At 29.9% G+C, this 115,343-nt stretch carries 80 protein-coding genes and 1 tRNA gene (2 of these 81 only partly in view); 45 read left to right on the top strand and 36 right to left on the bottom strand.

Features of this window, described 5'->3' with window-relative positions; all coding sequences use genetic code 11:
* Positions 1-1,032: the 3' portion of a KAP family P-loop NTPase fold protein gene (locus BW723_RS06965; RefSeq protein ID WP_068356983.1), read on the top strand. Its footprint begins 393 nt before the window's first position; only the last 1,032 of its 1,425 coding nucleotides appear in the window; the start codon falls outside the window, past its left edge; it ends in the stop codon at positions 1,030-1,032.
* Here the strand turns inward: BW723_RS06965 and polA are convergent.
* Positions 1,029-3,860, bottom strand: a complete 2,832-nt coding sequence (gene polA / locus BW723_RS06970) for a DNA polymerase I (RefSeq protein WP_068356981.1) — start codon at positions 3,858-3,860, stop codon at positions 1,029-1,031. The two genes, BW723_RS06965 and polA, sit on opposite strands and share 4 nt — an antisense overlap.
* A 301-nt stretch (positions 3,861-4,161) precedes the next feature.
* Between polA and BW723_RS06975 the strand changes: the two genes are divergently transcribed.
* Together BW723_RS06975 and BW723_RS06980 are read left to right on the top strand one after the other, a co-directional pair.
* Complete coding sequence (locus BW723_RS06975) at positions 4,162-5,385, top strand: metallophosphoesterase (RefSeq protein ID WP_068356979.1); 1,224 nt, start codon at positions 4,162-4,164, stop codon at positions 5,383-5,385.
* An 86-nt stretch (positions 5,386-5,471) separates the two neighbouring features.
* Positions 5,472-5,765: a thioredoxin family protein gene (locus tag BW723_RS06980; protein WP_068356976.1), complete on the top strand. Its 294-nt coding sequence runs from the start codon at positions 5,472-5,474 to the stop codon at positions 5,763-5,765.
* 64 nt (positions 5,766-5,829) lie between these two features.
* Here BW723_RS06980 and BW723_RS06985 read toward each other — a convergent pair whose 3' ends face one another.
* Complete coding sequence (locus BW723_RS06985; RefSeq protein ID WP_068356937.1) at positions 5,830-8,955, bottom strand: glycosyltransferase family 117 protein; 3,126 nt, start codon at positions 8,953-8,955, stop codon at positions 5,830-5,832.
* A gap of 173 nt (positions 8,956-9,128) precedes the next feature.
* Here BW723_RS06985 and BW723_RS06990 point away from each other — a divergent pair.
* Positions 9,129-9,200 (top strand) — tRNA-Gln (locus tag BW723_RS06990).
* A gap of 769 nt (positions 9,201-9,969) precedes the next feature.
* Here the strand turns inward: BW723_RS06990 and BW723_RS06995 are convergent.
* The 6 genes from BW723_RS06995 to BW723_RS07020 all read right to left on the bottom strand — a co-directional run bounded on the left by BW723_RS06995 (position 9,970) and on the right by BW723_RS07020 (position 18,692).
* The gene (locus tag BW723_RS06995) at positions 9,970-11,376 is read right to left on the bottom strand and encodes a purine-cytosine permease family protein (protein ID WP_068356934.1); all 1,407 of its coding nucleotides are present in this window, start codon (positions 11,374-11,376) and stop codon (positions 9,970-9,972) included.
* A 19-nt stretch (positions 11,377-11,395) separates the two neighbouring features.
* Positions 11,396-12,541 carry an alpha-hydroxy acid oxidase gene (locus BW723_RS07000; protein WP_068356931.1) on the bottom strand — a complete coding sequence of 382 codons (1,146 nt, stop codon included), beginning with the start codon at positions 12,539-12,541 and terminating at the stop codon, positions 11,396-11,398.
* 9 nt (positions 12,542-12,550) lie between these two features.
* Complete coding sequence (locus BW723_RS07005; protein WP_068356928.1) at positions 12,551-13,840, bottom strand: class II aldolase/adducin family protein; 1,290 nt, start codon at positions 13,838-13,840, stop codon at positions 12,551-12,553.
* A gap of 1 nt (position 13,841) precedes the next feature.
* Positions 13,842-15,215: an FGGY-family carbohydrate kinase gene (locus tag BW723_RS07010; RefSeq protein ID WP_068356925.1), complete on the bottom strand. Its 1,374-nt coding sequence runs from the start codon at positions 15,213-15,215 to the stop codon at positions 13,842-13,844.
* A gap of 9 nt (positions 15,216-15,224) precedes the next feature.
* The gene (locus BW723_RS07015; protein ID WP_068356922.1) at positions 15,225-16,505 is read right to left on the bottom strand and encodes a sugar isomerase; all 1,281 of its coding nucleotides are present in this window, start codon (positions 16,503-16,505) and stop codon (positions 15,225-15,227) included.
* A gap of 81 nt (positions 16,506-16,586) precedes the next feature.
* The gene (locus tag BW723_RS07020; protein ID WP_068356919.1) at positions 16,587-18,692 is read right to left on the bottom strand and encodes a bifunctional aldolase/short-chain dehydrogenase; all 2,106 of its coding nucleotides are present in this window, start codon (positions 18,690-18,692) and stop codon (positions 16,587-16,589) included.
* 183 nt (positions 18,693-18,875) lie between these two features.
* On the opposite strand from BW723_RS07020, the gene BW723_RS07025 reads away from it, so the two are divergent.
* Positions 18,876-19,916: a GntR family transcriptional regulator gene (locus BW723_RS07025; protein WP_068356916.1), complete on the top strand. Its 1,041-nt coding sequence runs from the start codon at positions 18,876-18,878 to the stop codon at positions 19,914-19,916.
* Positions 19,917-19,918: 2 nt separating this feature from the next.
* Here BW723_RS07025 and BW723_RS07030 read toward each other — a convergent pair whose 3' ends face one another.
* From BW723_RS07030 to BW723_RS07045, 4 genes are read right to left on the bottom strand one after another with little or no spacing between them, the layout of a single operon-like run.
* Positions 19,919-21,709: a prolyl oligopeptidase family serine peptidase gene (locus BW723_RS07030; protein WP_068356913.1), complete on the bottom strand. Its 1,791-nt coding sequence runs from the start codon at positions 21,707-21,709 to the stop codon at positions 19,919-19,921.
* Positions 21,710-21,715: 6 nt separating this feature from the next.
* On the bottom strand, positions 21,716-22,840 hold the full coding sequence (locus BW723_RS07035) for a glycoside hydrolase family 88/105 protein (protein WP_068356910.1): 1,125 nt from the start codon (positions 22,838-22,840) through the stop codon (positions 21,716-21,718).
* Position 22,841: 1 nt separating this feature from the next.
* The gene (locus tag BW723_RS07040; RefSeq protein WP_068356907.1) at positions 22,842-25,574 is read right to left on the bottom strand and encodes a glycosyl hydrolase; all 2,733 of its coding nucleotides are present in this window, start codon (positions 25,572-25,574) and stop codon (positions 22,842-22,844) included.
* Between the two features lie 5 nt (positions 25,575-25,579).
* On the bottom strand, positions 25,580-26,809 hold the full coding sequence (locus BW723_RS07045) for an oligogalacturonate lyase family protein (protein WP_068356904.1): 1,230 nt from the start codon (positions 26,807-26,809) through the stop codon (positions 25,580-25,582).
* 201 nt (positions 26,810-27,010) lie between these two features.
* On the opposite strand from BW723_RS07045, the gene BW723_RS07050 reads away from it, so the two are divergent.
* The 3 genes from BW723_RS07050 to rhaM are packed head-to-tail and all read left to right on the top strand — an operon-like array spanning position 27,011 to position 31,155.
* The gene (locus BW723_RS07050) at positions 27,011-29,416 is read left to right on the top strand and encodes a glycoside hydrolase family 31 protein (protein WP_068356901.1); all 2,406 of its coding nucleotides are present in this window, start codon (positions 27,011-27,013) and stop codon (positions 29,414-29,416) included.
* 5 nt (positions 29,417-29,421) lie between these two features.
* Positions 29,422-30,807 (top strand): sulfatase family protein, encoded by a 1,386-nt coding sequence (locus BW723_RS07055; protein WP_226789233.1) that lies wholly within the window; start codon positions 29,422-29,424, stop codon positions 30,805-30,807.
* Positions 30,808-30,828: 21 nt separating this feature from the next.
* Positions 30,829-31,155 carry an L-rhamnose mutarotase gene (rhaM, locus tag BW723_RS07060; RefSeq protein WP_068356898.1) on the top strand — a complete coding sequence of 109 codons (327 nt, stop codon included), beginning with the start codon at positions 30,829-30,831 and terminating at the stop codon, positions 31,153-31,155.
* Positions 31,156-31,229: 74 nt separating this feature from the next.
* On the opposite strand, the gene BW723_RS07065 is transcribed toward rhaM, so the two are convergent.
* The gene (locus BW723_RS07065; RefSeq protein ID WP_068356895.1) at positions 31,230-32,870 is read right to left on the bottom strand and encodes a right-handed parallel beta-helix repeat-containing protein; all 1,641 of its coding nucleotides are present in this window, start codon (positions 32,868-32,870) and stop codon (positions 31,230-31,232) included.
* Positions 32,871-33,035: 165 nt separating this feature from the next.
* Here BW723_RS07065 and BW723_RS07070 point away from each other — a divergent pair, with 165 nt between their 5' ends.
* The 3 genes from BW723_RS07070 (at position 33,036) to BW723_RS07080 (ending at position 38,883) form a co-directional block, all read left to right on the top strand.
* On the top strand, positions 33,036-36,125 hold the full coding sequence (locus tag BW723_RS07070; RefSeq protein ID WP_068356892.1) for a SusC/RagA family TonB-linked outer membrane protein: 3,090 nt from the start codon (positions 33,036-33,038) through the stop codon (positions 36,123-36,125).
* Between the two features lie 15 nt (positions 36,126-36,140).
* On the top strand, positions 36,141-37,622 hold the full coding sequence (locus tag BW723_RS07075) for a RagB/SusD family nutrient uptake outer membrane protein (protein WP_068356889.1): 1,482 nt from the start codon (positions 36,141-36,143) through the stop codon (positions 37,620-37,622).
* A gap of 76 nt (positions 37,623-37,698) precedes the next feature.
* A complete protein-coding gene (locus tag BW723_RS07080) occupies positions 37,699-38,883 on the top strand; it encodes a T9SS type A sorting domain-containing protein (protein ID WP_068356885.1) in 1,185 nt (394 codons plus the stop codon).
* 359 nt (positions 38,884-39,242) lie between these two features.
* Here the strand turns inward: BW723_RS07080 and BW723_RS07085 are convergent, their stop codons facing one another.
* From BW723_RS07085 to BW723_RS07095, 3 genes are read right to left on the bottom strand one after another with little or no spacing between them, the layout of a single operon-like run.
* A complete protein-coding gene (locus BW723_RS07085; protein WP_068356882.1) occupies positions 39,243-40,745 on the bottom strand; it encodes a rhamnogalacturonan acetylesterase in 1,503 nt (500 codons plus the stop codon).
* 14 nt (positions 40,746-40,759) lie between these two features.
* The gene (locus BW723_RS07090; RefSeq protein ID WP_068356879.1) at positions 40,760-43,609 is read right to left on the bottom strand and encodes a glycoside hydrolase family 2 protein; all 2,850 of its coding nucleotides are present in this window, start codon (positions 43,607-43,609) and stop codon (positions 40,760-40,762) included.
* Positions 43,599-44,906, bottom strand: a complete 1,308-nt coding sequence (locus tag BW723_RS07095; RefSeq protein ID WP_083139560.1) for a rhamnogalacturonan acetylesterase — start codon at positions 44,904-44,906, stop codon at positions 43,599-43,601. The genes BW723_RS07090 and BW723_RS07095 overlap by 11 nt, the downstream gene beginning before the upstream one ends.
* Before the next feature lie 142 nt (positions 44,907-45,048).
* Between BW723_RS07095 and BW723_RS07100 the strand changes: the two genes are divergently transcribed.
* Positions 45,049-46,521, top strand: a complete 1,473-nt coding sequence (locus BW723_RS07100) for a glycoside hydrolase family 28 protein (RefSeq protein WP_068356876.1) — start codon at positions 45,049-45,051, stop codon at positions 46,519-46,521.
* Positions 46,522-46,628: 107 nt separating this feature from the next.
* Here BW723_RS07100 and thrC read toward each other — a convergent pair whose 3' ends face one another.
* The 4 genes from thrC to BW723_RS07120 form a co-directional block, all read right to left on the bottom strand.
* The gene (gene thrC / locus BW723_RS07105; protein ID WP_068356873.1) at positions 46,629-47,912 is read right to left on the bottom strand and encodes a threonine synthase; all 1,284 of its coding nucleotides are present in this window, start codon (positions 47,910-47,912) and stop codon (positions 46,629-46,631) included.
* An 86-nt stretch (positions 47,913-47,998) separates the two neighbouring features.
* Positions 47,999-48,919, bottom strand: coding sequence for a homoserine kinase (locus BW723_RS07110; protein WP_068356870.1), 921 nt, complete (start codon positions 48,917-48,919; stop codon positions 47,999-48,001).
* A 66-nt stretch (positions 48,920-48,985) separates the two neighbouring features.
* Positions 48,986-51,424 (bottom strand): bifunctional aspartate kinase/homoserine dehydrogenase I, encoded by a 2,439-nt coding sequence (gene thrA, locus BW723_RS07115; protein WP_068356865.1) that lies wholly within the window; start codon positions 51,422-51,424, stop codon positions 48,986-48,988.
* Positions 51,425-51,749: 325 nt separating this feature from the next.
* Positions 51,750-53,303: a hypothetical protein gene (locus tag BW723_RS07120; RefSeq protein ID WP_068356862.1), complete on the bottom strand. Its 1,554-nt coding sequence runs from the start codon at positions 53,301-53,303 to the stop codon at positions 51,750-51,752.
* 131 nt (positions 53,304-53,434) lie between these two features.
* Here BW723_RS07120 and BW723_RS07125 point away from each other — a divergent pair, with 131 nt between their 5' ends.
* From BW723_RS07125 to azu, 8 genes are all read left to right on the top strand, one after another.
* Positions 53,435-54,610, top strand: coding sequence for a 2-isopropylmalate synthase (locus tag BW723_RS07125; protein WP_068356859.1), 1,176 nt, complete (start codon positions 53,435-53,437; stop codon positions 54,608-54,610).
* 13 nt (positions 54,611-54,623) lie between these two features.
* Positions 54,624-55,745 carry a 3-isopropylmalate dehydrogenase gene (gene leuB / locus BW723_RS07130; RefSeq protein ID WP_068356856.1) on the top strand — a complete coding sequence of 374 codons (1,122 nt, stop codon included), beginning with the start codon at positions 54,624-54,626 and terminating at the stop codon, positions 55,743-55,745.
* A gap of 356 nt (positions 55,746-56,101) precedes the next feature.
* Entirely contained in the window at positions 56,102-57,778 is a 1,677-nt protein-coding gene (gene ilvD, locus BW723_RS07135; RefSeq protein WP_068356853.1) for a dihydroxy-acid dehydratase, read from the top strand.
* An 89-nt stretch (positions 57,779-57,867) separates the two neighbouring features.
* Complete coding sequence (gene ilvB / locus BW723_RS07140; protein WP_068356850.1) at positions 57,868-59,601, top strand: biosynthetic-type acetolactate synthase large subunit; 1,734 nt, start codon at positions 57,868-57,870, stop codon at positions 59,599-59,601.
* Positions 59,602-60,135, top strand: coding sequence for an acetolactate synthase small subunit (gene ilvN, locus BW723_RS07145; RefSeq protein ID WP_068356847.1), 534 nt, complete (start codon positions 59,602-59,604; stop codon positions 60,133-60,135).
* Between the two features lie 108 nt (positions 60,136-60,243).
* On the top strand, positions 60,244-61,719 hold the full coding sequence (ilvC, locus tag BW723_RS07150; protein WP_068356844.1) for a ketol-acid reductoisomerase: 1,476 nt from the start codon (positions 60,244-60,246) through the stop codon (positions 61,717-61,719).
* 76 nt (positions 61,720-61,795) lie between these two features.
* Positions 61,796-63,058: a threonine ammonia-lyase IlvA gene (gene ilvA / locus BW723_RS07155; RefSeq protein ID WP_068356841.1), complete on the top strand. Its 1,263-nt coding sequence runs from the start codon at positions 61,796-61,798 to the stop codon at positions 63,056-63,058.
* A 116-nt stretch (positions 63,059-63,174) separates the two neighbouring features.
* Positions 63,175-63,681, top strand: coding sequence for an azurin (gene azu, locus BW723_RS07160; protein WP_226789234.1), 507 nt, complete (start codon positions 63,175-63,177; stop codon positions 63,679-63,681).
* Between the two features lie 71 nt (positions 63,682-63,752).
* Here the strand turns inward: azu and BW723_RS07165 are convergent, their stop codons facing one another.
* The 3 genes from BW723_RS07165 to BW723_RS07175 all read right to left on the bottom strand — a co-directional run bounded on the left by BW723_RS07165 (position 63,753) and on the right by BW723_RS07175 (position 70,530).
* Entirely contained in the window at positions 63,753-65,708 is a 1,956-nt protein-coding gene (locus BW723_RS07165; RefSeq protein WP_068356835.1) for an auracyanin family protein, read from the bottom strand.
* A 16-nt stretch (positions 65,709-65,724) separates the two neighbouring features.
* Positions 65,725-67,623 carry a 3-keto-alpha-glucoside-1,2-lyase-like domain-containing protein gene (locus BW723_RS07170; protein WP_068356833.1) on the bottom strand — a complete coding sequence of 633 codons (1,899 nt, stop codon included), beginning with the start codon at positions 67,621-67,623 and terminating at the stop codon, positions 65,725-65,727.
* 93 nt (positions 67,624-67,716) lie between these two features.
* Entirely contained in the window at positions 67,717-70,530 is a 2,814-nt protein-coding gene (locus BW723_RS07175) for a TonB-dependent receptor (protein ID WP_068356830.1), read from the bottom strand.
* A 272-nt stretch (positions 70,531-70,802) separates the two neighbouring features.
* Between BW723_RS07175 and BW723_RS07180 the strand changes: the two genes are divergently transcribed.
* The 8 genes from BW723_RS07180 (at position 70,803) to BW723_RS07215 (ending at position 81,237) form a co-directional block, all read left to right on the top strand.
* On the top strand, positions 70,803-71,822 hold the full coding sequence (locus BW723_RS07180) for a helix-turn-helix transcriptional regulator (RefSeq protein ID WP_068356827.1): 1,020 nt from the start codon (positions 70,803-70,805) through the stop codon (positions 71,820-71,822).
* 167 nt (positions 71,823-71,989) lie between these two features.
* A complete protein-coding gene (locus BW723_RS07185) occupies positions 71,990-73,162 on the top strand; it encodes an MFS transporter (RefSeq protein ID WP_068356824.1) in 1,173 nt (390 codons plus the stop codon).
* A gap of 3 nt (positions 73,163-73,165) precedes the next feature.
* Positions 73,166-74,311 (top strand): Gfo/Idh/MocA family protein, encoded by a 1,146-nt coding sequence (locus tag BW723_RS07190; protein WP_068356821.1) that lies wholly within the window; start codon positions 73,166-73,168, stop codon positions 74,309-74,311.
* 8 nt (positions 74,312-74,319) lie between these two features.
* The gene (locus BW723_RS07195; RefSeq protein ID WP_076686458.1) at positions 74,320-76,575 is read left to right on the top strand and encodes a DUF7133 domain-containing protein; all 2,256 of its coding nucleotides are present in this window, start codon (positions 74,320-74,322) and stop codon (positions 76,573-76,575) included.
* A 27-nt stretch (positions 76,576-76,602) separates the two neighbouring features.
* On the top strand, positions 76,603-77,655 hold the full coding sequence (locus tag BW723_RS07200; protein WP_068356815.1) for a sugar phosphate isomerase/epimerase family protein: 1,053 nt from the start codon (positions 76,603-76,605) through the stop codon (positions 77,653-77,655).
* Between the two features lie 2 nt (positions 77,656-77,657).
* Complete coding sequence (locus tag BW723_RS07205; RefSeq protein WP_068356812.1) at positions 77,658-78,404, top strand: 3-keto-disaccharide hydrolase; 747 nt, start codon at positions 77,658-77,660, stop codon at positions 78,402-78,404.
* Between the two features lie 23 nt (positions 78,405-78,427).
* Positions 78,428-79,399, top strand: coding sequence for a ThuA domain-containing protein (locus BW723_RS07210; protein WP_068356965.1), 972 nt, complete (start codon positions 78,428-78,430; stop codon positions 79,397-79,399).
* Between the two features lie 245 nt (positions 79,400-79,644).
* Positions 79,645-81,237, top strand: a complete 1,593-nt coding sequence (locus BW723_RS07215; RefSeq protein ID WP_068356809.1) for an NADP-dependent glyceraldehyde-3-phosphate dehydrogenase — start codon at positions 79,645-79,647, stop codon at positions 81,235-81,237.
* A gap of 78 nt (positions 81,238-81,315) precedes the next feature.
* Here BW723_RS07215 and BW723_RS07220 read toward each other — a convergent pair whose 3' ends face one another.
* Entirely contained in the window at positions 81,316-82,371 is a 1,056-nt protein-coding gene (locus tag BW723_RS07220) for an endonuclease/exonuclease/phosphatase family protein (RefSeq protein ID WP_068356806.1), read from the bottom strand.
* A 147-nt stretch (positions 82,372-82,518) separates the two neighbouring features.
* Here BW723_RS07220 and BW723_RS07225 point away from each other — a divergent pair, with 147 nt between their 5' ends.
* From BW723_RS07225 to truB, 7 genes are all read left to right on the top strand, one after another.
* Positions 82,519-85,326, top strand: a complete 2,808-nt coding sequence (locus BW723_RS07225) for a TonB-dependent receptor (RefSeq protein ID WP_068356804.1) — start codon at positions 82,519-82,521, stop codon at positions 85,324-85,326.
* 29 nt (positions 85,327-85,355) lie between these two features.
* A complete protein-coding gene (locus BW723_RS07230; RefSeq protein WP_068356801.1) occupies positions 85,356-86,780 on the top strand; it encodes a DUF5689 domain-containing protein in 1,425 nt (474 codons plus the stop codon).
* 67 nt (positions 86,781-86,847) lie between these two features.
* Positions 86,848-87,249 (top strand): methylmalonyl-CoA epimerase, encoded by a 402-nt coding sequence (mce, locus tag BW723_RS07235; RefSeq protein WP_068356798.1) that lies wholly within the window; start codon positions 86,848-86,850, stop codon positions 87,247-87,249.
* A gap of 73 nt (positions 87,250-87,322) precedes the next feature.
* On the top strand, positions 87,323-88,201 hold the full coding sequence (locus BW723_RS07240) for a cell division protein FtsX (RefSeq protein WP_068356796.1): 879 nt from the start codon (positions 87,323-87,325) through the stop codon (positions 88,199-88,201).
* Positions 88,202-88,205: 4 nt separating this feature from the next.
* On the top strand, positions 88,206-88,448 hold the full coding sequence (locus BW723_RS07245) for a DUF3098 domain-containing protein (RefSeq protein ID WP_068356793.1): 243 nt from the start codon (positions 88,206-88,208) through the stop codon (positions 88,446-88,448).
* Positions 88,449-88,451: 3 nt separating this feature from the next.
* Positions 88,452-89,246 carry an undecaprenyl-diphosphate phosphatase gene (locus BW723_RS07250; RefSeq protein ID WP_068356791.1) on the top strand — a complete coding sequence of 265 codons (795 nt, stop codon included), beginning with the start codon at positions 88,452-88,454 and terminating at the stop codon, positions 89,244-89,246.
* A gap of 64 nt (positions 89,247-89,310) precedes the next feature.
* Positions 89,311-90,006, top strand: coding sequence for a tRNA pseudouridine(55) synthase TruB (gene truB, locus BW723_RS07255; RefSeq protein ID WP_068356788.1), 696 nt, complete (start codon positions 89,311-89,313; stop codon positions 90,004-90,006).
* A 4-nt stretch (positions 90,007-90,010) separates the two neighbouring features.
* Here truB and BW723_RS07260 read toward each other — a convergent pair whose 3' ends face one another.
* On the bottom strand, positions 90,011-90,625 hold the full coding sequence (locus BW723_RS07260; RefSeq protein ID WP_068356785.1) for a MarC family protein: 615 nt from the start codon (positions 90,623-90,625) through the stop codon (positions 90,011-90,013).
* Between the two features lies 1 nt (position 90,626).
* Positions 90,627-91,136: a DUF3124 domain-containing protein gene (locus BW723_RS07265; RefSeq protein ID WP_068356782.1), complete on the bottom strand. Its 510-nt coding sequence runs from the start codon at positions 91,134-91,136 to the stop codon at positions 90,627-90,629.
* 516 nt (positions 91,137-91,652) lie between these two features.
* On the opposite strand from BW723_RS07265, the gene BW723_RS07270 reads away from it, so the two are divergent.
* Positions 91,653-92,147, top strand: a complete 495-nt coding sequence (locus tag BW723_RS07270) for a hypothetical protein (protein WP_068356778.1) — start codon at positions 91,653-91,655, stop codon at positions 92,145-92,147.
* A gap of 81 nt (positions 92,148-92,228) precedes the next feature.
* Here the strand turns inward: BW723_RS07270 and BW723_RS07275 are convergent, their stop codons facing one another.
* Positions 92,229-94,619, bottom strand: a complete 2,391-nt coding sequence (locus BW723_RS07275) for a TonB-dependent receptor (protein WP_068356775.1) — start codon at positions 94,617-94,619, stop codon at positions 92,229-92,231.
* Positions 94,620-95,123: 504 nt separating this feature from the next.
* Here BW723_RS07275 and BW723_RS07280 point away from each other — a divergent pair.
* The gene (locus tag BW723_RS07280) at positions 95,124-96,293 is read left to right on the top strand and encodes a BamA/TamA family outer membrane protein (RefSeq protein ID WP_068356771.1); all 1,170 of its coding nucleotides are present in this window, start codon (positions 95,124-95,126) and stop codon (positions 96,291-96,293) included.
* 5 nt (positions 96,294-96,298) lie between these two features.
* Here the strand turns inward: BW723_RS07280 and arfB are convergent, their stop codons facing one another.
* From arfB to BW723_RS07300, 4 genes are all read right to left on the bottom strand, one after another.
* Complete coding sequence (arfB, locus tag BW723_RS07285; RefSeq protein ID WP_068356768.1) at positions 96,299-96,712, bottom strand: alternative ribosome rescue aminoacyl-tRNA hydrolase ArfB; 414 nt, start codon at positions 96,710-96,712, stop codon at positions 96,299-96,301.
* Between the two features lie 132 nt (positions 96,713-96,844).
* Entirely contained in the window at positions 96,845-97,447 is a 603-nt protein-coding gene (locus tag BW723_RS07290; RefSeq protein WP_068356765.1) for an AAA family ATPase, read from the bottom strand.
* Entirely contained in the window at positions 97,408-98,040 is a 633-nt protein-coding gene (pnuC, locus tag BW723_RS07295) for a nicotinamide riboside transporter PnuC (protein ID WP_068356762.1), read from the bottom strand. Before pnuC ends, BW723_RS07290 begins: the two co-directional genes overlap by 40 nt.
* A 180-nt stretch (positions 98,041-98,220) precedes the next feature.
* Entirely contained in the window at positions 98,221-98,847 is a 627-nt protein-coding gene (locus BW723_RS07300) for a 4'-phosphopantetheinyl transferase family protein (protein WP_068356760.1), read from the bottom strand.
* 62 nt (positions 98,848-98,909) lie between these two features.
* Here BW723_RS07300 and ahcY point away from each other — a divergent pair, with 62 nt between their 5' ends.
* Positions 98,910-100,223 carry an adenosylhomocysteinase gene (ahcY, locus tag BW723_RS07305; protein WP_068356757.1) on the top strand — a complete coding sequence of 438 codons (1,314 nt, stop codon included), beginning with the start codon at positions 98,910-98,912 and terminating at the stop codon, positions 100,221-100,223.
* A 192-nt stretch (positions 100,224-100,415) separates the two neighbouring features.
* On the opposite strand, the gene BW723_RS07310 is transcribed toward ahcY, so the two are convergent.
* The 3 genes from BW723_RS07310 to BW723_RS07320 all read right to left on the bottom strand — a co-directional run bounded on the left by BW723_RS07310 (position 100,416) and on the right by BW723_RS07320 (position 101,687).
* On the bottom strand, positions 100,416-100,697 hold the full coding sequence (locus BW723_RS07310; RefSeq protein ID WP_068356754.1) for a type II toxin-antitoxin system RelE/ParE family toxin: 282 nt from the start codon (positions 100,695-100,697) through the stop codon (positions 100,416-100,418).
* Positions 100,697-100,948 (bottom strand): hypothetical protein, encoded by a 252-nt coding sequence (locus tag BW723_RS07315; RefSeq protein WP_068356751.1) that lies wholly within the window; start codon positions 100,946-100,948, stop codon positions 100,697-100,699. The genes BW723_RS07310 and BW723_RS07315 overlap by 1 nt, the downstream gene beginning before the upstream one ends.
* Before the next feature lie 67 nt (positions 100,949-101,015).
* Positions 101,016-101,687, bottom strand: a complete 672-nt coding sequence (locus BW723_RS07320) for an AbiU2 domain-containing protein (RefSeq protein WP_076686348.1) — start codon at positions 101,685-101,687, stop codon at positions 101,016-101,018.
* A 55-nt stretch (positions 101,688-101,742) separates the two neighbouring features.
* Between BW723_RS07320 and BW723_RS07325 the strand changes: the two genes are divergently transcribed.
* Entirely contained in the window at positions 101,743-103,173 is a 1,431-nt protein-coding gene (locus BW723_RS07325) for an SLC13 family permease (RefSeq protein ID WP_068356746.1), read from the top strand.
* A 75-nt stretch (positions 103,174-103,248) separates the two neighbouring features.
* Here BW723_RS07325 and BW723_RS07330 read toward each other — a convergent pair whose 3' ends face one another.
* Together BW723_RS07330 and BW723_RS07335 are read right to left on the bottom strand one after the other, a co-directional pair.
* On the bottom strand, positions 103,249-104,391 hold the full coding sequence (locus tag BW723_RS07330; protein ID WP_068356742.1) for an AEC family transporter: 1,143 nt from the start codon (positions 104,389-104,391) through the stop codon (positions 103,249-103,251).
* Positions 104,392-104,394: 3 nt separating this feature from the next.
* On the bottom strand, positions 104,395-105,585 hold the full coding sequence (locus tag BW723_RS07335; protein WP_068356739.1) for a pyridoxal phosphate-dependent aminotransferase: 1,191 nt from the start codon (positions 105,583-105,585) through the stop codon (positions 104,395-104,397).
* A 317-nt stretch (positions 105,586-105,902) separates the two neighbouring features.
* Between BW723_RS07335 and BW723_RS07340 the strand changes: the two genes are divergently transcribed.
* From BW723_RS07340 to BW723_RS07365, 6 genes are all read left to right on the top strand, one after another.
* Positions 105,903-108,209 carry a chondroitinase-B domain-containing protein gene (locus tag BW723_RS07340; protein ID WP_068356737.1) on the top strand — a complete coding sequence of 769 codons (2,307 nt, stop codon included), beginning with the start codon at positions 105,903-105,905 and terminating at the stop codon, positions 108,207-108,209.
* 25 nt (positions 108,210-108,234) lie between these two features.
* Positions 108,235-109,278, top strand: a complete 1,044-nt coding sequence (locus BW723_RS07345; RefSeq protein WP_068356735.1) for a polysaccharide lyase family 7 protein — start codon at positions 108,235-108,237, stop codon at positions 109,276-109,278.
* A gap of 171 nt (positions 109,279-109,449) precedes the next feature.
* The gene (locus BW723_RS07350) at positions 109,450-110,670 is read left to right on the top strand and encodes a T9SS type A sorting domain-containing protein (RefSeq protein WP_083139555.1); all 1,221 of its coding nucleotides are present in this window, start codon (positions 109,450-109,452) and stop codon (positions 110,668-110,670) included.
* Positions 110,671-110,737: 67 nt separating this feature from the next.
* Entirely contained in the window at positions 110,738-112,996 is a 2,259-nt protein-coding gene (locus BW723_RS07355) for an alginate lyase family protein (RefSeq protein ID WP_068356729.1), read from the top strand.
* A gap of 15 nt (positions 112,997-113,011) precedes the next feature.
* On the top strand, positions 113,012-113,389 hold the full coding sequence (locus BW723_RS07360) for a cupin domain-containing protein (protein ID WP_068356726.1): 378 nt from the start codon (positions 113,012-113,014) through the stop codon (positions 113,387-113,389).
* Positions 113,390-113,630: 241 nt separating this feature from the next.
* Positions 113,631-115,343, top strand: partial view of a SusC/RagA family TonB-linked outer membrane protein gene (locus BW723_RS07365; RefSeq protein ID WP_068356723.1) — the 5' portion only. It continues 1,518 nt past the right edge of the window; only the first 1,713 of its 3,231 coding nucleotides appear in the window; the start codon lies at positions 113,631-113,633; its stop codon lies off the right edge, out of view.

A 115,343-nucleotide genomic window follows, 5' to 3' on the forward strand; every position in this document is an offset into this window, starting at 1 on the left:
ATGTCTGAAGTTGATAAAAATATCAACAAAGAATCTTTTTTAGAGAGAAAAGAGCAATTTAAAACAGACTTTAGAGCTTGGGAAGATAAAATTACAACAAAACCTAAATCACCAGATTACAATATTGTGTTTATTGATGATTTAGATAGATGTGAACCAGAGAACATTTTGAATCTACTTTCTGCAATGAAGCTCTTTTTTACTTATGGTAAAAAAACAGTTTTTCTATGTGGCATTGATAAAAAAGCAATTAGAGAAGCAGTAAAAACTAAATACGGAGATGTTGTTAAAGCAAATGAATATTTAGAAAAGATTTTTGATATTTCTTTTTCTATGCCAAATACATATAGTGTTTATAAATTAATTAAGAGGTGTTTTCCTAATAAAACAGAAATCAAAAACAATACTTTAGCAGACTATATAAATAAGTTTTTCTCAGAAATTAATTTTAGAAATCCTAGGAGAGTAAAAAAGATTTTAAATAAATATTTAATAATTGAAAGACTAAAAGAAAATAGTGATTTAGACTATAAATTACCAAACATTATTTTTAATGAAAAGGGTACTTTATTTGAAACATATTTAACTTTATATCTTCTAATTCTTAAAGAGTTTGAACCTGAAAATTTCGAATTATTATTTAATCTTTCAGCAAAAAGAGTAAATTATGGTTTAGCTTTAAAAAATAGTATTTCAGATGATTCTAGATATAAAAATGCTTATTCTACTTTAGAAATATATACAAAAGATGAATTTCTAAATGCTCAGTTCAATAAATTTATGATAAAAAATAATTACAATATGTTAACAATATTTTCTACTTTTTTCACTCCAACTAAAGTTGATAACCTTCAATTAGCTGTTTTTAGTAATAGTAACGATTTTGTAAAGAGTTTTGGTCTGAGTAAAAAAAGTTACGAATATTATTTTTCCTTATTTATTTTTAATAATTGGAAAAGTATATTTGAAGACTTATCAAATGCTGAATATAGTTTATCATATTACAAAAAAATGATTTCAAACTTAATCTAATGCGCCTCTAACCAATTATAACCCAAACCAATTTCAACATCCAAAGGAACACTCATTTTAAAAGCGTTTTCCATTTCGTGTTTTATGATAGGCTCTATGGTTTTTAGTTCGTCTTTATGCGCATCAAAAACCAATTCATCATGCACTTGCAATAACATTTTAGATTTAAAACCTTCTTTTTCAAAATGATTGTAAATATTAATCATTGCTAGTTTTATAATATCAGCAGCAGAACCTTGTATTGGTGCATTTACAGCATTTCTTTCAGCTCCAGATCTAACCATTGCATTTCTAGAATTAATGTCTTTTAAATACCTACGTCTGTTTAAAACGGTTTCTACATAACCATTTTCTCTTGCAAAATCTACTTGTGCAGACATATAAGCTTTTAACTTCGGATACGTTTCATAATACGTATCAATCAATTCTTTGGCTTCTGATCTAGATAAGTTGGTTTGGTTGCTTAAACCGAAAGCAGAAACTCCATAAATAATTCCGAAGTTTACGGTTTTTGCATTACTTCTTTGTTCGCGTGTAACCTCATCCAAAGGAACATTAAAAACTTTTGCAGCAGTAGAAGCGTGAATATCTTCGCCATTTTTAAAGGCATTTATCATATTATCTTCTTCGCTTAAAGCAGCAATAATTCGTAATTCTATTTGGCTATAATCTGCAGCTAATAAAACATATTCTTGACTTCTTGGTATAAACGCTTTTCTTACTTCACGACCTCTTTCTGTTCTAATGGGTATGTTTTGTAAATTTGGGTTGTTAGAACTCAATCTACCAGTGGCAGCAACTGCTTGTGCATATACAGTATGAATTCTACCCGTTTTTGGATTAATTTCATTAGGCAAAGCATCTACATAAGTACTTTGTAATTTTTTATATTGACGATATTCTAAAACATCTTGAATAATTTTATGGTCTTTTGCTAAATACGATAAAATGTCTTCTCCTGTTTTGTATTGCCCTGTTTTGGTTTTTTTAGGTTTATCCACCAACTGCATTTTTTCGAACAAAATAATACCCAATTGTTTGGGTGATGCAATATTGAATTCTTCACCTGCTTGTTCGTAAATATTTTTTTCTAGTCTATTAATATCATCAGTTAAGGCAACAGAAAGTTCTTGTAAAAATTCTGTATTGATATTTATTCCTTCAATTTCCATAGCAGTTAGCACAGAAACCAGAGGTAATTCTACATCATTAAACAAATTAGTAACATTACCAGAAGCCAATTCTGTAGTAAAAAGTTGTTTTAATTGATAGGTAATATCTGCATCTTCTACAGCATATTCTGTTTGATCTGCAATAGGTACAACTCGCATAGAAAGTTGGTTTTTCCCTTTTTTACCAATCAATTCTGTAATAGAAACAGGTTGATAATTTAAATAGGTTTCAGCCAAAACATCCATATTATGCCTCATATCAGGATTAATTAGATAATGAGCAATCATCGTATCAAATAATTTACCTTTTACAGGCATTTTATAATTAGATAAAACTTTAATATCATATTTTAAATTATGACCAATTTTCTCAATATTTTCAGATTCAAAAAACGGTCTAAATTCTTCTAAAATAGTTTTGGTTTCTGTTTGGTCTTCAGGAAAAGAAACATAATATCCTTTACCTGCTTCGTAAGAAAAAGCAATTCCTATTAACTCAACTTCTAAGGCTTTTAAACCTGTGGTTTCAGTATCAAAACAAACCGAAGTTTGTTCCATTAATTTCTGAATTAATAATTTTCTAGAAAAAGCAGTATCTATATGTTGATAAAAATGACTCGTGTTTTCTATGGTTTTAAAACCTAAAGCAACATCTTCTTCAGAAACGCTTCCAGAACCAGGAGCTGCAAATAAATCGAATTGACCATCTGCTTTTACTGCTGTTTTTTTTGATTTTTCTACTGCGCTTGTTTCCACAGTTTTTGTAGTAGTTTCAGTATTAAAAGTTCGTAAAAAATTGGTTAATAGATTTCTAAATTCTAAATCGTTAAAAAGCTCAGTTACTTTTTCTTTATCAGGTTCGTCTAAATTAAAGTCTTTAGCATCAAAAGTTACAGGAACATCTAACATAATTGTTGCTAATTTTTTAGACAGTAATCCTAATTCTCCATTAGCTTCAACTTTTTCTTTCATTTTACCTTTTAGCTGATCTGTGTTGGCTAATAAGCCTTCCATAGAACCAAATTGTGCTAAGAATTTTTTGGCAGTTTTTTCTCCAACTCCAGGTAAACCAGGTATGTTATCTGCAGAATCTCCCATCATTCCTAAAAAATCGATGACTTGCTCTGGAGTTTCTACTCCGAATTTTTCTTGTACTTCTGGCACTCCCCAAATATCATAACCACCACCAAAACGTGGTTTGTACATAAAAATATTTTCAGAAACGAGTTGTGCAAAATCCTTATCAGGAGTAACCATAAAGGTTTTAAATCCTTCTTTTTCTGCTTGTTTAGAAAGTGTACCAATTACATCATCTGCCTCAAAACCTTCTTTTACCATAATTGGTATGTGCATTGCTTTTAAGATTTCGTAAATGTAAGGCACAGCTACTTTTATAGCTTCTGGTGTAACATCTCTATTAGCCTTGTAAGCTTCGAACATTTCTACACGATCTACGCTACCACCTTTATCAAAACAAACCGCTAATTTATCTGGTCTTTCACGTTTTATAACATCTAATAAAGAGTTCATAAAACCCATTATTGCAGAAGTATCTAACCCTTTAGAATTGATTCTTGGGTTTTTTATAAAAGCGTAATATCCTCGAAAAATTAATGCGTAAGCATCTACTAAAAAAAGTCTTTTTTGATCTGCCATTTTGTATAGAGTTGAAAAAAGATAAAACTACAAAAAACTGTATAATATTGAGCTTAATATTCTATTGATTTTAATTTGAGCTTACATTGTAAAATCTATCATAAACCATAATTTTTTTTAAATTGATGATATGAATCTTGTTCTTAAGATTTTAAATGTGTGAATTTAGATCAACTTTTAGAAACGAATAGGTAATTTTATTTTGATATTTTTTTAGTAAAAAAGCATCTTTAAACTTTAACAAGTTGTTAAAATTCATTCGTTTTTTAACAGTTACCTTTGCTTGTTTAAAATAAATTTTATGCTACGTTGGTTAATTCCACTCATAATTGTAACAATTCTTGCAGTAATTTTAGAGATTTACACATTCAATGCTTTAAAAACGATTTCTAAAAATAAGTTTTTAAGGTTTACTTTTTTAATTGCAAGTTGTATTGTTTATATCAACTTTTTTATCACCGTTTTTTCTTATGATAGAAGCAATGGGCAAACACCACAATTTCAAATGGCAATGGGTTTGTTGCTTACTTTTTTAATTCCGAAATTGGTGCTTTTCTTATTGCTTTTTGGCGAAGATGTTTATAGATGGATTGTAAAAGGAATCTCTGCATTTTCTAGTTCAGAAACACAACCTTTGGCAGGTAGAAGAAAGTTTATTTCTCAATTGGCTTTAGGGCTTGCAGCCATTCCTTTTGTGTCTTTTATCTACGGAATTATACAAGGTAAATACAATTATAAAGTGATAAAATATCAGCTTTCTTTTGATGATTTACCTGCTGCTTTTGATGGCTATACTATTACTCAGATTTCAGATATTCATTCAGGAAGTTTTACCAACAAAGAAAAAATACAATATGGTGTAGATTTGATAAATGAGCAAAAATCTGACTTAATGTTGTTTACTGGAGATATTGTAAATAATCAAGCTGATGAAATGGACGGTTGGATTGATGTTTTTGCAAAATTAGAAGCCAAAGAAGGTAAATATGCCATTCTTGGTAATCACGATTATGGTGACTATATGGATTGGAAAACCCCAGAAGATAAAACCAATAACTTTAAAAAAGTGAAAGAAATTCATCAGAAAATAGGTTTCGATTTATTGTTAGATGAACATCGATATTTAGAAAAAGACGGACAAAAAATTGCACTTTTAGGTGTAGAGAATTGGGGAAAAGGATTTAATCAGGCGGGAGATTTACAAAAAGCATCAGCAAATGTTAAGAAAGAAGATTTTAAAATATTAATGAGCCACGATCCTAGTCATTGGCAAGAAAAAGTAAAAATGGATGATTTTAATTATCATTTAACTTTAAGTGGTCATACGCATGGATTGCAAATGGGTATTGAGATTCCTGGTTTTTTTAAATGGAGTCCTTCTCAATACGTATATAAACAATGGGCTGGTTTGTATCAAGAATTTGGTAGATTTATAAACGTTAATAGAGGCTTTGGTTATCACGCTTTTCCTGGTAGAGTAGGTATTTGGCCAGAGATTACTGTTATAGAGCTTAAAAAAGCCTGATAATCAGCTTATTTAATTAGATTTATTATATTTGTGTTCATAAGATTTAAATCTTACGCAATTTTTTCCTTTAAAAACCTTAGGATATGACAAAATTTGGAGAGTTAATTAGTGTTGATAAACCTGTTTTAATCGACTTTTATGCTGATTGGAATGAGGTTGAAAATAGTGTACAAACTTTAAGAGATGTTGCTGCTGCTTTAGGTGATAAAGCCAAAGTAATTAAGATCGATATTAAAAAGAACGAAACTTTAGCAGATGCTTTACGTGTTAAAGGAAACCCTACTTTTATGATTTATAAAAATGGTGAAATGAAATGGCGCCAAACAGGTTTTCAAGATGCAAATACCTTAATTGGTTTGGTACAGCAATACGTATAAATTTTACTAAATAAAAAATATAAAAAAAACCACAAACTTTTAAGTTTGTGGTTTTTTTTATATTTTATGGTTTTACTTCTTCACTGGGCATAATGTGTTCAAATAAACTCAGTGTTTTGTTAAACTCATCTTGTATCTCGTTTATAAATTCTTGGTCAGTATCATACTGTACAACTTGATCTATAATTCCTCTATAAAGATATCTAAAAGTTAAATCGAAATCTTCGAAAACCATATCAAAATCTTCAACAGAAAAAGTACTATACCAAACTAGCTTTTCTTTAAATAAGCGAATTAAATCTTCGGCATTTTTTCTAGCTTTTTTTGTTTCACCTAATTTATAATACATCTCTGGGTATTCCATAGATAAACTATAATGATCAAAATCTTCAATAGGCATTTTTTCTAAAGATAAATCTAAAACCTCTACAGCTTTTAAAGTGTCGCCTTCTTTAGCAAAGGCAGAAGATAAACGCATTAAGCTATTTCGTAAAGAGATTGCGTTTCTTTTGGTTTGCTCATCCAAATAAATTTTACCATCGTTTATATTTCTCCAGTTCCATTTCTTAACATTATTGTACATTTTTTCTGTATCAATTCTACCAATATCAAATAAACTTAATTCACGAATTAATTGTCCGTTTTCATTATAAATTTTGGTTGGTGTTTTTATAGGCACTAGTTTAAAAGCTACACCATCTAATTGTAAATAATCTTTTAGCCAAATATATTCGCTGTCTGCATTAGAACCACCTGTAAAATAAATAGGTCTTTTCCAGTCGAAATTATTTAAAATGTCTAGCATTAAAATTGAATTTTTACCTAAAGCTCTATCAATAGTAATATCTATATAAGGTACAATTTTATCAGCATCTTTTTGTGCTACAATTCCGTATTTTAAAACATTTTCTTTGTTTACAGGAATACGAATTTTGTTGGCAAGTAATACTTTCTCAGGGTTTCCATCCTCATCTAAATCATAAAAAGTACGTTTATTATCACTTTGAATCCATTTCATAAAATAATCTAATTCTATAACAGAATCTTTTAATTGTGGAAATATTTCAGGAAAGTAATAAGCAACATCTAAAGTACCATATTTGTATTCGTCGTGTGTTAATTGTGATGGAATTGGTTCTGCATCATAACTTTTCTTTTTCATTTGATCTATATACCAATCTGTTTGAAAAAGACTTGTGTTTACCAGTTTAACATCGGTTCTAATACCTTCTACTTCTTGCATGTACCAAAGAGGAAAAGTATCATTATCACCTATAGTAAACATAATTGCATTTGGGTCGCAACTTTCTAAATAAGCTTGTGCATTTAAATGTGTAGTGTATCTGTTAGAGCGATCATGATCATCCCAATTTTGAAAAGCCATTAATGTAGGCACTGCTAATAAAGAAATTACAGTAACGATAATTGCGATGTTTTTTCGCATTGCCAAATTTTTGAAATACTCGTATAAAGCCAATACTCCAAAACCTACCCAAATTGCAAAAATATAGAAACTACCTACAACTGCGTAATCACGTTCTCTTGGTTCAAAAGGCTTAGGATTTGTATAAAAGATAATAGCAAAACCTGTAAATGCAAAGAATAAAAATAGCGTAAAGAAATTATTTTTATCCCATTTAATTTGGTAAAATAAACCTATTAAACCTAGTATTAGTGGTAAAAAATAGTATTTGTTACGTCCTTTATTTAGTAAAGATTGCCAAGGTAACATTTCTTGAGAGCCTAATCTTGCTTCGTCAATAACATCAATTCCGCTAATCCAATTTCCATTATAAATATCTAATTGTCCTTGAATATCATTTTGGCGTCCAACAAAATTCCACATAAAATAACGTCCATACATATATCCAAATTGATAGCTAACCATAAACTTAATGTTCTCTGCAAAAGTGGGTCTACGTTTGCTATTTGCAGGGATTCCTGCAATTTTCTTATACATTTCTTCGGATGCAGGATTTACCATTCTTGGTATAAAACCCTTGTGCTTATCAGAATAATTAGGTAAAACGTCTTTGTAAACATTTACAATTACATATTTACCATCTTTTTTCTCATATTTTGGTTTATCATCTCTAGTTGGGTTTGTAGCATCTTGCTCTCTACTGTATGTATTTGAATAATACGTGTCGTAAAAAACATTGGCATCTCCATATTGTTCACGCTCATAATAAGCCAATAATTCACGTGCACTAGAAGGATTATTCTCGTTAATCGTAGTATTTGCATTGGCTCTTATTGGCAACATCATCCAAGAAGAAAAACCAATCATTATAAAAAGTAACGATAAAATTAATGTGTTAGCCGTTAATTTTCGCTTTTTTCTGGTGTATTTTAATCCGAAGAAAAATAAAGCTACTAAGATTATTGCAGCAATAATACTTCCTGAATTATAAGGTAAACCAACTGAGTTGATAAAAAATAACTCTGATGCACTAAAGAATTTTAATGTAAATGGGAAGATAAATTTAAACACCAACATTAACACAAACACAGAAAAAACTGTAGCGATTGCTGTAGTTTTTAGGTTGATGTTTCTGTAAGTTTTAAAGAAATACAACATAACAATTGCTGGGATAACCAACAACGAAAGAATGTGAACACCAAATGATAAACCAACAACAAAACTGATTAAAACCAGCCATTTATTACCTCTTGGTGTATCTATTTCGCTTTCCCATCTTAAACCTAGCCAAAATAATAATGCCATTAAAAATGATGACATTGCATAAACTTCACCCTCAACCGCACTAAACCAAAAACTATCAGAAAAAGTATACGTTAAAGAACCTACTAAAGCACTACCAAGAATAGCAATTCGTTTTGCTTTTGATATGTTTCCTGTTTTAGCAGCCAGTTTTTTTGCTAAATTACTAACTGTCCAGAACATAAATAAAATGGTAAATGCACTTGCTAAAGCAGACATAAAGTTTACCATTTTTGCAATTTCTGTATTGTCTGAAGTAAACATTGCAAAAAATGCACCTAACATTTGAAAAAGTGGTGCTCCTGGTGGATGCCCAACTTCTAATTTTACAGCTGTAGAAATGTACTCACCTACATCCCAGGCACTAACTGTGGGTTCTAAGGTTAACGTGTATGTAATTAAGGCAATAGCAAATGTAATCCATCCAAGAATGATGTTCCATTTTTTAAATTGTGCTGGTGTCATAAATAGCAGGTAATTGTATGTGGGCGAATTTACTAATAATTATGAATAAAAGCTTGTTCTAATTGTTTTTCTAAGTAAAGAAATCCTCATAAATCTTTGTTAAAAATAAATTTTATAAAAAAATGTTTGCAAATTTAAAAGATTGCATTAAATTTGCATCCGCTAAGAAGCATTGGCCTATGGTGTAATTGGTAACACACCGGTTTTTGGTACCGACATTCAAGGTTCGAGTCCTTGTAGGCCAACAAAAGCAACTTTTAATCCCTTTTAGACATTAAGTTTGAAAGGGATTCTTTTTTAGCAACCCTAATTACATTTTTTAAGTAAATAATTTTACCTTGAAGGTTGTTATACAAACAAATATACTATTTATATTTAAACACAATTATGAATTTTCATGATATTAGTAATTGGTTTTAGATTTAAAACCACATAGTAGAAGTTAGTTAAATTAAAACCACATAGGCTTCTTTAGACTAATTTGATGTTGCGTTTACAACTTCTCTACTATCTACTACCAGAACTAGATTTTGGCTTAAGACTTTTTATTTTTTTGTAGAATTCAGTATTCTTTATTAAAGAATTATAAATATCATTCTTATTTATGTTTGCAATTCTAGAAGCAAGCTTTAGATGTAAACTTTTAAACCTTTTTTTTCTCTCGGAGAAATAAATCTCAAGAAAGGTCTCAGATGTTGGGAATCCTTAAGACCTAACTTTTTGGTCTTTTTTAACTTTTGAAAATCTTTTGCATTATGATCAATAAAACTTGAACATTACTTCATTGAATTTATTCATTCTCCTTTTTTTATAATTTGTAGCTAATTCATTTAAAAGACTTCGTTCTTTTTGGGTTAAACTTTTATACAAAACTTAATTTATAAAGAAAAAAAAATGTTTAGAATACTTTTTATTTTATCTCTTGTTTTTCTTTTTTTCGCCTTAGATAACTCAATTGGTAATTGTATTACTAAAAACAATAATTTAAATAGAGACTTCATGATTTTAATAACTTTACTTTTGATATTTTTTACTAAAAATTAAAAATAAAACTCCACAAAGCAACCAAGATGGCAGCGTTACAAAGGATAAAAAAACATCAAACTGAATAGATATAAAGTAAAAAACACTAAAACTAATAGCCCAAGCAAAAAACACAGATTTGTTAAAAGATATATTCGTAGTTTCTGCGTAATTTTTAAGAATTCCGGCTTTCTTATGAAAGAAATGTTCAAAGACAATAATGGCTCCAAAAGGGGCTAATATAAATCCATATAATGCTACAAAGCCTAAAAGTTTCATCGCAAATGCAGGAAATAAACCAGCAATTGTTGCAATTGCACCTGCTAAAATAGTAACTTTTGCTGTTGATAATTTTGGTAAAATTGCTTGAAAAGCTAAACCAGCTCTGTATATAGTTGGGTTTGCAGTTGTCCAACCTGCTAAAACTACAGCAATAATTCCAAAAACACCAATTGCATTGTATGCCATTGGCCCAGGAGCTACTGGAGGTGCTTGTCCGTTATTTAAAAATGCTAATGCTTCTGGAGATTTTAAGTAAACTGCATATAAAAGAGCTGCTGCAATCCAAGCCATATAATGGCCAACATACATACCTGCTGCAGTAGTCCAACCAGCTTTTGCTTCTTTTGCAAATCTAAAAACCGATAAATCTGACATTCCAATATGCATAGCACCATTAGCAAACCAAGACCAAATAACTACATGCCAAAAGGTAAATTTTGTTTGCCCAGGAAAAGGTTCTGTTCCTTCACCCCAAATATTCCAAAAATCAGAAAAACTATCTACACCCAACTGATTTAAAGCAACAATACCACAAGCAATAAATGCCAAAACAATAATTGGAGACATCCAGTTTGCTGCTTTTGTTACGGTATCATAACCACGTGCTGCAATTATTGAAATTACAGCTCCAATTACAATCACGATAATAACCCAAGTCATTCCATTTGGTAGTGTATCATCTAACTTTGGCATAGGCATATCAAAAGGAATACCAACTGCTGTTGCAGAAACTGTAATCATAGAACCTGCTAAAAAACAGAATAGAATTCCGTTTGCTAAATTATAGCCGGTTACCAATTTTTTTCCACAAATTTTTTCTAATTGAAAATATAAAGTTAATCTGTTTTTAACTGCAATTTCTGCGGTTAAAAAACGCCAACTTAAAACTGCTAAGAAATTACCTAATAATAAACCAATAATTAAATCGAAAGCACTTACACCAGCAGTAAGAAAAAGTGGCCCAATCATAAATTCGGTTCCTGCAGCATGTTCACCAGCATACATGCCAATAAAATTTTTCCAACCTTTTAATTTAGATTTTGGAACTGCTTCCCTTTCAAATTCACCTCCAGCAATTTCTTCTATTTGGTCTGACTCTATACTTACTTGACTCATATATATATCTTTTGGAAGTTTAAATTAGATGATTTGGAAAATCTGAAACTTTTTCACAGCAGACTTGTTCCATAACTTGTTGTAATTCTGTTTTTAATAAAGAAATAGTGTGGTTACCTCCTTTACTTGCTAATGCAGATACACCATACATAAAAGAACGACCCATAAATGTAAATTTGGCTCCAGAAGCTAAAGCTCTAGCTACATCTACTCCAGAACGTATTCCACTATCCATCATCACCTCTATTTGATCTCCATATTTTTTTACAATAGAAGTTAGAGGTTTAATTGTAGATTCTCCTGCATCTAATTGCCTACCACCATGATTTGAAACGATAATTCCATCTAATCCTAAACGAATAGCTTGTTCTGCATCATAATGAGAAGCTACACCTTTTAAAACAAGTTTGCCTTTCCACATATCACGAATAGGCTTTATTTTTTCTTCATTTAATCTACCAGAAAATGTTTGATCCATAAATTTTCCTAATTGATTTAGGTCTAAATTTTTAGGCATATAAGGTAATAAATTTGCGAAGTTTGGTATACCGTGCTTTAAAGTTTGTAAACTCCAATGGGGTCTTCCAAAAGCTTGTAAAATATTACTAAGATTCATTTTTGGAGGCATTGCCAAACCATTTCTGATATCCCTTGGTCTAAATCCAAAACTAGGAACATCGCATAAAATAACCAAAACAGGGCATTCTGCATTAGCTGCTCTATTGATAATATCATCTCTTAAAGAATCTTCTGTTGGATGATATAATTGAAACCAAGCTTTACCTTCTGTTAATTCTGCAGCTCTCTCTATATTTGTTGTAGTAACCGTACTTAGTATAAAAGGTATATTGTGTTCAAAAGCTGCTTTTGCTAAAATCTCTGGTGAGTTTGGCCAAATTAATCCTTGTAAACCCACTGGTGCTATTCCAAAAGGCGCATCATAATCTATCCCAAATAAAGTTGTTTTGGTAGATGAACCTTTGTGGTTTTTTAAATAATTTGGTTTTAATTGAACTTCCCTTAATTCTGATGTATTTCTAATTAAATTAACATCTTCGTTACAACCACCATCTAAATATTCGAAAGCAAATTTTGGTATTTTTTTTCTTGCTTTGTTGCGTAAATCATCAATAGATGGATAACGACTGTCTATTTTTATATCCATAATATATTCTTAAGATAAAAATTTTTTTCTTAAATCTTCTACTTGATCATCGTTTATAGGAACCATATTTCCAAGTGAATTTCCTAAAACAATAGATTTAGCACTAAACTCTGCCACTTCTAAATAATCGAAAGTTTGTAATAATTTGTCTCCTGTAATAATAACAGAATCATTTTCAATAATCAAAGCTGTTGAGCAGTTCTCAACCATTTCTGAATTGTTGTTTTTTCTAAAATGATTTCCATATTTTACGACATTTATATCTTGTAAAAAGATCCAACTTTCAGGAATTGTTCTCACATTTAGGTATTTGCCAGTTACACCAAACGCCATTAAATATGGTGACTGTGTCATGATAATAGAGTTTACATTTGGATTTCTATTATAAATTTCTTGGTGAATCCATGTGGCTCTGCTTGGTGTTTTTTTTGCTTCTCTTTTGCCATCTTTAATTTGAACGATATCATCTAAATCTAAATTCCATCGATTTACAGCTGTAGGAGTAATTAGAAAGTTATTATTTTTCCAGCGCATAGAGACTGTTCCGTAAGAACCTATCATTAAACCTTGCTGACAAGCTCGTTGGACAATCTTACAAATTTCTCGACGTTTTTCTACTTCATCCGATTGATATTCTGTAGAATCCATTTCTGGTAATACACCAGTCGCTTGCGCTTCGAACTCATTGATTTGTTTATCTGTTAAATATTTAGGAGTTCCTATTTGGGTTCCGTATAAAATAGTACTTGCACAAAATTCTAAAGCTTCAAAGCGTTCGTAAGCATCCGTTAAATCGCTTCCTCCCAGCACAACACCATGGTTTTCCATAATAACGGCTTTATAACCTTTATTAAACTCATCTGCAATTACAGTTCCTAAATCATTACTTCCTGGTAACCTGTATTTTGCATACCCAATTGGTCCACAAATGTGTTTAGCTTGCGAAATAATATTTGTGTTTGGTATTTGACGTACAATACTAAAAGATACTAAGGCAGGAGGATGCGCATGAATTACAGATTTTATATCTGGTCTTGCCTCATAAATTGCTTTATGAAAAGGAAATTCTGAAGATGGTTTATGCTTGCCTATTATTGTGCCGTTTTTTTTTACACAAATAATATCTGATGCTCTTAAAGAACCTTTATCTATAGCAGATGGTGTAACCCAAATATCTCCATTATTATCTATAATTGAAATATTACCCCCAGAAGTAGTGGTCATTCCTCTTTTATAAATACGATCTATAATTGTTGTGATTTGATTTCTAGGATGGATTAAATTTACTTTTTTTACCATTTTATTTAATTATAAAGGGAACATGCTTTTTTAATGCGTAATTCTTTCTTAAAAATTTAGAATTTAATTTAGTATCTGAAATGGCTATTGCAGCTCCTAATGCAGAACCTAAAGAGGCTTTGGTTGTTCTTAATTTCATTTCTCTTAAATTATGAGATAATAATTTGATATATAGATCGTTGTCGGTAAAACCTCCATCTACATATAAACGATTTATATCATGTGTATTTGCAATTTTCTTAATACTTTTAACCTGTAACTGCACTAATTCTATCATTAATTGATGATAAGCATACTCAAAAGTATTATAAGAATATTTCGTTTTTGTAGGCATATTCTTATCAGAAAAAGATTTCCATTTAAAACAGTACTGAAATTCTTTGATAATTTCTAAATAAGTACTGTAATTGAATTCGACTGTTTTATGATAATCTATATCTACATTAAATTTTTTTGACAATTCTTTTACTTGTAATTTGTATTCGTTACCTAAAAATAATCTTGATGATTTTACAGGTTTTCCATTGATTCTCATGTAATTGATACATCCTGCTGCTGTTTCTTCTGTGGTTAGAGGAGCATCTGAAAACGGATTTAATGCAATACTCCAAGTTCCTGTAGATACTAAAATAAAAGGCTTTTTTACACTTCTTACATAAGGTATGAGTGCTGAAGAACTATCATGTATACCAACCCCAACTTTAATCCTTTTGCCATTATAATTCATATTAATACTCGTTTCTGTAGCAATAAGAGGAGGTAAAATTTTATGAATTTCCTCATTATACACCCAACTGTGGTAGTCACTTTTTTCATAATTCCATAAGGATGTATGACAGCCAATACTTGTATAATCACTAATTGGAATTCCTGTAAAAACGTAACTTAAATATTGAGGTAAATGCAGTGAGTATTTGATTTTTTTAAAAATTTCTGGTTTTGTTTTTTTTAACCAATATAATTGCATTCCTGAGTTTAATAAACCAGATTTTGGTGAGCCTGTGATTCTTGTTAAATCTAACTCAGGACCATATTTCTTGTAAAAAGAATCTACTAAATGAGTATCAATTTCTTTAGTGTAATTATACAAAGGTGTTAACACTTTTCCTGTTTCATCTAAATGAACTAAACTAGCCCCATAGGTTGAAAAGTTAATTGCTTTTATAATGTAATCTTTGTTATTTAAAAGCCGATAAAAAACTTCTTTTAACCAGTTTTGTAATGCTTCTAAATTTTCTGTAGCATAACCATCTTCATCCACAATTTCTTTAAATGAAGTGTACTCTCTGTAAACCTCATTATAATTTTTATCAAAAAGAAAAAACTTTTTATTTGTTTTACCTATATCAAAAATTGCGGTAACTCTTTGCGCCATAACTAAATTTTATAAACCAGTTGCTACTGTATTTTTTCCTCTTTCTGTAATTAAACCTGCTCTTATTTTTAAATTTCTATAACTTTCTAATGGATTTATTGCACCACCTGTTTTTAATCTTGCAGCTGCTAATAATGGTCTTACATCTGTTCTAAATGCTCCCTGTAAAATTTCTTGACATTTTACTACATCATTTTCTAATTGTGCTGTTTTTAATGCTTTTTGATCTACCAATAAAGCTTTTGCATAGGCCTCTTGAATTGCTTCTAAAGATTGTATTAAATCTTCTAGAGGATCTTTTACATTATGACTTGCATCTATCATCCACGCTAAATCTGGATTTTGAGGATTATTTTCTATTCCGTAAACTAACTCATTAAAAATCAAGAATAATGCATAAGGTTTAATGCTACCCACTGTTAAATCGTCATCACCATATTTGCTATCATTAAAGTGAAAACCACCCAATTTACCTTTTAACATTAAAATAGATACAATTTGCTCTATGTTAGAGTTTGGTAAGTGATGTCCTAAATCTACTAAAGAAAATGCTTTTTCTCCACATTCATTTGCTAACATAAAAGATGTGCCCCAATCCTGAATTACAGTGCTATAAAAATTAGGCTCATAAGGCTTGTATTCAATTAACATTTTCCAGTCTTCTGGCAATCTTTTATAAATATCTTTTAAACTATTCTGAGTATTTTGAAAAGCTGTTTGAAAGTTATTCTGTCCTGGAAAACAAGACCCATCTGCCAACCAAACTGTTAAACTTTTAGAACCTAGTTTATTTCCGATATTAATTACGTCTAAATTATGTTGAATAGCTTGGTCTCTAACTGCTTGACTTATATTGCTTAATGAACCATATTTATAGCTTTCTTTTTCGTTTTTTTGATCTTGAAAGGTATTTGAGTTTACAGAATCAAATTTAATTTTTAACGCATCTGCTTGCTGTTTTATAGCTCTATAATCTGAAGGAATATCCCATGGAATATGTAAAGAAACAGCACCTGCAGTTTGTGTTAAGGTGTGTAAAATACCTATATCTTCTAATTTTTGTTCTAAGTTTGATGGTTCTCCGTAAAAAGAGAATCTTCCAAAACGTGTTCCTCCAGCACCTAAAGCCCAACTTGGAATTGCTACTTGAAATTCTGATAACTTAGATAAAATTGCATTTACATTATGCCCTTTTAATGCTAATGTATCAGATAAAAACTTAAAACCATTTTCTTGAGAAGAAATATTTTTCTTATTTTCATCTTCTATATGTTGTTTTGTTACTTTCATAAATTGTAATTTAATAAAACTGCCACAAAATGGAGGAATAATTCATGGCAGGCTAAAATAAAAATAATCTTAATTTTTAGATTATCTTACAAATGCATTTGCCATTCCACCATCTACATTAATTATATTTCCTGTGGATTTATCTAAAATTCCTACAAGAGAAAATACACCATTTGCAATATCTACTGGTGTTATAATTTCGTTTAATAAATTTCTTTTTGCATAAAATGCTGGTAATTCTTCTACAGTAATTCCATTGGCTTTTGCTCTGCCTTCTGCCCAAGCTCCTTCCCAAATTTTACTTCCTACAATAACACCATCTGGATTTACTGTATTTACTCTAATTTTATCTTTTGCTAATTCTGCAGCTAATAGACGAACCATATGTTGTTGTGCAGCTTTTGCTGTTCCGTAAGCAACATTGTTAGGACCAGCAACTAATCCGTTTTTACTTGCAATAGCAATATAATTACCACCAAGACCTTGCTTACGCATTATGGCTGCAGATTGTTTTGCCAAATCGAATTGACCTTTTACTAAAATATTTTGTAAGATATTCCAATCTTTATCAGTAGTATCAGTTAAAGGCTTAGAAATGGCTAATCCTGCACTGTGTACAATTATGTCTACACCACCAAACTCTAAAATTGCTTTTTTATAAGCACTTGCAATAGAATCTGTACTAGTAACATCACAAACTGCATAACCAGAAACATCTCTTTTGTAAGTTTTATTTGCTAAAATTAAGCTTTCTTCATTAATATCTGTTAATATAATATTAGCGCCTTCTGCTGCTAATTTATCTGCAATTGCTTTACCAATTCCACCACCAGCTCCAGTAACAAAGGCTACTTTTCTAGACAATGGTAGTTCTTTTGGCATACGTTGTAATTTTGCTTCTTCTAATAACCAATACTCTATATTAAAAGCTTCTTGTCTTGGTAAAGATGTATACTCAGATATAGCTTCTGCACCACGCATTACATTGATTGCGTTGATGTAAAATTCATTTGCAACTCTTGTTGTTTGTTTGTTTTTTGCAAAGCTAAACATTCCTACTCCTGGATAAATAATAATTACAGGATTTGCATCACGAATTGCAGGACTATTCTCTTTTTTACAAGTATTGTAATAATCTACATACTCTTGTCTATACTTTTCAAAAGCAGGATCTAATTTTTTACGGATTGCTTCTGAATCAGAAAGATCTTCATTTTTATCTAAAGACAATACTAAAGGTTGAATTTTAGTTCTTAAGAAATGATCTGGACATGAAGTTCCCATTGGTGCTAAACGCTCTAAATCATTACTATTAATATATTCTAAAACAACATCGGTATCAGAAAAATGACCAATCATTCTATTTTCTGAAGAACACAAACCTCTTAATAAAGGCATTAATTGTGCTGCTTTTTCTTTACGTTCTGTAGCAGGTAAACTTTCTACTTTTTGACCGCCAAAAACCTCACCATTTTCTTTTATTTTCTTTTCAATATATTCAGAAGCCATTTCAATTACTTCTAAACTGTTGATGTAAGACTCGTAAGAAGTATCACCCCAGGTAAATAATCCATGAGAACCTAAAACAATTCCTCTAATTCCGGGATTGTCTGCTAAACACTTTTCTAATTGTAAACCTAAATCAAATCCTGGTTTTTGCCAAGGAACCCACCCCATAGAATCTCCCCAAATTTCTTTTGTGATTTTTTCGCTATCTTTTGCAGCAGCAACCGCAATTAATGCATCTGGATGTAGGTGATCTATATGTTTAAAAGGTAATAAGCCATGTAAGGGCGTGTCTATTGAAGGCGCTTTACTGTCTAAATCAAAAATACAGTGATTAAACAAACCAACCATTCTATCTTCGTCATATAAACCTTGATATACTTCTTTTAAGTCTCGTAATCTACTTGTATAGAGTCCAGCAATTCCTGCTCTATTTAAAGTTCCGATATCACCTCCTGATCCTTTTACCCACATTACCTCTACATCGTCATTTGTTAATGGGTCTTTTTCAATGGTTTTACAACTTGTGTTGCCACCACCATAATTTGTGATTCTTAAATCTGCTCCTAAAATGTTAGAACGGTATAAAAATAATGCTACTTGATCATCTCCTAATGCATCTGCTTTTTCTTGATCCCACAAGTAATCTACGTATTTGAATTTCTTTGTACTTGTTTTCATAAACTTAGTTAGTGAATTTTGAAACAAACATAATTGAAGAGATATATTATCCTATCCTGTACTGTACCGCTGTAAAGTTTTTTAATTAATTATTAAAGACTCAGAGGCTAAAATCATTGTTATTTTATATAAATTACTTTACTTTACATTGTTTAATGTCATTTTTATAAAAAGTATATTTATATGTTCAGTTTTATCAATATTGATGAAAATTCAAGAATACCAAAATACCAACAAATTGTAAATGTAATTATTCAAAATATTTCGAATGGGAATTTAGTTATAGATCAAAGAATACCCTCTATAAATAAATTTAGTGAAGAATTTTATTTATCTAGAGACACCGTAGAAAAAGCCTACAATATTTTAAAAGAAAGAAATATAATTTCTTCTATAAAAGGTAAAGGATATTACATTACTAGAACAAAATTAATTTCTAAGATTAACATTTTATTCTTAGTAAATAAGTTAAGTTCGTATAAATTAAAAATTTACAATTCTTTTATTGATAATATTGGAACTAATGCTCATACTGATCTTCAAATTTATCATTGTGATGAGTCTTTATTTTTAAATTTATTAAATAAAAGTAAATCTGCATACGATTACTTTGTAATTATGCCTCATTTTAAATTTGATGGAGGTAAACATGTTAGTTACACAGAAGGAGTTATAGAATTATTAAAAAAAATACCAAAAGAGAAATTAGTAATTTTAGATAACTTTAAAGAAGGTATAGAAGGTGGTGACATTGAGGTTTTTCAAGATTTTGAAAACGACATTTACTATGCTTTAAAAGAAGCCTATCCTAAAATGAAAAAATATAATAATCTTATTTTATTTTATCCAACTAAAACCGTTTATCCTTATCCGAAAAGAATCTTATTTGGGTTTAGAAAGTTTTGTTTTGAGTACAATATAGATTTTGAGTTTTTTGAAGAGGTTTACGAAGATATGATTATAAAAAAAGGGGATTTATTTGTAACTATTGAAGAATCTGATTTGGTAACCTTAGTAAAAAGAACTAGAGAAGAAAACTTAGTACTAGGTAAAGATATTGGTATAATTTCTTATAATGATACACCTCTAAAAGAGTTATTAGGTATAACAGTAGTATCGACTGATTTTAAGAAAATGGGCGAAATTTCTGCCAGGATGATTTTAAATAAAGAAAAAGGACATTTAAAAGTTCCTTTTAATTTTATTGATAGAGCTTCTTTATAATTTTACTGCTTTAGTAGGTTTAAAAACTCTTTTTCTGAAATAGTAAAAATACTACCATGCCTTGCGCCTTTTGGAAAAGATATTTGGTCTGAAATATCTTCCCAATTTTTTAAGTCTAATGATTTTACAGCACCATATTTGTGGTCTCTATACTTATCAAAATATACAATCCAACTTCCTTTAATTTTAATTGCTGTAGGGCCTTCTGACCAATAATTACCAGTTATTGCTTTGCTAGCTTTAGTATATGGACCTGTTATTTTTTTAGCAAAAGAAACTTTTAAGTTTTTTTGAATAGGTTTTTTAGTTTCGTCTTTTAAAAACATTATAAATCTATTTCCGTCTTTTTGAATTGAAGCATCTATGGCATTAAACCCTGGATCATATAATAATTTTGTTTCTGTAAAGGTTTCGAAATCTTTGGTTTTTGTATAATATATTCTATGATTATAACCTTGGTCTTCTGTAATTTGAGTTTCTGGAAATTTACCAAAAACAGTGCTCGACCAATAAATCATATATTCTTTTTTTGATGCTTGATAAGTTATTTCTGGAGCCCAAGTATTTCTTGTTGCATTTTCCTTTTCCATTACTGGGATAAACTTTTGTTTGCTCCAATTAATTAGATCTTTAGATGATGCATAGCCAATACCTTTGTCTGTCCAACTTACTGTCCAAACCATATGAAATAAACCATCATCACCTTTTATAATGCATGGATCTCTCATTAATTTGTCTTTACCAACCTTTGGTTCTAAAAAAGATTTATCATTGTTTAAAGCAATAAAATCATATCCGTTTTTACTATACGCTAATCGTAACCCATCTTCTCCATTTCCTTTAAAATACGAAAACATATAAATCTCTTTTTTAGGTAGTAAAGACTTTTCTCTTAACCAGTTTTCCACTTCATTTGGCCAATTTGTATGCGTACCTTTTTTGCCCAAACCAAAACCATGCCCACCATCTTGATAAAGATGCATTTCTGCAGAAACATTATTCTCTTTTAATTTTAAATAATATTGTATACTATTTTCTACCAATACACTTTTATCATTAGTAGCATGAACTAAAAATGTTGGCGGAGTTTCTTTTGTAATGTGTTTTTCATTAGAATACTTTTCAATTAAAGCTTTTGATGGATTATTACCTAATAATTTGTTTTTAGACCCTTGATGTGTTATTCCTTTTTCCATAGAAATAACAGGATAAATAAGTAAAGAAAAGTCTGGTTTTGCACTAATTGCGTCATTTTTATAAACGGAGTCTTTGTAATGAGTAGAAATTGTTGAGGCTAAATGACCTCCAGCAGAAAAACCTATAACACCAATTTTATTTGGATCTAAATTCCATTTTTTAGCATTTCTTCGAACTTTTCTAATGGCTTCTTGTGCATCTTGCAGAGGACCAATAGATTTATCTTGCATTATTAAATCAGAAGGTAATCTGTAATGCAATACAAAAGCAGAAATGCCTATAGAATTAAACCATTTTGCAATTTTATAACCTTCCTTAATATGTGATAAAACAGAATATCCACCACCTGGAAAAATTATAACTCCGGTATTATTATTGTTAGTATTATCAACTAAAAAAACTTGTAAAGTTGGATCTGTAACTTTTTTAATTCCTGTAGCTTGTCCTTTATCGTTTAATCTAATTTCTTGAGAATATGATTTATTTTTAATTTCATTTGGAACATTTTTCCACAGCTTAATTGCTTTTTCTTGAGCATTAAAATGATTTACCAATAAGAAAATGAATACAACCTTAAAGATGTTTTTTTTTGACATTTATTTTTATTTTAAACGATACACTTCTGAACCAGCAAGTAAAAAGCAACCTAAACCATAATCTTCAAAATCTGGAATTTTATTATATGATAATGGCTGACCGTCTTTTGGCTCTTTTCCTGTAGACTGTAAATAACCTAAAAAGCCATTTTTATGTAATGCTTCTTTTGTTATAGCCTGCCATCCTTTAAGAATTACGGGTAAATATTTACTTCTGTCTAAAATACCGTTATTTACACCATAAGCCATTGCATACACAAAAAGTGCGGTACCAGATGTTTCTTTCCCTCCAAAATGATTGGAGTCATGCAAGCTAACGTTCCAAAAACCATCTTTTCTTTGAATAGGTACTAAAGCTTCTGCCATAGATTGTAAGTCTAAAATATATTGCTCTCTGTGTGGAGTGTTTTTTGGTATAATAGAAAGCACTTTTGCCAAAGCTCCAATTACCCATCCATTTCCTCTGCTCCAATAAGAATCTTCTCCATTAGGTTCTGTATAAGGTGGGTCAAAATCTTTATCTCTCCACCACAAACCATCTTTTGGGTTATACAAACCATTATCGCCATGATTATTTCTAGTATATATGTACATATCATACATTTTTTCAAAATAACGATTATCATTCTCTAACACACCTAATTTTGCAAAGACAGGCATACCCATTTGTATAGCATCAATCCAAGACCAATCGTCTAATTGAGGTGTATTTAATAGCATATTAATTAAAGCTTTCGTGTTTTTTAATTTTTTAGCATCTGGCTCTAGATTGTATAAATCTATATAGGTTTGGGCAGCACAATAGTCGTCAGCATTTCTATTGGCATTTCCATTTCTAAAACCCCATTTATGAAATTCTGCCCAATCGTATGCATAGTTATAATATTCTTCTTTTGGATAAATTTCATATAAAGCCATCAACCCTTCATAATACACACCACGAGTCCAAATATTACTAGGTCTTTCTTTATTGGTGATAATTGTTTTACCAACATCTTGCCACTTGTTCATAAAGTATTTATTTGCAAGTTGCATTTGTTGAAGCACTTCCTTTTTATCTGGAAGTTCTTGAGAGTTTACTATTTGTAATGATAATAGTAGAGAAATAAAACAGATTATAGGTGTTTTCATTTTAATTTTCTTTTAAAGGAGTTATTGATACTGGTCCTAAAATTCCTGAAGGCATAGGACTCCATTTTGTGGCGTCAAACTTTTGATAATCTTTATTTACCATATTTATTTCATAAAAATTCTTCCATTCTTCACCTCGCATTTCTTTAGCTCTAATTCTGTTTGCAGCAAGGTTAGTTACTTCTAAAGTTAATTTGTTTTTACCTTTTTTTAATTCTCCTATATTAATTTCAAAAGGATTAGACCAAAGTGTTCCAACAAATTTATTGTTAATCCAAACTTTTGCGCTTTCTCTAACATCTCCCAATTTTAATAGCCAATTAGATTGGTTTTCTTTAGGGTTTAGAAAAGTGATTTCATACTTAGCTGTTCCAGAAAAATTTGCTGAATTTTCATTAAAAGAAGTCCAAGATTTTAAATTGGTTATTGTTTGATTAGAAGGTAATTCTGGTCCGCCTTTTAAGAAGGTTACATTCCATTTTCCAGTTATAGGATAAGAAATTGTTTCTTCTTTAAAATACTCCCAATTTTTAAGATTAGTGCTATTCGTTGTTTTTAAAAATAACGATTCGCCAGATTTTAATTGAACTTTAACCATTGTTTTATTATTAACCTTTTTGCTTTGGGCTATACCAGAAGTGGATAAATTAGGATTAAAAATTTCAATCAATTCTGATTTTGTATTGATTGGAATAAATTTATCTATATCATGAGTTGTGTGATTAACAATATAATAAATCTTGTCTCCATTAATGTCTCTTCTAATATATTTAAGACCTGTTTTTACTAAAGTTTCAGGTTCTATATTAGCTGTACTTAATTCTGAAAAAATATCTTTAGATTTTGATATATTATTTAAGTTAAATAGCTTTTTTAATTCTTCTGTTTTTATTTTATAATCCTTAAAACCGGGTACAGTTTTAGGAATATCTTGGAATATAATTTTTGCTCCTTGATTTTTTAATTCTATTAATTTTTTGGCTGTAGCAAATGGAATATTTTTTAAAGTTGGTATAATTAAACTTTTGTAATTGCCACCAGGTAATATTATTTCACCATTTTTTACTTTTGCATTTTCTATAAAATTATCTGAAACAAAATCTACTCCATAACCTTTTTGTAGTAAGCTTTTTGTTGTTAAATAAAAGGGTTGATTATGAAGCCACTCATCTAAAGAATGTATTTTAAATTGAAAGAATAATTGGCCTTTTAAATGTGAATTTAATACATCAAAAATTGGCCAATATAATAAGGTCTCATTATCTGGGTTTCCAGATTGTAATAATTTTTGACAGTTTTCAATGTATCTAAATAATGCATTTTCATCTTCTCCTAATCCTAAATTTGGATTAAAATTTACAGAGGCATAAAATTTCCAGCCTGGCCAAACTGCTCTTTTTGGTGAATAAGTTGTTCCGTGTAAAAAAATATGATTAATACCATTTAAAAATAAATCTTCTACTTCTGGTTTTGTTTGTGATAAAGCCGTTTTAAAATGATCTCTTAACCAGGTAAAAGTCTCTGAAGATGTTAATGGTTTACCAGCAATATGAGCTGCAGAAGATGAGAATTTTAACATAACAGGGTCTGCATCTCCTTCTCTAATATCTTCTTTTTCTCTTCTAAAACCGTTAATATCGTAAGGCATAGAGCCAAATGTTTCACATTCTGGAATATCTGCAGAAGCGTAAAAATCTATTAAATTTCCTGGTGAACCATGAGCTTGTAACCTAGACATAAATCCATTATTATTTGCCCATTCTGTCCAAGGTTTATCAAACCTATATAATAACAAATCAGATAAAGTTTGCCTATAATCTCCTTTTACTCTATTACCTTCTTCTGTTTCTTCTGAGTTTAATAAGAGTGGTAAATGTGGTTTTAAATCATACCCTCTATATTTTTTAAAAGCTTCAAAAAAGTTAGGAGTAAAATCAGTACCGTAAACTTCATAACTATCATTAAAAATAGAACGAATTTTTCCATCAAAATTTTTAAAAGCTTCATCAAAAGGAGTTACATATTTCTGTAAAGCCTCTTCAGAATAATGGTCTAATGTAAAACCTTTTGCTCCTGGTGCAGCTCTTTTAACTTGTTGTCTTGTTTTTCCTGTAAATACAAAATAAAGGGTATAGTTGTCGTCTTTTGCTTCAAATTGGATGGTATTATTTTTTACAAAAGAAGTTAACTCTTTATATACTCCATTTTCTCCAAAAGCTAAAACACTATTTAAAACAGCCGTTTTTTTATCTTTTGGTTCATTAACACTAATTTCTTGATTAAAAGTTGTTCCTTTTTTTACAGTATATTTTTGAGTAATAAGTTTAGTAGCTGCAAATTCTTGAGTAACTTGAGGTCCACCATAAGGCCAACCTGTACCTAATGTTAAGTCTACAGCCATGCCTAAACTATCAGCAATTTTTGTGGTATAACTTAACATTCTCATCCAATCTGGAGAGAGATAGTCAATAAAATTGTCTTCTTCTCCTTTAACACCATAAATTGGCGCAATTTCTACACCTCCAATTCCTACATTATGTAAATCGATTAAGTTTTGTTTTAAGTTTACAGAATCTACAGCACTTCCCATCCACCACCAACGTGTCCATGGTTTTGCTTGAGATTTTGTGCTCTTAAAAGAAAAAACATTTTTGGTGTTTTCTTGTTTTTTTGAACAGGATGAAATGAAAATACACAATCCTAATAAAATAAATAAACTCTTTTTTAACATCATAAAGATTATTGTTCTTTTTGAAGGTTTACCCTATATATCTGTGTAGATCCTTCAAAATTTGCTCTAAAAATTAGCTGTTTTCCATCTGGTGTAAAATGAATATTTGGTTCTAAATCATAATTGTGGTTTTTCATATTTACCAATTTAGTGGCAGCTAAACTATCATTTTTTGGTATAAAATGGTAAATCCATTTTGCATCTTTTGCTCTAGCTACCTGACTTTCATCTCCACCATCACCAGCAAAAGTTTTCATGTCTGGAGCTATATTATAATGGATAGACCATTCGTCTCTTTTTAATCCATATCTCGTTTCTTTACCAGTTTCTATATTTTTACCAGCTAAATAAAAGGTTACACTTCTTGGAACTTGTAAATCGTACCAGATGGTATTTCCATCAGGACTAAAAAATTCGTGACCTGCAATCTCTCTTTCTACTGTTCTCTTATGAATGAGTTTGTTTTCTTTTGTTTTGATATGTATATTCCAAATTCTGTCTACTTTATGCCAAGGCCCTTCATGACAATACATTAAGACATCTGGATTTGTTGGTGAAAATTGAATATGATTTAACCATGCATTCTCTGAGTAAATTTGTTCTAGTTTTTTTGAGTTAACATCTAAAATAACTAAGCTTCTTTCTAATTTAGCTTCGTAAATTTTATCAAAATAACCTGTTTTCTTAGGATTTTTTTTAAGAATTTCATTTTCTTCTTTAGTAATTAATGCACCTCCTAAAAGTTTTTCGTCTGCATTTAAACTAGTTATTGAGCCAATAACACTATCATGAAACTTATAAATAAACTCTGTTTTTTTAGTATCTAAATGAGTATAAAACACACTATCATTAATCATATAAAATACCTTTCTAGTTTTGGATCCTAAAATTTCACCTTTTTTTCTACCTTTCTTATATGTAACTTGTTCTATTTGATTTGTTCTTAAATTTACAGAGAAAAATTGATTTCCATCAGAAACACTTCCTGAAAAAATCATTAAATCGTCTTTGCCATCTAATGATTTATAAAAAGGATTATTATGAAAATAAAAACTTCTATTGTTACCTTCTCTTTTTACAATTTTTTCAATTTTATGATTTGTAGCTGCATCTATCCAAATATTAGCTAATGAACTTTCTTTACTTGTTTCTAAAACAGGAATCTTTTTGATAGTTTTAGTAGAGCAAGAAAATAATATAATAGTAAAAAGAAAAAGTACAAAATTATATATTTTCATTTAGTTTAAATTTAATTTAAATGCCTTAAAATTTTAAGGCAAAAATATGTTTATAGAATAAAAATCCTGTCCTGTGCTGTCCTGTCAAATTTAGAATTAAATGCTGTTTTGGTAGTATAAAATTGAAAATTCTGTCAGCATAGCACAGGATACAAACACTAATAATTTAAAATATTTTAGAGTTTTCAATTCAACTATTTTATGAAATTTTTTACAACTTTTTGCCTTATTATAATTTCTTCACTTACTCTTTCTCAGACAAAGTTTAATTCATTTAAAAAAATTATTTCTCAAAAAGAAAATGAAGTAAAAATACAAACAGAAAATACTACAGTTATTTTAGAGTTTTGCTCTTCATCAATTGTTAGAATTAGAACTGCTTGGGATGGTGAATTTGAGGAAAATGAACCTTGGATGGTTACGAAATATAATTGGCCAAACGTTAATTATCAATTAGAGAACAATGAAAATTCAGTACTAATTAGCACAACTAAAATTGATTTACATATTAATAAAAATCCTTTTAAAATTGAATTCTACGATAAAAAAGGAAAACTACTTACTTCAGATAATGAAAATGGAAGCATTAAAAATAATAAAAAAATAACTTCATATAAAAACTTGCAAGAAAACGAACATTTCTTTGGATTTGGAGAGCGAATGGATTTTTTAGATAGAAGAGGTAAAAAAGTAACATTAGATGTTGGTAGAGGAATTGGATTGCCCCACATTATAGGTGCTTACAACGTACTTGAAGCAAACTATAGCCCAGTTCCTTTTTTTATAAGTACTAATGGTTATGGTATTTTTTTTCATAACTCAAACCCAACTACTTTTGATATGGGGTATACTGCTAAAGAAACGTATTCATTTAGTGCAGAGGGTGGTGAGTTAGATTACTATTTTATGTATGGTCCCGATTTTTCAACAATTTTAGACCTATATACATCTATAACAGGTAAATCTCCGCTTTTACCAAAATTTGCTCTAGGCTTACAAGTAGGAACTTACAGTGGAGGAACTTGGGGACATGAAGAAAAAACATCTACAGAATATGTTGTAAATCTTGTTAAAAAATTTAGATCATCAAAAATCCCTTTAGATGTCTTACATCTAGATTCTACTTGGCGAATTTTTGGCGAAAATGGAGGCAAAGGAGCAACCTCTTTTGAATGGAGAGAAACATTTGATGATCCTGAAAAAATGTTTAAAGACTTATACGATTTAAATCTAAATATGGTTGGTATTCACCTAAGACCAAGATTTGATAATGGTAAAAATTTAAGGTTATTAGATGAGGCAAGAAAAAAAGGATTTGTATATCCTGAGAAAGATAATCCAGGTGAATTTGTAAATTTTTTTGATGAAAAAGCCGTGGATTGGTGGTTTGAAAATGGCGTAAAACTTGTGGCTAAACAAGGTGCTATGTTTTTAAAAACCGACGAAGGAAGTGCTTTTGGGAGAAAAGCAAATGAAAGTAACAAAACTGGTCCAAAAGGTGATAAAATTAAAACCTTACATAATATTTTTCCTTTAGCTTATGCAAAAGCAGCTTACGAAAAGTTTCAAGATTATAATGGAATAAGAGGAATGAACAACACACGCGAAGGTTTTGCAGGCATACAACGCTATCCTTTTATTTTTGCTGGAGACTGGCCAAGTGAGTGGCAGTATTTTGAACCTGTAATTAAAGCAGGTTTAAACATAGGACTTTCTGGTGTTAGCAATTGGGCACATTGCATGGGTGGTTTTGAGCATGTAGCAGATCCAGAATTGTATATCAGATGGACACAATTTGGTCTTTTAAGTCCAATAGCACATTTGTTTGGTATGGAACATCCTAATTATAAAGAACCTTGGAATTATGGAGAAGATGCCCTTAAAATATTTAAAAAATACGATGATTTAAGGTACAGTTTAATACCTTATTTGTATAGCCATTCTTATGAAAATCATATTTCAGGAGCTCCTTTAATGCGTGCATTGGTTTTAAATTATCAAAATGATGAAAACGTATACAATATTACAGACCAATACATGTTAGGAGAAAGTTTTTTAATTTGTCCGGTTACTAAAAAAGGAGCAAAAACAAGAGTTGTTTATTTACCAGAAGGAACTTGGACAGATTATTGGACAGGTAAAATTTATCAAGGCAAACAACACTACAGTGTTTTATGTCCATTAGATAAATTGCCTATTTTCATCAAAGAAGGTGCTATAATACCAACTCAAGAAACGCTTCAATATATTGGTGAAAAAGAAATTTCTAAGTTAACATTAGACATTTACCCAAACGCTTCAAATACGTTTACAATTTATAATGATGATGGTAAAACCCTACAATATAAAGAAGGGAATTACAATACTACTCTTCTCGAATCTGAAGTTCTAAAATCAGAAATAAAATTTAATATCCATAAAACTAAAGGTATTTATAAAGGAAAAAAAATAAATTATACTGCTAAATTTCATCTTGCTAAAAAGCCAAAAAAAGTTACCATTAATGGTAAAAATATTACACTTACTGATGTGTATAAAAATGGAGTGTTAGTAATTTCACCAAAAGAGTATAATGATACAGATATTTTAATTCAAATTAAAAAATAATAAGATTGAAATCAATAATAAAATCTAATTTTAAAAGAAACGGAATCATTTTTAAATTTTTAATTATTTTTTTATTTTTTTCTTCATGCAAAAAAGAAGGTTTAAAAAATAGCAATCCGAATATCTTAATCATTATTGCAGATGATGCAGGCTGGAATGATGTTGGTTATAATGGTTCAGAAATTAACACTCCAAATATTGATTTTTTAGCTAAAAACGGTGTTCAATTAAATCGTTTTTATGTGAATCCAACTTGTTCTCCTTCTCGTGTTTCTCTTTTAACAGGAATGCCAGCAAGCAGAATAGGAATTGTGGCTCCTATTAGTGGAAAAAGCAAAAAAACATTGCCAGATTCTATAGCAACATTAACCCAAGTTTTGCATAAAAAAAATTATCAAAACGCATTATTTGGTAAGTGGCATTTAGGTTTAGATATTTCAAATGGACCTAATGCTTTCGGGTTTGATTATTCCTACGGATTTTTACACGGGCAAATTGATCAATATACACACAAATATAAAAATGGAGATGAGAGTTGGTATAGAAATGATCTAATGCTTAAAGAAGAAGGTCATACTACAGATCTTGTTACTGAAGAAGCTATTGACTGGATTTCTAATAAAAGAGAGTCTTCAAAAAATTTCTATATGCAATTGGCATATAGCGCTCCTCATTTTCCTTTACAAGAAGAAGATAAGTGGAAAACCCCTTACTTAAATAATATTAAAAACGATTCTAGAAGAGATTTTGCTGCAGCAATGACTCATATGGATAACAGTATTGGTAAAGTATTAAAAATTTTAAAAGAACAAAATTTAGAAAAAAATACTATAATTATTTTTATGAGTGATAATGGAGCTATGAAAGATTGGTTTCCTAAAAATCAATATAATGGAGATCATGGCCCTAATGATGTTTTAGGAAGTAATTACCCATTAAAAGAATGGAAAGCCTCTAATTACGAAGGTGCTATTAGAGTTCCTGCAATTGTGTATTGGAAAAACCATTTAAACCCAGAAATAAACAATAACTATATTTCTATTTCTGACATAATGCCTACAATTTTAAATTTAATTAATGCTAAAATACCAAAAGATGTAGAAGGTGTTGATGTTTGGAAAACCATTAAAAATGCAAATTTTAAAACAACACATGATATTTATGTAAGAGGTCATAAACAGGAAAGTTTAATTCATAATTCTTATAAAATTATTAGAAAAAGACAAAAAGATGGTTCAAAAGCCAATTATGAACTTTACAATTTAGATAAAGATCCTGAAGAAAAAAATAATATTATTAATAAGGATAGTATTAAAACAAAAGAGATGATGCTTTTATTAGAAAATCAATTTTCTAAAGATGATAAAACTGTAAATAAGGAATTAGGGTAATATGTTTAAACCAATTTAAAGATGGAAAATGATTTTGTTAGAAATGCTTTTAAAATGAAACTTAAACCAGGTTTTGAAAATGAATATAAATTACGACATGATAAAATCTGGCCAGAATTAAAAAACTTATTATCAGAAAGTGGTATTAAAGATTACAGTATTTTTTTAGATAAAGAAACTCTAACGCTTTTTGCTGTTCAAAAAATAAGTAAAGATTTTAACTTTTCTTACTTACCCAGTCATCCTTTAGTAAAAAAATGGTGGGCTTATATGGCTGATATTATGGAAACAAACACAGGTAATTCTCCTATTGAAATGCCTTTAACAGAAGTTTTTTATCTTTCTTAAATATGTCTTAGTTGTGTAAAAAAGCTAAAAAAAGACACTTTTTATAGTGTCTTTTTTTGTTGCTTTAAAGAAATTTATTCAATTGAAACTATTTTAGTTTTTCTTTTATTATTAGAATTTTTTAAAACTAAAATATAATTTCCATTTTTTAAATTACCTCTTTGTAAAATTATTGAATTTTCTCCTTTTAGGTATTTTTTCGATGGTAATTCTAAAACTTTAACTCCTAAAATAGTATATAAAGTTAAAGTAACTGATTCGTTTTCTATAGTTGTAAAAACAATTTTTGTTTCGTTTTTAAAAGGATTTGGGTAATTCATAAATTTTGAATTAGTCGAAAAGCTTTCTGTACTTAATGCCTGACCTGATTCAAAAGCACCTAAATCTGGTGCAGACCCATTGTATGTAAATCCGTTATCATAACCAGCATCAATTAAATCGCTAGAAGGAGATAATTTTAAAAAATTAATATCTGGTAAGCTTCCATCAGGTTTTCTTGCTGTTATTAATTCGTTAACATCTGTACTTAAAAAGTCGGAAGAATTTACAGTAACAGGTAGATCAAAATAGTTATTGTTTAAAGTACATCTTGGTTTATCAATATTTGTTAATTCTGCTGTAGTAGCGCCAAACCCAAGGTTGTTTACCAAAACATGATTCCAACCATCTACATCTGTTGCAAAATCTGTAGAATTTAGTGCTTTACAATTAAGCATATTATAATTTCTCTTATTTAAATAAGCTGTGTTGTTATACCAATTATTACCTTCTAAATGATGATTTGCATAAAAACCACTTTGTTTGTTGCCAACAGCTACAGAAAACTGAACTGTATTTCTAGGAATTGGCGCATAACGATCCAATAACGTATAAAAAGGAGTCCCTCCTTTTCCATAACCCCCAATTTTAAAACCATTTCCATCTCCACGACTAACTAAATTATTTAGAGTTCCAGTATTTGAGGAATAACCATTATAAAAAGCCCAACAATTATCTATTAAAACAGGTTCTCCTGAGTTTATAGTATCAAAACCGTCATCACTATTTAACCATGCTCTACAACCTCTAAATATATTTCCTTTATCTCCATTTCTAACGTGTGCTCCAAAACCATCAACATTTCCTCCTGTTCCGTTTTGCGAAATAGGGTCATAATTTCTGTAAGCATCACAATTTAATATAAGATTGTTGCTACCTCTTATTATATAAACACCAATAGCCATATTATCATACATATTTACATTTTCAATGGTATTATTGCTGCCACCATTTATTTCAAAGCATTCAGACTGTGTATTTCCTTCTGTAATAGTAACTTGTACTCCTGTAATATCTATACCTTTAATATGAATATTATCTCCAGTTATATAAAAAGCAAATACACGCTTATTTGCAGGTTTTATATTCTTGTAATTAAAAACGGGTCTTTCATTTTGGTAGGCAAAATAATTAATACCATCTTTATTTAATTCAGTAACATAAGCCCAAATGCTATTATATCTAGCTATTTGATCTTCTCTCATATTATATGAGCCTCCTCTTATATAAACAGTATCTCCTGAAGTTGCTAGTTCCTGAGCCTGCTGAATTGTTTCAAGTGGACTAGAAATACTTCCGTTATTCGAGTTATTACCATTAGGAGAAACATAAAAATCTGTACACCAACAAAAAGTATTTTGTAAAACAAACAACAAAAAAAATAATTTAATTTTCATAAAATTCAAAATTTAAATTAAAAATACTCTTATGTAAATAGTTTTCTATCCTGTTCTTTCCTGTAGTAATCATTTGCAATTTTTATAGCAGTATAGCACAGGATAGTAGAAGTGTTTTATAGAATTATATTTGTGTAATCGATTACTTAAACTACTTAACATTAAATGAAAAATAGAAAATTATTACTTATAGTCCTTTTTAACTTCTATGCTTTTATTACTTTTTCTCAAATAACGATAAAAGGAAAAGTGGTTTCTGCAGAAGATAACCAGCCTTTGCCAGGTGCCACAATTATGGTAAAAGGAACTAAACTGGGAACATATACAGGGTTTGATGGCGCTTTTACTCTAAACATAACCAAAGAAGCTAAAACTATTATTGTTTCTTATTTAGGTTTTATTACTCAAGAGATAAATATAAATGGCTCTGATTATATTAATTGTTCGTTAGCTGTTGATTCAAGTCAATTAGAAGAAGTTGTTATAATAGGTTACGGTTCTGCTAAGAAAAATACAGTTACAGGTGCTGTTTCTTCAATAAATAGTGAGGCAATTGAAAACAGACCTGTAACAAGGGTAGAACAAGCGCTTTCTGGGCAATTGGCAGGAGTTTCTGTTAGAGCAACTTCTGGAGATTTAGGTGCTCCAATACAAGTTTCTGTTAGAGGTGGAACCTCTATAAGTGCAGGTACAGAACCATTATACGTTATAGATGGTTTCCCTGCAGATGATATAGTTGACCTTGCGCCTAGCGATATAGAAACCATTAGTGTTTTGAAAGATGCTTCTCAGGCAGCTATCTATGGATCTAGAGGTGCTAATGGTGTTGTAATTATTACAACGAAGCGAGGTCAATTGGGTAAAACTAAATTTAAAGTAGATGTTTATTCTGGTATACAAACACTTGAAAGAAGAATCGATCTCTTAGATGCTGAGGAGTGGATAGATATTAATAGGGAAGTAAAAAATAAAGCTTGGGTTAATCTTGGGGTTAGTAGAGGTTTAGATTATAGAGAAACAGATAGCTATGACTTTCGTTTAAGTGAACTTGGAGGATCTCTAAACACAAATTATATGTCTGATCCAAGATGGGAAACAGGAATTGGTTTAGAATATATTGATTGGCAGGATGCTCTTTTCAGGGCAGCAGAAATACATGAACAAAAAATATCTGCTACTGGCGGTTCAGATAAAGTTAAATTTTACGTGTCAGGTACATTACTAAATCAAGAAGGAATTGTAAAATATACTGATTTAAACAGATTTAATTTAAGAGCTAATTTTAATATAAAATTAAATGATAAGCTATCCTTAGTTTTAAACTTATCACCAACAGTACAGAAAAATAATGGAGGTAGGGTAACAGGTAAAGATGCACAAGTTCATTATGCACTTCAAATGTCGCCTATTACAGAATCTGGTGTAGGTATAAATACAGGTTTTTACCCAAATCAAACATATCAATGGGCTGGTTCAACAACAAGTCCTGTTGCATATATGAGAGAATTATTTCAACAAGAAAAGCTTTTAACGATAAGGTCTAATGTTTCTTTAAAATATAAATTTAATGAGAATTTTGATACTAGTATAGATGGCTCATATTATGGTGCTTCAAAAAGTTTTCATCGATACATACCAACAAGTATAACAAATAGAAATACTAATGATCCAGAAGGATCTAGAAGTGATGCTCGCTTTGATTCAAGAAGAGATAGCAAATATGTTGTACAAGGTATTATTAATTATAACCAGAGTTTTGGAAAGCATGATATAGGTACTACAATAGGTGGTGCATTAGAATCTAGATGGTTAGATAGATCATACCAAAGTCACAATCAAATAGTCAATGATGTTTTGGTTACATTTAATGAAACAACTTCAAATGTTAGAAATAGTTTTTATCAATTTTCTGAAGATAGATTACTATCCTATTTTGGTAGAGTTAATTATAGCTATGATAATAAGTATTTATTCTCTGGAAGTATAAGAGCAGATGGATCTTCTAGATTTGGTAAAAATAATTTTTGGGGTACTTTTCCTTCATTTTCTTTAGGTTGGAGAATAGATAAAGAAAACTTTATGTCTAATCTAGATGCTATTAGCATGTTTAAATTAAGGTATGGTTTTGGAGAAACAGGTAATAATAGTATTCCTTGGTATAGAGCTTTCGGGAATATAGCAACATCTAATTATTCTTTTAATAATAATTTGGCTTTTGGTAATGCTGTAGGTAGTATAGAGAATACAGATTTAGGTTGGGAAAAAACTATATCTCATAATTTTGGTTTAAATATGGGGTTTTTAAGAAATAGATTTTCTGTTTCTTTTGATTATTACGATAAGAAAACGTCTGGAATGTTATTAAATGTTCCTGTAGCTTTAACAACAGGTTTTTCAAGTGGTTTTGCTAATATCGGAGATATGAGAAATACTGGTTTTGAGGTAGAACTTAATACCAAAAACATTAGCAATGATAATTTTAAATGGAGTACTAATTTAAATTTTTCTCATAACAAAAATGAAATTGAATCTCTTGGACCAGATAATACACCTATTCCAACAGGTTTTCAAAATAGAACACAAATACATAAAGTAGGCTCTCCAGCATTTTCTTATTATATGTACGATGCAATTGGAGTTTATCAAAATCAAGCAGATGTAGATAATTCACCATCAAGAACAAATACTATACCTGGAGATGTAAAATACAGAGATGTAAATAATGATGGAGTTATTAATGAAGATGATATCACTATTGTAGGTAATCCAAATCCAGATTTTTACTGGGGTATAACCAATACTTTTAGTTATAAAATTTTTGATTTATCAATTTTATTACAAGGGCAACAAGGAGGAGAAGTTTACGGTCTTTTAGGAAGAGCAATCGATAATCCTTCAGGAGCTGTTTTACATAACAGACCTTCTCATTGGCAAAACAGATGGAGATCAGAAACAGACACAGGAGATGGTGTAACACCAAGAATAGATGGAACCACTTCTGGTTTATATGATTCTAGATGGTTGTATGATGCCACCTATTGGAAAGTTAAAAACATTACACTTTCTGCTACTTTACCTAAAACATTATTTAAAGGAATAGATGGTTTAAAAATATACTTCTCAGCTGACAACCTATTTATGCAAGATAATTATGCTATTGGGTTTTCTCCAGAAGCTTTAAATACTAATGGAGGAGATTATGGAGGCTATCCTTTAGCTTCTACTTACACACTTGGTTTAAACTTACAGTTTTAATAAAAATCGAATACAATGAAGAATATAAAGTATATAATAATCATAATTGCAAGTGTTTTTGCTTCTTGTAGTGAAGATTATTTAGAATTAAAAAATCCAAATGCTATTGATAGTACTCAATTTTTTCAAGATGAGGATGACTTAGAATCTGCAGTTATTGGAATCTATTCAGAATTAAGAGCATTTCCAGAAATTTTTAATATCAACTTAAGTGAAGTTAGATCTAATAATATATCATTTGGTATTTCTAATGCTCAAAGAGATCCAGTAGATATTTCTAGATTTAACGTAACCCAAGTAATGAATACTATAGAAGACGCTTGGCAATCTGGTTATTCTGTAGTTGCAAGAGCCAATAAAGTTTTAGAGGTAATAGAAGAGCTACAATTAGATAATGAAGAGTTAAATACTAAAAGTGAAGGTGAAGCTAGGTTTTTAAGAGCTTATGCTCATTTTAATTTAGCAAAAGTTTTTCGTAGAATTCCTATAGTAAAAGAAACACTTTCTCCAGATGAAGGCGCTCAATTAGGTCAATCAGAATTAGAAGAAGTCTATAAATTTATAGAAGAAGACTTATTAATTGCCGTAGAAAAATTAGCTGAAAACTACCCAGATGAAGCTGGAAGAGCAACAAAAGGTGCTGCACAAGCTTTACTAGGAGAATTATATTTAACTTGGGGTAGCTTTCCAACAAAAGATACCAGTAAGTTAGATTTAGCAATATCGCTTTTTGAAAACTTAATTTTAAAAAAGGGTACTCCTGCCTTTAATTGGTCAAATAATTACTCTGAATTATTTAAATCTGAAAATGATAATACATACTCCATTTTTGAAGTTCAATATATTTCTGGTGCTGCTGGTATTGGTGCAGTTTTTCCATCGCTATTCTTATCAAGTAATTTTTTAGAATTTCCTTTTAGTGGAGGTGTGCCACAAATTAGACCAAGTGAAAACTTAATAGACTCCTTTAACAAGCAAGACGATTTACGATATGAAGCAAGTGTTGATACTATTTATACAAATAATTTCTTTTTGCAACAACAAGATAATTATATAAAAAAATGGTTTCAAAAAGATAAAATATCTAGTATGTTGAGTAGATTAGATTGGCCACATAACTATCCAATTATTAGACCTGCTAGTATATATCTAATGCAAGCAGAAGCTTTAAACTTAAAAAACAACGGACCTAATGCGCAAGCAGTTAATAGTTTAAATGAATTGCGAAAGAGAGCAGGTTTAAATGATATTAATATAGGAGCAACCAAAGAAGAGTTTTTAGAAGCACTTAAACAAGAATATAGAAGTGAATTTGTTGGAGAGGGTTTGTATTGGCATTTTTTAGTTAGATCTGAGATGGCAGTGAGCGAAATGAACACTTGGTTTGCAAGTATTAATGAAAATATTACAGTTACTGAGGATAAATTGATATATCCAATTCCTTTTTCTCAAATGAATATTAAACAAGGTCTATACCAACAAAACCCTGGATACTAAGAAAAAGCAAGATGGTATTTTCTAAAAATCATCTTGCTTTAAAATCATTTTTTTAACTAAATTAATAATTAACATCATGAAAAAACATTACATTATCTTTTTTTTAGCAATGCTACCTTTAATAGCATTATCACAGACAATTAATACAGTTCAAGACAACTTAGGAGTTGTTTTTAATGCAGAGTACACAACTAGAGCAACACCAACTGGGGTTACCTTAACTGTTAGTATAACCGAAAATGCAGGGGCATTATCTGATATAGCTGAAGTTTACATTTATAGATCATATGGAGACAATAGAGTTAATGGTAGAACAAGAATAGCCAAAGTAATTACCACTGGATTTACAGGAACTGTTGTTTTTCAAGACGATTCTCAAGTTTGGACAGAAGATACTAATTCATCTACAGGTTATACTGGAGATGGAGCTTTTGAAGTGGGTGTACCAACATCATATTCTATAAAAGTTATTATGAATGATGGTACTGATTTTAATTCTTCTAGAGCTATACCTACAGTTTATATAGAAAATGAAACTTCTCCTACAAGGGTTGTGCAAGACGTTATTAATGATGATATGAGTTTGTTAACACGAGTATATGAAAATGAAGCAAACGAAACTGCACTTTTAGTAATTGGTTTAGCTCCAAGTACAAACTACCCAACAGATCCTTATCAATTATTTGTTGATGCAATTAAAGCAAAAACTGGAGATGATACTATAAATTGGGCAAGTTATCCTTGTTTTATAAGTGAAGTACTATATAACGAAGTTTCAGCTTTAGCAGGAAGAGCAAAAGATACTCCTGGCTCTAGAGTATTTTGGAGTAACAAAGGTGTAGTTTATCATTTGGTAAAGAAAGGTGATATAAAACCAGATGATATTGATGCTACTGGTATGACTCATGTTTCTTTTAAAATAGGTCGTCCAAACAGTTCACAACCAGCTAATGGATTTGATTATAATAGCTTAGTTTCTGTACCTATTCAAATAACAAGTGCAACAGCTGGTGTTAATGATGAATTTTTATCTGATTTATCTGTATATCCAAATCCATCAAATGGAACAGTATATATAAAAGGAGATAAATTAATTGAAGAAATAAAAGTGTTTAACATTATTGGTAAATCTATTTTTGCTCAAAAAAACATTAATAATACGAGTACAGTTGTAGATTTTAAAAATAAAACTTCAGGAATTTACTTTGCTAAAATAAAAACTGAAGTTGGTACAACAACCAGAAAGATTATCATAAAATAAATTTTAATTAATTAAAATTGAAATCGCCTAAAACTAATTTTTAGGCGATTTTTTTTGAGTCAATTTTTTGTTTTTATAAAAACAATTAAGAGGTTAAATTAAATTTCTTAACACTAATTTTGAGTATAGTCATCAAATAAGCACAGCTAATACAAAGATTATTTAAAGTATGAAGAATAATAAAATCTATATTCTAGCTGCTCTAAATAACTGTAATGCAGAAAAAAAACTCTTGTAGTCTAGATGTATTTTAAATAAATAGAAAATAAATAATATTATTTTAGCAAAAGCAGTTTAAATTATTTTTCAAAGCTAAAAACCTTAAATAGCCTTTAAAAAGGTAATCCATTTAAGTACACTTAATCTAAATATATAACACCCCTTAAACCAATCTCTTTAGATTTTTTTAAAATTTCTGCAATTGTTTTAGCTGTAAATGTAGCTCCATTTAAACCAGTATGTGTGTGGTCTTTTGGAAAAAAATCTTTTACTTTTTCTTTTCCTAGTTCTTGATATTTTTTAGCAACAGAATCGCTTACATCAATATAAATCGTTTTTTCTTTCTCTGCTACTTCTTTTGCCCATTTTACATAAGTCTCTTTGCGTTGTTCAACAGTTCCATTAGGCCATTCATTTCTTGGAGTTAAGCTTAAAACTACGGGCAAAGCACCAGATTTTTTTGTATCCTGTATCATTTTTGTTAAATACCAGCCAAAAGTATGTACAGTTTCAACAATAGAATCTCTTTGTACTTGTAGTGTTTCATTTCCAATACCTTGTAAAGAGCCTCTAAATTTGGTTTTATCAATATTGCCAGCATCATTATGTCCAAATTGTATAAAAACAATATCTCCTTCTTTAAAATCTTTTTTGGCATTATTCCACAAACCTTCATAGATAAATGTTCTAGTGCTCCTGCCACCTCTAGCTTTATTTATAACATTTACCTGCATAGTATCACAAAATTCAGGAAATGGAACACCCCAACCTACGGCATTTTCGTTTCCATTATTTGCCATTGTTGAATCTCCGATCAAGAAAATATTTTGCTTTTTAGGTAACGATATATCAACATCATCTAAAAAATATTTATTTATAGAATTGTTTAATTTTTTTAATTCATTTACAATTATTTGTGATGCCATAGCAGCACCTTTTGCAGAGGTGTGCGTATGATCTCGTTTATAGAAGTACGTGCCTGTAACTTTACTTTCTCCAAAACTTTCTAATTCTGTAGACATTTTATCATTTAAATTGATAAAAGTAACATCATTTCTATCTGCAATTTGCTTTGCCCATAGTCCGTAAGAAGTATTGTTTCTAGGAATTTTTCCGTTTTTCCAAACATTTCTAGGAATTGGAGACATTATAACAGGAATAGCACCTTTTGATTTAGCATCTTTTACAATTTTTTCTATATACCAACCATAGGTGTGCACAATTTCATGAACACCTGTAATCAAGTTATCTATTTCTTCTGTTTCGTTTCCAATACCTTTAATGGTTCCTCTAGCTCTAATTGTATCGTTTACAGCACTATTATCATTATGTCCAAATTGTATTAAAACGTAATCTCCTTTTTTTAATTTATTATACACATTATCCCACAACCCCAAGGCTTGATATGTTCTGCTACTTGTGCCACCTAAAGCATGATTTTCTATAGAAACTTTTGTAGTGTCTAAAAACTGCTCTAAAAAATCTCCCCAACCCCAAAGACCTCCATAACCATCTCCTTTACCATTTTTTACAGTAGAATCTCCAACAGTGTAAAAAATTGGTTTTTGATTATTATTACTATTATCACAACTTATAATTGATATTATAATATTAAAAAATAATAAAATTTGTAGTTTTTTCATTCTATAATATTGAGTTAGTTATTTCTAAAATCGAACCATAAAGTCATTGGTATTCCATCATCTCCCTTTTTTATTCTAATATTTGTAGGCTGACTTTCTGGTCCTTGATGTTCTATAGGTTTAAAAGCTCTCATTGCTGGTATTTCATACATAAATGAAATATTACCTGTAGGAAATTTTGGTTGCGGGAATGTTTTAGAAATTGAGTTTTTAGGTAAATCAGGCGTAAATAACCTAAAAAATAAATGATCGTTTTCACTAAAAAATTTATAATTTCCTGTTTCTGTTTTAAGATTACCTGCAATAAAATTAGCATGATATCCTTTAAACTCTGGGTATACTAAATTCTCAAAACTTTCTCCAGTTATTGTCTTATTATAACTCTTTTCCCAAAGTCCAAATTCTGTTCCTGGAATTCTATTTTTCCATACACGATAAGGGCCATTTCCTAACCATTTAAATGATGTTACACCTTCTTCTGGAAAATCGAATGTTACACCAAATTTATTTATTTGTCCTTCAAAAAAAGCTCCGTCAAAACCATTTGTTCTACCTGCATTTTTTAATAAGATTAGCTTTAATTTTAAACGTCCATCATTAAATAATGTCCATTTTGCATGATCAATTCCTCCAGAATAGTTAAAAGTACAAACTACAGAATCTTTAAATTCTTCGGTTTTAAAATTTAGTACTTTAGCTTTCATTCCAATAGGCTTAGGTCCATTTTTAAAAGGAATATTACCTTTTTTATTTTTAATGTTTGTTATAAGGCCTGTTAAAACATCTAGCGAAACAGAAACACTGTTACTGTTTAAAATAACCTTTGAGCCCGGTTTTAAAATACTAACTTTATTGTTAGTCTTGTTAAAAGAAAAAAGTTTTTTGGTAAAATATTTAGCCTCATGAATGGGCCAAGTCCAGGTATAAATTTCTCTATTAAATTTATCATAGGCCTTGATTTCTAACCAATCTCCTTCAAAAAAGTTAGTAGGTAAATCAAATTTAATTTTTCTTGTTTCGCCAGGTTCAATATTTATACTTTTTATACTTTTTGATGCAATACTTTTTGATTTATTGTGGGTATATAAAACCGAATTATCAGTCTTTAAAACTCTATATTCAAATTTACATTCGCTTAAATTGGTAAAAAGATATTCGTTGCTAATTAAAAAAGAACCATCAAAAGTTGAGGTAACTTTTTTAGGTTTAAACTGAATTGGAGACCAAATTTCTTTTACAGCAAAAAAGCTTCCTTCTTTTTCTCTATGTGGCCCTAAAACGCCATCTGGAGCTAAGTTGCCTTTAGAATCATACTTTTTTTCTCCTTTCCAATCTGTTCTTAAAACAGCTTCGTCTAACATCGTCCAAATAAATGCTCCAGCAAAAAGCGGACTTTTTTTGTATCGATTCCAAAAGTCTTCTAAACCAGCACCAATTCCATTATCGTAAGTTCCATGCATAAATTCTGTAGGAAAAAAAACATTTTCTCCATTATTAAAACGATGCATACCAGTTAAATAAGTAGGGTAATGATGTGTGTCCCAACCATTAAAATCTGCCCAAGGATGTATTACAATTCTTTTTTGAGGGTCATATTGATGAAAAACTGCATCATTTTCTTCATTCCATCCCCCTTCATTTCCATGATCCCAGATAATAACAGAAGGATGATTTACATCTCTTTGAACAGTTTCTTTTATTAACTTTTTTCCTGTTTTTGTATCATATCCATTTTGCCAACCTGCAAGTTCATTTAAAACTAACAAACCTAAAGAATCACAAACTTCTAAAAAATGTTTATCTACTGGGTAATGAAAACGAACAGCATTAATATTCATGTCTTTTAATAAATTAACATCTAGAATACTAATAGATTTATCTGTACTTCTTCCTGATTCTGGCCAAATACTATGTCTACTTATTCCTTTCATAATAATCTTTTTATCATTCAGATAAATGCCATCTTTTTTAAGAAACTTTAGGGTTCTAAAACCTATTTTAGTTGAGTACGTATGAATAGTTTTACCATTATTTTTTAATGATAAGTTTAAGGTATACATATTGGGGTTTTCAGGATCCCAAGTGTTTACATCTTTCCACTTCGTTGATATCTTTTGGAAATTTTTATCTACTTTTAATTTTATCGTTTTTGTTTCATGTTTTTTATCATCATTAACAGGAACAATCGTTGCTTCAATAGTTGGGTTTTTAGGTATGTTTTCAAAATTGATATCTGCGCTTAAAGAACCATCCATTTTAGCATTTACAGCTATATGCTTTATAAAAGATTTAGGAGAAATTTCTAACCAAACAGGTCTGTAAATACCTCCAAATAACCACCAATCTGTTTTACGTTCTGCTGCATTTACAGATTTATTACTAGAATGTTTTGCAACATGAACTTCTAAAAGATTTATTTTATCAAAATTTACTAAAGAAGTAATATCATATTTAAATTCATAAAAACCACCCTGATGAATTTCGCCTGCAGATTTACCATTAATTTTTACTTGTGTATCTGTCATAGCACCACCAAAAACAATAGTAATATTTTTGTCTTTATAGTCTTTGGGTACTTTAAATTGATATTTGTAAAAACCTTCTTCTTTACTTGGTTCTTTTTGATTTAATTCTTTGTACCACCTACCATAAGTATATTCTCCAAAACCTTGCAATTCCCAGTTAGAAGGTATGTTTATAGTTGTCCATTTTTTACTATTCATACCATTAGTACACATAAAATCCCATTGTACAGGGTTTTTAAAATCTTTACCAGATAAATATATTATTTCTGTTTTTTGAGATAATACTGTTATAGAAAAAAACAAAGTAATAAAAATGATTAAATATCTTTTAATTTCCATCTGGTTTTGTATTTTCAAATTTTGCACTAATTGGTAATGTCCAGTTTTTAAAATTGTGTGGATCATTTTCATTGTAGTATTTTATGTCTTTTTTTAGTAATTTAGAAATAGGTAAGTTTAAATTTTTAATTGTTTGAACTATAGAAATTGCAATTTCATTTGCACCAAAACTATTAAAGTGGGTATTGTCTTTTAGTTCTGTTGTTTGTCCTGGAAAAGTATTTGCGGCATAATGTACAAATGCATTTTTAGAATTTTCTATACCCCAAGTTTCATACATTTTTGTGGTTATTTTTGTTACATCAATCAAATAAACATCTAAGTCTTCAGCAACTTTTCTCATAGCATCAGGAAATTCTCCATGAGTTGGTTTTAATTTTCCATTGTTGTAAAAAAGTCTTCTTTGTGTTGGTGTGCATAAAATAGGTATTCCACCTTTTTGTCTAATTTTTGTAACAAATTCTTTTAGTAAATTCATATATAAACCCCAAGCACCATTTCCTTCTCCTTTAATTTTTTCATCATTATGACCAAATTCAATAAAAACAAAATCATCTTTTCTAAGAGAATATAATATTTTTTCGAAACGATTTCTATTTTTAAAAGAACCTAACGAAGCACCTGAAGATGCATAATTTGCTACTACTACATTACTGTTTACATAATTTGTAAAAAACTGACCCCAAGATGCCCAAGGCTCTAAATCTTGATCTGCTACTGTAGAATCTCCTGCTAAAAAAATGGTTTTGGCATTGTTAACAGGTGTTATTTTAATATTTTTTATTGCAAAATTTCCTAGAAATTCTAAGGTTAATTTGTTATCCCAATTAAGGTGTAGAAGTTCTCTCTTTTTTAGCTTAATTTTTTGATGATCATTAATTTTTGATGATCTTACATTTACCGTAAAACTTTTAGTGAATTCTTTGTTTGCATCAACAAATAATTGATTTACCATGAGTCTTCTAGATTCTGCTTTTATTGTTGATAATGATGCTTTACTACCTCCAAAAGTAATGTCAATTTGGTAATTACCTTCGGGTAATTTTATAGAAAAATATACGTTTTCTTCTCCATATAAGTTAGTTCCATTAAATTGTGCATTATCACCAGTATTAAAATCAAACCCATAACCTAAATTATTAGAATAAATTATTGAATTTTGAATATTAGTATGTGTTGATTGTGAATTGCTTTTATCAAAATTAAAAGTTATGGCATTGTTTTGAGCAACACCTAAAAACTGATACATACCTATTAAAATAAATACTATATTTTTAAAAAAAATCTTTGTTATCATATTTTACTAAAGTAAAATCAAGCTAATAAAATGCTATCCTGTACTATGATGGTTTTATATTTTTACATAAAAAACCCGTAAGCACAGGACACTTTTTTTAAAAACTAAAAGTACTTTTATTTTTAAATAACTTTGTTTTTTTATGAAAAATTTAAACTTAATTTTAGTTGCTTTACTAATTATTTCTTGTGGTCGAGAAAAAAAATCAAGAAATATTACCTTTAAACCAGATTGGATAAACCAAGTAGGCTCGCAAGATATTTCTGTAAAAAGTAAGACTTATTTTGTAAATGATTTTGGGGCAAAAGGAGATGAAAAAACATTGAACACAGATGCTATTCAACAAGCAATTAATGAATGTTCTAAAAATGGAGGAGGGATTGTTACTTTTAAGCCAGGTGTTTATTTAACGGGTTCTATCTTTATTAAAAGTAATATTAAATTTATTATTCCTAAAGGAACTGAGATTAAAGGAAGTGAAAATATAAAAGATTATAAAGAAATAGATACAAGAATTGCTGGTATAGAAATGGAATGGCCTGCAGCTTTAATAAATATTAGAAATCAAAAAAATGTTTCTCTAGAAGGTGAAGGAATTATTGATGGACAAGGAAAAGTACATTGGGATTATTATTGGGATTTACGAAAAAATGACTACGAACCAAGAGGCTTACGATGGATTGTAGACTACGATGCAAAAAGACCAAGAACTGTTTTAGTATCTAATTCTAAAAATATTTTTGTTAAAGATTTAAACATTAAAAGAGCAGGTTTTTGGACGGTACAAATATTATATTCAGAGTATATAACAGTTGATGGTTTATTAATTCAAAACAATATTGGAGGTCATGGGCCTAGTACTGATGGTATTGATATTGATTCTTCTAAATGGATTTTAGTCCAGAATTGTGATATTGATTGTAATGATGATAATTTCTGTTTAAAAGCAGGAAGAGATTGGGATGGCCAACGTGTAAACAAATCAACAGAATATGTAGTTATTAAAGATTGTATTGCAAGGCAAGGTGCAGGTCTTTTTACTTTAGGAAGCGAGACTTCTGGGAGTATACGTCATGTATATGTTTCTAATATTAAGGGTTTAGGTACTAAAAATGGATTAAATATTAAATCTGCAACCAATAGAGGAGGAACAGTAGAAGATATTTATATGGAAAACATTCAGATGGATACTGTAAGAACCTTTATAGAAGTTTCGATGAATTGGAATCCAAATTATAGTTACTCTAAATTACCAAAAGAGTTTAACCCTGATTCAATTCCAGTTCATTGGAAAAAGATGCTAAAAAAGGTAGAACCAGAAAAAGGAATACCGACTTTTAAAAATATTACCATAAATAATGTTAACGTCAAAGGTGCTAAAAAAGCCATTAATGTAAACGGTATGGAAAAATCAATTATAAAAAATTTTACTTTAAATGATGTTTCTATATCTGCAGAAACAGCTGGTAGCATTAATTACAGCGAAAATTGGACATTAAATAATGTGAAAATTATTACAAAAGATAGTACAAAGGTAGTTTTGAAAAACACATCAAAAATTAATTTTAATGATGATGTTTATTCAAAAAAAGACGGTTCAAAAATTAAAAATTAGATTTTCTAACAGTATCTACTTGCAATTAACTTATATCTTTATTTATCATTTTGAGTAATCACTTTAAATATTGATATAAGTTAATTGCAAGTGTTTAAATATTAAAATTATTTCATTAAATATGCTTTCAAATCTTCATAAGAAGCAGCTTTAATAGCCACTTTTTTATTGTCAATTACTTTTTTAATTTGCTCCGGAATTTCAACTTTTACAGGTAACGTTTCTTCTACAACATCTAAAAATTTAACAGGATGCGCAGTTTCTAAAAATACACCAAACTCGTTTTCTTTTAATCCGTGTTTTTTTAAACCTAAGTAACCAACTGCTCCATGAGGGTCTGCAATATAACCCGAATTTTCATAGATCTTTTTCATTGTGGCACGAGTTTCATCATCAGTAAAACTATATGATGAAAAAGCACTTTTTAAAGTTTCTAAATCATTATTAAACAATTCTCTAATTCTAATAAAGTTACTTGGGTTACCAACATCCATAGCATTAGAAATTGTTGCTTTCGATGGTTTTGGTGTGTAAACTCCGTCTTCTAAATAATTAGGTACAGTGTCATTTACGTTTGTTGATGCAACAAAATGTTTAATGGGTAAACCTAATTTTTGCGCCATAATTCCTGCACAAATATTACCGAAATTTCCACTTGGTACAGAAAAAACAAGATCTTTATGTTGTTTGTGTAATTCTTTATAAGCAAAGAAAAAGTAAAACATTTGTGGCAACCAACGTGCAACATTTATAGAGTTTGCAGAGGTTAAGGTTCTTGAAATTTCTTCATCTAAAAAAGCAGTTTTTACCATATCTTGGCAATCATCAAAAACACCATCTACTTCTAAAGCTGTAATATTTTGTCCTAAAGTAGTTAACTGTTTTTCTTGAATATCGCTTACTTTTCCTGAAGGATATAAAATAACGACATTAACACCTTTTGCACCTAAAAAACCATTGGCAACAGCACCACCTGTATCGCCTGAAGTGGCAACTAAAACAGTAACTTCATCACGATTATCTCTATTAAAATACTCCAAGCATTTTGCCATAAATTTTGCACCAACATCTTTAAAAGCCATTGTTGGTCCGTGAAATAATTCTAAGGTTGCAATGTTATCATCTACCTTAACTACAGGAAAATCAAAAGAAACAGTTTCTGCAATAATTTCTTTTAAAATATCTGTTGGTATTTCATTACCTACAAATTGTTTGATAACTTCAAAAGCAATTTCGTGATTGGAATAATCAGAAATATTATCGATAAAATCTTTTGATAAAGGTGTAATGTTTTCTGGAAAATAGATTCCTCTATCTTTTGCTAAACCTTCTACAACAGCGTTTTTAAAAGTTGTATTTGGTGATTTATGGTGTAAACTGTAATAGTTCATTTTATTTTTTGCTTTATGCCTTAAGCTTTATGCAATAGGCAGAGTTTACAAATTGCTTTAAACATATTGCCTAAAGCATATTGCTTTTAAATTATTTTTATTCCTACAGGATTTACTTTGGATGCGTAAAGTTCAAAATCAATTCCTTTATCTCTGTAACTTTTTTCGATGGCATTATAAACTTCTTTCTGAATTTCATCACCTTTACAAAGTGCAAAAATTGTGGGTCCAGAACCAGAAATTCCTGCGCCCAAAGCTCCTGCTTCTATAGCAGCATTCTTTACTTCATCAAAATAAGGAATTAACTTTTTACGATAAGGTTCTACAATAATATCTACTAAAGAATTACTGATTAAATTATAGTTATTAGAGTGTAAGCCAGAAATTAATCCACCAACATTTGCCCATTGTGTAACTGCATCTTTTAAAAGAATTTCTTTTGGTAAAACTTCTCTAGCGTCTTTGGTTTTAATTTCTATCTGCGGATGAATGGCTACCAATCTTAATTCATTGGGTACAGGCAATTTTATGATTTCTAATGGCTCGTAACTTCTAATTAATACAAAACCACCGTAAATTGCAGCTGCAACATTATCTGCAATTGCGCTTCCGCAAGCAACTTCTTCTCCAAACATTGCAAATTTTGTGAGTTCTAATTCAGAATAGATATTGCCTAATAATTGATTTGCGCCAAAAGCAGCACCAGCAGCACTTGCAGCAGAACTACCCAATCCACTTCCAGGAGAAAAACCTTTATGAATAGTAAGTTGTACGCCAAAATCTGCATTTGCTTCTAACAATATTTTTTGAACCACAGCGCTTGCAGCATTTTTATCAACATCATAAGTTAAATCTGCACCTGTTATATTCGTTATCTCTACCCCTAAATTTGGTGATTTGGTAAATGTCATTTCATCACCAATAGCATCTACAGCAAAACCTAAAGAATCATAACCACAAGAAACGTTGGCTACTGTTGCAGGAGAAAATATTTTTAAATAATCCATTTTTTTTAGTTTGGAGTAAATAGTTTTCAAGTATCAGTTAATTACTGTTTACTGAACACTGCTTACTTATTTATTTGCAATTCTAATTATATCAGCAAAAATACCAGAAGCAGTAACGTCTGCACCTGCACCTGCACCTTTTATAATTAAAGGATTTTCTGGGTATCTGTCTGTAAAAAATAACACAATATTATCACTACCTTCTAAATTGTAAAAAGGATGATCTGCAGGTATGTGTTGTAAACCAACATTTGCTTTTCCGTCTACAAATTCTGCTACATATTTTAAACGACAATCTTTGTCATTGGCTTGTTTAAATATGTCTTGAAAATGATTTTCGTGCTTTGTTAAAGCAGCATAAAAATCATCATTGTTTGTTGTGTTTAAGGCTTCTTCTGGTAAAAAAGCATTCTTTTTAATGTCTTCTAACTCCATTTTAAAACTACTTTCTCTAGCAAGAATTAAAATTTTTCTAGCAACATCTACACCACTTAAATCAATTTTTGGATCTGGTTCAGTGTAGCCTTCTTTTTGAGCTTGAGCAACAACATTATGAAATGTTGAACTTTGATCAAAATTATTAAAAACAAAGTTTAAACTACCAGATAAAACTGCTTGAATTTTATGAATTCGATCACCAGAATTCACTAAGTTTTTTAATGTGTCTATAATTGGTAAACCTGCACCAACATTCGTTTCGAATAAGAATGAAGCATTGTATTTTTTTGATACTTCTTTTAATTTTTTATAATTATAAAAACTAGAAGCACAAGCAATTTTATTACAAGTTACTACAGAAATACTGTCTTTTAAATATTTTTCATACACCTCAGAAACTGCTTGGTTTGCTGTATTATCAACAAAAACACTATTTCTATGATTAGCTTCTTTTACTTTTATGTAAAAATTATCTAAGCTTGTTGGCTCTCCGTTTTCTAATAAATCTTTCCAGTTTTCTAGATTAATTCCAGCATCATCAAAAACCATTTTTCTAGAATTCGAAATACCAATAACTCTAATATTTAGTTTTAAGTTTTCTATTAAGAATTTTTTTTGCTGATGTAATTGTGCTAAAAAGCGCTCGCCAACATTACCAACTCCAGTTACAAATAAGTTTAACTGTTTGGTTCTTTCTTCAAAAAATTGTTCGTGTAAAGTATTTAATGCCTTTTTAGCATCATATTTATTAATAACTGCAGAGATATTTTTTTCTGATGAACCTTGGGCAATTGCTCTAACATTTACATTATTTCTACCTAAAGCACTAAACATTTGTCCGCTTAAACCTTGGTAGTTTTTCATACTTTCGCCAACTACAGCAATAATTGCCAAATCATTTTCTACAATAATTGGTTTTATCTTTTTTCTATAAATTTCTATACTAAAAGTTTCGTCTAAAATAGTTTTTGCTTTTTCTGCATCAGCATCATAAACACCTACACAAATAGAATGTTCTGATGAGGCTTGCGTAATAAAAACTACATTAATTTTAGCTACAGAAAGTGCTTCGAATAAACGTTTAGAAAAACCAGGAATACCAATCATTCCTCCACCTTCTAAGGTAATTAAACTAATATCTTCTATATGCGAAATTCCTTTTACTTCATTTCCATTTTCAGGATCGTTAGAAATTAAAGTTCCGAAGTTTTCAGGATCGAAAGTGTTTTTAATTCTAATCGGAATTTCTTTACGTAAAGCTGGTTGAATTGTTGGCGGATACAAAACTTTTGCTCCAAAATGAGACAATTCCATTGCTTCTTCGTAAGAGATTTCTGCAATAGGATACGCTTGTTTTACAATTCTAGGATTTGCAGTAAACATACCACTTACATCTGTCCAGATTTGTAATTCATCAGCATTTAAAGCAGCAGCATAAATAGCAGCAGAAAAATCAGAACCACCCCTACCTAAAGTTGTAGTTTCTTCTGCTGTATTCGAAGAAATAAATCCGCCTAATACTGTAATTTTATGTTGGTTGTCGTGAAAAAATATTGCAATATTTTTATTAGTAACTTCAAAATTTACTTGCGCATTTAAATACTCATCATTAGTAATAATTAAATCTCTACTTTCTTTATGAGTTGCGTCTAAAGTTTCTTTTGCAGCTTTTGCAATAATGTAAGACGATAATCTTTCTCCAAAACTAGAAACTTTTGCCAATGTTTTGTTGGATAATTCTTGAAGTAAGAAAATACCTTCGTAAATAGAAATTAAACGATCAAATAGATACGTGATTTCTTCAGTAACTTCTTTTTTATTTTTGATAATTAAATCATCAATTACTCTAAAATGCAATTCTTTAATTAACTCTAAAATTTCTTTTGCAGCTGTAATATCTTCTAAAGCTTCATTAGCACCTGCTAAAAGTTTATCTGTTGTTTTACCAAATGCAGATACTATAACTGCTACTTTTTGTTCTTCTGATGTTTTAGCAATAATGCTTAAAACTTGTTTTATTTTTTCTGAATTGGCTACTGAAGAGCCTCCGAATTTTAATACTTTCATCTTAAATTGATAAATAGTTTGTAATTTTTTTATAGTTTTTATTTCGATTTGTACGAAACAATAAATAACCTAGGTAATATGTATATAGCAGAACCCCTAAAGGGTAATAGTTGTAGTTGATGTGCGAATAATGGTGTTCATAGAAATACATACTACAGAAGTAGTTTTAGAAGAATTTGTATTTAATTTAGAAAGATTCACACCACAAAAATAGAAGTATTATTTATTTTGATGGGTTTTGATGCGTATTATTTTAAGAAAATTATTAAAAAATGTAATGTTCGTAATAATTATCAAAATAATTAATAATAATTTAATGTATAATTTATTTCTTTGATTTTTCTTTAATTATCAAAGCAATAGGTTTGTTTTTTATTTTACTTTCTAACCAAGATAGAATGTCTAAATACAAAAATGCTCTTTTTTCATACGGATGATTTTCAAACTTTTGCAGTTTAGTGTGTATTTTTTTAAACTCATTTTTTATTTCGTGAGGAAAAACATCACTCAAATCTCTAATAGATGTTAAGAAAATCTTTTGAACTTCTTGTAGATTTTCCATTTTTAGAAGAAATTTATAAGTATCTAAAAACTGTCTTTCTAAATCATAATCTAATCCACATTCATAATGTGCAATCAAATTTAAAATTCTAGCAAAACATTGCAAATCTTCTGCAGAACTTAAGTTTTTAGATTTTATTATTTTTTGCAAATAAGCAATACATAATTCGTTTTTACCCATCCCAAAATACAAACAAGCAATTTTGTAATACAACATTACAATATAATGACTGTCTAATCTATTTCTGTAATCTTGTATTTTTTGGTTGATGATTTCTACTAAATATTCGCCTTCAGAAAAAGTAGCTTCTAAAAAATGTAAGTGTAATTTATTAGCATACAAATACTGAAAAATTAAAAGCTCTGTATTTGTATTCGATGGAATTGTATTTTGCTCAATTTCCTCTTCAAAAGCGATTAGCTCTCTTTTAAATGTAGATTTCTTTTTTACAAAAAACGATGCTTCTAAAAGATAATTTATCCCTTTTAAATAAAAAACAGGATGTTGTAAAATATGTTTTTTATCTTCTTTAAATAAATCTACCCATTTTCTGGCGTATTTATAACTCTGTAAAAAATCTTGAGTTAAAAAACTGTACCATAAATGCGATTTGTACAACCATAATTTTTCTCTAAAACCTAAATCTTCAAAATTGTATTTTGGTAATCTTTTATGGAAGTATTGGTTAATAAACTCTAATTCTTCGTTGTTTTTTACATATCCATTTTGTAATAAATGACTATATAGTTGTAATGATAAATTAGATAATTTACTGGCAATTACATTTTGCTGGCTTAGCGTTTTTGCTTGCACAGAAAGTTGATCTGCTCTATTACTTAAACTTCTTGTAATGTATTGTGTTTCAATTACTTTTTCTAGTTCAACAATTTCGTAAGCAATGTTTTTTTCTTCGTTTTCTAAAGCTAAATTTTTAGCCTTATCTAATAATTTTAAACTCTGTTTGTATAATCCTTTTTGATATAAAACTGTAGCAAAATCAAGTTGTTCTCTTATTTGAATTCTAATATTTTTATGAGCAGGATTTAAACGTAAACTAATTAAAATCTGTTTATATAAATGAGCTTTTAAGTTTGATAGTTGTTGTTTGGAGACAATTCCGCTATTAATTATTACTTTTTCATCATAGATTTTTAGCTTTTCTAAGAACTTGAAAAGCGAAAAAAACTTGGCGTCAATATTACCACCTAATCTACCAACATATAAGTTGAATTGCCTCTTTTCAGACTTGGTTAAAGACTTGATTAATATAAAAAGAGCATCGTTTTGATTATTGACTGATGTAGTAGTTTTACTCATAAATTACTGATTATAAAATACTTGTGTTTTAGCTAAGTATATTAGAAATCGTACTGAACTGTAAAAATAACCATTTATTTTAATCTCATTAATATACATTTGATTAAATATAAAGATAATCTTTACAAATTATGCAAGATAATAAGGTTCAAATTTTTGATACAACTTTAAGAGATGGAGAGCAAGTGCCTGGCTGTAAGTTAGATACTAATCAAAAATTGGTTATAGCAGAAAGATTAGATTTACTAGGTGTAAATGTAATTGAAGCTGGTTTTCCTGTTTCTAGTCCTGGAGATTTTACTTCTGTCTCAGAAATAGCTAAAATTGTAAAAAATGCAACAGTTTGTGGTTTAACTAGAGCTGTAGAAAACGATATTAAAGTAGCAGCAGAAGCATTAAAATTTGCAAATCATCCAAGAATTCACACTGGTATTGGTACTAGTGATTCTCATATACAATTCAAATTTAACTCAACAAGAGAAAAAGTAATAGAAAGAGCTGTAAAAGCTGTATCTTATGCAAAATCTTTTGTGGAAGATGTAGAGTTTTACGCAGAAGATGCAGGTAGAACAGATAATGAGTTTTTAGCAAGAGTATGTGAAGAGGTTATTAAAGCAGGTGCAACTGTTTTAAACATTCCAGATACAACAGGTTATTGTTTACCAGAAGAGTATGGTGCAAAAATGAAATATTTGCGTGAAAACGTAAAAGGAATAGAAAATGTAATTCTTTCTTGCCACTGTCATAACGATTTAGGTTTGGCAACAGCAAACTCAATTTCTGGTGTTATTAATGGAGCTCGTCAAATAGAATGTACTATAAACGGGATAGGAGAAAGAGCAGGAAATACAGCTTTAGAAGAGGTTGTAATGGTGTTAAAACAACATCCATATTTAAATTTAGAAACTTCTATCAATACAAAATTATTATACGATACAAGTATAATGGTTCGTGAAAGTATGGGAATGCCTGTGCAACCAAATAAAGCAATTGTAGGTGCAAATGCATTTGCACATAGTTCTGGAATTCATCAAGATGGAGTAATAAAAAACAGAGAAACATACGAAATTATGGATCCTGAAGATGTTGGTGTTACAGAAAGTGCAATTGTTTTAACAGCAAGAAGTGGTAGAGCTGCTTTGGCTTATAGAGCTAAAAAAATTGGTTACGAATTAACTAAGGTTCAATTAGATACTGCTTATACATCATTTTTAGAAACTGCTGATAAGCAAAAAGAAGTAAAAGATGATGATATTCATTTAATAATGAAAGAAGTTAATAAAACATCAAAAATAGCAATGGCTTAAATGTAATAGAATTATGAAATATACTATAGCTGTAATTCCTGGAGATGGTATTGGTCCTGAAGTAGTAGATCAAGCAAAAAAAGCATTAGATGCTGTTGCAGAAGCTTACGACCATATTTTTTTATACAAAGAAGCGCTGTTAGGAGCTTGTGCTATAGAAAAAACGGGTTACCCATTACCTCAAGAAACTATAGATATTTGTAGAAATTCTGATGCTATTTTATATGGTGCAATTGGTGATCCTAAATACGATAATGATCCATCAGCTAGAATTCGTCCAGAACAAGGTTTATTACAGCTTAGAAAAGAATTAGATTTATATTGTAATGTAAGACCTGTAAAGGCTTATGATAATTTAATTCATAATTCACCATTAAAAAGAGAAGTAATAAAAGGCACAGATTTTTTAGTGTATAGAGAGTTAACTGGCGGAATTTATTTTGGTAAAAAAGAGGTAAGCGCAGATGGTAAAATGGCTTCAGATGTTTCTGTTTATACTGTTGATGAAATTACAAGAATTACACATTTAGCTTTTAAAGCTGCACAGAAAAGAAAGAAAAAAGTAACTTTAGTTGATGAATCTAATGTGTTAGAAACATCGCGTTTATGGCGTAAAACTGTTACTGAAATTGCTAAAGAATATCCAGAGATTACTTTAGAATACTTGTTTGTAGCTAACGCAACAATGCAATTAATTACAAACCCAAAACAGTTTGATGTTATTCTTACAGAAAACCTTTTTGGCGATATTATTTCTGATGAAGCAAGTGTAATTAGTGGTTCTAAAGGTTTAATTGCATCATCATCAATTGGTGAAGAAAATGCGTTGTTCGAGCCAATACACGGTTCTTATTTCGAAGCAAAAGGCAAAGATTTAGCAAACCCATTAGCATCAATTTTATCTGCGGGAATGTTATTGCAACATTTAGGTTTAAATGAAGAAGCAGATGCAATTGAAAGAGCAGTAGAAAAATCGTTAGCATTAGGTATTACAACTAAAGATATTAAACGCAAAATTCAGAATGCAACAACAACGTCTAAAGTAGGTGATTTTATTGCAGATTATATTACAAATCAAGATGATAGTAATATGAATTTTAAGAATATTCATATGGGTCAGAGTACCATCATCTAATTAAATTCAATTTAAAATTAGGATTTTTAAATAAAAATTTTAAATATTTGAATCACAAATGAAAAAACAAATTTTAAATATTATTACTGTTTTAAACGTCATCGTAATTATTACGAATTGATTAGGAAGTGGTATTTATAACATAAAAATAAAATTTAACCTTCCTTTAAAAACGGAAGGTTTTTTATTGCATTTATTTCAATAATTGAGTATCATAATTAAATAAGGTTAAGTTACTGTATATCAGTAAGATTAATGTTATTTTAAACAACTGAAATTCAAGTATTCAATTGAATTTAATGTAACAAAAAAAGAGAAATAGAATAATTTAGTCAATAAAATCAAGAAATCATTAAATGAAACTAAATAAACACAGTAGCAGATTAACACAAGACGAATCTCAACCAGCATCTCAAGCAATGTTGTATGCAGTTGGTTTATCTGACGAAGATATGCAAAAAGCGCAAATAGGAATTGCGAGTACTGGTTACGATGGTAATCCTTGTAATATGCATTTAAATAGACTAAAAGAAGAAGTCAAGATTGAGTGTAAAATTGCAGATTTGGTCGGTTTAGGTTTTAATACAATTGGTGTTTCTGATGGTATTTCTATGGGTACTTCTGGTATGAATTACTCACTAGTTTCTAGAGATATTATTGCAGATTCTATAGAAACTGTAATGAATGCACAAAGCTACGATGGTTTAATTGCTATTGTAGGTTGTGATAAAAATATGCCAGGAGCTGTAATGTCTATGTTGCGTTTAAATCGCCCATCAATAATGATGTATGGAGGTACAATTGCATCTGGTAATTACAAAGGCAGAAAATTAAATATTGTTTCTGCTTTTGAGGCTTTAGGACAAAAAGTTGCTGGAGAAATCGAAGAAGACGAATACAGAGAAATTATAAAAAGATCTATTCCAGGAGCTGGTGCTTGTGGGGGTATGTATACTGCAAATACAATGGCATCTGCTATTGAGTGTATGGGGTTTGCATTACCTTACAATTCATCTATTCCTGCAGAAAATCCGAATAAATTATCAGAATCAGAAAGACACGCAAGAGCCATAAAGAACTTATTGGAATTAGATTTAAAACCTTTAGATATTATTTCTAAAAAGTCTTTAGAAAATGCTATTGCTTTGGTAAACGCTTTAGGAGGTTCTACAAATGCAGTATTACACTTTTTAGCAATTGCCCACGCTGCTGATATCGAATTTACTTTAGAAGATTTTCAAAGAGTTTCTGATAGAACTCCGTTAATTGCAGATTTAAAACCATCTGGTAAATACTTAATGGAAGATGTGCATGGAGTTGGTGGTACACCAGCAATTATGAAGTATTTATTAGAAAATGGATATTTACATGGCGATTGTATGACTGTTACTGGTAAAACTTTAGCAGAGAATTTAGCAGATGTAGAAGCTATGGAATTTGAAGACCAAGATGTAATTTTCCCTACGGATAAAGCCTTAAAATCATCAGGGAACTTACAGATCTTATATGGAAACCTTGCAGAAGAAGGTGCTGTTGCAAAAATATCTGGTAACGAAGGTTTGTTGTTTGAAGGTAAAGCTGTGGTTTATGATGGTGAGCAAGCCGCAAATACAGGTATATCTAATGGAGAAGTAGCAAAAGGAGATGTAGTCGTCATTAGATATGTTGGACCAAAAGGAGGTCCAGGAATGCCAGAAATGTTAAAACCAACTTCGTTAATTATGGGAGCAGGTTTAGGTAAATCTGTAGCTTTAATTACAGATGGTCGTTTTTCTGGAGGTACTCACGGTTTTGTAGTTGGGCATATTACACCAGAAGCATTATCAGGAGGTACAATAGGTATTTTAGAAACTGGAGATAAAATTAGAATTAGCGCAGAAGATAATTCGATTAATGTTTTAATTTCTGATGAAGAATTAGCAGAAAGAAAAGCAAAATGGGTTGCTCCAGAACCAAAACATAAAAAAGGGATTTTATATAAATACGCAAAAACAGTTGCATCTGCATCTAAAGGATGTGTTACTGATTTGTAATATTTTATAAAATCAACAAACAAGATAAAAAAGACACAAGATATCCTATAAGGTTTTAAAAACTTTGTAGGTATTTAAAACACAAAAATATGGAAACACAAACCATAAAATCAGAAAAAAAATTGACTAAAACTACAGAGCGTATTTCTGGTAGCGAGGCAATTGTTAGGTGTTTAATTGAAGAAGGAGTAGATATTCTTTACGGATATCCAGGAGGAGCAATAATGCCAGTTTACGATGAATTGTATAAATACCAAGATAAAATTCATCATGTATTAACACGTCATGAACAAGGAGCAACGCATTCTGCTCAAGGTTATGCTAGAATTTCTGGAAAAGTAGGTGTAGCAATGGCTACTTCTGGTCCAGGAGCAACCAATTTAATAACTGGTATTGCAGATGCACAAATAGACTCAACACCTATGGTTTGTATTACAGGTCAGGTGCCTTCTGGTTTATTAGGTTCAGATGCTTTTCAAGAAACTGACATTGTAGGTATTTCTACACCAGTTACAAAATGGAACTGTCAAGTTACCAAAGCAGAAGATATTCCTGAAGCTTTAGCAAAAGCATTTTATATAGCAAAAAGTGGTAGGCCAGGTCCTGTTTTAGTAGATATTACTAAAGATGCACAATTTGATGAGTTTGATTTTTCTTATCAAAAATGTACAAAAATAAGAAGTTATAAACCAGTACCAGATACAGATATAGAAAAAGTTAAAGAAGCTGCAGCAATAATTAATAGTGCAAAGAAACCACTAATTGTTTGGGGGCAAGGAGTAATATTAGGAAATGCTGAAGAGCAATTAAAAGCTGTTGTAGAAAAAGCAGGTATTCCTGCTGCATGGACAATTTTAGGGGCTTCTGCAATACCAACTTCGCATCCTTTTAACGTAGGTATGGTTGGTATGCATGGTAATTATGCACCTAATATGCTAACTAATGAGTGTGATGTATTAGTAGCGATAGGTATGCGTTTTGATGATAGGGTTACAGGTAGCTTAGCAACTTATGCAAAACAAGCTAAAGTAATTCATTTTGAAATTGATCCTGCAGAGATTGATAAAAACGTAAAAACAGATGTTGCTGTTTTAGGTGATTCAAAAGCAAGCTTAAACTTATTATTACCGTTATTAAATGAAAATTCTCATAAAGAATGGCATCAAAAGTTTAAAGATTTATATGATATTGAGTACGAAAAAGTAATCAAAAATGATTTATATCCTACAAAGGAAGGTTTAACAATGGCTGAGGTTTTGAAAGAAATCAACATTCAAAGTAAAGGTGAAGCTGCTATTGTAAGTGATGTTGGTCAGCATCAAATGATTGCTTGTAGATATGCAGATTTTAATGTGTCAAAAAGTAATATTACCTCTGGTGGGTTAGGAACAATGGGCTTTGGTTTGCCAGCAGCAATTGGTGCAAAAATGGCAGCTCCAGAACGTGAAGTAGTTTCTATTTCTGGTGATGGAGGCTACCAAATGACAATTCAAGAATTGGGTACAATTTTTCAGCAAAAAGCAGCTGTAAAAGTGGTGGTTTTAAATAACGATTTTCTTGGGATGGTTAGACAATGGCAACAATTATTTTTCGATAAACGTTATGCATCCACAGAAATGGTTAATCCAAACTTTGTGGCTATTGCAGAAGGTTATTATATTAAAGCAAGAAAAGTTACAAAAAGAGAAGAATTGGCAGAAGCTGTTGCAGAAATGATGCAAAGTAAAGAAGCGTATTTCTTAGAGGTTTGTGTAGAGAAAGAAGATAATGTATTTCCTATGATTCCATCAGGAGCAAGTGTTTCAGACATAAGACTAGAATAAATGAGTACAGAAGAAAAACAACTATATGCAGTATCTGTATATACAGAAAATAACATTGGATTGTTGAATAGGATTTCTGCAATTTTCCAAAGAAGACACATCAATATAGAGAGTTTAAATACTTCTCCTTCAGAAATAGAAGGCGTTTCTAAGTTTACTATTGTTGTAAATATGAATGAGGTAGGTATTAAAAAAATTATTGGTCAAATAGAAAAACAAGTAGAGGTAATAAAAGCATATTACCATAGTTTAGATGATATTATTTATCAAATCGCAGGCTTGTTTAAAATTAAATCAGAATTGTTATTCGAAGAACGCCAAATTCAGAATATCATTAAAGAGAGTAATGCTAGAATTGTAACCGTAAACAAAGAATTCTTTGTTCTAGAAAAATCAGGGAAAAAAGAAGAAATTGTAGAGTTATACAATAAGTTAAGTCCTTTTGGAATAATGCAATATACAAGATCGGGTTTAATTGCAATAACTAAAGAAGAAATGAAAATATCTTCATTATTAGAAAAATATAACAACTAAAAACAGATTATAAAGAGTAAAGATGTCAAAAATAGTTGTAAAGTAATTAATAAGTACTCGAAGCTACTTTCGCCTTTTTTGCTTAAATCAAAAACAAAAACTAAAAAAATGTCAAATTATTTTAACACATTAACATTAAGACAAAAGCTAGAACAATTAGGGCAATGTCGTTTTATGAACACTTCAGAATTTGAAGATGGAGTAAACGCCTTAAAAGGCAAGAAAATAGTTATTGTGGGCTGTGGAGCACAAGGTTTAAACCAAGGTTTAAATATGAGAGATTCTGGTTTAGATATTTCTTATACTTTAAGACCAGCAGCAATCGAACAAAAAAGACAATCTTATATTAACGCAACATCTAATAATTTTAACGTAGGTACTTACGAAGAAATGTTGCCAACTGCAGATTTAGTTATTAATTTAACGCCAGATAAACAACATACAAATGTTGTAAATGCAGTAATGCCATTAATGAAAAAAGGCGCAACTTTATCTTATTCTCACGGTTTTAATATTGTAGAAGAAGGTATGAAAATACGTGAAGATTTAACGGTAATTATGGTGGCACCAAAATCGCCAGGTTCTGAGGTTCGTGAAGAATTTAAAAGAGGTTTTGGAGTGCCAACATTAACAGCAGTTCACCCAGAAAATGATCCAGAAGGTAAAGGTTGGGCTTATGCAAAAGCTTATGCTGTTGCCACTGGTGGTCATACAGCAGGTGTTTTAGAATCTTCTTTTGTTGCTGAAGTAAAATCAGATTTAATGGGAGAGCAAACCATTTTATGTGGTTTGTTACAAACTGGTGCAATTTTATCTTTTGATAAAATGGTAGAAGAAGGTATTGAACCTGGTTATGCTGCAAAATTAATACAATATGGTTGGGAAACTGTAACTGAAGCGTTAAAGCATGGAGGTATCACTAATATGATGGACAGACTTTCTAATCCTGCAAAAGTAGAAGCGTTTCGTTTATCAGAAGAATTAAAAGACATTATGCGTCCATTATTCCAAAAACATATGGATGATATTATGACTGGTCATTTCTCTAAAACGATGATGGAAGACTGGGCAAATGATGATGTAAATTTATTAACTTGGAGAGCTGCAACAGGAGAAACTGCTTTTGAAAAACAAACAATTACAGAACAAGAAATTCCAGAACAAGAATATTTCGATCACGGAACTTTATTAGTTGCTTTTGTAAGAGCTGGTGTTGAGTTGGCTTTTGAGGCAATGACAGAGTCTGGTATTATTGATGCTTCTGCATATTACGAATCTTTACATGAAACTCCGTTAATTGCAAATACAATTGCAAGAATGAAGTTAGCAGAAATGAATCGTGTAATTTCTGATACAGCAGAATATGGTTGTTATTTATTCGATCACGCTTGTAAACCATTATTAACTGATTTTATGAAAACAGTTTCTACAAACGTAATTGGTAAATCTTTTAGCTCAGAAAATGGCGTTGATAACCAAGAATTAATTAAAATTAATAAGATTATTAGAAATCATCCTGTAGAAATTGTAGGTGAGCAATTAAGAGCTTCTATGACTGCAATGAAAGTAATAAAATCTGCTTAAAAAATTATCCCCCAATTTTTTTAATAAACCTGTCAGAATTAAAAAATTTGACAGGTTTTCTTTTTACATTTGATTAATGCAAACAGAATCAATTTACTTACCAAGTTTAGAAAAGATAAACGAGGCTGCCAGAAATCTAGAAGGTGTTGCTTCTAAAACACCATTAGGCAAAAACTTTAATCTTTCTAAAGAATTTAATGCAAATATTTTCTTTAAAAGAGAAGACTTACAAGTGGTTCGTTCTTATAAAATTAGAGGAGCATATAATAAAATGTTTTCTTTAAGTGATTTAGAAAAACAAAACGGAATTGTTTGTGCAAGTGCAGGAAATCACGCTCAAGGTGTAGCTTTGTCTTGTAAATTATTGCAGATAAAAGGTACTATTTTTATGCCATCACCAACACCAAACCAAAAGATTAATCAGGTAAAAATGTTTGGTGAAGAGTATATAAAAATTGTAATTGGTGGCGATACTTTTGATGATGCCTTTAACGCTGCAAAACTAGAATGCGATGCTAAAAATAAAACCTTTATTCATCCTTTTAATGACGAAAAAGTTATTGAAGGGCAAGCAACAGTTGGTCTAGAGATTTTAGAACAAACCAGTAAAAAGATCGATTATGTTTTTGTGCCAATTGGTGGTGGAGGTTTATCATCGGGTTTATCTTCTGTGTTTAAATTGTTGTCTCCAGAAACTAAAATAATTGGTGTAGAACCAGAAGGTGCACCAGCAATGCTAACATCCATCAATAATAAAAAAAACACAGCTTTAATAACTATAGATCCTTTTGTAGATGGTGCCGCTGTTAAAAAAGTGGGCGATTTAAATTTTGCTATTTGTAGGCAAAACTTGCATAAAATAATTACGGTTCCAGAAGGTAAAGTTTGCCAAACAATTTTAGATCTGTATAATAAAGATGCAATTGTTGTAGAACCTGCTGGCGCTTTAAGTATTGCTGCTTTAGATTTTTTTGCTGATGAAATAATAGGAAAAAATGTAGTTTGTGTAGTAAGTGGTAGTAATAACGACATTACCAGAACAGAAGAAATTAAAGAACGCGCTTTAGTTTACGCAGATTTAAAACATTATTTTATAATAAAATTTCCTCAAAGAGCAGGTGCTTTAAAAGAATTTGTGGTTGATATTCTAGGTCCTGATGATGATATTACACATTTTGAGTATACCAAGAAAAACAACCGAATTAAAGGTGCTGCAGTTGTTGGTTTAGAATTAAAATCATCTAAAGATTTGAACCCTTTAATTAAAAGAATGAAGGCTAATAATTTCTTTGGAGATTATTTAAATGATAAACCAGACCTTTTTCAATTTTTAGTCTAATTTTAGAGTTTTTAAATTAGAGATTCACTTTCTTTCATTGAATAAATTTATACAATTTTGTAAGTGTTATTTAGTATTTTTACAAGATAAAAATGATAAAATAAAAAAAAATGAAGATGATAAAACGTACTTTGGTTATGGTTTTTGCTGCAACACTATTTATAAATTGTGGTAGCGATAAGAAAAAAGAAGAGAAAACTGAAACAGTAACAAAGCAAGAGGTTAAAAAAGAAATTCCGAAAGAAAAAAAACTTGGTATTTCTGGTAATGATTTAATGAAATTCAACAAAAGCAAATTAACTGTTTTTGAGGGGCAAAAAGTAATTCTTACTTTAAACCATACAGGTAAAATGGCAGCAAAATCTATGGGACACAATATTGTGATTTTACAAAAAGGTGTTGATGTTTCTGGTTTTGCAATGAAAGCTATTGCAGCATCAGAAACAGGTTATGTGCCACAAGATGCGTTAGCAGATGTAGTTGCTTATACTAAAGTAATTGGTGGAGGTGAATCTACAACAATAGAATTTGATGCACCAGCTGCAGGAACTTACGATTTTATTTGTAGCTTTCCTGGGCATTATGCTTTAATGAAAGGTAAGTTTATCGTAAAGAAAAACTAAGTTTATAAAACCTAAAAAAAGGGCGATAACTTTTAAAGTTATCGCCCTTTTTTTATTACAAGAATATTAATTTATTTTACAATTAATTTGGTTCTCATTGTAAATGAATGACCGGGAAAAGTACAAACTATCCAATATTCACCAGCTTTACTTGGCGATGTAAAGTAAATCGTTTCTGAACCTTCTGGGCCAACAGTTCCAGAATGTGCAATTACTAAATCACTAAAAGGAACATAGTTTAAATCTGGACCATCAAGACCTAATTTAAGCGCCATTTCACCAACTTTTAAAGGTGTTTCCTTGCCTTGTTTTGTAATTACAATATTATGAATCATATCATCATTATTATTTAATGTTAATTCAATTTTTCTGTTTCTGCTTATGGTAATTTCTTCTACATCGTATTTTAATCCAGGTATTGTACCAATGGTAACTTTTTCATCTGCGCCAGCTTCTCCCCATTCGTGAGGCATAGAAGTAGTTCGTTTTGGTTGCTCGATTTTTTTGTCAGATTTTTTCATTTCCATTTGCACCGATTTTAACTCGCCACCAGGAACTTCATTTAACGTGTAATAGGCTTTTTTATGTAATAATTTTTCGCCTGTGTTAGCTGTTAATTTCGGAATTTCTAATTGATGAATAAATCCTAAACGCATTCCGTGAACAGTAAGTTTTACAGTTAAACCATCTTCAGAAACTTCAGCTTTATGAATCATTGCTTTTTGTTGATCTACAATTGGACTTCCATACGTTTTATAATACTTATAAGTAAACGTTGCCATATTATAATTAGAAACATCTTCTGCTTGTTCTTTGTTGATAGGTTTTGTGAATTCTAATTCAAAACCATCATTCTGAGCTTTCATTGTTTTAATTTCGAAAGGCGTTTTACCTGTCCATTCTAAACGTTGTAAACCGTATTCTTTTTTACCTGTTGATGCCCAACCTCTGCTTGTCATACCAACAAACATACTATTATCACTACCCCAAATCATTCTTAAAATTCCAGATGAAAATCCTTCTCTAAAAGGAAAAGCAGCACCTTGATAAACACCATTTACCTTTTCCATATACACACGCATAATTTTACTGTGACCTTGATCTCCAATAAACTGTTGTCCTTCAAAAGGACCAAATTTACCTTTGGTTGTATCATATAAAATATCTGAAGTAGAAATACCCAAAATGGTGTGTGGAAGCCAAATTGCTGGTGCTTTTACTTCTTTTTCTTTTTTAGAATATTCGTATAATGTTAAACCAGAGTTATCTTCAATGTCTTCAGGTTTTAAAGTTAAAGGAGATAATGGATCGTTGCTCCATTTTAAACCTTCTGGATGCCCAGCAAAATCACCAACTTCTAAATGCGTCATCCTACCAGAACCAACCCAATCTCCTTGGTTTTCGGTATAAAAAATATCACCTTCTGGATTTATGTTAAATCCTGCAGGAGATCTTAAGCCTGTTGCAATTGGTGTCATTTTACCATCTTGAGTTATTTTTAACATCCAACCACGCCATCTTACTGTACTTTTTCCTCCACCTTGCCAAGATAAATTTAGAGTTACAATCATATCTCCATTTTCTGTAAATTTTGGACCATAAGAGTAATCGTGATAATTACCAGATAAAGGCCAAGAAAAAATAGTTTTGTAAAGATCAGCTTCATCATCTCCATTTTTATCTACTAATTTTGTTAACTCACCACGTTGAGATAAATAGAAATTACCTTCTCTATAAGCTAAACCTAAAGCTTCGTGTAAACCATTAGCAAATAGCTTGTATTTTGGCGATTGTCCATAAGGTTTGTCTATCAACCAAACTTCACCACGCCTTGTAGAAACGCCTAATTTATCATCATCTGTAAACGCTAAACCACCTACTTCTAATTTAACATCAGCAGGAATGGGTACATCTACTATTTTATAAAATTCTGCTTCTTTTTCTTTGATAGATTTAGATTGACCAAAAAAAACTTGATCAATACATAAAACTAGTGCTACTACTAAAATTGTTTTTAATTTTTGCATGATTAATTGTTTTTGGTTACCAGATTATACTGTAGTTAATAGTGTTACTTCCATTTGGTATTTTAACGATTAATTCGTCTTTACCATCTACTGTTCTAACAATCGGAGTTAAATCTTTATTTGCAGAAAAATCGATATAATAACTTTCATTATTAATAATATAAGTTTGGTTTGCTAAAGTTTTTATGCTTTCTCCTTCTGCAATTTTATACCATAAATCTCTAGCTTTAGAAGTGGTAATTGTTCTGTTTAATTGACGATTGCCTTCTGGAATTGTAAAACTATTTGTTACTGTTGTACCATCTATTTCGTAAGAAAAAGTTGGCATTCTGTCTTCATTTAATTCATAGCCTAATTGCTTAAAACCTTTGTTTTCTGGCAAAGGAATTGGCCAAAGTGTATTTTCATTTTCAAGTTTTGCAAATTCTAAATCGCCATGTAAAGAGACTTTAAAACCTATAGGTTCTCCTAATTGTTCGTAACCACGAGATAACCACATATGGGTTGTGTTTAAAAAAGAGCCATCCCAAACTTTTAATAGAGATCCTGTAGCTAAATTGTAAGAATAATGCACGCCTTGAGGTGTACCCACAGAAATACAATGTGTGTGTTTTACGCCATTGTGAGCCACAAAACTTCTTTGCATTACAGGTTTATCTTTAGGTTCTATAATTATTCCTTTAAGCGGATCGAAATCATTGGTCATCCAATCTGCATTTTCTTGCAACGAATATTTTTGCATTCCTGGCCCTTCTACTTCTAAAGTAAAACCACGTTTCCAAGGTGCATTTTGATTGTATATCAGTTTAAAAGGAATTTTACCTTTCTTTAATTGAGTTGTTTTAATGTAGGCATTTCGCATATTGCTACCTCTCATATTGATGAATAATTTATCATCTAAAAATAATTGAGAAACACCACCATTGTGCGCATCAAAAAGATATTTACCAGTTTCAGGAATTTCTAAAACTCCTGTATAAATAATCATTTTTTTGTCTTTCTTAGTGGTAACATCAGCTAGTGTAAATGTTTTTGTTTTTTCTGATTTAACAAGCGGAAAAGTATCTAAATTTTCTAATTTGTTTTTTACGCTTTTATACTCAGCTCTTTTAAGTCTACTTAATTTAAATTTATTGCCTTCGTATAATTTGTATTTAATATTTTTAAAAGCAACTGGTCCATGATCTCCTTGAATCATTAAAGGATCTCTAGGTTTTTCGTTTGTATTTACACCTCCACGAGTTGTACCAGTTACGCTTACATTTTCTTGTATTAAAACTCCATTTAACCAAACTTTTTCGAACCAAGCATTTTTTATCTTTTTGCCTTGTTTGTTAAATTTTGGTGCATGAAAAATAACCTTTAAATGTTGCCAAAGACCTGGTGCTTTTGCTGCATTTATTCTTGGTGATGTTCCTTCATAACCTTCTTTTCCTTTTGGTGCTGTTTTGTTCCAACGTTGATAAATACCACCCATATCTCCATATTTAGGCTGCTTTTTATTCCAACTATCAAAGATTTGCACTTCATATCGACCTTGAAAATAAATTCCGGAATTTGATTGTGCAGGCACCAAAATATCTAATTCTAGTTCAATATCGCCATGATCAAAAGAAGTAAAAAGGTTTTTATTTTTTTTGGCATCATTAGTATTAAGAAGTATACCTGAGCCTGGTGAAGAAGTTACTGTTCTTCTTTTTGTACGATCTGCAATTACATCTCCAACTATTTTCCAGTTTTTACCTGTTGGTTTAAATCCAGAAAGATCATTTAGCTCAATATGAGTAAATGGCAAATAGTTTTTAGCTTTCTTTTTCATTTCCTTTTTTACTGCAGCTTGAGAGAATTTTACTTCTTCTCTTTTACAAGAAGCAATTAGTAAAATTAGGCTGCACAAAAGCATAAATTTTCTCATGGTTGTTAATATGTCTTTAGTTCGGATTAAAAGTATATAAACAACCTTGTTTCGAGATGTACAAATGTTCTAATATTAGGAACTTATCGTTAATTAGAAGCTGTAATTCAACTTTAACAATAAGCGTCTTCTTAAAACAGGGAAAACGATAAAACTATCATCCGGATTTGCAGCAACAAACTCTGGGGTTGCTCCATTGGCATTAGCTCCAAAACTATTATCACCAAAAAAGTTTGCCAAACCATCAGAGTTAAAAAGGTTGGTAACCATTAAATTTGCAGATAAGTTTTTGTTGATTTTATAACCCGTACCAAAATTAAAAACACTGTAGCTTGCTAATTCAAATCCGTTAGCAACATTACCTTGTCTTTTACCTAAATATTGCCATTTTAAAAATGCAGAAACTTTATTTTTTTGAAAATCAGTTCCTAAATTAAACATTAACTTTGGATTAAAAGGAAGTGTGTTTCCAGAATAGTCGATTACTGAATCATCAGAAGTATCAACACTACCAGCTGCATCGTAAATTTTCCAATCTGTAGCTTTTGGGTTTTGTAGAACTCCATTAAAACTAAACTTCCAAAAATTGAAAGGCGTATAAACACTTTCCCATTCAAAACCATAAGTATCAGAAGAATTGAAAAGAATTGGCGTGTAAAAAATGCTATTATTTGAGTCGTCAAATTCAAAATTTGCAATACCTACGTCTTTTAATTTACTCCAAAATGCAGTACCCGTAAAAGCAAATTGCTTTGCATTAAGTTTAAGACCAACTTCAGTTTGAATTACTTTTTGAATTGTTCCTTTTTGGTTGATAGGCACATTAGAAAAATTGTTGAAATAATAGTTTAATTCTGGTGCTTTGTTTCCTTTAGAAAATCTTCCAAAAATGGCGGTATTTTCATCAACTTTATAATTAATTGCAGCAGAATAAGACAAGTATTTATAATTGTAATCAAAATTATCTTGGTCTCCTGTAGAGGTTAAAACACCATTATCATAATCAGTAGTAGCATTGCCATCTATACCTCCATTTTGAGAAAAAGGAGCAAAACGATCTTTACTACCCTTATGATTTATTGTTTCATATCGTAAACCTAAATCTAAGTGAATTTTATCAGAAATAGACCAACGATCGTTTGCAAAAGCAGCCAATTGTAATACTTTTGCTTCTGCATTTACAAAGAATAATCCACCATAATTACTTAAACCATTGCTATCTGAAAGTGCTATTGTAGGTTGCCCTGGATTTTCTAAAGTAACTGCTAACATTCTCGGACTTGGCTCATAAGTAACAAAGCCAAAAGTACCAGATGTAAAATGTGTTGTATTTGCATAACCTAAAGAAGAACCTAAATTAATGTCGTGTTTTTTTGTCTTTTTTCTAAGGATTAATTGATTCATAAACTCATCAGAATTATTGTCTTTGTACCAAGCAGAAGTACCCATAATTGCATCATTTGGTAAAGAACCACTAATGTATTGAAAAGGCTGGCCTGTAAGAATTCCAGAATTATCTACTCTTGCAACTTCTGCACCAGATTGCGCATCATTAAAAACGATTTGTCCAACAGGAAACTGTGCGCCAGTTATAAAATATGCTAAAGGATTGCTTAAAGAAACAAAAGCGTTGCTAATAGAAGTTTGCCAATTTGCTTTTTTTGATGAATACTTTAAGTTGTTTTTAATTGACCAATTATTACCAAATTCTCTAGAAAAATCAAAACCAAAAGCAATGTCTTTTGCGTAAACTCCTTGAGATGGATTAAAATTAATTTTACCATTATTGGCAAGGTTTCTTCCATCAGGAATGCTACCATCAAAATCGGGCATTAACAAAGAAGTATTTCTAAAATCTTGACCAAAAGCAGCTGTAGGATTATCCCAATTTGTAGCTGCAACACCTGTGTAACGATTGGTATAATCATCTAAGAATTTACCATAAAATTTAAAGCTTCCTTTGTCTGTTTTTTTAATGATATTAAATTTTAATTGACCTCCTTTACTGAATTTAAAATCAGCATCTCTTGCTCCATCATCTCTTCTGTAATGACCACCAATGTTAAAAAACCAATCGTTTCCAAAAGAGCCACTTAAAACAGCATCAATTCTTTCCATAGCATTATCACCACCTTGAAAACCTCTAGAAGCTTGTATTTGTCCTCCAAATTCTTGCTGAATTCCTCTCGATTTAAAATTATAAATTCCACCAGGAGCATTCATTGCTGTAATTGCAGAACTTCCACCACGAATCGCTTCAACTCTTTCTGTCATTAAATCTGCTCTCTGAAATAAATCTGGACTATAATAAGAATGCTGAATTAAACTTACAGGCAAACCATCTTCTTGTAAAGAAACATAATACCAACCCATATCGTCTTCTGCAGAAGCAGAAATTCCTCTTGTATATACTTTGGTGTACACTTCACCTGCAGAAGTATCTGTAAAAGTTCCAGAAATATTTTGTAATAAACTTGCAGTTCCTTGTGGATAATTCTGTTGAATGTCTTTTTGATTTAAAACACTTATAGATGTACTAGACTCTAAACTTAACCTTGGGTCAAAAGTACCTGTAATTACTACAGATTCTAAATTTAAAACATCAACTTCAATAGTAAAGTTTAAATTTAAATCTACATTTTTAACTTCTATTTCTTGTATTAATTTTTTATAACCTAAAACTAAGATAGAAACCTTATAGTTGCCAGATGTAATATTATTAAAGGTAAATTCTCCTGATGCATCAGATGTTGTAGCTTTATCTGAAGGGTTTAGCAGAATAGCAGCATTTTCTATAGGTTCTTGATTGTTGTTTTCAATTTTTCCAGAAATTTTTACTTGTGCATAAGACAAGAAACTAAGGAATGTAAAGAATAAAAAAGCAAATTTAATTTTTGGGTTAGTCATTTAAAGTATTTTTAATCGAAAAGTACAAATATGATATTTTAGAACGATTATAATGTGTGTATTTATTCATTGAAAAATTTTGAACATTATATTTTGTTTAATTCTAATTTTGTAATTTTATAAGCATTAATAATTTATCTATTTTTTGGTTGATTTTTACTCTTTAAATTTCATCAAAATAAATTGATAAAAGAAGCGAAAATAATACAAAGAAAGAATGTGATTTTTTTCGATGTGTATTTTTTTAAATTCAAATAAAATTAAAACGGATTATGGAAGTGTTAGAGCATTTTAAGATAGAACCTTATAAAGCAGACGGAATTGTATATCACGTAGATACTTGTTTGCCACTTATTGATGCTTTTGATCGAAAAAAGTTAAAATTTAAAGCATTGGCTAGACATTCTTATCCAGGAGATCGTTTAGATGATAACACGCTTGGTTTGAATAGTATGGGGTATTGGGATGCCAACGAGCCTCAAGATTGGGGTTTAGATTGGCATAGAAATGAAGGTATAGAATTTCATTTTTTAGAATCTGGTTCTATGCCATATTCACAAGAAGGTAAAGAGGTTTTGCTAACACCAAATTATTTAACGATTACACGTCCTTGGGAAGCTCATAAAGTTGGAAATCCAAATATTGGAATGGGAAAATTTTATTGGGTAATTTTAGATTTAGGCGTCCGTAGACCTCATCAAGACTGGGTTTGGCCAGATTGGATAACTTTAACAGATACAGATTTAGCTGAGTTAACAATGATTTTAAGGCACAATGAAAAATCAATTTTAAAAGCAGATCAAAGAGTTAGAGCTTGTTTTAAAAGAATAAATACAGCTATTAATACAGATGATAATGGAAGTAATGCTTCTCGAATTCGTTTGCTGATTAATTACTTATTAATCTTAATTTTAGACTTGTTAAAAACAGAAGATATTGTTTTAAATGAGGCGTTAACAGATAGTTCTAGAAGTGTAGAATTCTTTTTAAAAGAATTAGATAAAAATGTGTCAGAAAACTGGACTATAGAAAAAATGGCGCAATCTGCAGGAGTTGGTCTTACAAGATTTACACATCACTGTAAGCAGCTTACAAATTTAACGCCTATGAGATATCTTAGTATTAAGCGATTAGAAATGGCAAAAAAAATACTAGAAAAACAGCCAGAATTAACGGTTACAGAAATTGCATATATGTGTGGTTTTGCAACAAGTCAGTATTTTTCTACAGTGTTTAAAAAGCACGAAAAATGTTCGCCAAATCAATATAAAACTAGATTTTTAAAATCTTAAAAACACTACATTTTAACTTTATTATTATTTGTTTAATTTTTTTCACTGAATAAAAATAAACATCTAATGTTTTTTTATTATTTAATTTTCCAAAAGGATATTTTTTTTAATCCTAATTGTTTTGATAGAGAAAATAATCACTTTTAAAAATTAATAATAATTACATTATGGAGAATATTAATAAAAGCAGGTTATTTTTAGCGAGTTGTTTAGCGTTAATTACTACTGCAATGACGTTTGCAATTAGAGCAAGATTAGAAACCGTTTTTGGACAAGAAGGTGTCGGTTTAACATTAGAAGAAATTGGTTATGCATTTGCACCTGCATTTTTTGGTTTTACAATTGCAATGATTATTGGTGGTCCTTTAGTTGATTTTCTAGGGATAAAAAAAATAACTTGGTTCGCTTTTATTACACATGCTGTTGGTATTGTTTTAACAATTATGGCAGATTCAATGACTTCACTTTTTATAGCAACACTATTTGTAGGTATTGGAAATGGATTTGTAGAAGCAGCACTTAATCCTTTAATAACATCTATGTATTCTGATAGTAAAACCAAAATGTTAAATCGTTTTCACGTTTGGTTTCCTGGTGGTATTGTAATTGGTTCAATTGTAGGTTGGCTGGTTATGGATGTTTTAGGTTTGAGTTGGCAAATTATGGTTGGTACTTTATTTGTACCAGTAATTATTTATGGAGTAATGTTTTTCGGTCAAAAATTTCCTGTTACAGAAAGAGTACAAATGGGAGTATCAAATAAAAAAATGTTTTCGAGTATTGGTAAACCTCTGTTTTTATTTATGGTTTTTTGTATGTTTTTAACAGCAGCATCAGAACTAGGAACTACACAAAGAATAGAATCACTTTTAAAAGAAACAGTAGCTGTGCCTTTATTAGTATTAGCTTTTATAAACGGAATTATGGCTTTAGGAAGGCTGTTTGCAGGTGGGGCAATTCATAAATTAAAACCATCAGGAATGTTATTGTTCTCAGCAATTTTTACATTTATTGGTTTATGGTTATTAACCATAACTTCTGGAGGAATGACTTTTGTTTCTGCAGGTATTTTTGCTGTTGGTGTTACTTTCTTTTGGCCAACAATGTTAGGTTTTGTTGCAGAATATTTACCAGAAACAGGCGCCTTAGGTCTATCTATAATGGGTGGTGCAGGTATGTTTTCTGTTTCTTTAGTATTGCCAATAATGGGAAATTTAATGGATAATGAAGGTGTAAATGAGGCATTAAGAACAATGTCTATTTTGCCTGCAATTTTAATTGTCGCCTTTTTAGGATTAAACTTTTACATGAATAAAAAAAATAAAATAGCAAAGACGTAGAAAATGAGTAGAAAATTGAGAATGGGAATGATTGGTGGAGGAATTGGTTCTTTTATAGGTGATGTGCATAGAAAAGCAGCAGCTATAGATGGAATGATCGATTTAGTTTGTGGTGCATTTAGTAGTAATGCTGATAAATCAATTCAATCTGGTAAAGATTTGTTTTTAGCAGAGAATAGATGTTATGCTAGTTTTAAAGAGATGATTTTAACAGAAAAACAACTTCTTGAAGATGTTAAAATGGATTTTGTTGCTATTGTTACTCCAAATCATATGCATTTTGAACCAGCAAAATTAGCCTTAGAAAATGGATTTCATGTGGTTTGTGATAAACCAATGACTTTAACTATAGAGCAAGCTTTAGAGTTAGAGGAAGTTCAAAAAAAATCGGGTAAGCTTTTTGCATTAACGCATAATTACACAGGTCATCCTATGGTTAAACAAGCAAAAGCGATGGTAGCTAATGGAGATTTGGGTGAAATTAGAAAAATTCAAGTTCAGTATTTACAAGGTTGGTTATCAACATCCGTAGAAAAAACAGGGCAAAAACAGGCTTCTTGGAGAACAGATCCTAAAAAATCTGGAATAGGAGGTGCTTTAGGTGATATTGGTACACACGCAGAAAATCTAGTAGAATATATTACAGGTTTAAAGATTGATGAAATTGCTGCAGATTTAGGTGTTTTTGGTGATGATAGAGTTTTAGATGATGATGGAAACCTATTATTAAGGATGGAAAATGGCGCAAAAGGAACAATGTCTATTTCTCAAATTGCTTTGGGCGAAGAAAATAATTTAGCGATTAAAGTGTATGGTAAAAAAGGAAGTTTAGAGTGGCATCAAGAAAATCCGAATGAATTAATAACACATTGGTTAGAAGAGCCTGTAAAAATATTTACGCCAAATGGGAATGATTTATATCCAGAAGCTTTAAATGTTTCTAGAATTCCTGCTGGTCATCCTGAAGGATATTTAGAAGCTTTTGCAACGATATATAAAAACTTCGCAACGCATTTAATGGCTGTAAAGAATAATGAGATTATCGAAAAACCAGATTACCCAACAATAAAAGATGGTGTTAGAGGTATGCAGTTTATTTATGCTGCTGTTTCTAGTGATAAAAATAACGCTGCTTGGACAACTCTTTAAAATATAGAATGTTAAAATACAAAACTAAAAATAATATCAAGCTTGCTTTAATTGCAACTACAATACTCGCTGTAAGTTGCAGTAAAAAAGAAAAGGTTTATATAGATAAAGAATATGTAAAACCTAAAATTGTAAAAGAAGCATCTTCGGCTTTTCAATCACCAGAAGAAAGTTTAAATTCTTTTTATTTACCAGAAGGTTATAAAATTGAGTTGGTAGCAAGTGAGCCAATGATAGATGAGCCTGTTACCCTTGCTTGGGATGGAGATGGAAAATTATATGTTGCAGAAATGAATACCTATATGCAAGATATTGATGGTACAGGTACAAAAAGATCAATTAGTAAAATTAAGCAATTAATTGATACAGATGGAGATGGTAAAATGGATAAAAGCACTGTTTTTATTGATAGTTTAATGTTGCCAAGAATGATTTTACCTCTTGGTGATGGAGAGCTAGTTGTAAATGAAACCGATTCTTACGATTTATGGTTTTATAAGGATACCAACAAAGACGGAGTTGCAGATACTAAGAAAAGAGTGTATGGTTATGGAGCTAGAAGAGGTGGTAATTTAGAACATCAGCAAAGTGGTTTATTGTGGAATTTAGATAATTACGTGTATACCACTTATAATCCTGTTCGATTTAAGTTTAAAAAAGACACAGTAATATCAGAAAAGATAAGTCATATGCCAAGAGGTCAATGGGGTTTAACTCAAGATGATATGGGTATTATGTATTATTCAACTGCTGGAGGAGAAAACCCTGCTTATGGTTTTGGGCAACCTGCACAATATGGAGATTTTAGTCCTAAAGAACGTTTAGAAGAAGGCTTTAATATAACTTGGCCAATTGTGGGTACACCAGATGTTCAAGGTGGTCCAAGAAGATTAAAAGAAGATGGTACATTAAATCATTTTACGGGAGTTGCAGGTCAAGAAATTTTTAGAGGGCATAAGTTACCAAGTAATATGTATGGCGATTTATTTATTCCAGAACCAGTTGGTAGATTTATCAGGAGAGCAAAAGTTACCAATGATAATGGATTAAAAGTTTTAAAGAATGCTTATCACGAAACAGAGTTTTTAGGTTCTACAGATTTAAATTTTAGACCTGTTTGGTCGCAAACCGGGCCAGATGGAACTTTATATGTAGTAGATATGTATAGAGGAATTATTCAAGAAAGTAATTGGACAAGAGAAGGAAGTGCAATAAGACCAGTTATAAAACGTAAAAAATTAGATAAAAATATTGGTAAAGGAAGAATCTATAGAATTGTTCACGAAGATTTTGAGCCTGATCAAAATCCAACCTTGTTAAATAAAAGTGCTAAAGAGTTAATTGAATATTTAGGTCATAAAAATGGATGGCATAGAAATACTGCTCAGAAGCTTATCATTTTAAAAGAAGATCTTTCAATTATTCCTGATTTAAAAGAATTAAGTAGAGATAATGAAGGCGGATTTATACAAAAATGGTTTGGTGACGACTCTAAAGATTATGGATTAGAAAGAATTCACGCACTATGGACATTAGAAGGTTTAGGTGAAGTTGATAAAGAGTTAATCATAGAAAAATTTTCTGATAAAGATCCAAGAGTTAGAATAACTGCCATTAGGTTAAGCGAAAGATTTATTGAAAATGGAGAAACTGATTTGTTTAATTACTTTGAAGTTTTAGCAAAAGATGCATCCGTAGAAGTTGTAAATCAATTGGCTTTAAGTTTAAGATATAATGATACAGAGCAATCTACATCCTTATTAAAAAAGCTTCAAGAAAAATATGAAGAAAACATATCAATAGCACATTCTACAAAAGAAAGTTTAAAGAAAGATGATGAAGTCTTAAATGCATTAAAAATCAGAATTAAAGATAAGCCAAGTAAAACAAGTGTTTTAAGAGGATATGATATTTACAATCAATTGTGTATCACCTGTCATGGGCCAGATTTAAAAGGATTGCCTAAAGAAGATGGTTCTTTAGTTGCACCAACTTTAATAGGTAGTAAACGTGTAAAAGGTGATAAAACCAAATTAGTTAAATTGGTTTTAAACGGTTTAATTGGCGAAGTTGATGGTGTAGATTACGGAGTTATGATGCCTTTAAAGGATAATGAAAATATATGGATAGCTGATGTACTAACTTACATTAGAGAGTTAAATGATGAAGATGCTGTAAGTAGTTGGGGAGATGTAGGGAAAACAAGACAGCGTAATAAAAGAAAAGATTACTGGACTTTAGAAGAATTAGAAAAATCAAAATAATTTATCAATTACTAACGGATTAAAACTATGAAAAAAATAAAAGGACCTGCAGTATTTTTAGCCCAATTTGCTGGTGATGAAGCACCATTTAATACTTTAGATGCATTGTGTAAATGGTTTGCTGATTTAGGTTATAAAGGTGTTCAACTTCCTGCTTGGGATAAAAGAGTAATCGATATTGATAAAGCAGCAGAAAGTAAAACATATTGCGATGAAATTACAGGAATTGTAAATGCTCACGGATTAGAAATTACAGAAATAGCATCGCATTTACAAGGGCAATTAGTGGCTGTAAATCCTGCTTACAATAGTATGTTCGATGGTTTTGCACCAGAAGAATGTAGAAATAATCCTAAAAAAAGAACAGAATGGGCAGTGCAACAATTAAAAAACTGTGCCATTGCTAGTAAGAATTTTGGCTTAAATGCTCATGGAACTTTTTCGGGTTCGTTAATGTGGCATACAATGTATCCTTGGCCACAAGCTCCTGCTGGTTTGGTAGATATGGGTTTTAAAGAATTGGCAAAACGTTGGGAACCTATTTTAAATACTTTTGATGAAAATGGAGTAGATGTTTGTTATGAAATTCATCCAGGAGAAGATTTGCACGATGGTGTTACTTTCGAGCGTTTTTTAGAAGCTACAGGAAATCATAAAAGAGTAAACATTTTATACGATCCAAGTCATTTTGTATTGCAACAACTCGATTATTTAAAATACATCGATTATTATCATGAACATATAAAAATGTTTCACGTAAAAGATGCCGAATTTAATCCTTCAGGTAAAAGCGGAGTTTATGGTGGTTATCAAGATTGGCAAGATAGACCAGGTAGATTTAGATCTTTAGGCGATGGCCAAGTAGATTTTAAAAGTATATTCTCTAAACTTACAAAATACAATTGCGATGTTTGGGCTGTAATGGAATGGGAATGCTGTATAAAATCACCAGAACAAGGTGCAAAAGAAGGCGCATCTTTTATCAAAAAAAATATAATAGATATTACAGAAAAGTCTTTTGATGATTTTGCTGGCGGTGCAATTGATGAGCAACAGTTAAAGAATATTTTAGGTATTTAATTATGAGAAAAATTCTTTTCTTTTTTTTGATTTCATCAGTAGCCTTTGCTCAAAATAATAAAGTAGATCCAAAACTTACTGAAATTTGGGAGCCAAAACCTCCTGTTGTAATGCCTGCGGATAACAATCAAGCTCCAAGTGATGCGATTGTACTTTTTAATGGTTCTAATTTTGATGAATGGGCAAACGCAAATCCACAGAAATCTGATGAACTTTGGATTTTAAATTCGGATGGAAGTATGACTGTGAAAAACAAAGCAGGTAATATTAAAACGAAAAAGTCTTTTGGTAGTATTCAATTACATATCGAATGGAAATCGCCTGCAGAAATTAAAGGAAAAGGTCAGAGTAGGGCCAATAGTGGAATATTTTTACAGAGCCGTTATGAAATTCAAGTATTAGATAATAACAATAATGATACTTACGTAAATGGCCAAGTTGGGTCTTTATATAAAAGAGCAATTCCTTTGGCTATGGCTTCTGTTAAAAGTGGAGAATGGAATACTTACGATATTATTTATATGGAGCCTAAATTTGATAAAGATGGAAATGTAGTTAGAAAAGCAACATTTACAGTTTTACATAATGGTATTTTAATTCATAATAATGTAGTTCTAGAAGGACCAACTGTTTACAGAGGAACTCCTCCTTACAAATCACATAGTAAAGCACCTTTATTACTGCAAGATCATGGAGATAATAGCAGAGTAAGTTATCGAAATATTTGGATAAGAGAATTAGAAGATTAAGGTTAAATATGAAAAAGATTGTTATGAAAAAGAAAACGTTTAAATTATTTTTTACCTTAAGTATTATTGCTTTAACATCGTGTTTTGGACAGAATAATAAGATAAAGGTTTTGATTGTTGATGGTCAAAATAACCATTTTATCTGGCCAAAATCAACGATAATGATAAAACAATATTTAGAAGAAACAGAACTGTTTGCTGTAGATATTGCACGAACAAAATACTTATTTAATAGTACGTCTAAAAAAGACTGGTTATCTTATGCAAATGTTTCTGAAGGAGTTGAAGGAAAACCTAAAACAGATCCAGATTTTAGTCCAGATTTTGCTAAATACGACGTAGTTATTTCAAATTTTGGATTTAAAGCAGCTCCTTGGCCAGAAGAAACTCAAGCAAATTTCGAGAAATTTGTTAGAAAAGGTGGAGGTTTTGTGAGTGTTCATGCAGCTGATAACTGTTTTCCTAATTGGTTGGCCTATAATAAAATGATTGGAATAGGTGGTTGGGGAGGTAGAACCGAGAAACATGGTCCGTATTTATATGTAGATAAAAATAATAAAGTAATAAAAGACTTCACTTCAGGAAGTGGAGGTGCACATGGCAAAAAAGAAGCATTTTTAATAACAACGTACAATGCTAAACATCCTATAACAAAAGGTTTCCCAAAACAATGGATGCACGCTGCAGATGAATGTTATGCATATTTAAGAGGGCCAGCTGAAAATGTAAAAATTTTAGCAACTGCAGTATCAACTAAAAAACCTTTAGATTCTGGTCAAAAAGAACCAGTAGTAATGACGATTAAATATAAGAAGGGGAGAATCTTTCATACCACTTTAGGGCATGATGAAATCGGTTTTTCATCCGTAGATTTAATTACTTTATTACAAAGAGGTACAGAATGGGCTGCTAAAGGAAAAGTTACTCAAGAGTTGCCTAAAGATTTTCCAGGAACAGATAAAAGTTCTTCTAGAAAGTTTATTTTAAAAAAATAATTTAATTTTTAGGTTGATGGTATTTTAGTGTAAAGTACATATTTCTAGTTTTTTACAGACTTTTTTTAGAGTAATTTAAAAGTTTTTTTTCTTTTTTTTGATGTTGATTTTTAATGCAAACTAAGACTTGTTTGCGCAAAGGTTTTCGTGAATTTAAAGTGCAGAAAGGATTTCTTACATTCTTTTTCGCTAATTTCGTTAGATAAAATTATTTCAAATTTTTGTATAAAATTTAAATATTTCAAATGAAAAACAATTTCAAAGAAATTCCAGAAAAGTTTAAAATTTCGGAATTAAAACATCAAAAGACATATTTAGTAAGCGGAGAGTTAAAAGAATGGAAAGGAGAATTTTCTGAAGTATATTCTACTATTTCATCAACAGAAAAATACAAACCAACATTGTTAGGTACTGTACCTAATTTAACTGGAGACGAAGCTATTGAAGCCTTAAATTCGGCTTATAGAGCTTATGACAAGGGGCAAGGTTTATGGCCAACAATGCGTGTTGCAGACAGAATTTCTTGTATGGAAGAGTTTGCAGAGCAAATGAAAACCAAAAGAGATGAGGTTGTACAATTATTAATGTGGGAAATTGGTAAATCTTTACCAGATTCACAGAAAGAATTCGACAGAACTATAGAGTATATTTACGATACTATTGAAGATTACAAACAAATGGATCGTGATTCTGCTAAATTTCAAAAAGATAGTGGAGTTTATGCTCATGTTAGACGTGGACCATTAGGAGTTGTTTTATGTTTAGGTCCTTATAATTATCCTTTAAATGAAACTTTTGCATTGTTGATTCCTGCTTTAATTATGGGGAATACAACTGTTTTTAAACCTGCAAAACACGGAGTTTTATTATTATCGCCATTAATGGAAGCTTTTCAAAACAGTTTTCCAGAAGGTGTTGTAAATATCATTTATGGTAGAGGTCGTGTTTTGGCAACACCAATAATGAAAACTGGTAAAGTTGATATTTTAGCTTTAATAGGTAATAGTAAGTCTGCAAATGCAATTCAGGCAAATCATCCGTATAAAAATAGATTACGTTTGGTACTAGGTTTAGAAGCAAAAAATCCAGCTATTGTTTTACCAGATGCAGATTTGGATTTGGCTATTGATGAGTGTATTACAGGTTCTACTTCTTTTAATGGGCAACGTTGTACAGCGTTAAAAGTATTGTATGTGCATGAACATATTGTAGATAAATTTAAAAAACGTTTTGCAGAAAGAGTAGATGCTTTAAAATTTGGAAATCCTTGGGAAAAAGGGGTGAAACTAACACCTTTACCAGAACCAGGAAAACCTGCATATATTCAAGAGTTGATAGATGATGCAACAGAAAAAGGAGCAAAGGTTATCAATAAAAAAGGAGGAGAAACTACTGAGAATTATATTTTTCCAGCGGTTTTATATCCTGTTTCTAAAGATATGAGAGTATATCAAGAAGAACAATTTGGACCTGTAATTCCTGTAGTGTCTTTTAAAAATATTCAAGAACCCTTAGATGATATGGCTGAATCTAATTACGGCCAACAAGTAAGTGTATTTGGTAGCGAAGTAAAAACTTTAGCGCCGTTAATAGATACTTTAGTTAATTTGGTATGTAGAGTAAACTTAAATAGTGCTGCGCAAAGAGGACCAGATGTATACCCTTTTACAGGTAGAAAAGATTCTGCTGTAGGTACTTTAAGTGTACACGATGCTTTACGTTCTTTTTCTATTAGAACTTTTGTAGCATCAAAAGATACAGAATACAATAATGCAATTTTACAAGAATTATTAGATAAGAAAACTTCTAACTTTATTAGTACAGATTATTTATTGTAGAAAATAAATCTGCACATAACAAATAAAAAAAACCTCCATTTGGAGGTTTTTTTATAATATAATAAATTAGTTTTATGTTTATTTCTTTTCCTTAATCAAATACATATATACAGGAAAATGATCAGAATAGCCACCAGTATAACCTCCGTTAGAAAAACTTCGAAAAGGGTAACCTTTAAATTTGCCTTTTTTATCACTTAAAAAACGTTTATTAAAAATTTTTGCTTGAAACATTTTATAAGTAGAAAAATCTTTTTCGCCTTTATCTAAAAGTGGAGAAGAAATTAAAATCATATCAAAAAGGTTTAAATTATCTCTATAAGCTAAAGTGTTAAAACCTCTTTTATGTAATTCTTCATAAGGATTATAAATATCTAAAGAGTCTACATTTTTCTTTTTAGCTTTTGTCTTTAGAACTTTTTTAAAACTAGAATTTATTGGGTCGTCGTTAAAATCGCCCATAATTAAAATCTTAGCATTTGGGTCTCTTTCACGTACTTGTGTAATGATTTTTGTGGTTTGATACGCTGCTTTTTCACGCAAAGGTCTACTTTTAGCTTCACCACCACTTCTAGAAGGCCAGTGATTTACAATAACGTGAATCAATTCATCATCTAAATAACCAGAAACTAATAATTGATCTCTTGTATAAACAGGATAGTTATTCCTATAAATTTTAGGGTTAAAAGCTTCATGGAATACGGGTTTAAAGTATTTTTTTTGATACAATAAGGCTACATCAATTCCGCGTTTGTCTGGCGAATCGTAATGAATAATACCATATCCTTTTTTTCTTAAATTTTTAGACTTTACTAAATCTTCTAAAACGCTTAGGTTTTCTACTTCAGAAACGCCTATAAGAGCAGGACTAGTTTTTGCTTTATCTGCACCAATTTGTACAATAACAGAACTTAATTTATCAATCTTATCCCAATAAACTTTAGATCTGCCAGATTTTAATTCCATCATTGGGCTGGCTTCATCATTAATAGTAGTATCATTAATGGTATCAAAAAGATTTTCTAAGTTGTAGAAAGCAAGTGTTCTAATGTTGTACTGTTTTTGCTTGCTTTGAGCGAGAGTAGTAAAAAATGTAAGAAAAAGAAATATTAAAAAAGGAATGTATTTTTTCATTTTGATTATATTTAGGCAAGTAAGATCAAGCAATACATTTTAAGCCAAAAAATATATCGTTTTATGTTGAGGTAAGACTAACATAAAAAGTGTTAATTTTACATCTATTTTTTAACAAAAATAATAAGAAAATATAATAAATTATTTATGAAAAAAATTGTTTTATCAATATTTGTGATGCTATTCTTTTTTACAGGAATAAACGCTCAGAATATTGTAAAAGGAGTCGTAACAGACAGCTATTCTGAAAAACCTCTAAATGGTGTTTTGGTAACTGTTATTAGTACTACGTTAAATCAAGAAACAGGTGCTGATGGAGTATTTGTAATAAAAAATATACCAAACGGATCTTATATATTAGAGATAAAATTATTGGGTTATGAAACTCAAAATTTCCCGATTGAATTAAATGAAGATACCATAGATTTAGGTCGAATTCAGTTATATGAAGATATAACTGAAGACCAAGATTTAAGTTTAATTACCATTACAGATGATGAATTAAATGATGATGCTAGTGCTGCAGATAATATTTCTGGTTTATTGCAAGCCTCTAAAGATCTTTATTTAAGAACTGCTGCTTATGAGTTTAGTTCTTCTTTTTTTAGAATTAAAGGTTTAGATTCAGAAAATGCCAAGGTGCTTATTAATGGTATAGATATGAATAAACTGTATAGCGGAAGACCACAATGGAGCAACTGGGGTGGTTTAAACGATGTTCTAAGAAACCAAGAATTTAGTAATGGTTTAACACCTTCTGCGTATACATTTGGTGGTGTGTTAGGTTCAACGAATATGAATGTTAGAGCTTCTGAACAAAGAACAGGTACTAAAGTTTCTTACTCTTCATCTAATAGAAGTTATGCGCATAGGCTTATGGTTTCTCATTCTTCTGGTTTGTCAGAAAATGGTTGGGCTTATACATTTGCTGCAAGTAGAAGGTCTGCGATAGAAGGTTTTGTAGATGGTACAAGTTATAATGCAAATTCTATGTTTGCATCCGTAGAAAAGAAATTTAACGAAAAACATAGCATAAATTTCACTTCTATTACTGCTTTTAACAGAAGAGGTAAATCATCCCCGCAAACACAAGAAGTTTTCGATTTAAAAGGTATAGCTTATAATTCTTACTGGGGATATCAAGGAGGGCAAATGAGAAACTCTCGTATAAAAGAGGTATTTGAACCAATTTTAATGTTAAATCATTATTGGACTTTGAATGATAAGACATCTATAAACACAAATATTTCTTATCAATTTGGTAGAACTGGTAATAGTAGAATAGATAATAATGGAACTAGAGTAGATGGAACTGCTGTTGATGGAAATGGAAATCCATACATCGTTAATCTTGGCGCTTCTAATCCAGATCCTACTTATTATCAAAAACTACCAAGTTATGGTTTAAGACAAGGTTATGCTAATATTTACGGTATTCAGCAAAACTTTTTAAATGATGGTCAATTAAATTGGAGTAGTTTATATAATGCCAATTTAAATTCTGCAAATGGTGGTAATTCATCTTATGTTTTATATGAAGATAGAAATGATGATAAGCAATTAACCATCAATAGTATTTTAGCACACGAAATTTCTGAGAATATTACTGTAAACGGAAGATTACAATACACTCAATTAAAATCAGAAAATTTTGCAGAAGTAATCGATTTATTAGGCGGTACAGGTTATTTAGATGCAGATTCTTTTGCAGATACTTTCAATGAGAAACAGAATGATTTATTAAATCCTTTAAATGTTGTAGGCGAAGGAGATAAATTTAAATACAATTTCGATTTAAATTCTAGTGTAATTGATGGTTTTGTGCAAAGCCAATTTAAATACAATAAAGTAGATTATTATTTAGCGGCAAATATATCAAGAACTGCACATCAAAGAGAAGGTTTGTTTCAAAATGGAGGTTTTGCAGACAATTCTTTAGGCAAATCAGAAAAATTATCATTTACAAATTTTGGTGTAAAAGGAGGCTTAACTTATAAATTAACAGGGCGTCATTTATTTGATTTTAATGCAGGTTATTTAACTAAAGCACCCAATTTAAGAAACTCTTTTTCGAATTCTAGAGAAAATAACAACACTGTAGATAACTTAACAAGCGAAAAAATAATTTCTACTGATGTAAGTTACATTTATAGAAGTCCAATTGTACAGGCTAAATTAACAGGATATTATATTGATGTGCAAGATGCAACTGAAATCTCTTTTTTCTTTGCTGATGGAATTGGAGGCGATAATACAGCCTTTGTACAAGAAGTTTTATCGGGTATAGATAAAAAACATTTTGGTGCTGAATTTGGTATAGAAGCACAAGTTACACCAACAATTAAATTAAAAGCGGCAGGTAACTTTGGTCAGTATACTTACAATAACAATCCAAATTTATATTTAACTACAGAAAACAACACACGTTCTCAAGACGCTGGTTTTGTAGATGGTCGTAAAGATTTTGGAGAAGCAAACCTAGAAAACTATAAGTTAGCTGCAGGACCACAGACAGCTTATTCATTAGGTTTTGAATATAGAGATCCAGATTATTGGTATGTTGGTGCTACAGCAAATTTTTTCGATAATACTTATGTAGATATTGCTCCTTTAACCAGAACATCAAACTTTGCAGATGATGGAGGAATCCCTTTTAATGATTATGATGAGGAAATTGCCAGAGAGCTACTACAACAAGAAAAATTTGGTAGTTATATGGTAGTAAATATGATTGGTGGTAAATCTTGGAAAACTGGAAATCAATACATTAGTGTTTTTGCAAGTATTGGTAATATTTTTAATACAGAATATAAATCTGGAGGTTTTGAACAAGGTAGAAATGCAAATTATAGAGAATTAAAAGCAGATAAAGAATTAGATACACCCGTTTTTGGAAACAAATATTGGTTTGGAAGAGGAACAAATTACTTCTTAAACGTAAGCTATAGTTTCTAAATAAAAAATATTAAAAAAAAAAAACAATTATGAAAACAAATAAAATTTACGGATTTTTATCATTATTAATAGCTTTCTCAGTATTTTCTTGTGTAGCAGATAGTGATTTTGCAGTACCAAATGTTATTGTAGTAGAACCAGATATTACAGCAAATTCTAATCTTTTGGCAGTTCAATCTGCATTAATTCAAGAATATAATTCTTCAGAAAATGTTGTTTATACTTTTTATGAAAATGAAGACAATCCTACTTATGTAGAAGCTTATGTAGTTTCTACTGATGCTACAGGTAATTTTTACAAAAAATTAATCGTACAAGACAAGCCAGAAAATCCAACAGCAGGTTTAGAAATTGTGCTAAATAAAACTTCATTAAGTGAAACTTACGAAGTTGGTAGAAAAATTTACATAAAATTAGATGGTTTATCTGTTTCTTATGATGATGGAGAAAGTATAGGTTCCATAAATCCAGAAAATGGAGTTCCAGGAAAATACGTTCTTGGAGTTTTAGATGGAGGTCAAGTTTATGATATACCATCAACAGAAATAGAAAATCATATTTGGAGATCTGCTACAATTGTAGATATTGTACCCACAGCTATTCAATTACAAGATATTACAGACGCACATATTAATACAATGATTCAATTAACGTCTAGTCAATTTTTAAAATCAGATTTAACAACAACTTTTGCAGGAGAGTCTTATGATGAGTACGATGGATTTAGAACTATTTATGAGTGCGAAACAGAAGCTACTATTCAATTACAAACAAGTACATTTGCTAGTTTTAAATCTAATGTAGTTCCTCAAGGAAAAGGAATTTTTAAAGGGGTTTTGTCTAAAGATTACACATCCGAATTTTTGGTTGCTATCATTAATACTCCTTCAGATATCGATTTTACAGATGATACAAGGTGTGATCCTTTGGTTTTAGAATGTTCTGGGACTTCTGGTGGAGAAACAGTGTTATTCTCTGAAAATTTTGAGGGATTTAATTCTTACGATTCAGAAGGTTGGGACAATATTAATATTGATGGTACTTCTACAGATTGGTTTTTAGATTCTTTTAATAGTACCTATTCTAGAATTTCAGCCTTCAATTCAGATGAGTCAGATGCTAATGTTTGGTTAGTTACGCCAACAATTAATATGGATAATACAACAGGAGAAGAGTTGTTTTTTGACATTCAGGCTAGTTATTTTACAGGTACAAATTTATCAGTATTTGTTTCATCTAATTATTCGGGAGATCCAACAACGGCAACTTGGTTACGTTTAGATGCTGTAATTCCTACAGGACCTAAAAATTCTTTCGGAACTTTTAATACAGTTGGCCCAATAAATATTTCTTGTTTAGATGGCGATATTAATATTGGTTTTTTTTACGAAGGATCAGATCCTGTAGCTACTACCAGATATCATTTAGATAATGTGAAAATTTTAGGAAACTAATCCTTTAATTTTTTTTAAATAATATAGAACCAGTAATTAAGTTTGCTGGTTTTTTTATTTTTACAAAATGGATAAAATAGAACACATAGGTATTGCTGTAAAAGATTTAGAAAAATCGAATCAATTATTTGCATCACTTTTTGGTGAAAAGCATTATAAAACAGAAGAAGTTTTATCAGAAGGCGTAAAAACATCTTTCTTTAAAACTGGACCTAATAAAATAGAGTTATTACAAGCAACAAATCCAGAAAGTCCTATTTCAAAATTTATCGACAAAAAAGGAGAAGGAATTCATCATATTGCATTTGCTGTAAATGATATTCTAGCAGAAATTAAAAGACTAAAAGAAGAAGGATTTATCGTTTTAAACGAAATACCTAAGAAAGGTGCAGACAATAAATTAGTCGCTTTTTTACATCCAAAAAGTACAAACGGAGTTCTTATAGAATTGTGTCAAGAAATCAATTAGTTAAAATACTGCAAACTCTTACTATCAACTGAATCGTAATTATTATCTTGCAACGATTTTTAACCATAAATTAATGTCATCAAAATTTGACTCTTATCAAAAAAGACGCTTAACATCTTCTTACATTTCAGTTGTAATAAGTATTGCTTTGGTACTTTTTATGGTGGGTGTTTTAGGGTTAATATTACTAAAATCTACACAGGCTGCTAATTATGTTAAAGAAAAAGTAGCAATTACGCTTTTTATAAAAGACAACGTAACTCAAAAACAAATAAAAACTTTTAGAGAATCTCTTTTAACAGAAGAATTCACAAAAAAGGCAATTTATACAAGCAAAGCACAAGCTGCAAAAAAATATAGCGAAGAGATTGGTGAAGATTTTTTAGAGTTTTTAGGTGAAAATCCGTTAAAAAACGGAATAGATATTTACTTAAAAGCAGATTTTGTAACGCCAGAAAAAGTAGTAGAATTAGAAAAGAGATTTTCTAAAAATGCTTTTGTTGCAGATGTTTCTTACGATAAACCGTTAATTAATTTATTAACTAAAAACATTAAAAGAATTAGTTTTTGGCTTTTAGTTTTAAGCGGATTTTTTGGTTTAATAGCAATGATTTTAATTAACAGTTCTATTCGATTATCAATTTATTCGAAACGTTTTAATATTAAAACAATGCAAATGGTTGGTGCAACCAAAAGTTTTATTCGCAGACCATTTATTTGGCGAAGTATAAAATTAGGTTTTGTGGGTGCAATTATAGCTTTAGCAGGTTTAGGAGCAGTAGTTTATTATTTAGATAAATACATACCAAGTTTAAACTTTTTAGAAGATTATATTACTTTAGGATATATTGCAGTAGGTGTACTTTTATCAGCACTTATAATTACTTGGCTTAGTACATTTTTTGCAACACAACGTTTTTTGAATCTAAAAACAGACGAACTTTATTATTAAAAATATGAAAAAAGAAATCAATCAAGAGCAAGAATTTTTATTCGGTAAAAAGAACTATATCATTATGCTTATTGGTATTGTTTTTATCACTTTAGGATTTATTTTTATGTCTGGTGGTGGTAGTGATGATCCTAATGTTTTTAATGAAGAAATCTACAATTGGCAACGAATTCGTTTAGCGCCAACTTTAGTAATTATAGGATTAGGAATAGAAATTTATGCAATATTAGTAGACCCAAAAAAATAAGCTATGGATGTTTTAGAAGCAATAATTCTTGGAGTAATTCAAGGATTAACAGAATTTTTACCAGTATCATCTAGTGGTCATTTAGAATTAGCAAAAGCTATTTTAGGTGATACTTCAGTGCCAGAAGAAAGTTTAACCTTTACTGTAGTTTTACACTTTGCAACTGCCTTAAGTACATTGGTTATTTTTAGAAAAGAAGTTGCAGAAATTCTTAAAGGATTATTCCAATTTAAGTGGAATGATGAATTAAAATTTTCTTTAAAAATTATCATTTCTATGATTCCTGCAGTTGTTGTAGGTTTACTTTTCGAAGAGCAATTAGAATCTTTTTTTGGGGGTAAAATTTTATTAGTAGGTGTAATGTTGTTAGTTACAGCTTTGCTTTTATTATTGGCAGATAAAGCAAAAAACACCAATAAAGAAGTCTCTTTTTGGAATTCTGTAATTATTGGGGTTTCTCAAGCAATTGCAATGTTACCTGGTATTTCTAGATCTGGAGCAACTATTTCTACTTCAGTTTTATTAGGTATAGATAGAACAAGAGCTGCAAAATTTTCATTTTTAATGGTAGTGCCTTTAATTTTTGGAAAGATTGGTAAAGATGTTTTAAGTGGCGATTTAAATTTTCAATCCTCAGAAATGGTGCCAATTTCAGCAGGTTTTATAGCTGCATTTTTAGCAGGTATTTTAGCTTGTAAATGGATGATTGCTTTGGTTAAAAAAAGTAAATTATCTTACTTTTCAATTTACTGTGCAGTAGTTGGTGTAATTGCAATTGGTTATGCTCTTTTTAACTAATTTAGGTTGATGTTTATCTAGTATTAAACTGATTATATAAAGTTAGAAACACTTTATTTTTTGAATGATAAGAACAGAAGAAGATTTTAAAAATGGTCAAGTTTTATTGGTTGATAAACCTCTAACGTGGTCCTCTTTTCAGGTTGTAAATAAATTACGTTGGCATATTAAGCAACGTTTTAACATCAAAAAAATAAAAGTGGGTCATGCAGGTACTTTAGATCCGCTTGCGACTGGTTTATTAATAATTTGTACAGGCAAGCAAACTAAAGAAATTAACACGTATCAAGGTCAAATAAAAGAATATACAGGTACAATTACTTTAGGCGCAACAACACCAAGTTACGACTTAGAAACTGAGGTTAACGAGACTTTTGCTACAGAACATATTACAGAAACTTTATTGAAAGAAACTACTCAACAATTTATTGGGAATATTCAGCAGAAACCACCCATTTTTTCAGCAATTAAAAAAGACGGAAAACGTTTGTATGAATTGGCTAGAAAAGGAGAAACTACAGAAATTAAATCTAGAGAAATAACTATTTCAGAATTCGAAATTACAAATATAGATTTACCAAATGTAGATTTTAGAGTGGTTTGCAGCAAAGGAACTTACATTCGTTCTTTAGCTTACGATTTTGGGAAAGCACTAAATTCTGGCGGACATTTATCAGTCTTAAGAAGAACCAAAATTGGTGATTTTTCAGTTGATGATGCAGTATCTATAGAGCAATTTATAGAAGAATTAGAGCGTTAAAATACTACTGTAAATTCGTAAAGTAGCTTGTAATTCCGCTTAAAATACTTTGCACAGCATAAGAAGCTAAAATTAATCCCATAATTTTACTAATTACTGTAATTCCGTAACTACCAATTCTTTTTTGCAAGAGATTTGCACCCAAAAGAATAATACAAGTTAGCCCAATAACTAATAAAACAATTCCTGTTGTAATAATTTGTTGCTGAATGGTATATAACTTATTATCTGTCATTAAAACTACAGCCATAATTGCACCTGGTGATGCTATTGATGGTATTGCAATAGGAAAAATGGTAACGTGTTTATAGTCTGTAATTCGGTTTTTCTCGAGTTCGGGTTTACCATCACCAAAAATCATTGTTAAGGCAAACAAGAATAAAATTACACCACCAGAAATCTGAAAAGCATCTAAAGAAACAGACATACCTTCCAGAATCAATTGCCCAATTACAATAAAAAACAAAAGAATTAAAAAGGCTATTACAGAAGCACGAACAGCAATTTTTTTCTTGTATTTTAAATCAAATTCTTTGGTAGCTTCTAGGTAAACAGGTATACTACCTATAGGATCTATAACAGCAAATACAAAAAATATAGTGGTTAAAATTTCAGCCATATTATTGTATTCGTTTTGCCTGAGTTGTAAAAGATAAGCCTTGTTGGCCCATTGTAGAGGTCATAACACCTTCAAATAAAGGTTCTGAGCAATTATTAGGAATTTTCCATTCGAAAATAAAGTTAGCACCTGTACCACCAGAAATATCTATTTCATCAATAATAATTTCTGTAGTTTCCATTGGTTTTAAGAATATAGGATAGTCGAAATATTTTCTTAACGAATTTCCATGCGTATCAAAATACTCAGCTTTTAAAAGGTAAATTGTATCTAAATCACTAGTATTTCTCATACTAACCATAGCTGTTAAATTATGAGTTTTATGCTCTGTTAAACTATAGATTTGAGAATAGATAGACAAGTAAGATTTTCCATATTTTAGAGAATCTGTTTCTTTTAATTCTATAGCTCTTTTGGACCAATTTTCTGGATTAATAGAGCTAATTTCTTTTTGCTTATGGCAGCTAAAAATTAGTAATATTAAAACTAATGCAATATATTTTGATTTCATAAAGTCAATATTTTCAGATTTCTAACAATTTAATTTATATTATCAAATATATTATATTTTGCTTATATATTTTTTTGTTCTGTATATTTTGTCTATCCTAAATAATAACGTAAAACTCCTGTTGTAGATTTTGAAATGTCTCATAAATATGTTTTTTTTGATGTTTAAAGTGTTAAATCTTTAAGAACGAGTTTAACAATTATAAAGTTTAATAATTGAGATATGTAATGAATAAATCTAAAAATTAGAAAACAACATTTGAAGAGAAATCAGTAATGTTTAGACTGATTGGTGAGATGATTTGATGATGTAATTTTGTGTTTTTCATAGATTTGTAAATTACATAAAATAAGTCGATTTTGCTAAGAAAATAGCCTTTTTTAACCTTTTTTAGTCAAATTTTAATAAAAAATGAAAGATTTTAGCCTTTTTTGATTGGGTTAACAATCAATTCATTTGCGCTAAAATTAAGTCAATTCTTGCTGTAGTTTTGTGATTCATAAAACAATAGCGATAATGAAACTTAAACATATATTTAAAATATTTCTGATAGCAAATCTAGTATTTATCTATTCTTGTGATTCTAAAAAGGCAGATAAAACTAATTTTATAGACAATTCTGATGTAGTTTTTATAGAGTTAAACAATGGAAAAACTGAAATTATTAGAAAAAATTACGAAGATGGTTTTGTTTTTGATAATTGGAACGCATATAACATAGCCAATGCCCAATTATTAAGAATGGAAAATGATGAGTTTAAGATATCTAAAAATAGAATTATTTATTTAAAGAAATTTGTAAATAATCTTTCAGAAACTATTCCTAGTTGGTTGCATTCCAGTGAGGTAGAAAAAGAAATAAAAGATGTAGAAAGAGAATTTTCTGTTTTAATTGATGAGTTAAATGAGTCTACCCAACAAATAAGAACAAATTGTAAAGAATTAAATAAAGAATTTAAAGACCTAAGAAAAGATATAAATGAAAGAGTAGAAGATTATACAAATAGCTAATTTATTTTAATGGAAAAAGAAAAGTAAAAAGCCGTTTCAAAATGTTTTGAAACGGCTTTTAAATTTTAGAATGGTTTTTGGTTAAAATCTTAAAGTAGCCCCAATTAAAAAGTTTCTTGTTGCTTGCGGATAATATCCTGCATAATCAACTGTAGTGGTAACACCAGCAACAGACCAATCATCATCATAAATACCATAATAACCTCTATCTACATACTCTGTATCAAAAATATTATTTACTAAAGCAGTTAATGTAATAGATTTAAAAATTTTGTTCGGTTTAATTTGATAAACAATGTTTAAATCGCTTGTAAAAAATGAGTCTAAAACATCATTTTCAGAAATTGCACTACTAAAATTACTCATAAATTGTTTGCCTACAAATTTTGATAAAAATGAGATTTGTAAATTTTCTATAGGATTATAGTTGAACATATTACCAACAACAACATCTGGAGAAAATGAAATATCTGTATTACCTAATGCAGTAGGATTTGTGTTTCCATCTCTAGTAACAAAGAAATCTCTGTTTTTATTAGAACTAAAAGCAGCATTTGGTTTTACAGAGAATTTATTAGAGATTCTAATATCTGCATCAATCTCTAAACCTAATCTATAGCTACTACCAGAAGTTGCTCTAATAGGCGCACCAACATCATCTAAAGCACCAGTTAAAACCAACTGGTTTTTATAATCCATAAAGTAAATATTAGTGTTTAGTTTAATGGTTGGTTTATTTAAACGCCATCCAAATTCAAAGTCATTTAAAGTTTCTGGAGTAGTTACACCACCTTCAAAATCATTTCTGTTAGGCTCTCTATTTGCCACAGCAAAAGAAGTATATAAATTATTACTATTGTTAATTTTATATGTTAACCCGAATTTAGGGTTAAAGAAACTAAAACTAGCATCAACATCAATTGCATCTCTATCAGAAGTTAAACCTGCAGTTTGGTAATTTACAAATCTACCTTGTAAATCTGCATAACCAGCAAGGTTTTCAGTAATATCAAAAGTTGCTTTTGTAAAGATTGAAAAGTCTGTTTTTTTGGCATCAGAAAAATAATAACGATCTCTAATGTTTGCATTTTCAGATAATTCTTTTGCCCAAATTACTTCTCCAAAATGATCTCCAGTATAATTAGAATAAGAAATTCCTGAAATTAAATTTAAGTGATCAGTTTTATAATTGGTATTAAAATTTACCACGTAAAAATCATTTTCTAACCAACGTCTTCTAATTAAATCAGTAATTGGTACAACTTGTCCCCAATCATTTATATAAGAATCTGTAGCAACAACAATACCATCATATAAATTTATTTCATCTGTATCGTCTTCAAATTGTTCAAAAAAACCAGATCCTTTTGTATAATTTAATCCTAGGTTTGTAGACCAATTATCGTTTAATTTTTCATTCCAGTGTAACTGATAGTGGTTTTGATTATAATCGTCAACCTCATTATCATAAGTATAAGGATTTTGTCTTCTATCTGCAGCCAATTCATCCGCAGTTAAACCATACCAAGCTTGGTAAGTCTTTTCTTTTCCACCAAAAGTAATGGCTTTAATTAATGTGTTTTCATCAGTGTAACTACCTTGTAAATAATACGATTTTAAATCAGCAAAAGCTCTATCTACATAACCATCAGAAGAAATATTAGACAAACGACCTGCAATTTCTATATGGTCGTTAATTTTACCTGTACTAAATTTTACAGTATGTTTTCTGGTGTTATAAGAGCCAAAAGAGTTAGAAATTTCTCCAAAAGCTTCGTCTGAAACTGCGTCTGTTAAAATGTTTAAGCTCGCACCAAAAGCTCCAGAACCATTGGTTGATGTTCCTACACCTCTTTGCAACTGTAAGTTTTGAGTAGATGAAGCAAAATCACCTAAATTAACCCAAAAAGTTCCATGACTTTCTGCATCATTATAAGGAATTCCGTTTACAGTAACATTAATTCTTTCTCCATTAGAACCACGCACGCTCATATAGGTATAACCCACACCAGCACCAGCATCCGAAGATGAAACTACAGAAGGCATATAATTTAATAATACAGGAATATCTTGCCCTAAATTACGTTTTGCAATTTCTTTTTTTGATAAATTAGAAAACGTTACTGGTACATCTGTATTTGCACGAACTGCAGAAACCAACACTTCTTCTAAAACTGTTTCGTCTTGTTTTAAAATGATGTCATACTCTTCATTTTGATTGATGATAATTTTATCAGAAATTGTTTTGTAGCCTAAAAATGAAACTTCTAGAGTATAGGTTCCTTTTGCTAATTTTAAACTAAAGTTTCCATCAAAATCAGTAGATGTGCCTAGTTTATTTTCTTTTACAAAAACAGATGCTCCTGCTAAAGGTTCTTTGTTTTCATTGTATACAGTTCCTTTTACTGTAAACGATTGGGCGTTTGCAATTACGCTTGCAAACAAGAATAAAAAAAAGATAATTTTTTTCATTTTAAAAAATTTAAAACGAATAAAAAGAGGTAATTATTCTTGTATTTATTATTGAATAATTAGTTATTAAAGTCGTTGCAGCATTTTACTACAATCTGTTTTTAGATTGATACAGTAATTTTATCAATTGCCTTGCAAAGACGTTAAAATCAAATCCCTAAACAGCATTATCTGTTCTAGGTTCATTGGGTATGATCTCAGCTTGAGCTGAATTTATTTTAAAATCTATCAATTTTAAAACTTGATTCAGTTTTAGCACCCCTTTATGAGAACGGTGCAAAATTAAGTGCTAAAAATTTCTTATGAAATATAAAATTGATTTTTTTTTGAGCTATATATTAATCAAAAAAAAAACAAAAATTAAACTAATCTACATTTCGCATATGGTGTATTATATACTGCAATAGAGCACAATCTTGCTTTTAGAAATCAATAAATTTGTAACGAAATATAAAAGGGTTTTCTGTTTTTAAAGAAAATTCTTTTTCTAATACATATCAACGAATGAAAATATCACATAAAATAGGTTTATTAATTTGTGCTCTAACTTTAAGTTTACCTTTTAATGCACAAGAAGAAGAAAGTGGATTAGATAGATTTGTAGAATTTTTTACATTTTATCCTAATAAAGATAAAGTTGCAAAAGATTCTACTTTGTATTTATCAAAAATAATTACTGCGCCTATTTTAAGTTATTCTCCAGAAACGAGTTTAGGTTTTGGAGTTGGGGCAAAATATTTATTTAAATTTAAAGGAAGTGGAGAAGAAACAAGAACCTCTAATATGCCTGTTTCTTTATTGTACACGCTTAATAGTCAGTTTTTTGTGTATTCTGGATTCGAAATTTTTACAAATCAAGAAAAATGGGTGATTTCAGGTAATATTATCTTTCAAAATTATCCAAGATTATACTATGGAATAGGACAAAATTCACCAGAAACAAACGAAGAAATTTACGATAATTATCAATTTTTATTTGAACCCATTTTGTTAAAACAGGCTTTTACACGTTACTTGTTTTTAGGTGGTGGTGTACGTTATAATAAGATTTATAAAACTAAAATAGAGCCCAATAAATTATTAGCAACTAGTCAGCCTTCTGGTTTTGATGGTTCAACTTCTGTTGGTTTTGAGCTGGCTGCTTTGTACGATAGTAGAGATAATATTTTAAACGCTTCTAAAGGTTGGTATTTAGAATTAACCAAAGGTTTTTATGGTACTGCTTTAGGAGGTACTCATCAATTTGAATTAACAAGGTTTGATTTACGTCATTATTTAAAAGTATCACAAAAAAATGATGATGTTTTGGCTTTTCAAGCCATAGGGCATTTTGCAAATGGTGATGCACCTTTGTCTGAATTAGCGCTTTTTGGTAATGAAGAAACAATGCGTGGTTATGTAGAAGGTAGATTTATTGAAGAAAACTTATTAGCAGCTCAAGTAGAATATAGAAAAACGTTTAAAGATAGTCGTTTTGGAATGGTTGCATTTGTAGGAGCAGGAGATGTGTTTAACAAATCGAAAGAGTTAAGTTTAAATGATATAAAATTGAATTACGGAGTAGGATTGCGTTTTATGTTAGATAAAAAAGAAAAATTAAATATTCGATTCGATTTTGGTGCTGGTAACAAAACTGATGGAAACTTTTACGTAAATATTGCAGAAGCTTATTAAGATTTTTAATCTAATCTTGGTTTTTTACGCAAGGTTTTTTTAAGCGATTTTCGTTTATTTTTCTCAATATTTTTTAAAACTGAAGATCTACTAGGTTTAGTAGGTCTTCTTTTTTTAGGTTTTACTAAGTTGGTTTTTATTAAATGTAAAAAACGCTTTATGGCTAATTCTTTATTTTTATGTTGCGATCGTGTTTCTTCACAAAAAAGAATTATTACGTTTTCTTTGGTAAGTTTAGATGTTAGTTTGATTTTTAGAAGAGTTTTTTCTTCTTCGGATAAAGCAAGTGAATGTTCTAAATCGAATGTAAGTTCTATTTTAGATGATGTTTTATTTACGTGTTGACCACCTGCACCAGAACTTCTAATGGCTTTAAATTTTAATTCGTTTATTAATTGATGTTGCTTAAGATCATTCAATATTCGCTATAATTTTTATACCCATAAATTCTGATGAATATTGAGGAATGTAATTGAAAAGAAGATTTCGAAAACAAGTAACTTCAATTTTAATTTTTTATTGGATACGATTTCAGAGTATTAAAAATACAATTATTCATTCATTAAATCAGAAAATGAATGTAAATTTTCTTTATTGTGTATTATTTCGTCAATAGCTTCAGTAGCTTTTTTTAGACGAATTTCTTTATTCCCTTTTAATAAAATGTAGTGGCAATTATGGTCTTTTAAAGCTTTTTCAAAGGCATTAAACATTTCTAAACGTTGTTCTGGTCTGTCTCTTAAGTCATCTGCTTCCCAAGGTGTGTCTATGTAAGTTAAGAGATATAAATCATATTGATTAATTTTAGCAGCTTCATCAAGTCTTTCATCAACAAAGCCACCATAAAATTCTTGAGAATATACTTTGGTTTCTAACAAATCAGTATCACAAATTAAAACTTTATCTGCTTTTTTTGCGAGTTTGTTTTCGAGTTTCATTTGTCCAATGGCTATGGGTAATAAATCATTAGCTTCACAAGTTTTACGTTCATTATTCCACTTATTTTGTAAGTATTCTCTTGCAAATTCAGGAGTCCAAACCGTATTGTAATAACGAGCTAAATGTTTAGAAAGTGTTGTTTTTCCTGTAGATTCAGGGCCAAATAAAACAACTTTTACGATATTAATTGGGTGTTGTTTAAGCTTTTCTTCCATGCTAGATAACCAAATATGGCAATTATTGTAAATCCTAAATATTGAAAACTAGTAAATGTGAATCCTTTATAGAAATATAAAGGTACAGAAATGATGTCTCCAATAATCCAAAAAATCCAATTTTCTATTTTACGTTTTGCCATTAGCCACATACCAACAAAGAAAATTCCAGTAGTAATTGTATCTACATAAGCAACCCAAGAAGTCCATTTATTAAAATAATTGTAAACAATATAAACAAAGAGAAGCGTAGCTAAAAAGATATAAATAGAAGTTGTTTTTTCTTTTTTTGAGGTTTCAGAAATCGGAGTTACATGAGAATCATCAATTTTTCGAGTCCAAATATACCAACCATAGACACTCATAATAAAGTAATATATATTTATCATCATATCTCCTAAAAGCTCCCATTTTAAAAGTAAGTAGACAAAAATTGAAGTGCTAATCATTCCTGTTGGAAAAACCCAGATTTTGTTTTTTTTAGAAAACCAAACTGATAGAAAACCAAAAATAACAGCTATAATTTCTAAACAAATATCTGTATTAGAATAATCTTTATATTGTGCAAAAAAGAAATCAAAAATTTCTGACATATTGTTTGTTGATGTTATAGCATCAAAAGTAAGAAGTTATTTTGTTTTTCAGACCACATAGAATCATAGAAAATAGAGATGGTTGACTTTTATTAATTTGAGATTTCTCCAAAAGGTCTAAATGGCAGATTATAAATTTTGAGTAAAAACTTTGCAACTTATTAATACTTTGCTACTATTTTAATAAGCAAACACACAAGTAAAGCCTTCAAACTCTAAAAACTTCACGGCATAAGTATAGGTTTCTCCATTAAAACGAATTTCTCCTGTAGTTTTTTCATCAGCAAATTTAAAATCAGCAACATAAATATCACGTAAAAAAAGTAATTTTTTCTTTCCGTAAATTTTGTACAAACTCTCTTTTGCTCCCCAAACTATGGTTAATTTACTTATTAAAGCATCAGCATTTGCAATGGTTTTATACTCTTCTATAGGTGTAAATTTGTGTGCTATTTTTAAAATTTTATCACGTTGTTTTTCAATATCAATTCCCACTTCGGTTTTTGTGGAATAAATAATGGCAGTAAAATTAAAAGAATGGGTAATTGAAATAAATCTACCTTTATCTAAATGAGGTTTTCCAAACTCATCATAAATTAAATCGTCATCAGTTAAATTAATTTCTTTTAACAAATGCCTTATAGATAAAAATCCTTTTTGATGTAAATCCGATTTCATCGAATTAAATCTAGCAAGATTCTTTTCGGTTAAAGAAATTCCAGCTTTTAATTCATCAATAGATTCTTCAATTTTCCAGATAAAAACCCTAGTTTCTGGGCTGATAGTTAATGTTTTGTAAAGAGCCATATATTTTAAATTCTATGTCGTAACTTTGCAGTCGCAAAAAAGAGACAATAAATATACATAATATGAGCACAAAAACAGCTTACGTACCATTTAAAGTTAAAGATATTTCTTTAGCAGATTGGGGTAGAAAAGAAATTGAATTGGCAGAAGCAGAAATGCCAGGGTTAATGAGTTTAAGAGAAGAGTATGGAGATTCTCAGCCTTTAAAAGGGGCAAGAATTGCAGGTTGTTTGCATATGACAATTCAAACCGCTGTTTTAATAGAAACTTTACAAGCTTTAGGAGCAGAAGTTACTTGGAGTTCTTGTAATATTTTCTCTACTCAAGACCAGGCTGCTGCTGCAATTGCTGCAACAGGAACACCAGTTTATGCTTGGAAAGGAATGAACGAAGAAGAATTTGATTGGTGTATAGAACAAACTTTATTTTTTGGTGAAGACAAAAAACCATTAAATATGATTTTAGATGATGGTGGAGATTTAACCAATATGGTTTTAGATAAATATCCAGAATTAGCTGCAGGAATCAATGGTTTATCAGAAGAAACAACAACAGGAGTTCACAGACTTTACGAAAGAGTAAAAAACGGAACTTTACCAATGCCAGCTATCAATATTAACGATTCTGTTACAAAATCTAAGTTCGATAACAAATATGGTTGTAAAGAATCTGCAGTAGATGCAATTCGTAGAGCAACAGATATTATGTTAGCAGGTAAAAGAGTTGTAGTTTGTGGTTATGGAGATGTAGGTAAAGGTACTGCTGCTTCATTTAAAGGTGCAGGTTCTATTGTAACTGTTACAGAAATCGACCCAATTTGTGCTTTACAAGCAGCTATGGATGGTTTTGAGGTAAAACGTTTAGAAACTGTAATGAGTAATGCAGATATTATTATTACAACAACAGGAAACAAAGATATTGTAACTGGTAAACATTTTTCTGCTTTAAAAGACAAAACAATTGTTTGTAATATTGGGCATTTTGATAACGAATTAGACATTGCTTGGTTAAACGAAAACTATGGTGATACTAAAGTAGAAATTAAGCCACAAGTAGATAAATATACAATTAATGGTAATGATATTATCATTTTAGCAGAAGGTCGATTGGTAAATTTAGGATGTGCTACTGGTCATCCAAGTTTTGTAATGTCTAACTCATTTACTAACCAAACTTTAGCACAAATGGAACTTTGGAACAATGCAGATGCTTATGGAAATGATGTATATATGTTACCAAAACATTTAGATGAAAAAGTAGCAAAATTACACTTAGCTAAAATAGGAGTTGAGTTAACAGAATTACGTAACGACCAAGCAGAATATATTGGAGTTACTGTAGATGGCCCTTATAAGCCAGAACATTACAGATATTAATTCTCAATTTGTCATTTCGAAATGAGCCTTTTTAGGCGATTGAGAAATCTCATAAAACTTGAAAACCTTTCCTTTAATTTGGGAAGGTTTTTTTATTAGGGCGTTTTTAACAGGCTTTCGCTACTCGCTTTTTTGTTGAAAAAACAAAAAGAGCTCAAACACGCGCTCAATCCTTAACGCGAATTCTGGCTTTTAAAAAATATGTTGGCTTTGATTAAAAATTAATAAAACAATTTCAATATTACCTTTTTTTGAAACTCTGTAAATTAAAGAAATATGTTTATTAACAACACATTTATGTAAATCTAAAACAATAGATTTTGGGCAAATATGGTTATGATTTTTTATGTTTTTTAACAATTCATTGACCTGAAGTTCAAATTTTTCTACAATTTGAATACCCCATTTATCAAAAAGTTGTTCAATGATATTTAAGTAAGATTTTTCGGAAAGAACAGACCAGATAATTCTCACTATTGTTGTTTAAAAGCAGCAATTTTATTTTTTACAGAAGTCATTACATCTTCGTGAGAAATAACATTTCCATTATCTAATTCTTGTAAACCTTTAGCAATAGATTCTTTTTCAGAATTAGTAAGTGAATGATACCAATCATTATTTTTAGTTTCTTTAGATAAAAATTCACGCATTTTTTTAACTACAGAACTATCTTGCAATTCCATAATTTGCTGAATTAGATAGTATTTTTCTGATTGGATATCCATATAAAACAAATATAATAAAAGTATTTGGTTAAAGAGAAGGAAGTCGTTTCTTACTTTACTCCGAGAATTATTCTTGCTTTGGTGTTTTGTTAAGCATTATGTTTCTAATTTCTTGAAGTTTTCCAATATCTGGACTTTTTCTTAATTCACTGTTTACGTATTTATTTATTCTCTTATGTTTTTGAAGTAGTTTTATTTCACGTATTTCTTTTTCAACCAATGAGAATATAAATTGTTCTTTATTCAAATGGAGATTTAAATAGCAAAATATTTTTTGAATTTCATCTAAAATTATCCATAATTTATGAAAAGGAACATCCGTTTTAAAATTATCTCTATTAGAATCTGAATGCGCATAATATTTATTTCTTAAGTTTTTAATTTTTTTATAATCTTCACTTTTAGATATTGCAGAAACCTTATTTCTAAATTGTATCATTATATTTATATCAGGTTCCGTATACCAATTATTATATTCATCTTTATTATTAATAATATTATTTAAAAAAGATTGTAGATTATAATGTTCTTTATTTTCTAGTATTTTGTAAAGTTCTAAAACAAAAAGTTTTATTGAATTTTTATAACTTCTTTCAAAGAAACTTGAACTATAAACGATTTCTTTAAAGTAATCTTCTTTTCTGTTGGATATGAAAATTATATCATTTTTCAAGTACTCTAAATAAATTAAAGAGTTTCTATAAAAATCCATTTTTTCATCCAAAAACTTGTTATTCATATTTATCCTTTAATTCTTTTTTCTATTTTGCAGTTATTTCATTCAATATAACAAAATGCAACCAACCAAAAAAATAGGATTACTTCTAGGACCGCTATTATTTTTTCTCATTCATTTTTTGCCAATAACTTTGGTGTCAGATAAAGGAGATGCAGTAATTGCAATTGCAGTTTGGATGGTTGTTTGGTGGATAACAGAAACTGTAAATATTGCAGTTACAGCTTTACTGCCACTCATACTTTTTCCACTTTTAAAAGTAATGCCAATTGCAGATGTTGGTGCTAATTATGGTAGTCCAATTATATTTTTATTCTTTGGTGGTTTTGTCTTGGCTCTGGCTTTAGAAAAAGTAAACTTACATAGAAGAATTGCTTTAAATATTGTAAAACTCACAGGTACAACTCCAGAAAAAGTTGTATTAGGTTTTATGTTAGCCACAGCTTTTATGAGTATGTGGATTAGCAATACTGCAAGTACTGTTGTAATGCTACCAATAGCAATATCAGTAATAAAACTCTTAATTGATGACAAAGATGGTTTTACAAAAGGTGATAAAAACTTTGCGCTAAGTATAATGTTAGGAATCGCTTTTGCTGCAAATGCGGGCGGAATTGCAACTGTTATTGGGACACCTCCAAATTCAGTTTTAATTGGTTTGTTAGAAAATCAATATAATATACAAATCTCATTTTTAACTTGGATGAGCTTTGGTTTGCCTTTTTCAATTTTAATGATAACAGCAGTTTATTTTGTACTCGTAAAATGGATGTTTCCTTGTAAAGGAATTGTATTTACGTCATCAGCAAATTTAATTACAGAAGAAATTGATAAGTTAGGTAACATATCAAAAGAAGAAAAAAGAGTGCTTACCATTTTTGCTTTCACAGTTTTTTTATGGATTTCAAGAACACTAATTAATTCTATTTTTCCTGGTTTAAAATTGTCTGATACAATTATCAGTTTAATAGGTGCAGTTGCTTTATTTGCTATTCCTATGAACTTTAAAAAAGGAGATTTTATTTTAGAATGGAATGATACCAGCAAATTAGCTTGGGGAATACTTTTACTTTTTGGTGGAGGTTTAGCACTAGCAAAAGGAATGGCTTCTAGTGGTTTGGTTGCTCTAATTACAGATACAATAGCTGCTGGTGAGTTTAATATTTTATTTACTGTTTCTTTGTTAATTGTTTTAATGCTTTTTATGACAGAATTAATGAGTAATGTAGCTTTGGTAGCTGTTTTAGCGCCAATTGTTGCAGGTATTGCAATTGGTTTAAATATTCCGATTTTAAATTTATTGATTCCTGTAACTATGGCTAGTAGTTGTGCTTTTATGCTGCCAATGGCAACACCACCAAATGCAATTGTTTTTGCAAGCGGTTATGTAAAAGTAAAACAAATGGTTAGAGCAGGTGTAATTTTAAATATTATCGCAGTTTGCTTATTGATTCTGTATTATCAATTTGTAATTCCTCTGTTCTTTTAATGAGTTTATAAACGTTAATTTATAATAAAAAGCCTTCCTGAAATTAGTTAAAATAAGATCAGAAAGACTTTAGAATTATTTATCAGCTAAAAACTCAACAGTATTTTTTTTGGTAGTTTTTAGTTCATTTTTAGAAACAGAAAAACTCGATTTTACTTTTAAAATTATCGGATAAAGCATCCCTATAAAAGATAAACATCCAACTAAAATTAGAATGTTATTAATGTTTGTAAATGTGTTGCCAGCTGTTAAAATTCCTAATATTAGAATTACAGAAATAGGCAAAGAGAGTGCTAAAATTGATAAAGCAAAATTTGGGTCGAATGTTTTATCTGGTGTGTTTTCTTTTTCCTCTTTATTATTTACTGCAGAAATATGAGCAAAAGGCCAAAAACTAGCAGAACTTAATGAAAAAGCAATCATTACTAAAATGTCATTTTGTATTGAAATATCAGCAAAGAAAACAATGCCAGCAATTAAAAATAGCGTAAAACCTGCTCTTAAAAGCAATAAAGAGAATAGTTGAAAAAATTGTTGTTTTTTAAATTTTACAGCTAAACCGATAAAAAGCAAAACCAAAGGTGTCATTATATAACTTAGTCTTGTTAATGTACTCGATAAAAAGTTCGGAATTTTATCTAAAGTAATACCAAAGGAAACTAGAATTAATGCTACTATTATAAAAAGATTAACGGGTTCGTATAATAATGTTTTTGCTAACGATTTTAATTTTGTTTTAAGCGAATTTGCTTCAAAATCTGCATTTTTATAATGCCATTTTAATGCGACTAAATACAGTAAAAAAAGCACAAAAAATTTGTTCCCTAAATCTGCCATCGCAGCTTTTGCCAAAGAACCATCACCCAAAAATTCTAAAATAAAAGGAAAACAAGATAAACCAGGTGCTAAAGAAGGTATTAATAATCTTGCACTTCTTCCTTTATCAGAATTCATTTTAATGCCAATTACAGAAAGTAATATAGGTGTTACTGCAAATAAAATTACGTTTAAACCTAATGCCAATATTGGAAAAAGGATTAAGTTACCATCAATTTTTACTTTTAAAAGTGCTATAAAAATGGTTGCTGGCAAAGCAATGGTTAGAATTAAACTTTTTATTCCATTTGTTTCATTTCCAACAGAAATCTTCTTTTTTAAAAGAACACCTATAAAGATAAACAGTAAAAATGAAATGGATTTTTCTAAAGCTCCATCCATAAATTAGGCAAAAATTTCTGTAATTGCGTTGGTAAAGGTTTTCATTTCATCCATAGTACCAATACTAACTCTACACCAGTTTTTATCCCAAAATTTAAAAGCTCTAACAGCAACGTTTTTACCGTAAATTTCTTTTAAGAATTTTTTACCTGTCATTGGTATTTCAAAGATGATAAAATTTGTTTCTGATGGTAAACAAGAATAGTTGTTTTCTTTTAAATAAGACATTGTGTAGTCTCTTGCGTCTGCAATTTTAGTTTTACACATATCTAAAAAATTGGTATTTTCTAAACTAGTAGTTGCAGCAGCAATTGATGGTCCTGTAATACCCATTCCACCTCTAGTAATTTCAGAAATTATATCTAAAGTTTCTTTTTTACCAATTGCATAACCAATTCTTAAACCAGCCATACCATGTATTTTAGAAAAAGTTCTGGCAACAATTACGTTTTTACCTTCTGCAACTAAAGAGTTCATAGAATCTTTAATTCCGTTTTTAGATAATTCAATATAAGCTTCATCTACAAAAACAGGTACTTTTTCAGAAACTCTGCTACAAAAATCTTTTAGTTTTTTAGCGTCTGTAATAGAGCCAGTTGGGTTGTTTGGGTTACAGATGTAAACTAGTTTTGTGTCTTCGTCAATACCAGCTTCCATAGCATCTAAATCGTGCTGAGCATCATCTAATAATTTGTAAGATTTCCATTTACCTCCAACAGATTTTGCAACCACAATTAAAGACATATAACTTGGGTCTGCACTAATTACATTTCCTCCATTTTGAAACAAAACCATAGCTACTTTTTCTAATAAATCAGAAGAACCAGGTCCCATTAATATTTGATTTGGGTCTATACCTTCGTTTTTAGCGATTTTAGCTTTTAAATTGGTTAATGTTTTCCAAGAGTATCGATTTCCATTAAAAACTTCTTTTTGAAAAGCTTCTGCAGATTTTGGTGGTGGACCATAAGGGTTTTCGTTAGCTCTTAGTATGGTTAAAGTAGCTTCTTCCTTAACTAAAGGAGGTGTAAACTCGTTAAAATAATTGTTAGAGTTGTATAAAAAAGTTCTGTTTTCTTTTTGGGCAGTTAATACATTGCTACTCCAAATTTCGTGTGGTACAAGAGCTAAAGCGCCTAAAGTTAAAGTTCCTTTTTTTAACCACTCGCGTCTGCTAAAGTTTGTTGTTTTCATTAGTTGATGTTTTAAGAATTTACTGGTTTACAATTTACTAAAATCATATTTTTTTTAAGTATAGATATTTTAATAGAAATCATAAATATTTGATTTTTATTAAATAATATCTAGTTATTTTAAATATTTAGTATTAATAATTTTATAAATAGTAATTTTATATGTATATTCTATAATGATCTGTTACTTGTGTTTTGGCTTTTTAAAAGTTTATTTTTCTAATAAATTCAAAACTTTAAGAGGTATTTCTTGTATACTTACTTAGCAATCAATATATTTGGTAAACCAATTTGGTAAACCAATTCTTAAACTTGTATATGAAACCGTATTTTTACTTATCTGTGTTTGTCGTTATTACCTTTTTTACGTCATGTAATAAAGTAGAAAATAACATCTTTGTCTCTAATGTAAATGAGCTTACTGAAGCTTTAAAAAGCGTAAAAGCTGGTGATGATATTGTGCTTAAAAATGGTACTTACAAAGACATTAATATAAAATTTATTGGAGAAGGTACTGAAGGAAATCCGATAACGCTAAGCGCAGAAACTCCTGGAGAAGTTTTTATAGAAGGCGAATCTAGTTTAGAGATTAGTGGTAATTATTTAAAAGTTGATGGTTTGTTCTTTAGAAACGGGCATTCTCCTAAAACAAATGTAATAGCTTTTAGAACTTCTAAAAAAGAAGTTGCCAACCATAGTACAGTTTCTAATTGTGTAATTTTAGATTTTAATAATTTACAAAGAGATCAAGATAATCTTTGGGTACAGTTTTATGGTAAACATAATGAATTAAGTAATTGTTATTTGGCTGGTAAAACTAATGGTGGGCCAACTGTAAGAGTAGATTTAAAAGGTAATCAAAGTATTAGAAATTATCATAAAATTATTAACAATCACTTTGGGCCAAGACCAAGAAAAGGTGGTGCAAGAGGAGAAACAATTCAATTAGGAAGTAGTTTTACATCAATGTCGCCAAGTAATACAACCATTGCAAACAATTTGTTCGAAGAATGTAATGGAGAGGTAGAAATTATATCAAGCAAAACCAATTTTAATATCATTAAAAATAATGTTTTCTATAAAAGTGAAGGTTCTGTGGTTACAAGACATGGTAATTATGTAACTGTAGATGGTAATTATTTTATTGGTGATGGTGTAAACGATCAATTTGGTGGTATTAGAATTATTAACACAGGTCATTGGGTAATTAACAACCTATTTTATAAAATAAAAGGAAAGAACTTTAGAAGTCCGATTGCCATTATGAACGGAATTCCAAAATCGCCATTAAATAGATATAATCAAGTAACAGATGTAGTTGTGGCTTATAATACGTTTGTAGATTCAGATTCTCCTTTTCAATTTGGTGTAGGTACAAATATTGCACAAGCTGCTGTTTTACCAAAATCTGAAATTAGATCTGCAAGACCTTTAAGAACAGAGGTTGTAAATAATGTAATTTATAATTCTGTAGGCGATAAAAATCCAATTATAGAACACGATAAAGCAGATGGTGTTACTTTTAAAAGTAACGTTATCGATAACAATAAAGTAGAGTTCCCCCAAAAAGATGGATTAGTTGCTATGAAATTGTCATTGACTGATATAGGTTCTAATCTGTCTTTTCCTTTATCTGGTTTTAGTGATGTTGAGCCTTATATTGGTTTCGATTTCGAAAAAATTACAGAAGATTTATTAGGGAATTCTAGAAGTAAAAACAATCAAATTGGTGCTATTTTAGCATCAGAAAATATCAACTTAAATATTTTAGATAAATCTAAATATGGTACAGATTGGTATTCTAATGAAGTTGAAAAGAAAGACCCAGTAACGCATAATGTAACTAATGCTGATGAATTAGTATCTAAATTAAAAGCTGCAGAAAGTGGAGATATTATCAATTTAAATGATGGAGCTTACGCTATTTCAAAATCATTAATTATTAATAAATCAATTACTATTCAATCTAATAACAAATCTGAAATTTTATATTCTGGTGATGAAAATACACCTGCATTACAATTACAACCTTATGGAAAGTTAGTGTTAAAAAACATCAAACTAAAAGGAACAAATACACAATATGCTTTTGCTAGTTTAAAAGAAAATATGTCTAACCATTTTGGTTTAGAGGTTATCGATTCTGAAATCAGTAATTTTAATTATGCACTTAAAGTTTTTAAACAATCTTTTTCTGAAGAAATCACATTTACAAATACTGCTATTTTAAATTGTGAAAACGGATTAGAATTATCCGAAGAAACAAATGATAGAGGTGATTATAATACCGAATTTTTAACCATTGATAATTGTACGTTTAATAACGTGAAACAAAATGTGATTGATTATTACAGAGGTGGTTATGATGAATCTACCATTGGGGGTAATTTATTAGTTACAAACTCAACATTTACAAACTGTGGAGCATCAGAAAAAAATAGAATTTTAATCAATCACAGAGGAATTGTAAATGTAAATATCAACAATAATGTATTTAAAAATAATAAAGTAAAATTAGTGGCTTTATTATGGGGTGCAAAGAACAATTCACATTCAAATAATACTGTTACAAATTCTGGAATCATTAAAACAGAAGAGAATTTGAAGCAAAAATTAATGTATTAATTAATTCTTTTAAACGAATCTAAAAATGAAAAAATCAATCTTAATATTTGCTGCTGTAACTGTATTTTTTGCTTGTAAAAACAATTCAAAACCAAATGCAGAAAAAACTACTGAAACTAAAAAAGAAATAAAATACCCAAGTGATGTTTTACCTTTTTTAGATGAATGGAAAATTCTTTTGGGTGATGGTACTTACCAAGATTCATTAATTGATTATAAAAAAGATGATTTTTTCTATGTAGAAAATGATGGGGAAACTGATTGGGTAGTTTATAAAACACCCAATTCTGGTGTAACTTCTAGAACGTCTAAAAACACAAGAACAGAATTAGGTCAAAAAGCACATTGGATTCCTGAAGTTGGTGGTAAATTAACTGGTACTTTAAAAGTACAACAAGTTTCTATTTCTGGTGATGCTCGAGTTGCTGCTTCATATTCGGTTGTAGTTGGTCAAATTCATAGTGATGAAGGTCACGAAAATGAGCCAATTAAGATTTTTTATAAAAAATTTCCAGGTCACACAAAAGGATCTGTTTTCTGGAACTATGAAATCAATACAAAAGGTGATAATTCTGGTAGATGGGATTTTTCATCAGCAATTTGGGGTAATGATATGTCTGTTGTTGGTAAAAGTGCAAATTCTTATCCTGCAGAACCAGAAGATGGTATTGAGTTGGGAGAAGAATTTAGTTACGAGATAAATGTGTATAAAGGTATTATGTATTTAATTTTTACGAGTAAAGGTCATAAAACCGTAAAATTCACCAAAAACTTATTAAAATCAGATTTTACTACAAAAGAAGAAGTGCCACAACAAATTTGGGATTTGTATGCAGCAATTGGTAGAGATGGTATTGAAAGAGAAAGTGCTTATGCAGGCGAAATTCAGTACTTTAAACAAGGGGCATACAACCAAACTAATGGTAAAAATCCAGAAGATAATATTGTTTGGTATACAGGCTCAGAGACTTATAATGGAGATATTGCTAAGCAGTATGCAAACGGATGTTACTCAGAAGTTTGGTTTAAAGAAGCTACTGTTGGGTCAAGTACGCAACCTGTTGAGTAAAAAATTATCAGTTTACTGATATTTATCATTTTTAATTAAGTAATTAGTAATCAACCCTTAATAAAATGTTAATAAAATTTTGATAATCCAATTATTATTGTATTTTTGGTAAACCAATTTGGTAAACCAGATTGGTTAGCTAATTATTAACTATAAACTAAACACTTAATTATGAAAAAAACATTACTTATTATTGTTGCATTATTCACGTCATTCTTGGGTTATTCTCAAGTATTCGATAATATTCCAACAGGTTCAGGTTATTATATAAATAAACTTCTTCCAAGCCCATCAGGTGCAGATTTAACAAATGAATATATAGAGATTAGAGGAACAGCTAATGCAGTAGTACCTTCAGATTTATATCTTATTTCTATTGAAGGAGATGGAAATAGTTCAAGTAGAGGTAAAGTTAGTGAGGCTATTCAATTAGGAGATGGTACTGTAACTTTTGGTTCAAATGGTATGTTAGTTGTAATTACTAATTATACAGATTCAGGAACAAATGTTGTTACAGAAAGCCCATATAAATCTATAATATCCTCAGACGCTACAGTTATAGAGATTGCCTTAACTGGTACTGATGTAACTAGTAGTAGTTCATCTGCTGTAGATTCACAAACGCCAGATATTGGTTATGATGGAAACTTAATTGATGCAACAGCAACTTATATGCTGGTTTCAGCACCATCTAATCCTAAAGGAGTTAGAATTGATGGTACTTCTAACTCAGATGATGCAAATGGAGTTATTAATGATACTGGAGATCATACTTCTTGGACGCTTTATGATTCAGTTGGTTATGGAGATGATGATGATGTTGATGCTAATGAAAATGGTGAATATTTATATGGTCAAATTGTATATGTACAAGATAATGCTAATTTTTCTGCTAAACACTTTATTACAACAAGCGCAACAATTGTAGATTTTGCTACTACATCTGATGCAAACTATATTTTAAGACAAGGTACAAAAACAGGTTTTACAGCTGATGATTGGATTGTTTCCGCAAATGGGTCTGGTTCTAGTGTTCCTAACTGGATATTTAGTACATCTAGTTCTAAGGTATATCCAGATGAGTTTTTAGGTTGGGAAGGTATTAAAGATGTGTATGGGCAATTAAATCCAACTGCAGCATCTTTATCTGTAGATAGTTTCTTTTCTTCTAAAGTTTCTGTATACCCAAACCCAGCAAGCGAATTTGTTAAAATAACTTCTCAAGTAGAACTTAATAAAGTAGAAATTTTTAATTTATTAGGTAAAAAAGTTATTAGTACTTCAAAATTAAACAATAATAATTTAGATATTTCTTCTTTGTCTAAAGGAGTGTATTTAATGAAACTTACTAGTGGTGATTCTGTTGCTACAAGAAAGTTAATTAAGAGCTAACAATTATATTGAAAACTGGAAATAGGGACTCATTAATTTGAGTTCTTATTTTTTTTAAAAATTAAAAATGAATTACCAAAAAGCACTTTTATTTGTTTTATTAATCGCGTTTTCTTGTGCTAAGCAAGAAAAAGTAATGGTTTCTGATTCAGAAAATCAACATCCAAAATTAATTCTTACTGCAAAAGGTGTAAAAGATATTAGAGCACAATTAGGTACTATTCCAATCTTCGATAATTCTTTACTAAAAGTAAAAGAAGAAGTAGATGCCGAAATTGCTCTAGGAATAGAAACTCCAATTCCAAAAGATTATTCTGGCGGATATACACATTCTAGACACAAACAGAATTGGTTTGTATTACAGAAAGCTGGCGTTTTGTATCAAATTTTAGATGATGAAAAATACGCTAAGTATGTAAAAGATATGTTGATGCAGTATGAGGAAATGTATAAAACATTGCCTTTGCATCCTAAAACAAGATCTTATGCAAGAGGTAAATTGTTTTGGCAATGTTTAAATGATGCCAATTGGTTAGTTTACGTAAGTCAAGCTTACGATTGTATTTATAATTATTTATCAGAAGGAGAGCGTAATAAGTTAGAAACTAATTTATTTAAACCATTTGCAGATCATATTTCTGTAGATAGTCCGCAATTTTATCAAAGAGTACATAATCACAGTACTTGGGGTAACGCAGCAGTGGGTATGATTGGTTTGGTTATGGATGATGAAGAATTAATTCAACGTGCATTGTATGGAATAAAAGGCAAAGAAATGGATAAAACTGCAAAAGATGATGATGGTGGTTTTATTAATAAATCTGGTAAAGCTGGTTTTTTAGCAAATATAGAAGAACCTTTTTCACCTGATGGTTATTATAATGAAGGCCCTTATTATCAAAGATATGCAATGTATCCTTTTTTAGTTTTTGCTGAAGGACTTCAGAATGTAAAACCAGAATTAAAGATTTTTGAATACAAAGAAGGTGTGCTTTTAAAATCGATTAATGCGCTTTTAAATTTATCTGATGCAGATGGCGATTTTTTTCCATTAAACGATGGTCAAAAAGGTATGTCTTATTACAATAGTGCTTTGGTAACTGCTGTAGATGTTTCTTATCATTATGGTAATCAAGATCCTGGTTTATTGAGTATTGCAAGTAAGCAAAATAGTGTTTTGTTAGATGATTCTGGCTTAGCAGTTGCTCTTGGTATTCGAGAAGGAAAAACTAAATCTTTCGAAAAAAAATCTATCAATTTATCTGATGGTCCTGAAGGGAAACAAGGTGGAGTTGGTATTTTAAGAAACGAAGATATAGAACTTGTTTTTAAATATGCATCTCAAGGATCTAGTCATGGACATTATGATAAATTGTCTTATTCTCTATATGAAAATGGAGAAGAAGTAATTCAAGATTATGGTTTAGCGCGTTTTGTAAATATTGAGCAAAAAGGTGGGGGAAACTATTTAAAAGAAAATAAAACTTGGGCAAAACAAACCATTGCACATAATACAGTTACGCAAAACGAAACATCTCATTATAAAGGTAAATATGAAATTGGGAGTCAAAACCATCCTGATTTACACTATTTTTCTTCGGATAATAAAGAGGTGCAAATAGTGAGTTCTAAAGTAAGAAATACTTATTCAGGTACTGATTTACATAGAACTATGGCTATAATTAACGATGTTGATTTAGAAAAACCTTTTGTCTTAGATATTATGAGAGTAACATCAGATAAAAAGAATCAATACGATTTTCCTTTTTATTATTTTGGACAGGTTTTAGATGCTAATTTCGAATATAAAACTACATCAACTTTAAAACCATTAGGTAAAAAGAATGGTTATGAGCATTTATTCTTAGAAGCTTCAGCAAAAGCAGATGATAAGAACAGTAAATTTTCTTGGTTTAACAACAATAAGTTTTATACCATAACTTCTGTTACCGATAAAAAAGATGAATTACTTTTTACAAGAATTGGTGCAAACGATCCTGAATTTAATTTACGAAGAGATCCTGCCTTAATAGTAAGAAGAAATAACGTGAAAAATACAACATTTGTTTCAACAATAGAGTCGCATGGAAGTTATAGTCCTGTAACAGAATCAGCATTAAATGCTAAGAGTTCTATTGCAGAAGTAAAAGTAATTCTCGATAATAAAGATTACACAGCAATTATGATAGCGAATGTAAAAGGAAATACAAAGTTATTTATAACTGCAAATTCAGATGCTTTAAAAGAAACTAAGCATAACTTAAAATTAAATGGTAAGAACTATTCTTGGATGGGGTCTTACTACTATAAACAAACAAATAAATAATAAAAAACAATTAAAATGAAACGATTTAGTGAAAAGTATGTTATCGCAAAAGATATGGAATGGGAAAATCTTGGAGGAGGAGTTTCAAGAAAATTCTTAGGTTATGACAATCAAATTATGATGGTAAGTGTAAAGTTTGAAAAAGGAGCATTAGGTTCTCCTCATCAACACTTTCATACACAAGCAACTTATTGTGTTTCAGGTAAATTTGAGTTCGAAATTGATGGAGTAAAACAAATTGTAGAAGCTGGAGATGGTGTTTATATCGAGCCAAATTTATTACATAGTGCAGTTTGCTTAGAAGAAGGACAATTAATAGATACTTTTAGTCCAGTAAGAGAAGATTTCTTAACAGGTGATGGTCCATCTTATTTTGGAGATAAAGAATCATAAAAAGTGCCAGCCAAATGTAAGAGGTAAAAGGTTTTTTTTAAAACATATTTTTAAGAAGCCTTTATATAACTCAGTATTTTAAGAAATAATTAACAAATTATTTTATTATGATGCAATAAACTCTTATTTTTGGTTAACCAAATTGGTTTACCAATTTGAATTTGAATAATATTTTATATAAAACCAAATTGATAAAAACTAAAGTTTTGTTTACAAACAAAACAATTTAAATCAGTTAACTATGAATTTAAAAATTAAATCAGTATTTTTTGTAGTACTTTTATTTTGTACATCATTGTATGCACAAGATGAGGTAACAATAAAAGGAACTGTTACTTCACTATCTGATGGTGAGCCTGTTTTAGGTGCTAACATTGTTATTGTTGGTACAAAAAAAGGGGTTAGTACAGATTTTGATGGTAACTATACTTTAAAAGTGAAAAAAGGAGATGTAATCCAATTTTCATATTTAGGTTTTAAACCTAAAACAGTAACCTATACAAACCAACTAAGACTAGATGTTGCTCTAGAAGAAAACGCAGATGTTTTAGATGAAATTGTAATTGTAGGTTATGGAGATCAAAAACAGAAAAATGTAACTAGTGCTTTAACTAAAGTATCTGGTGAAGACTTGCAAAACCAAGCAGTATCTCGTGTAGAAGATGCATTAAAAGGTAGAGTTGCAGGTTTAAGAATTCAAGTAGTATCTTCAGAAGCTGGTGGTGATCCTAAAATTACCTTAAGAGGTCCAGGTTCAGTAACAGGTTCTTCATCACCTTTAATTGTGGTAGATGGTGTTATTTTAGGTACAGATAGCGATATTTTAGGTTCTATAGATAATAACAATATCGAATCTATAAGTGTTTTAAAAGATGCTTCTTCAGTAGCAATTTATGGTTCTAGGGGTGCAAATGGTGTAATTTTAATTACACTTAAAAAAGGGGTTGTTGGTAAAACAACTTTTTCTTATAACACTTTTACAGGTTATAAATATGCTGATAATAACGAGAACTTTAATACTTCTATAGCAGATGAAAGAGCTAGATTAAATGGTTTACAAAGTACTGTTGATGGTATTTCTACTTCTAGTGTAAATTACGATAGAATTATTAATGATTATGAAACTGCTTATGCAGAATTAGAAGCTATGGATTTTATTGCTTCTTTAGGTGGTGGTGAAAGAAACTTACAAGATGAAGTTTTTGAAGGTGGTTTTATTAAAAATCATTCTTTCTCAGTAAGAGGAGGTACAGAATTAACAAGTTATACTGCCTCTTTAGGTTATTTAGAAGATCAAGGAATTGCTATAAAAGATAATTTTAACAAATATAATGTTAGAATTAAAGTTGATAGTAAATCAAAAAATAAGAAAATTAAGTACGGAGGTAATATTCGTGTAAATTATAACGATCAAGAAAAATTACCAGCAAGATTTACAGATCCTTTAAGACAAATGGGGCATATTCCATTATACTTAAATGAAGAACATTTAAAATATGTAACTCAGTTTTCTACAGATGTAGGTGTTTCTACAGATGCAGGTAAATTATTCGAAAACTTAGGTGTTGGTAGTTATGGTTTTTCTAGAGCTTTCGATCACGTTTTTACTAAAGACCCAGCAAACCCAAGATCTATTTTAAGAGACCCAAATACAGGTTTACCAGTGGCTAGCTCATTAACTTCTGGAGGTTTAACTTTATCTACAACTAAAAACGTACATCCGTTAGTTCACTTTTTAGAAAGATCTAGAACTAAGAAAAAATTAAGCTTAAATGCATCTTCTTATATCGATTTTAAATTAGCAAAAGGTCTTAATTTTAGACAAACTGTTTCTGGTGTTTTCAGACACAATAAAACTAACGAAGCAGATTATTTATATGGTCAAGAAAATAGAGATCAAGAAGCATATCGATTAGAAAGAAGAGATGAGTTAAATCAATTTACTTTCGAATCT

The organism is Polaribacter reichenbachii (assembly GCF_001975665.1).
Classification (GTDB): domain Bacteria; phylum Bacteroidota; class Bacteroidia; order Flavobacteriales; family Flavobacteriaceae; genus Polaribacter; species Polaribacter reichenbachii.

What these genes read in the sequence shown, in the direction of transcription:
- polA (WP_068356981.1), bottom strand. Translation starts at nt 3,860, where the DNA reads ATGGCAGATCAAAAAAGACTTTTTTTAGTAGATGCTTACGCATTAATT.
- BW723_RS06975 (WP_068356979.1), top strand. Translation starts at nt 4,162, where the DNA reads ATGCTACGTTGGTTAATTCCACTCATAATTGTAACAATTCTTGCAGTA.
- BW723_RS06980 (WP_068356976.1), top strand. Translation starts at nt 5,472, where the DNA reads ATGACAAAATTTGGAGAGTTAATTAGTGTTGATAAACCTGTTTTAATC.
- BW723_RS06985 (WP_068356937.1), bottom strand. Translation starts at nt 8,955, where the DNA reads ATGACACCAGCACAATTTAAAAAATGGAACATCATTCTTGGATGGATT.
- BW723_RS06995 (WP_068356934.1), bottom strand. Translation starts at nt 11,376, where the DNA reads ATGAGTCAAGTAAGTATAGAGTCAGACCAAATAGAAGAAATTGCTGGA.
- BW723_RS07000 (WP_068356931.1), bottom strand. Translation starts at nt 12,541, where the DNA reads ATGGATATAAAAATAGACAGTCGTTATCCATCTATTGATGATTTACGC.
- BW723_RS07005 (WP_068356928.1), bottom strand. Translation starts at nt 13,840, where the DNA reads ATGGTAAAAAAAGTAAATTTAATCCATCCTAGAAATCAAATCACAACA.
- BW723_RS07010 (WP_068356925.1), bottom strand. Translation starts at nt 15,215, where the DNA reads ATGGCGCAAAGAGTTACCGCAATTTTTGATATAGGTAAAACAAATAAA.
- BW723_RS07015 (WP_068356922.1), bottom strand. Translation starts at nt 16,505, where the DNA reads ATGAAAGTAACAAAACAACATATAGAAGATGAAAATAAGAAAAATATT.
- BW723_RS07020 (WP_068356919.1), bottom strand. Translation starts at nt 18,692, where the DNA reads ATGAAAACAAGTACAAAGAAATTCAAATACGTAGATTACTTGTGGGAT.
- BW723_RS07025 (WP_068356916.1), top strand. Translation starts at nt 18,876, where the DNA reads ATGTTCAGTTTTATCAATATTGATGAAAATTCAAGAATACCAAAATAC.
- BW723_RS07030 (WP_068356913.1), bottom strand. Translation starts at nt 21,709, where the DNA reads ATGTCAAAAAAAAACATCTTTAAGGTTGTATTCATTTTCTTATTGGTA.
- BW723_RS07035 (WP_068356910.1), bottom strand. Translation starts at nt 22,840, where the DNA reads ATGAAAACACCTATAATCTGTTTTATTTCTCTACTATTATCATTACAA.
- BW723_RS07040 (WP_068356907.1), bottom strand. Translation starts at nt 25,574, where the DNA reads ATGATGTTAAAAAAGAGTTTATTTATTTTATTAGGATTGTGTATTTTC.
- BW723_RS07045 (WP_068356904.1), bottom strand. Translation starts at nt 26,809, where the DNA reads ATGAAAATATATAATTTTGTACTTTTTCTTTTTACTATTATATTATTT.
- BW723_RS07050 (WP_068356901.1), top strand. Translation starts at nt 27,011, where the DNA reads ATGAAATTTTTTACAACTTTTTGCCTTATTATAATTTCTTCACTTACT.
- rhaM (WP_068356898.1), top strand. Translation starts at nt 30,829, where the DNA reads ATGGAAAATGATTTTGTTAGAAATGCTTTTAAAATGAAACTTAAACCA.
- BW723_RS07065 (WP_068356895.1), bottom strand. Translation starts at nt 32,870, where the DNA reads ATGAAAATTAAATTATTTTTTTTGTTGTTTGTTTTACAAAATACTTTT.
- BW723_RS07070 (WP_068356892.1), top strand. Translation starts at nt 33,036, where the DNA reads ATGAAAAATAGAAAATTATTACTTATAGTCCTTTTTAACTTCTATGCT.
- BW723_RS07075 (WP_068356889.1), top strand. Translation starts at nt 36,141, where the DNA reads ATGAAGAATATAAAGTATATAATAATCATAATTGCAAGTGTTTTTGCT.
- BW723_RS07080 (WP_068356885.1), top strand. Translation starts at nt 37,699, where the DNA reads ATGAAAAAACATTACATTATCTTTTTTTTAGCAATGCTACCTTTAATA.
- BW723_RS07085 (WP_068356882.1), bottom strand. Translation starts at nt 40,745, where the DNA reads ATGAAAAAACTACAAATTTTATTATTTTTTAATATTATAATATCAATT.
- BW723_RS07090 (WP_068356879.1), bottom strand. Translation starts at nt 43,609, where the DNA reads ATGGAAATTAAAAGATATTTAATCATTTTTATTACTTTGTTTTTTTCT.
- BW723_RS07095 (WP_083139560.1), bottom strand. Translation starts at nt 44,906, where the DNA reads ATGATAACAAAGATTTTTTTTAAAAATATAGTATTTATTTTAATAGGT.
- BW723_RS07100 (WP_068356876.1), top strand. Translation starts at nt 45,049, where the DNA reads ATGAAAAATTTAAACTTAATTTTAGTTGCTTTACTAATTATTTCTTGT.
- thrC (WP_068356873.1), bottom strand. Translation starts at nt 47,912, where the DNA reads ATGAACTATTACAGTTTACACCATAAATCACCAAATACAACTTTTAAA.
- BW723_RS07110 (WP_068356870.1), bottom strand. Translation starts at nt 48,919, where the DNA reads ATGGATTATTTAAAAATATTTTCTCCTGCAACAGTAGCCAACGTTTCT.
- thrA (WP_068356865.1), bottom strand. Translation starts at nt 51,424, where the DNA reads ATGAAAGTATTAAAATTCGGAGGCTCTTCAGTAGCCAATTCAGAAAAA.
- BW723_RS07120 (WP_068356862.1), bottom strand. Translation starts at nt 53,303, where the DNA reads ATGAGTAAAACTACTACATCAGTCAATAATCAAAACGATGCTCTTTTT.
- BW723_RS07125 (WP_068356859.1), top strand. Translation starts at nt 53,435, where the DNA reads ATGCAAGATAATAAGGTTCAAATTTTTGATACAACTTTAAGAGATGGA.
- leuB (WP_068356856.1), top strand. Translation starts at nt 54,624, where the DNA reads ATGAAATATACTATAGCTGTAATTCCTGGAGATGGTATTGGTCCTGAA.
- ilvD (WP_068356853.1), top strand. Translation starts at nt 56,102, where the DNA reads ATGAAACTAAATAAACACAGTAGCAGATTAACACAAGACGAATCTCAA.
- ilvB (WP_068356850.1), top strand. Translation starts at nt 57,868, where the DNA reads ATGGAAACACAAACCATAAAATCAGAAAAAAAATTGACTAAAACTACA.
- ilvN (WP_068356847.1), top strand. Translation starts at nt 59,602, where the DNA reads ATGAGTACAGAAGAAAAACAACTATATGCAGTATCTGTATATACAGAA.
- ilvC (WP_068356844.1), top strand. Translation starts at nt 60,244, where the DNA reads ATGTCAAATTATTTTAACACATTAACATTAAGACAAAAGCTAGAACAA.
- ilvA (WP_068356841.1), top strand. Translation starts at nt 61,796, where the DNA reads ATGCAAACAGAATCAATTTACTTACCAAGTTTAGAAAAGATAAACGAG.
- azu (WP_226789234.1), top strand. Translation starts at nt 63,175, where the DNA reads ATGATAAAACGTACTTTGGTTATGGTTTTTGCTGCAACACTATTTATA.
- BW723_RS07165 (WP_068356835.1), bottom strand. Translation starts at nt 65,708, where the DNA reads ATGCAAAAATTAAAAACAATTTTAGTAGTAGCACTAGTTTTATGTATT.
- BW723_RS07170 (WP_068356833.1), bottom strand. Translation starts at nt 67,623, where the DNA reads ATGAGAAAATTTATGCTTTTGTGCAGCCTAATTTTACTAATTGCTTCT.
- BW723_RS07175 (WP_068356830.1), bottom strand. Translation starts at nt 70,530, where the DNA reads ATGACTAACCCAAAAATTAAATTTGCTTTTTTATTCTTTACATTCCTT.
- BW723_RS07180 (WP_068356827.1), top strand. Translation starts at nt 70,803, where the DNA reads ATGGAAGTGTTAGAGCATTTTAAGATAGAACCTTATAAAGCAGACGGA.
- BW723_RS07185 (WP_068356824.1), top strand. Translation starts at nt 71,990, where the DNA reads ATGGAGAATATTAATAAAAGCAGGTTATTTTTAGCGAGTTGTTTAGCG.
- BW723_RS07190 (WP_068356821.1), top strand. Translation starts at nt 73,166, where the DNA reads ATGAGTAGAAAATTGAGAATGGGAATGATTGGTGGAGGAATTGGTTCT.
- BW723_RS07195 (WP_076686458.1), top strand. Translation starts at nt 74,320, where the DNA reads ATGTTAAAATACAAAACTAAAAATAATATCAAGCTTGCTTTAATTGCA.
- BW723_RS07200 (WP_068356815.1), top strand. Translation starts at nt 76,603, where the DNA reads ATGAAAAAAATAAAAGGACCTGCAGTATTTTTAGCCCAATTTGCTGGT.
- BW723_RS07205 (WP_068356812.1), top strand. Translation starts at nt 77,658, where the DNA reads ATGAGAAAAATTCTTTTCTTTTTTTTGATTTCATCAGTAGCCTTTGCT.
- BW723_RS07210 (WP_068356965.1), top strand. Translation starts at nt 78,428, where the DNA reads ATGAAAAAGAAAACGTTTAAATTATTTTTTACCTTAAGTATTATTGCT.
- BW723_RS07215 (WP_068356809.1), top strand. Translation starts at nt 79,645, where the DNA reads ATGAAAAACAATTTCAAAGAAATTCCAGAAAAGTTTAAAATTTCGGAA.
- BW723_RS07220 (WP_068356806.1), bottom strand. Translation starts at nt 82,371, where the DNA reads ATGAAAAAATACATTCCTTTTTTAATATTTCTTTTTCTTACATTTTTT.
- BW723_RS07225 (WP_068356804.1), top strand. Translation starts at nt 82,519, where the DNA reads ATGAAAAAAATTGTTTTATCAATATTTGTGATGCTATTCTTTTTTACA.
- BW723_RS07230 (WP_068356801.1), top strand. Translation starts at nt 85,356, where the DNA reads ATGAAAACAAATAAAATTTACGGATTTTTATCATTATTAATAGCTTTC.
- mce (WP_068356798.1), top strand. Translation starts at nt 86,848, where the DNA reads ATGGATAAAATAGAACACATAGGTATTGCTGTAAAAGATTTAGAAAAA.
- BW723_RS07240 (WP_068356796.1), top strand. Translation starts at nt 87,323, where the DNA reads ATGTCATCAAAATTTGACTCTTATCAAAAAAGACGCTTAACATCTTCT.
- BW723_RS07245 (WP_068356793.1), top strand. Translation starts at nt 88,206, where the DNA reads ATGAAAAAAGAAATCAATCAAGAGCAAGAATTTTTATTCGGTAAAAAG.
- BW723_RS07250 (WP_068356791.1), top strand. Translation starts at nt 88,452, where the DNA reads ATGGATGTTTTAGAAGCAATAATTCTTGGAGTAATTCAAGGATTAACA.
- truB (WP_068356788.1), top strand. Translation starts at nt 89,311, where the DNA reads ATGATAAGAACAGAAGAAGATTTTAAAAATGGTCAAGTTTTATTGGTT.
- BW723_RS07260 (WP_068356785.1), bottom strand. Translation starts at nt 90,625, where the DNA reads ATGGCTGAAATTTTAACCACTATATTTTTTGTATTTGCTGTTATAGAT.
- BW723_RS07265 (WP_068356782.1), bottom strand. Translation starts at nt 91,136, where the DNA reads ATGAAATCAAAATATATTGCATTAGTTTTAATATTACTAATTTTTAGC.
- BW723_RS07270 (WP_068356778.1), top strand. Translation starts at nt 91,653, where the DNA reads ATGAAACTTAAACATATATTTAAAATATTTCTGATAGCAAATCTAGTA.
- BW723_RS07275 (WP_068356775.1), bottom strand. Translation starts at nt 94,619, where the DNA reads ATGAAAAAAATTATCTTTTTTTTATTCTTGTTTGCAAGCGTAATTGCA.
- BW723_RS07280 (WP_068356771.1), top strand. Translation starts at nt 95,124, where the DNA reads ATGAAAATATCACATAAAATAGGTTTATTAATTTGTGCTCTAACTTTA.
- BW723_RS07290 (WP_068356765.1), bottom strand. Translation starts at nt 97,447, where the DNA reads ATGGAAGAAAAGCTTAAACAACACCCAATTAATATCGTAAAAGTTGTT.
- pnuC (WP_068356762.1), bottom strand. Translation starts at nt 98,040, where the DNA reads ATGTCAGAAATTTTTGATTTCTTTTTTGCACAATATAAAGATTATTCT.
- BW723_RS07300 (WP_068356760.1), bottom strand. Translation starts at nt 98,847, where the DNA reads ATGGCTCTTTACAAAACATTAACTATCAGCCCAGAAACTAGGGTTTTT.
- ahcY (WP_068356757.1), top strand. Translation starts at nt 98,910, where the DNA reads ATGAGCACAAAAACAGCTTACGTACCATTTAAAGTTAAAGATATTTCT.
- BW723_RS07315 (WP_068356751.1), bottom strand. Translation starts at nt 100,948, where the DNA reads ATGGATATCCAATCAGAAAAATACTATCTAATTCAGCAAATTATGGAA.
- BW723_RS07320 (WP_076686348.1), bottom strand. Translation starts at nt 101,687, where the DNA reads ATGAATAACAAGTTTTTGGATGAAAAAATGGATTTTTATAGAAACTCT.
- BW723_RS07325 (WP_068356746.1), top strand. Translation starts at nt 101,743, where the DNA reads ATGCAACCAACCAAAAAAATAGGATTACTTCTAGGACCGCTATTATTT.
- BW723_RS07330 (WP_068356742.1), bottom strand. Translation starts at nt 104,391, where the DNA reads ATGGATGGAGCTTTAGAAAAATCCATTTCATTTTTACTGTTTATCTTT.
- BW723_RS07335 (WP_068356739.1), bottom strand. Translation starts at nt 105,585, where the DNA reads ATGAAAACAACAAACTTTAGCAGACGCGAGTGGTTAAAAAAAGGAACT.
- BW723_RS07340 (WP_068356737.1), top strand. Translation starts at nt 105,903, where the DNA reads ATGAAACCGTATTTTTACTTATCTGTGTTTGTCGTTATTACCTTTTTT.
- BW723_RS07345 (WP_068356735.1), top strand. Translation starts at nt 108,235, where the DNA reads ATGAAAAAATCAATCTTAATATTTGCTGCTGTAACTGTATTTTTTGCT.
- BW723_RS07350 (WP_083139555.1), top strand. Translation starts at nt 109,450, where the DNA reads ATGAAAAAAACATTACTTATTATTGTTGCATTATTCACGTCATTCTTG.
- BW723_RS07355 (WP_068356729.1), top strand. Translation starts at nt 110,738, where the DNA reads ATGAATTACCAAAAAGCACTTTTATTTGTTTTATTAATCGCGTTTTCT.
- BW723_RS07360 (WP_068356726.1), top strand. Translation starts at nt 113,012, where the DNA reads ATGAAACGATTTAGTGAAAAGTATGTTATCGCAAAAGATATGGAATGG.